Origin of the sequence: Sphingopyxis sp. BSN-002 (assembly GCF_022024275.1) — a bacterium.
Lineage (GTDB): Bacteria > Pseudomonadota > Alphaproteobacteria > Sphingomonadales > Sphingomonadaceae > Sphingopyxis.
In genome coordinates this window covers 3484302-3595090 of sequence record NZ_CP091804.1, presented here as the reverse complement: position 1 = coordinate 3595090, position 110789 = coordinate 3484302, and the positions used below count along the sequence as shown (strand labels likewise).

Genomic DNA, 110789 nt, shown 5'->3' with positions numbered 1-110789 from the left:
CCGGCTTGCACCGGCGCCCTCGATTCCATCAGCGGCGAGGCCCTCAGCTCTTCGCCGTCTCGGCCCCCGCCTTGCACGGGCCGGTGTGCGTTTCGATCTTCTGCAATACCATTTCATAGTCGCCCTGCCCCGTCGGCGACTTGCCCTTGACGGTGATGTTCACCTCGGTCTTCTTGGCGCCAAGAGTGCCGTTCATCGCAAGGTCGACGGTCTGGCCATTGGCGGTGCAGGTCCCGGCGACGTCGAGCTTGCCGCCCGAGATATCCTTTTTCGACCATTTGCAATCGCCGCCCTTGCTCGCGTCCCTGGCGAGTTCGGCCGGAATATCTTCCTTGTCCACTTGTTCCTGCGTGAAGCACTGCTCCACGCCGCTGGTGCCTTCCATCATCTTCGCCATGCCGTCCTTCATCTCGGGCGGCATGCCCGGCACCTCGAACTTGACCAACTTGACGTCGGTCCGCCAGTTGCCGGCCTCGCGTTTCGCGGTGCCCCCGGCATTTTCGCTCTTGCTGCACCCAGACATTGCCAAGGCCGCGCCAAGCGCGACGCTCATCATGATCTTCTTCATACCCTGTCTCCTGTAACCTGAGCGAACATTACACCGTGCTGCGTTTACGGCCCCGGGCAAGTCGATACCATATCGGCGGCGATGGCAATCCCAATTCGGCCTCAGCCGGCGACGCCCCGTCCGGGAGCCCCGTGCCCCTTGCCATTTTCCGTCTTCGGGCCGCCAGCCGATGGTTCGACGCAGCGTTGCCTGAAGGCCCCATCGATACCATATTGCCCGCATGGCAATTCAGATTCGGACCTCGCTGGACGAGATCGACACCGGCGACGCCTATGTTCCGCACCGCCCTGCCCGCCCCGACAAGGTCGAGGGCGGCAAGCGATTCGAGCTGGTCAGCGACTATCAGCCGGCCGGAGACCAGCCGACCGCAATCCGCGAACTGGTCGATATGGCACTCGGCGGCGAGCGCGATCAGGTGCTGCTGGGCGTTACGGGTTCGGGCAAGACCTTCACCATGGCGAAGGTCATCGACGAGCTGCAGCGCCCGGCGCTGATCCTCGCCCCCAACAAGATCCTCGCGGCGCAGCTCTATGGCGAGTTCAAGAGCTTCTTCCCGAACAATGCGGTCGAATATTTCGTCAGCTATTACGATTATTACCAGCCCGAGGCCTATGTGCCGCGGTCGGACACCTACATCGAGAAGGAAAGCTCGGTGAACGAGGCGATCGACCGCATGCGCCACTCGGCGACGCGCGCGCTGCTTGAGCGCGACGACGTGATCATCGTTGCGTCGGTGTCGTGCCTCTATGGCATCGGATCGGTCGAGACCTATTCGGCGATGATCTTCGACCTCAAAAAAGGTCAGAGCGTCGACAATCGCGAGATCATCCGCAAACTGGTCGCGCTCCAGTACAAACGCAACGACCAGGCGTTCGCGCGCGGCAATTTCCGCGTGCGCGGCGACAGCCTGGAGATATTCCCGTCGCACTATGAAGATATGGCGTGGCGTGTCAGCTTCTTCGGCGACGAGATTGAGGAGATCACCGAGTTCGACCCGCTGACGGGCAAGAAGATCGCAAACCTCAATCATGTCCGCATTTACGCGAACAGCCACTATGTCACACCGGGCCCGACGCTGAAGCAGGCGAGCGAGGCGATCCGGCACGAGCTGACCGAACGGCTGAAGGAACTCGAAGCCGAGGGCCGCCTGCTCGAAGCGCAAAGGCTCGAACAGCGGACCAATTTCGATCTCGAGATGATCGCTGCCACCGGAAGCTGCGCGGGGATCGAGAATTACAGCCGCTTCCTGACCGGCCGCCTGCCCGGCGAGCCGCCGCCGACCTTGTTCGAATATCTGCCCGACAACGCCCTGCTCTTCGTCGACGAAAGCCACCAGACGATCCCGCAGATCGGCGCGATGTCGAAGGGCGATCACCGCCGCAAGATCACGCTCGCCGAATATGGTTTCCGCCTGCCCTCGTGTATCGACAACCGCCCGCTGCGTTTCGCCGAATGGGATTTGATGCGCCCGCAGACGGTGAGCGTTTCGGCGACGCCGGGAACGTGGGAGATGGACCGCACCCAAGGCGTCTTCGCCGAACAGGTGATCCGCCCCACCGGCCTCATCGATCCGCCGGTCATCATCAAGCCGGTCGAGGAACAGGTCGACGACCTGATCGCCGAAGCCAAGGCAACCGCGGCGGCGGGCTATCGCACGCTCGTTACCACGCTCACCAAGCGCATGGCCGAGGACCTCACCGAATTCCTCCACGAAGCGGGGCTCAAGGTCCGCTACATGCACAGCGATGTCGAGACGCTGGAGCGTATCGAGATCATTCGCGACTTGAGGCTCGGGGTGTTCGACGTGCTCGTCGGCATCAACCTGCTGCGCGAAGGCCTCGATATCCCCGAATGCGGGCTCGTCGCAATCCTCGACGCCGACAAGGAGGGGTTCCTGCGCAGCGAAACCTCGCTCGTCCAGACGATCGGCCGCGCCGCGCGCAACGTCGACGGCCGCGTCATCCTCTACGCCGACCGCATCACCGGCAGCATGGAACGCGCGATGCGCGAGACCGACCGCCGCCGCGAAAAGCAGGAAGCGTATAACGCCGAGCATGGCATCACCCCGACGACGATCAAGCGGAACATCGGCGACATCATCGCGCATGTCGCGTCGAAGGATCAGGTGACGATCGACATCGGCGAGGACAAGCCGGCGCACATGGTCGGTCACAACCTTCGCGCCTATATCGCCGACCTCGAAAAGAAGATGCGCGACGCCGCCGCTGATCTGGAGTTCGAGGAAGCCGGGCGTTTGCGCGACGAAATCCGCCGCCTCGAAGCCGACGAACTCGGGTTACCCGCCGACGAGCAGGTGGCGCCACGCGTCGGCCGCTCGAACGAGGGCAAGCCGGGCACGCGCAAGGGACGCTTCGGGAAGCAGAGCAAGACCAAGTGGGGGCGTTGAGCCGCGCTTCGACCAAAGCCCGTCTGTAACCGACAAGTAGCCTTGCCCCCTCCCCGCGCGCTGCATAGGGTCCGCGCGCAACTGGGGAGAATGATATGAAATCGGGTCTGTCGCTGATCGCGCTGGCGCTTGCCGTCGCAGTACCGTCGATCGCTTATGCCGAAGACGCCCCCGACAAGGCGAAGGCCGAGAAATCCGACGACATCATCCCTCAAGTCCACACGACGAAGCTGTCGGGCACCTTCGGCGGACAAAAGATCAGCTATGCCGCGACGATCGGTGAGACGATCATCAAGAACAAGGACGGCGTGCCCGAGGTGGCAGTCGTCACCACCGCCTATATCAAGGAACCCCGCGACCCGAACCGCCCGGTGACCTTCCTGTTCAACGGCGGCCCCGGGTCGGGCACCGTGTGGCTGATGATGGGCGCATTCGGGCCGAAGCGTGTCGCGATCCCCGGCACCGGGGTCGACGACGGCGCGCCGCCCTATCCGATCGTCGACAATCCCGACGCGCTGCTCGACGTGACCGACGTGGTCTTTATCGACCCGCCGGGCACCGGCTTCTCGCACCTGATCGGCAAGGCCGATCCCAAGGATTATTACGGGGTGACGCAGGACGCGAAGCTGGTCGCCGAAGTGATCCGGCTGTGGCTCAACAACAATGGCCGCTGGAACAGCCCGAAATTTCTCGGCGGCGAAAGCTATGGCACCACGCGTTCCGCGGCGGTCGCGAACCAGCTGATGAACGAGACCTACAACGACGTCGCGCTGAACGGCATCATCCTGATCTCGACCGTGCTCGATTTCGCGGCGGGCGCCGACACGCCGGGCAACGAGCTCAGCTACATCACCAACCTGCCGTCGATGGCGACGACCGCGCTCTATCACGGCAAGGCGACCGCGGCATCGCCCGAAGCCTTTGCCGAGGAAGCGCGGCAGTGGGCGATCGGTCCCTACGCCAGCGCGCTGCTCAAGGGGCAGAAGTTGCAGGGTGAGGAGCGTGCGGCGATCCGCCGCGAGCTGGCGCGCTTCACCGGGCTGTCGGAGACTTATCTGGAAAGCGCCGACCTTCGCGTGACGCCCGGCCGCTTCTACAAGGAACTGCTGCGCGATCGCGGCCTCACCATCGGACGCCTCGACAGCCGCTACACCGGCAAGGATTATGACAGCGCCGGCGAAGAGCCCGACAACGATCCGAGCTTCTATGGCATCGACGCGAGCTACACCGCCGCGATCAACAGCTGGAGCCGCGATACGCTGGGGTTCAAGACCGACCGCGAATATCAGTCGATCGGCGACGTAGGCCCCTGGGACTGGCGGATCGGCGGGCGCGACACCAACGCCTATATGAACGTCGCGCCCTATATCGGGCAGGCGCTACGCGAGAATTCGGGGCTGCGGGTGTTCGTCGGCCAGGGCTATTATGATTTCGCGACGCCGTTCTTCGCCGCCGAATATGCGCTGTCGCGCACGGGCATTCCGCAGGACCGGATCGAGTATAAATATTATGGCGCGGGGCACATGATGTACATCCGCGACGAGGATCGCCATAAATTGTCGCAGGACATCCGCGCCTTCATTCGCGGGCGGTAAGGACCGGCCGGTCTCGACCGAAGTCCGTCATCCCGGCGAAGGCCGGGATCTCTCCGGTGCTTCATGGCGATAGGGTGAGACCCCGGCCTTCGCCGGGGTGACGCTCAAATAGGGGACGGTCCCAAATCCACCCCTAACAGCCATGTTTACCGCAGCACGCCCCTCGCCTTCATCGCGCGCGCATAGAACAGCAGTGCGAGCAGGATCACCCAGATCGTGATGCTGACATAAAGCGGGACGTCACCAAGCGCCTTCTTGAACGCGTCACCATTCTGGACGAGCTGATACCAGGTCGTGCCGGCAAGCCCGGCGGCCGAGATGAGGAATGCGGTGATCGAATGGCGCGAACGGAACAGCAGCAGCAACGATCCGACGAAAGAGCCGAAGCCTCCGATCGCCCAACAGATGTTCGACCAGGCCGGCGCTCCAAGGATGAGCGCGCGCTGCGCCTCGTTATATTGCGACAGCCAACCCTCATTGTGCATGTTGGTTAGCGTAAAGTCGACGACCGGGAATGCGTTCCACAGCAGCGACAGACCACCGATCACCCACAGGTGCCACGGCGTTTTGACGGCATCGGTCATAAAACTCTCCCCCTCCAGAAAGATCAGGCGAAACTATCAGATTTCGCCCCGTTCAGCAATGACGTGATATAGTCGCGTAATACAGCAATGTTGCGATCGAAATAGCCGATGTCGCGGTAGGTGCGCGCCTGCATCACCGCGCCTTCCATCACGGTCAGCACGAACTCGCCGAGCGCCTTTCGGTCGGTTCCGTCGGAGAGCCGCTCGACGGCCGCGTCGAAACAGCCGGCGATCGCCGATGACCAGTTGCTGAAATTCGCCGCCATCAGTTCGCGGACCTGCGGATCGGGTTCGTGAATCTCGAGCGCGAGGCTGCCGATCGGGCAGCCATAGGTGCAGTCGGTAACGACCAGATGCGTGCGATAGCCCGCCAGCAGCGCAAAAATCCTGTCGATCGGATCGTCGACGCCCTGCCAGCTCGGGGCGAGCAGCATCTCGTCGATCCCGTCGCGATAGAGTTCGAGCACGCCGACGAGGACGTCCTGCTTGCCGGGAAAGAAATGATAGAGGCTGCCCGAATGGACCTGGCTGCGCGACAGGATGTCGGAGACCGAGGTCGAAAGATAGCCCTTCTCCCAGAAGAGCTCCATCGCCGTCATCAGGATCCGGTGACGCGTGTCGGCGGCATTCATTCGAGCCTCCAATCTTCTTGATTGATCGTTCAACCAAGCGAAAAAGTCAAGAGGCTTGGCAAGCGCCCGCCAAGTCCCGATATGCGCGGCATGTGCGTCGTCGCCCTTGCCCGGAATGCCCATCCCGACTGGCCGCTGATTCTGGTCGGCAACCGCGACGAGTTTCACGCGCGCCCGGCGGCAGCGCTCGCCGAATGGACCGACGGCAGCGGCATCGTGGCCGGCCGCGACCTGCAGGCGGGCGGAACGTGGCTGGGCGTCCACCGGCCAAGCGGCCGGGTCGTCGTCGTCACCAATGTACGCGGCGCGATGCCCGATCCGGCAAAGGAGTCGCGCGGCCAGCTGGTTCTGGACATGCTTCGCGGCGAAGGCCGCTTTGCGAATCCGCGCGAGACCGATCTCGATCGCTTCAACGCTTTCAACCTGTTCGCGGTCGACGGTGTCGCGCGGCTGCTGACCAACCGGCCGCAGCCGCTGATCGCGTCGCTGGGCGACGGCGTGCATGCGCTTGCCAACGAACCGGTCGATCAGCCCTGTCCGCGCGCGGAACGGCTGCGTGCGGCGCTGGCTGCTCTCGTGGAAGCGGAAGCAGACCCCGAAGGGTTGCTCGACACGCTCACCGCGGAAAGCGACCCGGCGCTGTTCCTGCTTGGCGATGTTTACGGCACGCGTGCCTCTACGCTGGTCGCGATCTCGGCGACAGGCGACGTGCATATGGTCGAACGCCGATACGAAGCGGGCGGCCGTCCCGCCGGAACGACCGCCCTGAATTTCCGTATCGGCTGACGCCCGGCGCTTATTTCGGCGCGAGCACCATCAGCATCTGGCGGCCTTCGGTACGCGGATGGGCTTCAACCTTCGCGATCTCCGCCGTCATTTCCGCAACGCGCTGAAGCACATTGAGGCCGAGCTGCGTGTGGCTCATCTCGCGGCCGCGGAAGCGCATGGTCATCTTGACCTTGTCGCCTTCGCCGAGGAAGTCGAAGACCTTCTTCATCTTCACGTCGAAATCATGATCGTCGATATTCGGACGCATCTTGATCTCTTTGATTTCCTGGGTCTTCTGGCTCTTGCGCGCCAGGTTCGCCTTTTTCTGGGCTTCGTATTTGAACTTGCCCACGTCGAGGAACTTGCACACCGGCGGATCGGCGTTCGGAGAGACCTCGACCAGGTCGAGCCCCACTTCGGCCGCCTGTTCGATCGCTTCGGCAGTCAGCATCACGCCCAGATTTTCGCCTTCCTCATCGATCACGCGGACCTTCGGGGAGGCGATGAATTCATTGTATCTAGGGCCGTTCTTGGGCGGCAGCGGCGCCATCGAGCGGCGGGTCATGGGCGGTGGTATAGCTGTATCTCCTGATCGTTCAAACAAGGCGCGCGGCATCGACGCCATAGACGCGCTTGATGCTCATATAGTGAACGCGACCGCGCCGTAAAGGCTGCGCGTGGCAGAAACATGACGCTTTTCGCCGCGCTGTGGCGGTTATGCCACTACCACTTCGTCGGCGCGGGATCGACGACGCGGAAGCCCCCTGCCCCGACCTCGCTCACCTCGAGCGCGCGCACCGCGATCCCGCGATTGTTGAAACGGAAGATGCCGTCGATGCCGCCGAAGCCGTCCTCCGCCAGCAAACGCCCGGCAGGAAAGGTCGTGCCGGGCTTCCACTCGCGCGCGATACGCACCGTCAGCAGCACCGAATCATAGCCAAGGCTGGCAAGGCGATACGGCGACTTGCCGAAGCGGGTCCGGTATTTGGCTGCAAGCTGACCATAGAGGCCGTCCGAAACGCTGGCGAACCAGGACCCGCGCATCGCCGCGTTGCCGCCGAGGGTCGCGTCGGTATTCCACAGCTCGGTGCCGAGTATCTGCCGGTTGCCGGTACCCTTGATCACCGGCACCGCGCGGACCGCATTGCCGCCCGAGTCCGCGATCAGCACCGCGTCCATCGCGCCGGCATTGGCGAGACGGCGGGCCGCTCCGGTAAGAGCGGTCGCGCTGCGATCATAGCTTTCGACCGCGACAAGCGTGCCGCCCGCAGCGGTTACCGCCGTGCGGAATGCCGCACTCGAGCGGTCGCCATAGACGGTCTTGGGAACGAGCGCGCCGAAGCGCTGATGTCCCTTGGCGCGCGCGAAGGCCACGACGCGCTCGACCGACTGGCCGGGGACGAAGCCCATGATGAAGACACCGTTGCCGGCAACGCTGCTGTCGTTCGAGAAGCTGAGGACCGGCACCTTCGCCTCGCGGGCGATCGGTGCGACCGCAGCGACATCCTCGCTGAGCAGCGGCCCGAGAATGAGCTTGTTGCCATCGGCCACCGCCTGCCGCGCCGCCGCAGCGGCCCCGAGCGCGGTGTCATAGGTCGTGATACGCACCTTTTCGGTCCGCGAATCGAGCAGCGCCATCGTCGTGGCGTTCGCGATCGCCATGCCGACGTCGGCGTTGGGGCCCGTCTGGGGCACGAGCAAGGCAACGCGGTGGCGATCGGTATCGGTCGGGAGACCAGGGCCTACATTGTCGGTCGTATCGGTCGGCGGCGGCGGCGTTGCCGGGCCGCTCGCCTTGGGCACCATCTGGCACGCGGCAAGCAGGCCCCCGAGGGCCAGCGTCGCCATCCCGCGCAGCATTCGGCGCCGCGACGACGCATTCGCTTGGCGCTCGGCAGCAGTTTCTGCCATTTTCGGCTTCATGCCGGATTCGACCATCTCAAAATCTCCCTTACCCGGTCTCTATATCGTCGCGACGCCCATCGGCAACCTCGGCGACATCAGTGCCCGGGCTGCCGCAACGCTCGCCTCCGCCGATATAATCGCGGCAGAGGACACGCGCGTGACCGCAAAGCTGCTGTCGCATCTGGGCTTGCGTGTTCCGATGACCCCCTATCACGACCATAGCGACGAACGCACCCGCGCGACTCTGGTTGCGCGAATGGCCGATGAAGTTGTCGTTTTGGTGTCGGATGCGGGCACACCGCTGATTTCCGACCCGGGATACAAGCTGGTGCGCGATGCGCGGGCCGCCGGCCGCCATGTCGCCACCCTGCCCGGCCCGTGCGCCGCGATCGCGGCAATCACGCTCTCGGGGTTGCCCAGCGACCGCTTCCTGTTCGCGGGCTTCCTGCCGAACAAGGCGAAGGCGCGTGCCGATACGATCGCCGAGTTCGCCGGATTGCGTGCGACATTGGTCTTTTATGAAAGCGGTCCCCGCCTTTCGGCTGCCCTCGGCGCGCTGGCCGACGGCCTTGGCAACCGCGAGGTTGCGGTCGCGCGCGAGATCAGCAAATTGTACGAGGAATGCGTGACCGGGACGCTGAGCGAGCTCTCGACGCGCTACGCCGATGCACCGCCCAAGGGCGAGATCGTCATCGTCGTCGCCCCTCCCGGCGAACAGCTTCCGGACGAGGCCGACGAGGCCACCGTTGATGCCGCGCTTCGCACCGCGATGGCCGACAAGCCCGTCGCGCAGGCCGCGAAGGCCGTCGCGAAGCAATATGGCCTCGACCGGCACGAGGTCTATGCCCGCGCGCTCGCGTTGAAAGCGCAGGATTGAGCCGCGCCGCCGCCGAAGCGCGCGGACGCAAGGCCGAACGGCGCGCGGCATGGTGGCTGCGCCTGCATGGCTGGCGCATCCTGGGGCAGCGGCAGCGCGTTGCGGCAGGCGAAGTCGATCTGGTTGCGCGGCGTGGCAGGACGCTCGCCTTTATCGAGGTGAAATGGCGCGACCGCCCCGAAGACCTCGACCTCGCGATCGACGCATGGCGCCTGCGCCGGGTCGCCGCTGCGGCAGAAATGCTCGCTCCGCGCTTTGCGCGGCCCACCGATGATATCCGCATCGACGTGATGCTGCTTGCGCCGGGGCGTTTGCCTCGCCATCTGGTCCACGTCTGGCAGCCATGACGGCGCCCAAGGAGAAGATCATGACCCTGCGTGCAGCCGTGCAAATGGACCCGATGGACGGGATCAATATCAATGGCGACAGCAGCTTCCACCTGATCCTGAAGGCGCTCGAACGCGGCTACGAACTCTATCACTACGACGTCCGCGGCCTGACGTGGGAGGCCGGGCGGCTGACCACCAGGGCGCACCGCATCATCGAGGCGAAACGCGAGGCGGGCGATCACTACAGGTTCGGCGACGCGGTCACGCTCGACCTCGGCCGCGACATCGACGTCGTGCTGATGCGGCAGGATCCGCCGTTCGATCTCGGCTATCTGACCGGCACCTGGCTGCTCGAGCGGCTCGCGGGCCAGACGCTCGTCGTCAACGATCCGGTATCGGTGCGCAATGCGCCCGAAAAGGTCTTCGTGCTCGACTTCCCCGAGTTCATGCCGCCGACGATGGTGACGCGCGATCTCGACGCGGTGAAGGATTTCCAGAGCCGCCACGGCGCCGTCGTGATCAAGCCGCTCCACGGCAACGGCGGCAAGGCGGTGTTCCGCATCGACGCCGACGGCAGCAACCTCGGCGCGCTGGTCGAGCTTTTCGGACAAGTGTGGCCCGAACCCTTCATGGTCCAGCAGTTCCTGCCGAGCGTCAGCAAGGGCGACAAGCGCATCGTCCTTGTCGACGGTGAGGTCGCGGGCGCGATCAACCGCAAGCCCGGCGAAGGGGAGTTCCGCTCGAACCTCGCGGTCGGCGGCTATGCAGAGGCGACCGAACTGACCCCGCGCGAGCAGGAGATTTGCGACATCCTCGGCCCCGCGCTCAAGGAACGCGGCCTGCTGTTCGTCGGCATCGATGTGATCGGGGGCGAATGGCTGACCGAGATCAACGTCACCTCACCGACCGGAATCGTCGCGATCGATCGCTTCAACAACAGCGACACCGCAGGCATGATCTGGGACGCGATCCTGCGACGCATCGGATAAGGCGCTCGCTGCGTTTCCTGTCCCATGACCGACTTCATTCTCGATCTGATCCAGGGCTGGGGCTATCTCGGCATCTTCGTGCTGATGTTCCTCGAGAATGTCTTTCCGCCGATCCCGTCCGAGGTGATCATGGGGCTCGGCGGTATCGCCGTCTCGCAGGGGCGCTTCGATTTCTGGACCCTGATCGCGGTTGCCGTTGCGGGTACGACCGCGGGTAATTGGGTCTGGTACGCGATCGGGCGCTGGATCGGCTACGAGCGGTTGAAGCCCTTTATCGATCGCCATGGCCGCTGGCTGACGCTCGACTGGGCCGAGGTCGAGCGGCTGCATGCCTTCTTCGTGAAATACGGCCCCGCGATCGTGTTCGCGGCGCGCTTCATGCCCGTGGCGCGGACGATGGTGTCGCTGCCGGCGGGCATGGTGCGGATGAATCAGGCGAAGTTCCTGCTCTGGACCGCAGCGGGTTCGACGATCTGGATCGCCGCGCTGGCCGGTGCGGGGAGCTGGTTCGGGAGCCGTTTCGCCAATCTCGACGCCTTCGTCGGACCCGTTGCACTGATCGCGATCGGGTCGCTGGTGCTGATCTATATCTGGCGCGTGTTTACGTGGAAGCCGAGCGACTAGGCGCGCGGGTGCGCGCTGCGATAGATGTCCAGAAGATGCGCAGCGTCGACCGCGGTGTAGACCTGGGTTGAGGCAAGGCTCGCGTGGCCGAGCAGTTCCTGCAGGCTGCGAAGGTCGGCGCCGCCCGCAAGCAAATGCGTCGCGAAGCTATGACGTAGCGCATGCGGCGTCGTGCGTTCGGGCAGGCCCAGCGCACGCCGCGCGGAACGGACGCTGGCGCGGACGACGCCGGGCTGGAGCAGCCCGCCTCGGGCGCCAAGGAAGAGCGGCGTTTCCTTGGCGATCGGCCACGGACACGCTTCGACATAGCGCGCCACTGCTGAAGCAACGGCAGGCAGGATCGGGACGATACGCGTCTTGTTCCGCTTGCCGGTAACGCGCAGCGTGTCGCCGAGCGGTAGCGCTGCGCCGGTGAGCCCCAGCGCCTCGCCGATGCGAAGACCGGCGCCATAGAGCAGCAGCAGCAGCGCGAAATCGCGCGCACCGACCCAGCCTTCGCGGGCATTGTCCTCGACATCCTGTGCCAGTTGGAGCGCCTCGGCGGGCGCAACGGGGCGCGGCAACCCTTTCTTGACCCGCGGCCCGCGCATCTGCGGCACGCTCGCGTTCGATCCGCCAACGAAGCGCAGGAAGGTCCGCAGCGCCGACAGTTCACGCGCCGCCGAAGCGTTGCCCAATCCTTCGGCGCGACGGTCGGCAAGATAGGAGCGCAGGTCGTTGGGGGTCAGCGATTTCAGCAACCGCGCATCGATCGCACCTCCACGATGATGCGACAGGAAGGCGCAGAAACGCTCGGCGGTCGCGATATAGGCGCGGCGCGTATGCTCCGACCGGCGCTTCTCGTGCGCCAGATGAGCATCCCAGTCGCGGATCAATCCGTCAGCCAACATCCATTCCGTACCTCTAATCCCGTTCGTGTCGAGCGAAGTCGAGACACCCCGAAAGCAGGCGCGAGTCCGAGGGGCATCTCGACTTCGCTCGATGCGAACGGGGTTGAGGAGAGTTAGTGGGTTTTGACCACCTCGGAAAGGATCGAGTCGAGCAGCAATATGCCGTCGTCGGTCACCGCGAGCCGGTTACCACTTTGCACCAGCAATCCCTGCCCCGACAGCCGTTCGACCGCGCCATCATCGACGAAAGCTTCTCGCCCCAGCCCGCTGCGCGCCTCGATACGCGCCAGATCGATGCCTTCGGTGAGCCGCAGCCCCATCAGCATCGCTTCGGTCGCGCGTTCGTGCGCAGGAAGATCGGTTTCGACCTTCAGCCCGTGCCCGTTACGCCCGACCGCAGCGATGAAATTCTCGGGCTTTTTGTGCCGCTCGGTCGCCTGCATCAGGCGGCGGCCGTGGGCGCCGGGCCCAATCCCCGCATAGTCGCCGTAGCGCCAGTAGCTCAGATTGTGCCGGCTCTCGTCGCCCGGCCGCGCATGGTTCGACACCTCGTAGCGAGGCAGCCCGGCGCTGCGCGTGATTGCCTGCGTCGCGTCGAACAGGTCCGCGGCGGTATCGCCATCGGGAATGACGAGATCGCCCTTCGCAGCAAGCGTCGCGAAACGCGTGCCGGGCTCGATGGTGAGCTGATAGAGCGAGAGGTGCCCGGTTCCGAACGCCAGCGCGTCACTCAGCTCGGTCTCCCATTGCTCAAGCGTCTGTCCCGGCCGCGCATAGATCAGATCGAAACTGACGCGCGCGAAATACTCCTGCGCCGCCGCAATCGCGCGCCGCGCCTCGTCGCCACTGTGCGCGCGGCCGAGGAAGTGCAGGATTTGAGCGTCGAAGCTCTGGACGCCGATCGACACGCGATTGACCCCGGCCGATGCAAGCGCTGCAAAGTTGGCGACTTCGACCGAATTGGGGTTCGCCTCGAGCGTGATCTCGCAATCGCTCGCGAGGCCCCACGCATCGTCCGCCGCCGCGATCACCGCCGCGACGGTCTCGGGCGGCATCAGGCTGGGCGTGCCGCCGCCGAAGAAAATCGACGACACCGGACGGTCCGCCAGCAGCGCCGCCTCATGGCGAAGATCGGCGAGCAACGCGGCACGCCACGCCGCCTGATCGACGCTCTCGCGCACATGGCTGTTGAAGTCGCAATAGGGGCATTTGCTGACGCAGAACGGCCAATGGACATAAAGGGCGAGCGGTTCGGCCATGCGCGGCGATATAGTCACTTTTCAGCGATTGTCTGCATGGCTAGGCTCGCTTCGGAGGCTCGCCATGGATATCGCCAATCAGGATTTCATCCAGCTGGTCAAACGCACGCGCGAGAAATTCGGCGTCAGCATCGACGGCGCGCATGACCTGATCTTTGCCGACGAGGAAATGCGCAGGCTCATTGCTCGCCGGATCAACCATGATCCCGAGTGCCAGAAACAGGCACTGCGCGACATGCGCGACAAAGGCGATAGTTCGCGCTTCGTCGAGATCGAAGGCAAAATCAGGTTTCGCGCCTGACGATTCGAGCGCTTAGAACGCGCCCGCCACCAGCTTGGCAAACGCATCGGCCCGGTGGCTGATCGCATGCTTCTCGGCCGGGTCGATTTCCGCGAAAGTCACTGTGTTACCGGCCGGAACAAATACCGGATCATAGCCGAAACCCATCGTCCCGCGCGGCGGCCAGGTCAGGCTGCCCTCGGCCTTGCCCTCGAACACCTCGGCATGGCCGTCGGGCCACGCCAATGCGAGGGTGCAGACGAAGCGTGCGCTGCGGTCGACAGAGGGGCCTTGCTCGGCGAGCAGTCCCTCGACCTTTCCCATCGCCATATACCAGTCGCGGCCTTCTTCGCCCTCGAACCACTGCCGCTCGGCCCAGTCGGCGGTGTAGACGCCGGGACGGCCGCCAAGCGCCGTGACTTCGAGCCCGCTGTCATCGGCGAGCGCCGGCAGGCCGGCGGCCGAAGCGCTCGCATGCGCCTTCAGCAACGCATTTTCGACGAAGGTCGTCCCCGTCTCCTCGGGCTCGGGCAGGCCAAGGTCGCCCGCCGACACGGGCTCGATCCCATAGGGTTCGAGCAGCGCGCGGATTTCGCGCACCTTGCCCGCATTATGGCTCGCGATGACGAGCTTGCCGGGGGCGAGCTTGCGCGTCACCTCAGCGGCCCACCGCCTTCGCCTGCGCCGCGAAGATGTCGGTGCAGCCGATGCGCGCGAGACGGAGCAGGCGCAGCAGTCCTTCCTCGTCATAGGTCGCACCCTCGGCGCTCGCCTGCACTTCGACGATCTGGCCCTTGCCTGTCAGCACGAAATTGCCGTCCGCCTCGGCGACCGAATCCTCGTCATAATCGAGGTCGAGCACCGGCGTGCCTTTGTAGATGCCGCACGAGATCGCGGCGACGCTGTCCTCGATCGGATCGGCCGTGAGCGCACCCGACGCGATCAGCTTGTCGACCGCGAGGCGCAGCGCGACCCACGCACCGCTGATCGACGCGGTGCGCGTGCCGCCGTCGGCCTGGATCACGTCGCAGTCGATGACGATCTGGCGCTCGCCAAGCTTCGCCATGTCGACGACGGCGCGCAAGCTGCGGCCGATAAGCCGCTGGATTTCCTGTGTGCGGCCTGACTGTTTGCCCTTCGCCGCCTCGCGGCTGCCGCGGGTGTGCGTCGCGCGGGGCAGCATGCCATATTCGGCCGTCACCCAGCCCTGACCCTTGCCGCGCAGGAAGGGCGGCACCTTTTCCTCGACGCTGGCGGTCACCAGCACCTTGGTGTTGCCGAAGCTGACGAGGACGCTGCCCTCGGCATGGATGGTGAAATTGGTTTCGATGCCGATCGACCGCATCTGGTCGGGGGCGCGGCCGGAGGGGCGCATGGTTCATTCTCCTGTGGCTGTATGCAGGCGCGCTTAGCGAGGCGACGAATGATTGGCCAGAAAAAGCTCTGGCGCGTCGATGTCGGTCTTCTAAACTCGATTCATGCGCGCCAGTTCGATCATCACGGTGGTTACCGCCCTCTTCGTCTCCATCGGAGTAACCTTGGCAAGCAGCTTGACGGCCGGCAGCGGCACAAACAACCTCAATGACTTCGATACGATCTATTATGTCCGCAACGTCGAACATGGCCAATTGTCGGTGTTCGGCGATTGCCCATTGGGCCGCGAGATCGCCATCGAGCGCACCGGCAAGGTCCGGATCAGTTGGTATGCCCAGCAACCGGAGCATCACGGATGCATGCGTGCCATCGACTTGGCCGGCAGTGACGATGATGAAAAGCAATGGGAAGAGCCGGTTATTGCACGTGCCGAGATCATGCTTGGGAAAGCTGATCTGCGCCTATTGCTGGACCGGCTGAACAGATTGCGATGGGAAACCGATTGGCAGGAGCCGAAGAACATGAGTCTTTCGTTCACGACCGACTGCGAACAGAGAACAAACTCCTTCTCCGATCGAGTTTTGGCCGTGGCAAAACCAGGGCCGGAAGTTGCCAATCTTTGGGTGTATGGCGAAGAAGTGCGCTCATTTGGCGACGCCAAGTGCACGGCGAATGAGACCGCCAATGCTGCCATACTCGATGCATCAGTCGCGCCGTTCGTCTCGCTTCTGCCGGCGCGATATCATCTGCGCCCCGCCGTGGCAGAACGGCTTTATCGCAATCCCTGAAGCTAATTATTCAAGCGCATACGGAAGAAATCGAGGATTTCGTCGCGCGCCTGCCGTGTCGGCTGGCCTTCCTCGTCGATCAGGTGGAGCGTCACCACGCTGTGCGGGTTCTTCATCGGGCTGTCGGGGTTCGCATGCTCGTCGGCGAGAACGCGGCCGATGAAGCGGTCTCCAAGGGCATTTTCATAGGCCTCGAAACGCGCCGCCTTGCAGAATTTGTCGCCCTCGAAGCGATAGGCGAGAACGGTCAGGTCTTCGGCCTCCATCCGCGCCTTCACCGCTGCCAGTTCGTCGGGCGCGATGTGCATGCCGGCCGGATCGTTGATCGGCAGCGATGGCTGCGACAGCACCGGCGCGAGCACCGCGGGTTCGAGCATCATCGACAGCGCGAAATTTCCGGTGAAGCACATGCCGATCGCGCCGACGCCCTTGCCGCCGCATTCCTGATGCGCGAGCGCCGCGAGCGCGCGGAGCCACCGGACCGCGGGTGAGCTTTCATTGGCCTGAAAGGCGCGGAACTGGCGGCTGATGCATCCGCCGATCATCGTGAACAACGCGCCGGGCATACGCGGCACCGCTCCGTCCTTGCCGAAGATATGCGGCATGTAGACGGTGAAGCCCGCGTCGCGGACCCAGCGGGCGAAGCGCGCAACATGCGGGCTGATGCCCGGCATTTCGGTCATCACGATGACGGCGGGGCCGCTGCCCGTCACATAGACGAGCCGGTCGTGGCCGAGCAGGCTGATATGGCGATGCTCGAAATCGTCGAGCGGGTCGTCGACGTTGAGTGGTCGGTCGGTCATGCTTATCTCCCCGGGGATGGAGATTAGGCAGAAGTTCGGCCAATTGGCATCCTCTTTTCGTCATCCCCGCGAGGGCGGGAATCCAGCTTCTTCACTGCACTTTCCCGAAAGCTGGATCCCCGCCTTCGCGGGGATGACGATTTAGCGAACGCTTGCCCCTTCCCCTCCCCGTCCCTAAATCCTTCGCATGACCACCCTGCCGATCACCGAACTGACGACACGCGCGCGCGATGTGTTCCGGCTGGTCGTCGACGCCTATCTGGAGACCGGGCAGCCGGTCGGGTCGCGCACGCTCTCGAAGCTGGCGACGCTGAACCTGTCGCCCGCATCGATCCGCAACGTCATGCAGGACCTCGAAGAATTCGGCCTGCTCGCCAGCCCGCACACCAGCGCGGGCCGTCTGCCGACCGAACAGGGGCTGCGCCTGTTCGTCGATGGCATGATGCAGGTTGCCGAGCCGAGTGCCGAGGATCGCGCACAGATCGAGGCGAGCCTTGTCGAAGGCGGCCCGATCGAAAGCGCGCTTGCGCAGGCGACCGCCGCGCTGTCAGGCCTGTCGGCGTGCGCGGGCCTCGTCCTCGTTCCCAAGCATGAGCGGGTCCTGAAACAGCTCGCCTTCGTGCCGTTGTCGGCGAACCAGTCGCTCGTCGTGCTCGTCGCGGGCGACGGGACGGTCGAGAACCGCGTGATCGAGATTCCGCCGGGGCTAAACCCGTCGGCGCTGGTCGAAGCGGGCAATTACATCTCCGCGACGTTGTCGGGCCTGACGCTCACCGAAGCGATGGCGCGCGTCCGCCGTGAGATCGAGGCCGAGCGGATCGCGATCGACCGCGCGGCGCAGGACCTCGTCAGCCGCGGGCTCGCAGTCTGGTCGTCCGACGGTGCCGACCGGCCGGTGCTGATCGTGCGCGGACAGGCCAATCTGCTCGACGAGAGCGCGGTCGGCGATCTCGACCGTGTGCGCCAGCTGCTCGACGAGCTCGAAACCAAGCAGGAAATCGCCGGGCTGCTCGACAGCGCGCGCGAAGGCACCGCGACCCGCATTTTCATCGGCTCGGAGAATAAATTATTCTCGCTTTCGGGCTCGTCCGTGATAGCGGCGCCCTATCGCGGATCGGACGGGCGCGTCGTCGGCGTGGTCGGGGTGATCGGCCCCACGCGCTTGAACTATGCCCGGATCGTTCCCATGGTGGATTTCACCGCACAATCGCTCTCAAGACTGATACGATAGGTTTATGACGAATATCGAAAATGACACGCCCGTCGACGACGGCGCGACCGAAGAAGCGGCCGCGGCCGTAGCCACCGAAGCGCAGGACGAGACGGCGAAGCTCGCCGAGCAGATCGCTGCGCTGCAACAGGACCTGCTCTATGCGCGCGCCGAGACGCAGAATGTCACGCGCCGCAAGGACAAGGAAATCGCCGACGCGCACGCCTATGCGTCGACCAAATTCGCACGCGATATCCTGTCGGTTGCCGACAATCTCGGCCGCGCGCTCGCCGCGCTGACCGCCGAGCAGCGCGAGGACGCGGCGATCAAGCCGCTGATCACCGGACTCGAAGCGACCGAGCGCGAACTGCTGAGCGTGTTCGAACGCAACGGCATCACCCGCATCGCCGCGATCGGCCTGCCGCTCGACCCGAACCAGCATCAGGCGATGCTCGAAATCCCGAGCGACAAGGCACCCGGCACGATCGTGCAGGAAATGCAGGCGGGTTACATGATGAAGGACCGCCTGCTGCGCCCCGCGATGGTGGGCGTGGCGAAGAAAGCGGACTGACACAGTCGTGAGCCCCGGCGAAAGCCGGGGTCCATACTCATCCGATCAAATCTGGTTTTGAGAAGCTTTGGGCCCCGGCTTTCGCCGGGGTTCACGGAGAGCGTCAGGCGGCTTTGCGCAGCTTCGCCAATTTCTTCAGCACCATCTCGCGCTTCAGCCGCGACAGATGGTCGATGAAGAGGATGCCCTCCAGATGGTCGTGCTCGTGCTGGATGCACGTCGCCATCAGGCCGGTCATGCGTTCCTTGTGGTGCTTGCCGTCCTCGTCCTGCCAGTCGACGGTGACCTCGGCGGGGCGCGTCACTTCGGCATATTGCTCGGGGACCGACAGGCAGCCCTCCTGATAGACGCTATGCTCCTCGCTCTCGTCGGAGAAGACGGGGTTGATGAAGACGCGCGGTTCGCGGATCAGCGCCTTGCCCTCTTCATCCTCGGGATCGGGTTCCTGCAGGTCGATGACGAGAATGCGCTTCGGCACCCCGACCTGGATCGCGGCAAGCCCGATGCCGGGCGCGTCGTACATCGTCTCGAACATGTCGGCGACCAGCGTCTTCAGCTCGGCGTCGAAGGTCTCGACGGGCTTCGAAATGACGCGCAGCCGGGGATCCGGGGTCTCTATGATAGGTAGGATGGCCATGGGTGCGAGGTATGATCGCCGGCGCGTCGGGTCAAGAGGTGCGTCGACGCCCCACGCTCACATGTTGGGTCCGCAATGTGCCAAATGCAGTTCCCCCGTCTCAAGACTATAGGTCCCGAACGCCAGATTATACTCCCGATCATCCGTATCAGCTGCACCCGGCGGGTAATCCGCATAACTGCCTCGCCCGCTTCCGAACTCCTCGAAATTCGCCTGTCGCAAATCAATTTCTACAATGGATCGATCATATCCGGTCGGTTTCGGCATCAATCCTTTTCTGACCGATTTTTCGCTTTTGTCGGAAGAAAATTGGAGCTGGTAGTAATAGCGGCGTTCCCAATCAGCCAATTTGCCAATGCAAGGTTTTTGACGAAGCGCGGTTTCAACCCGATCCATTTCCGCCTCGGTCGGCTTCAATTCCGGCATCGAGCAAGCAGCCAAAATCAAGGCGGCAGAAAAGGCTAGCCTGTTCAACCTACCGGCCGCCTCGCTCTAAGCGCTTGGGCCAGCGTCCCCTCATCCAGATAGTCGAGTTCGCCGCCGACCGGCAAACCATGCGCGAGTTGCGTCAGGCGTACCGGATAACCCTCCAGCCGTTCCGCCAGATAATGCGCGGTCGTCTGCCCCTCCAGCGTCGCGTTCATCGCCAGCACGACCTCGTCAATCCCGCCCGCGGCAACGCGTGCCACCAAAGCATCGACGCTGAGGTCCTGCGGGCGGACACCCTCCAGCGCCGAGAGCCGGCCACCGAGGACATGGTATTTTCCGGGAAAGAGCCGCGACTTGTCGAGCGCCCAGAGGTCCGAAACCTCCTCGACGACGCACAGGCTGCGGTCGTCGCGGCGCGGGTCTGCGCAGATCGCGCACGGATCGCTGGTATCGATATTGCCGCAGATGCCGCACGTCACCAGCCGTTCGGACACCGTCTGGAGCGCCGCAAGGAGCGGCGCGAAGCTGCTCTCGCGCTTCTTCATCAGGTGCAGCACGGCGCGCCGCGCCGAGCGTGGGCCGAGCCCCGGCAGGCGGGCGAGTTGCTGGACGAGCGCTTCAATCTCTTGCGATGCCATGACGGTGGTCTTAAGCGGCGCGCTGGAAATAACAATCACCTCCCCCACCCGTTCGGGCTGAGCTTGTCGAAGCCCCGTCCTTTCTTCGGACGACGGCAAAGGGAAGGACGGCCCTTCGACAGGCTCAGGGCGAACGGAAAAGGACAGGCACGCTCTTGCGCATCGCCTTCATGGGAACGCCGCCCTTTGCGGTACCGACGCTCGCCGCACTTCATGCGGCGGGGCACGAGATCGTGGCCGTCTATACGCAGCCGCCGCGCCCCGCGCAGCGCGGCAAGAAACTGCAGCAGAGCGCGGTGCATGTCTGGGCGGAGGAACATGGCCTGTCCGTCCGCACGCCGAAGAGCCTGCGAAACGAGGAAGCGCAGGTCGAGTTTGCCGCGCTCGACCTCGATATCGCGGTGGTCGCAGCCTATGGCCTGATCCTGCCGCAGGCGATCCTGAACGCCCCGCGCGAGGGCTGCCTCAACGTCCACGGCTCGGTTCTGCCGCGCTGGCGCGGCGCGGCGCCGGTGCAGCGCGCGATCCTGGCGGGCGATGCCGAGACGGGCGTCACGATCATGCAGATGGACGTCGGGCTCGACACCGGCGCGATGCGGTTGGTCGAAGCGACTCCGGTCGCGAGCAAGACCGCGGGAATGCTCACCGACGAACTCGCCGAGATGGGCGCGCTGATGATCGTCAAGGTGCTGAGCGACCTCCACGCGTTCCAGCCCGAAGCGCAGCCCGACGAAGGCGTCACCTATGCCGCCAAGATCGACAAGAGTGAGGCGCGGCTCGATTTCCTGACCAGTGCGGTGCAGGTCGAGCGACAGGTGCGCGCATTCAATCCGATGCCGGGGGCGTTCTTCGAACTGGATGGCGAGCGATACAAGATGTTGGCGGCCGAGGTCGTGCATCCGGCCGAGACCGTCGCGGGCGCCGCACCGGGCGTCACGCTCGACGACGCGCTGACGATCGCCTGCAACCCCGGCGCGATCCGCGCGACGCGCGTGCAGCGGGCAGGAAAACCCGCGATGGATGCTGCCGAACTGCTGCGCGGGCGCCCGATTGCCAAGGGCACGCGGCTCGCATGACGCGCTTTGCCCTCACCATCGAATATGACGGCCGCCCCTATATGGGCTGGCAGCGGCAGGCGCACGGCCCCAGCGTCCAGCAGACGATCGAGGAAGCGATCCACCGCTTCACCGCCGAGGAGGTACAGGTGTTCAGCGCGGGGCGGACCGACGCGGGAGTCCATGCGATCGCGATGCGCGCTCATGTCGACATCGAAAAGCCGCTGACCCCGTTCAAGCTGACCGAAGCGCTCAACGCCCAGCTTCGTCCTGCGCCGGTCGCGGTGGTCGGATGCGAAATCGTTCCCGACGACTGGCACGCGCGCTTCGCGTGTATCGGACGCAGCTATGAGTATCGCATCGTCAACCGCCGCGCCCCGCTGACGTGGGACAAAGGCCTGTCGTGGCAGGTTCCACAGCCGCTCGATGCCGGTGCGATGCACGCCGCCGCGCAGCAGTTGATCGGGATGCACGATTTCACGACCTTCCGCTCGGCGCATTGCCAGTCGCAAAGTCCGGTGAAGACGCTCGACAAGCTGTCGGTCAGCCGCCACGGCGACGAGCTGATCGTCGAGGCGGCAGCACGCAGCTTCCTCCACCATCAGGTGCGATCGATGGTCGGGTGTCTAGCGCTGGTGGGCTATGGCAAATGGTCCGCGCGCGATCTGAAAGCGGCGCTCGATGCGGCCGACCGGCAGGCGCTGGGTCTCAATGCGCCCCCCGACGGGCTCTATTTCGTCAGCGCGACCTACCCCTGAAACCTAAGCCTGAATCGAAAAGGGCGGCCCCGCGGGACCGCCCTTTCGTGTTTCGTCCGGAACGAAGGCTCAGACGGCCTTTTCCAGATAATATTTCGGCGCATGCTCGTTGAGGATCTGGAGGATCTTCGCCTGCGCGGTCTTTTCGTCGCTCTCTTCCATCGCGCCCAGTTCGCGCGCGAGGCGGCTCGAGGCGGCTTCGAAGATCTGGCGCTCCGAATAGCTCTGCTCGGGCTGATCGTCGGCGCGGAACAGGTCGCGGGTCACTTCGGCGATCGACACGAGGTCGCCCGAATTGATCTTGGCTTCATATTCCTGCGCGCGGCGCGACCACATGGTGCGCTTGACCTTCGGCTTGGTGGTCAGGACCTGAAGCGCTTCCTTCAGCGTCTTGTCCGACGACAGCTTGCGCATGCCGACGCCTTCGGCCTTGTTCGTGGGAACGCGAAGCGTCATCTTTTCCTTTTCGAAGCGCAGAACATAAAGTTCCAGCTGCATCCCGGCGATTTCGGACTTTTGAAGCTCGATGACGCGCCCCACGCCATGCTTCGGATAAACGACATAATCACCAACTTCGAACAAGAGCGTTGCAGACATGCAAATTCCTTTCCTGACCTTGTCAGTGAACCGGGAAGCGCAAAAAGCCGGGTGCATCCTGCCCTTGTGAAAAGGTGGATCGGCGATTTTGGGCGGCGCTAGCCAGTCAGAGTGACAAGGGATATGGCTCCATAGGAACGCCGGAGAGACCCTCTGCCCGTGGCAGGAAGAGGCAAACTGTCGGCGTGTTGATATTTATTATAACAGATTCGCAACAAAATTGCCACCCCCGCGCGGAAATGCGTGGGGTCGGCACCTTGACGGCTCATCAAGCCCGTTTCAGGTTGCAACGAAATCTCAGATAGGGAGCGGTTATGCAGGATCAAGTCTGGTGGGTTACGGGCGCTTCTTCGGGAATCGGCGCCGCGCTTGCACGGGGACTTTCGAGTCGTGGCGCCCGGCTGATCCTGTCGGGGCGTAATGTCGCGGCGCTCGAGGAGGTCGCGAAGGAATGCGGCCCGGGCACGATGATCCTGCCGTTCGAGGCGACCGACTATACTGCACTGCCGACGCTGGTCGACGAGGCCTGGGAGTGGTGCGGGCGGATCGACGGGCTGGTCAACAATGCCGGCATCTCGCAGCGCAGCCTGGCGGTCGATACCGATTTTTCGGTTTACCAGAAGATCGTCGACGTCGACCTGCTCGCCCCGATCGCCCTCACCCAGCAGTTGCTGCCGCGCATGATCGCGGCGGGCGGCGGACAGATTGTCGCGATTTCAAGCGTCGCGGGGATCGCCGGCGTGCCGCTGCGCAGCGCCTATTGCGCCGCCAAACACGGCCTGATCGGCTATCACGACAGCGTCCGCGCCGAGAATGAGCATCTGGGGCTGAAGGTCCTCGTCGTCGCGCCCGGGTCGGTGCAGACGAACGTCAGCCGCAATGCGCTCAACGCCGACGGCAGCACCCGCGGCGAGAGCGACAAGGCGATCGACAACGGTCTGTCGCCCGATTTCGCCGCGAAGCAGATCCTAGATGCGGTGGCCGCGGGAACGCGCGAGCTGGTGGTTGCCGAGGGCGTCGAGGCCGCAATCCCGGCGCTGCGCCGCGGCAATCCCGATGCGTTGTTCGACCAGATGAGCGCGATGGTGCAGGCAGGCTACGCTGCACAGATGAAAGCGCAGCGCTAAAGCACCGGCACAAAGAGAAGGCCCCGCCGGATCGCTCCGGCGGGGCCTTTCTTTTGCCCGCAGGCGGCGCGGATCAGACCGCGCCGTGCGCCAGCGCCGCGAGGAGCAGGATCGCCACGATATTGGTGATCTTGATCATCGGGTTGACCGCCGGACCCGCGGTATCCTTGTACGGATCGCCGACAGTGTCGCCGGTGACCGCGGCTTTATGGGCTTCGCTGCCCTTGCCGCCGTGGTTGCCGTCTTCGATATATTTCTTGGCATTGTCCCATGCGCCGCCGCCCGAGGTCATCGAGATGGCGACGAACAGCCCGCCGACGATCACGCCGAGCAGGAGGGCGCCGAGCGCCTCGAGCGCCGCAGCCGAACCGGCAACGCCGCGGATCACCAGGAACACCACGATCGGCGCGAGCACCGGCAGCAGCGACGGAACGATCATTTCCTTGATCGCCGCCTTGGTGACCAGGTCGACCGTGCGCGCATAGTCGGGCTTGCTCTCATAGGTCATGATGCCCGGGTTGTTCTTGAACTGCTCGCGAACATCCTTGACGACCTCGCCCGCCGCGCGGCCCACCGCGGTCATGCCGAACGCCCCGAACAGATACGGCAGCAGCGCGCCGAGCAGCAGACCGACGATGACGTACGGCGACGACAGCGAGAAGGTCAGCGGTTCGGTCAGCCCGAGCTTCGCCGAATATTCAGTGATGTCAGCCGTATAAGTGCCGAACAGCACCAGTGCCGCGAGACCCGCCGAACCGATCGCATAGCCCTTCGTGACCGCCTTCGTCGTGTTGCCCACTGCGTCGAGCAGATCGGTCTTTTCGCGAACCGAATCATCGAGACCCGCCATTTCGGCAATGCCGCCGGCGTTGTCGGTGACAGGACCATATGCGTCGAGCGCAACGACCATGCCTGCGAGCGCGAGCATTGCGGTCGCCGCAAAGGCGATGCCGACGATGCCGGCGATCTGGAACGCGGCGATAATGCCGGCACAGATCACCAACGTCGGTGCCGCGGTCGATTCAAGGCTGATGGCCAGACCCTGGATGACGTTGGTGCCGTGGCCGGTTTCCGATGCCTTGGCGATCGACCGCACCGGACGATAATTGGTGCCGGTGTAATATTCGGTGATCCAGATGATCAGCCCGGTGATGACAAGCCCGAGCAGCGAGCACAGGAACAGGTCCGTGCCGTTGAAGGTCTGCCCCGTTACATCGGCCTTCATGTCGCCGCCCAGCACATAGCTGGTCGAGAACCAGATCGCCGGGACCGACAGGACCGCGGTCATCAGGAAGCCCTTGTACATCGCGCCCATGACGTTCTTTCCGCCGCCAAGACGGACGAAATAGGTGCCGACAATCGAAGTGATGATGCAGACGCCGCCCATCAGCAGCGGCAGGCTCATCAGCGGGAGCAGCATGTCGCCCGCGCTCTTCATCAGCAGCGCGATCAGCACCATGGTGGCGCCGACGGTGACGACATAGGTTTCGAACAAGTCGGCGGCCATGCCGGCGCAGTCGCCGACGTTGTCACCGACGTTATCGGCGATCACCGCAGGGTTGCGCGGATCATCTTCGGGAATCCCGGCCTCGACCTTGCCGACCAGGTCGGCGCCGACGTCGGCGGCCTTGGTAAAGATACCGCCGCCGAGACGCGCGAAGATCGAGATGAGCGAGGCGCCGAAGGCAAGCGCGACGAGCGCGTCGACCACGGTGCGGTCATCGCCGCCAACGGTATAACCACCGGGGCCGATCAGATACCAGAAGAAGACCGAGATCGCGAGTAGCGCAAGGCCCGCCACCAGCAGGCCGGTGATCGCGCCGGCGCGGAACGCCATGGTGAGGCCTGCCTGCAGCCCGGTCTGCGCAGCGGCCGCGGTGCGGACGTTGGCTTTCACCGAGATGTTCATGCCGACGAAGCCGGCAACACCCGAAAGGACCGCGCCGATGACGAAGCCGATCGCCGAAATCTTGCCGAGGAAGACCCCGACGAGGATTGCGACAACGACGCCGACGATGGCGATGGTGCGATATTGGCGGCCCAGATAGGCCTTCGCGCCTTCCTGGATGGCGGCGGCGATTTCCTGCATTTTCTCATTACCCGCCGATGCACCGAGCACCTGCCGCGAGGTAATGAACCCATAGAGCACGGCCAGCAGGCCACACCCTATCGCGATCAAAACCGGATTCATGCGTGTCTATTCCTTCCCCATGAGAAGGGCGAACGCAGAGATAGCAGTCGAACGTCCGACTTATTGATGCCGGTTCGCTCTCTCCCCTGATGCGACCGCCCCAAATTGGACGCCGCGTTATGGGAAGAAAGAAAGCCAAGGGCAAGCCCGCACTTTCGGCAATTTTCCGGGCTTCCAAGGGTTAATGTGTGAAACCGAGACGCTCGGGCAGCGCGATGCGCTGCGCCTTGTGGACGAGCGTGATTCCCTCGCCTACTCCCGCATGACCGATCATCGTCACCGCGACGCCCGCCGTGGCGGCCGCCGCGCGAATTGCCTCGGCGGCACCGGGATCGGCAGCAAACAGCAACTGGTAATCGTCCCCGGCGGTCGCGGCCGCAAGCCGCGTATCGAGCACATCGGGACGTACCGCGAGCAGCGCCGCCGAAAGCGGCACCGTCTCCATCATCAGCGTGATATCGCAGCCGCTCGCCGATGCCATGCGTTCGGCGTCGATCAGCAGGCCATCGGAGACATCCATCATCGCATGGACATGCGGTGCGACGGCTTGCCCGAAATCGAGCTGCGGCTGCGGACGACGATAGGCGGCGAGACACGTCTCGTTCGGATCGATCTCGCCAAGCCTCATCGCGAGACCCACGCCGGCGTTGCCGATCGTGCCGGTGACCCATATCTGATCGCCCGGCCGGACACCGCTGCGCGCCGGAGCACCAGTCGCGGGAGCCTTACCGATTGCAGTGAGCCCGAACGTCCGCGGCGCGCCGACCGGTATGCCGACGGTATCGCCGCCGAGCAACGCGACCTCATAGCGACGCAGCACTTCGTCCAGGCCGTGCGCGAATGCCGCGTCCCACTCTTCGTCGCCCGTCAGGCTGTAGCCGAGCAACACGCCGGTCGGCACTGCGCCCTTGGCGGCGAGGTCGGACAGGTTCACTGCCACAAGCTTCCATGCCACATCCTGCGGCCGCTCGTCGGGCAGGAAGTGAATGCCCTCGACGATCATATCGTGCGTGAGAACGAGATCGCCGAGCACCGCTGCGTCATCGGCGAGCCCACGCGCGGCAGGGTCGGTGGCGATCTGCCGCAGCCGTTCGATGAAGGCTGCCTCGCCGCTCATCGCTTACTTCCGGACGTCCTTGCCGATCGCATCGAGCAGGCCGTTCGCAAACCCTGCCTCGCGGGCATCGAAAAAGGCCTTCGCGACGTCGACATATTCGCTGACCACTGCGCCTACTGGCACGTCGCTTCGCGCAAGCAGTTCATAGGTGCCAGCACGCAGGATCGCCTTCATCGTGCGATCGAGCCGGTCCATCGTCCAGCCGCTGGCGAGCTTCGCGGTGATCGCCGCATCGACCTCGTCTGCCCGCGCCAGCGCACCCTTCACGATGTCGTCGAAGAAGGGCGTGTCGGCGTCGGCATATTCGGCGTCCTCGATGATCGCGCCGATACGATGCTGGTGAAATTCGTGGATCAACCGGGTGACCGGCGTCCCCTCCATCTCGTGCTGATAGAGCGCCTGTACGGCGGCAAGGCGGGCGGCGGAACGGGATTGGGCGCGTTTGTTCATGGCATTTCTACTTCAGTCTGTTCTGGACGCTGAGCGCGTGCGCGGGAAGCCCCTCGGCCCCCGCAAGGGCGACGGCGGCCGGGCCGATGGCGGCAAGGCTCGCCTCGTCGAGTGCGAGGAAGCTGGTCCGCTTCATGAAATCGGCGACCGACAGCCCGCTCGAAAAGCGCGCGCGGCGTCCGGTGGGAAGGACATGGTTCGGACCCGCGACATAGTCGCCGATCGCTTCCGGGGTCTGGCGGCCGAGGAAGACCGACCCCGCATGGCGGACCTTCGCAAAGAGCGCGTCGGCTTCGGCGGGGTCGACTGCGAGTTCGAGATGTTCGGGCGCCAGCCGGTCGCAGAGCGGGATCGCGTCGGCGAGCGTCGGCACGACGATTACCGCGCCATTGTCGGCCCAGCTTTCCTGCATCGTCGACGCCGTGTTCAGTGTCGGGATCAGGTAAGCGACCGCCGCCGCGACTTCATCGGCGAAATCACCGTCATCGGTGAACAGGATCGACTGGCTCGTCGGGTCATGCTCGGCCTGGCTCAGCAGGTCGGCGGCGATGACATGCGGCTTGTTCCTGTTGTCCGCGACGACGACGATCTCGCTCGGCCCGGCGACCATATCGATGCCGACGACGCCATAGACCTGCCGCTTCGCCTCGGCGACCCACGCGTTGCCGGGTCCGGTAACAACGTCGACCGGCGCGATCCGGTCGGTGCCATAGGCGAGCGCCGCCACCGCCTGCGCGCCGCCGACGCGCCAGATTTCATCGACCCCGCCGATGTGCGCAGCAGCCATCACGACCGGATTGGTCTCGCCGTCGGGCGTCGGGGTCATCATCACGATACGCTCGACCCCCGCGACCTTTGCGGGGATGATGTTCATCAGTACCGACGAGGGATAGGCAGCGCGTCCGCCGGGCACATAGACCCCCGCCGCATCAACCGGGCGCCAACGCGCGCCGAGACGCGCACCGGCAGCGTCGCGATAATCGCGATCCTCGGGAAGCTGCGCCGCATGATAGGCGCGGATGCGCTCGGCCGCGAGGTCGAGCGCGGCGCGCAGATCGGGCGCGAGGCTGTCATAGGCGGCGGCACACTCGTCCTTCGAGATGCTCCAGCCGCTGGCGTCGAGATCGAAGCGGTCGAACTTTGCAGTATAGTCGGCGAGCGCGACGTCGCCCTCTGCCTTCACCCGCGCGATGATCGCCGCGACGTCCGCGGACACGTCGGAATCGCTCTCGCGCCGGTCGTTGACCAGCGCGTCGAACTCTGCGGCAAAGCCCGGATCGGAGGTGTCAAGCCGCCGCATCGGCTGCGGCCTCGCGAAATTTTTCGACCAGCGCCGGCACTTCGGCCGAGCGCAGCTTGAATGCTGCGCGGTTGACGATCAGCCGCGCCGAAACCTCGCTGATCACCTTCTGCTCGGCGAGCGCATTTTCGACGAGTGTCCGCCCCGTCGAGACCAGATCGACGATGTGCGACGCGAGGCCGAGCTTGGGCGCGATCTCCATCGCACCGTTCAGCTTGATGCACTCTGCCTGGATTCCCTGCCCTTCGAACCAGCGGCGCGTCGTCGCGGGATATTTGGTCGCGACGCGGATATGGCTTTCGCCGATCCCCGGCGGCTCGGTGCCTTCGGGACCCGCAAGCGACAGCCGGCAATGGCCGATGCCAAGGTCGACCGGCGCATAGAGTTCCGAATAGTCGAACTCGTCGACGACGTCCGACCCGACGATCCCGAGCTGCGCTGCCCCGTGCGCGACGAAAGTCGCGACGTCGAATGCGCGGACGCGGATCAGCGAAATATGCGGCTGGTTCGTCGCGAAGACGAGCGCACGGCTGCTCTTGTCGAAAAAGTCCGCCGCAGGTTCGATGCCGACGCGCGCGAGCAGGGGCAGCGCCTCGTCGAGGATGCGTCCTTTCGGGATGGCAAAGATGATCGGTTCGGGCATAAGCACCGCGCCCATAAGCGGCGACGGGAGAAAGGGCAATGAGCGAGCCGTATAAGCTGGTCGATATGGCCGAGACCGGTGCGGCTGCGGTCCGCACCGCCTTTGCCAACCAGGTCGCCTATTGCCGCGCCAACGACGCGCCGGTGACCGCGCGGATCGTCGCGGCGCTCGGCACGCTGCTCGACAAGCCCGCGACAGAATTTGCACGGCGCATTGCCGACTGGCAGGGACCGCCGCTCGCCGACGCCTTGCCGCTCCGTGCGGCCGGCGGACTGCATGCGCTGCACCTGTCGGGGAAATCGCCCGCACTCGCCCCGATCTATGCCGACGCCGACGATATCAACGACGCCACGATCGTTGCCGGCGTCGTCGCAGGCCACGAAGCCGCGCTGCTTCCGTGGCTCGACGGGCCGCCACAGACCAACGAAGCGGGCCGTTCGTCGAACTTCATCGCCGCAATGCTATGGCTGACCGAACAAGGCCTGCCACCGCATTTCGACTGTCTCGAGATCGGATCGAGCGCCGGGATCAACCTGATGATCGACCGCTATCATTACGATCTCGGCGGGGTCCAGGTGGGGCCCGAACCCGGCGTGATGGCCTTTACCCCCGAATGGCGCGGCAACCATCCGCCGCAGCACAGGATCGACTTCACCGGCCTCAAGGGCTGCGACGTCGGGCCGGTCGACCTGACCGATCCGGCGCAGGCGCTGCGGCTCAAGGCCTATATCTGGCCCGAACACACCGTCCGCTTCGAACGGATGGAGGCCGCGATCGCAGCCGCGACGGTGAAGAAGCCGGACATCGTTCGCGCCAATGCCGCCGATTTCGTCGAGGCCGCGCTGAAGAAGCCGCAGGCGAAAGGCACCACGCGCGTGCTGATGCACTCGATCGTCTGGCAATATGTACCCGAGGACCAGCAGATACGGGTGACGACCGCGATGGAAGAGGCCGGCGCCGAAGCCACGCCCGACCGGCCCCTCGCGTGGATCGCGCTGGAGGCCAACCGGACGGTGCATCAGCACGAACTGGTTGTCCGCTACTGGCCCGGCGGCGAAGCGTCGCGAATGCTCGGCCGCGCGCACGCGCATGGCGCATGGGTCGAGTGGATGGGAAGCTAGAGGCTGGCTTCCAGCCGCGCGAGCAGCGCCTGCACGGGCGTTGCGGCGCGCGGCGCTTCCCAACCGGCTTCCAGCGTCGCGATACGTTCGAAAAGCCGCTCGCTCGCGGCGACGATCCGGCGCAGCGGCGCCTCGAAGCGCGCACAGATGTCCCAGTCGACCGCTACCGGTTCGCCGATACGCGCTGCGCTGTCGTCCGGGCCGGCAAAGGGATCGCCGGCGATCATCGCCCTGCGATGGAGCAGCCACGCGATGATGTGCATCAGCCGCGTCGTCGTCTTCAGCGATTCGCAGGCGAGACTCACCTGCAGCAGCGCATCGCTGCGTACGCTGCCGAGGTCGCGCTGCGCCGCAAAGGCGGCATGCGCCTCGTCGGCGAGCAGCATTGCCTCGACATACAGATTTTCGACCTGGGCGCGCTGCACCGGAAGGCTCATCGCATCACTGGCTGTTCGACCCGTCACCATGATCAGCGGGATGCCATGGCTCGAACCCCGGCCGCAATGACGGTAACCATGAAATAAGGAGCGCGCGGCGTCCCGTTTTGAATCAGGCCGTTTTGAATCAGGCGATAATGTCCGGAACGATCTGGTCCTCGCACCAGGCGATCTCGTCGCGAAGGCGGAGCTTGCGCTTCTTCATGCGGGCAAGCTGCAACTGGTCGGGAATCCCGGCCTCGCCGAGCGCGATGATCGCCGCGTCGAGATCGCGATGCTCGAGGCGAAGCAGTTCCAGTCGTTGGGAGATTTCTTCGGGGCTCACCCCCGTCTCCTGCCACGATCGGATGCGGTCTGCAACGGGCTGTCCGGAGCCGCGACCGGCTGGCCGAATCGTCACGACATCGCGCCCGATTCGTGTTTTACTCCCTCTCCCCAAGACGAGTCGAAAAGGAGAATGGCCAATGACCACGTCGCACCTTTCCGCCCTGAAGTCCCGTCACGCGGACCTCGACGAGAAAATTGCGAATGAAGAGCGCCGCCCCTGCCCCGATACCGGGTTGGTGGCGCAGATGAAGAAGCAGAAACTGCGTATCAAGGAAGAAATGGCCGCGACCGCCTGACCGTCGCCTGACCGCTACCGCCCCGCTGACCCGCTTGCAAAAAGCGCCTCAGCGCCGGCGGTAGAGAGGTCCATTCAGCGCCGAGATATGCGGCGGCACTTCCATCTTCCGGACGACCTGACGGCGAACCGCCTGCGGATCGACCGAGTGGTCGAACGCGATCCCGAATTTCCCCTCGCCGACCCAGACGACACGCCCCGGCACGAAGCCCACGTTCCGCAGTTCGACCTCCAAGGTTACGCCCTGCGCCAGCCCGCGCACCGCGGCTTCCGCAAGCATGCCGCCGGGCGACAGGTTGCGCACGCGCACGGTCACGGGACCCTGCTGTCCCGGGATCAGCACATTGGCTTGCATGAACAGGCTGTCGCGGTCGGCGCTGCGCGACAGCGACGCCACTTCTTCATCCACCGATGTCGGTACGCGCGATTCCATTGCGACCTGTTCCCCGCGTTGAGTGTCGGGCCGCGAATCTAGATTGCAGCCCTTGCGGAAACGTAAATGGAAGCGCGCCTATGTCCCGGCGCGGGGCAATTCAGTCTTCGCGGGAAATCCGCTCGTTGCGCTCGTGACGCTCCTGCGCCTCCAGCGTCATCGTCGCGATCGGGCGGGCCTGGAGCCGCGCGAGCGAGATCGGCTCGCCGGTCACCGCGCAATAGCCATATTCACCTTCGTCGATGCGGCGGATCGCCGAATCGATCTTCGCGATCAGCTTGCGCTGGCGGTCGCGGGTCCGAAGTTCGATTGCCCAGTCCGTTTCGCTCGACGCGCGATCGGCAAGATCGGGTTCGCGAAGCGGCCCGTCCTGAAGATGGGCGAGCGTCGATTCGGATTCGGAAAGGATCGACTTCTTCCATGCGAGCAGCAGGCCGCGGAAATAATCCTGCTGCCGCTCGTTCATAAACTCTTCGTCGTCGCTGGGGACATAGTCCGAATCGAGGTTCGATTTGGCTTCAAGGAGCGCGTCGGCGCCAACATCGGCAATCTGGGTTGGCATAAAAGACTTCTTGCGTCCTTTCCTGTCACCTCGCCGCCCGGAACGAACGGACCAGGGGAATGCGCCGGGCCTATAGCCAGCCGCAATGACCGATACAAGCGCCGAAGGCTGCAGCTAGTCGCAGCGGCGTGAAGCAAAGCTGAACCGGGCGGCCGCCGGGGCGATTCTCGCCTATCGAAATGGCGGGACGGACCGCTCCGGCAATGCGCCGGATTAACCAATGGGGCCGAATTGAACGCATTTTCGTACTGATTTGGGACAGTTACGCCGATTTTTGTTGATTCTGGCCACCTTTTCCCGATCACGGACAGGCAAACGCAGTTAACGCAATGGACGCGTTCACAAAGCTTTGGCCATTTGGCTCTAGCGGAGGTGCAACAGGAAGTCCCTGCCGCATCTGCAACGGGAAAAGAGAGAGAAAACATATGTCTGTCAGGATGGCCCTCGCCAAGCTTTGTGCCTGCACCTGCGGCGGCGCGCTGATCGGTAGCGGCGCGATGCAGATCGCCGACGTGCCGAAGGCGCGGGCGTCGACGGTGCAGTCCTGCAAGCCCTGCGGCACCAAGAAGGTCGTACGCAAGCGCCACGCGGCAAAGAAGCCGGTGAAGCGCATCCGCCGCGTCGTCACGACGAAGCGCGTGATCCGTACCGCGACCCCGCAAACCCAGGTCGTTACGCAAACGATCCCCCTGCCCCCGATTCCCTACGCGCCCTTCCCGCAGCGCGGCTGGGAAGGTGGCGGCGGTGGCGGCAGCGGCGTGACCGTGATCGGCGGCGGCTTTGGCGGCGGCTTCGGCGGCGGCTTTTTCGGCGGCTTCTTTGGCGGCAGCTCGGGCGGCAGCAGCGGCAGCGTCGTCGTGACCTCGACCACCACGGGCGGCGTTTCGACCTCGACCAGCTCGACTTCGGGCGGCGTCTCGACCTCGACCGGCGGGGTTTCGACCTCCACGGGCGGTGTCAGCACCTCGACGGGCGGCGTTTCGACGTCGACCGGCGGCGTCAGCACCTCTTCGGGCAACGTCTCGACCTCGTCGGGTAACGTCAGCACCTCGTCGGGCAATGTTTCGACCTCGACCGGCGGGGTCAGCACCTCGTCGTCGAGCAGCAGCTCGTCTTCGAGCTCGTCATCGTCTTCATCCTCCTCCTCGTCGAGTTCGTCCTCGTCGGGCGGCGGCAGCTCGTCGAAGGGTGGCAGCTCGCACGGCCATGGCAGCTCGGGCTGGGGCAGTTCCTCGAAGGGTTCGTCGGGCTGGGGCAGTTCGTCGAAGGGCGGCAGCTCGAGCAGCAGCTCGTCCTCCTCGTCGAGCAGCTCGTCTTCTTCGTCGTCGAGCACCTCGTCGGGCGCGACCAGCACGAGCAGCAGCTTCGGCGCTTCGTCGAGCAGCTCGTCCTCTTCGTCGTCGAGCAGCAGCTCGTCGTCCTCGTCCTCGTCGTCGAGCTCGAACGGCAGCAGCAGCCACGGCGGCTCGTCGGGCGATCCGACCCCCGTGCCGGCGCCGCCGATGATGATCCTCTTCGGCGCAGCGGCCGCCGCGCTCGTCGCGCGCCGCCGCGCAGCGAACCGCAACGACGACAACGCCAACGCGGCGTAAACCGGATCCACTGGCGGTTGGGGGGGCTAACCCGACCACCTTACTGAGGGCCGCTCTTCGGGGCGGCCCTCTTTTCATGTGCGCGATCATTTAGTTTGCCAACCGGTAAACTATTTACTATAGTTCTCCACATGGTGAACCAACACAGCCTCGACACGGTCTTTCACGCGCTCGCCGATCCGACACGGCGCGCGGTGATCAGCCGCCTCCTCAAAAGCCCCGCCCCGGTGACGCGGCTCGCCGAGCCCTTCGAAATGGGCCTCCCCGCCTTTCTGAAACATCTGACGGTGCTCGAAGGTTCGGGGCTGATCCGGTCCGAAAAACAGGGCCGCGTGCGAACTTGCCATATCAACGAAGAACGGCTCGCCGCCGCCGAGGGATGGCTTGCAGAGCAACGCGCGGTCTGGGCCGGCCGGACCGACCGGCTCGCCGCCTTCGTCGAATCGCAAAACCCTCAGGAGAAAAAGCCGTGAGCAACGAAACCGAACTCAATATCTCCCGCCTGATCAAGGCATCGCCCGCGGTGGTATGGGATGCCTGGAGCGATCCAGTGAAACTGGCACAGTGGTGGATTCCCGCGCCGATCGAATGCCGCGTCGACACGCTCGACCTGCGCCCCGGCGGCGGCTTCGTCACGCGGATGCGCGAGGAAGGCGCGGCCGACTTTCAGCCACATGTCGACGGCTGTTTCCTCGAAGCGATCCCCGAGCGGAAACTGGTTTTCACGACGGTGATGACCGAAGGCTGGCAGCCCGTCGAACCCTGGCTCGCGCTGACCGCGATCCTGACCTTCGAACCACAGGAGGGCGGCACGCTCTATGCAGCGCGGGTGCTGCACAAGAGCCCCGAGGACAGCGCCAAGCATGACGAGATGGGCTTTTACGAGGGCTGGGGTACCGCGATCGGCCAGCTCGCCAGGCTCGTCGAACGCTAAACCGGGCTTGCGCCGCGCGGGCGGCCCCGCCATAGCGCGGCGCATGCACGATATCCGCCTGATCCGGGATAATCCCGAAGCATTCGACGCTGGCCTCGCGCGCCGTGGCCTCGCCCCCCTGTCCGCACAAATTGTGGCGGCAGACGCATCGCTTCGCGCCCTGCAGACCGAGATTCAGGGCTCGCTCGCGCGCCGGAACGAAGCCTCGAAACTGATCGGCCGGGCGATGGCGCAGGGCGACAAGGACAAGGCCGAAGCGCTGAAGGCCGAGGTCGCCGGGCTCAAGGCCAGCCTTCCCGCAAAGGAAGAGGCCGAACGCGAACAACTCGCCGCGTTGCAGGACATCCTTGCCGCGCTCCCGAACATTCCGGCCGCCGACGTTCCCGATGGCGAGGATGAGGAAGGCAATGTCGAGATTTCGCGCTGGGGAACCCCGCGGACGTTCGACTTCACTCCGCAGGAGCATGCCGATTTCGCTCCGGCGCTCGGTCTCGACTTCGAGACCGCAGCAAAAATGTCGGGCGCACGCTTCGCCTTCCTGAAAGGCCAGATGGCGCGGCTCGAACGCGCGATCGGCCAGTTCATGCTCGACATGCAGACCGGCGAGCCCGGCTATGTCGAATGCGCGACGCCGTTGATGGTCCGCGATGAAGCCGCGTTCGGCACAACCCAGCTGCCGAAATTCCGCGAGGACCTGTTTCAGACCACCGACGGGCGCTGGCTCATCTCGACCTCCGAGATGAGCCTGACCAATGCGGTGCGCGAGGAAATCCTGCCCGAGGGCGAGCTGCCGATCCGGATGACCGCGCTCACCCCCTGCTTCCGTTCCGAAGCCGGCTCGGCTGGTCGCGACACGCGCGGTTATATACGCCAGCACCAGTTCTGGAAGGTCGAGCTCGTTTCGATCGTCCGTCCCGAGGACAGCGATGCCGAACTCGAACGCAAGACAAGAGCCGCCGAGAAGATACTGGAAGCCCTCGAACTTCCCTATCGCAAGATGTTGCTGTGCAGCGGCGACATGGGCTTTGCCGCACGCAAGACCTACGACCTCGAAGTCTGGCTGCCGGGACAGGACAGCTACCGGGAGATTTCGAGCTGCTCGAACTGCGGCGACTTCCAAGCGCGCCGCATGAACACGCGTTTCCGCCGCGAAGAGGCAAAGGGCAACGAGTTCGTCCACACGCTGAACGGATCGGGTTTGGCAGTGGGTCGAACGCTGGTCGCGATCCTCGAGAATTATCAGCAGGCCGACGGCAGCGTCACGATCCCGGCCGCCTTGCTGCCCTATATGGGCGGCATCACGAAACTGGAACCCGCGGCCTGATGCGCATCCTGCTTACCAACGACGACGGCTATCACGCCCCCGGCATGGCCGTGCTCGAAGCGATCGCGCGCGAGCTTTCGGACGATATCTGGGTCTGCGCACCCGCCGAGGAACAGTCGGGCGCCGGCCACTCGCTCACCCTCTCGCGCCCGGTGCGCATCCGTCAGCATGGCGAGCGGCGCTGGTCGTGCAGCGGCACGCCGACCGATTCGGTGATGATGGCGATCGGCAAGCTGATGCCCGAAAAGCCCGACCTGATCCTGTCGGGCGTCAATCGCGGTGCGAATCTCGGCGACGACATCACCTATTCGGGCACCGTATCGGCGGCGATCGAGGGCGCGCTTGCCGGCATCCGCTCGATCGCGCTCAGCCAGGTTTATGCAAAGGAAGGCATGGGCGACAGCGTCCCCTTCGAGGCTGCCGAAGTCTGGGGCGCGAAGGTGCTACGCCCGCTGCTCGACATGGCGATGCCGCCGCGCACACTGATCAACGTCAACTTTCCCGCGATTCCCGCCGCCGAGGTGCAGGGCATCCGCGTCACGCGGCAGGGATTCCACGACTATGGCCGAGGCTCGATCGTCGAGGGCACCGATCCGCGCGGCTATCGCTATTACTGGTTCGGGCTCCACGGCATCGAGCACAGCCTCGGCCACGACAGCGACCTCGAGGCGATCGACGACAACCATATCTCGGTCACTCCGCTCCAGCTCGACCTGACACACGATGCCTCGCTCGCATCGCTGCGCGGCGCCTATGCGGAGGAAAAGGCCGGCTAGCTTTCATCCCTTTGCTTTGGCAAAGGAATGCCATGGGGCCGTCACGATATTTTCTACTGCTTGCGTCCAGCGCTACGCTGGCGGGCTGCATTCCCGCTTCGACCGCGCCGGCGCCCCGCCCCGCCGCGCCGCAATCAGCGAACCAACCGGTCGCATCCGACTATGAGCGCCAGTCGGTCGGGGTCGTCGGCGGAGATGCACAGCCGACCTGGACGCTGAAACCCGTCGCGACCAACGCAAGGCAAGTGACCGCGACCAGCTACACCGTGCGCCCCGGCGACACGCTCCGCTCGATCGGCGAGATGAGCGGCGCCGGTTCCGAAGCGATCGCGATGGAGAACGACCTCGCGGCGCCGTACACGCTCCGCGCCGGACAGCAGCTCCGCATTCCCGCCGGGCTCTATCACCGCGTTGCGGCAGGCGAGACCGGGATCGGCATCGCGCGCGCCTATGGCGTCGACTGGGGCGAGGTGATTACGGTCAACGCGCTCAGCGAGCCCTATATCCTGCGCGTCGGCCAGCGACTGCGCCTGCCGGGCCATGCGGTGCCGCAGCCTCCCGCAACCGTCGACCTCGCCTCGCGCGCCAAAGCCTTCCGGCTCGACATCGACGATATCGCGACCGGCAGCCAGCCGGCGCTCGGGCCGAAGGGCGCCGCCGCGGTCGCCAGCGCCGCGCCCCGAAAGCCGGTGACGACGGCCATCGCCACGCCTGCGGCCTTTACCGGCCGCTTCGTCTGGCCGCTCACGGGCAAGATCATCGGCAAGTTCGGCCCGCTCGCGCCGGGGAAGGTCAACGACGGAATCAACATCGCCGCGCCGAAGGGTACGCCGATCCATGCCACCGCGAACGGCGTCGTCGCCTATGCCGGCGACCAGATCGCCGTCTATGGCGGGCTGATCCTGATCGACCATGGCAGCGGCTGGGTCAGCGCCTATGGCCACGCCGGGCAGATCGACGTCCGGCGCGGACAGGCGGTGAAGGCGGGCGACGTGATCGGCCTGTCGGGCGCGAGCGGTCAGGTGCAGACCCCGCAGCTCCATTTCCAGCTCCGCAAGAACCGCACCCCGGTCGACCCGCTGAAACAGTTGCCTGCGCGATGAGCAAGAAACGCAACCCCAAGCTCTCGCTCCAGAGCGGCTTTCACACCCTCCGTCGCGCCGCGAAATGGCCGATCTGGGCCGACCTCACCGCGCGGCTTGGCCTCGCCTTCTTCCTGATCGCGATCGTCGTACTCGTCCACTGGATCGACCGCGCGGGCCTCAAGGACAGTCACGACGGCCAGATAAGCTTTCTCGATGTCGTCTATTTCACGATGATTTCGGTCACCACGACGGGCTTCGGCGACATCGCGCCAGTGTCCGACCGCTCGCGACTGATCGAGGCGGTGATCGTCACCCCGATCCGCATTGCGGTGCTCTTCATCTTCGTCGGCACCGCCTATCAATTCGCAATCAAGCGCACATGGGATAAATGGCGTATGGCCCGCATTCAGGCAAAGCTCACCGACCATTATGTCGTCCTCGGCTATGGGACCAGCGGCGCGGAAGCCGTCCGCGAACTGATCGCGCGCGGCACCGATCCGTCGTGCATCGTCGTCATCGATCAGGCGCGAAACCGCATCAACGCGGCGGAAGCCGCAGGCTGCAACGTGCTGGAGGGCGATGCGTCGAACGACGACACGCTCGTCGACGTGCGGATCGCCGAGGCGCATTCTGTGCTCGTCTCGGCGGGGCGCGACGACACCTCGATCCTGATCGTGCTCACCGTCCGCCACCTCGCGCCGCATGTACCGATCAGCGTCGTCATCCGCGCGCAGGACAATGAATTGCTCGCGCGGCAAGCGGGTGCGAACAATGTCATCAACCCGGTCAGCTTCACCGGCCTGCTTCTCGCCGGATCGGCGCAGGGCGCGCATGTCGCCGACTATATGGCAGACCTCGCGGCGGTCGGCGGCAAGGTGCAGCTGCGCGAACGCAAGGTCAGTGCCGAGGAGATCGGCCGCAGCCTCGACCAGCTAGCGAGCGGCGGGCGTGGTCTCCGCATCTACCGTGCCGGCAAACCCTATGGCTTCTGGGAACCCGAAGTGCAGAAGCTCGAACCCGGCGACATGATCGTCGAGGTCATCAACTGCGAAACGTGCGAAGCCGATTAGGCGCGCCAGTAAAGCCAGGCAGCCCAGAGCCAGCCCACGATCAGCAAGGTGCCGCCGATCGGCGTGATCGCGCCGAACCATTTCGGCGCGCCCAGCGCCATCGCATAGAGCGTGATCGAGAAGATCGCACCGCCGATCAGCAAGGTGATCGCCGGGCCGCGTGCGAAGCCCATGATCGCGAGCGCTGCGACCGCGTGAACGAGCTGGTACATCCCGCCAGTGCGCAGCCATTCGGCCTCCTGCGGCCCCGCGGCGCCATGCGCGCCGAACGCGCCCGCCGCCACCGCCATCGCCGCCGAAACTGCCGCCAATACGCCGATCACCCGCGTCCCCTTCCCTAAATGTCTGCAATCGGCCAAGCTATAGGGCGGCAAGAGGGAGAAGGCGATGCCCCGCGACGTTCCGCTTCCTGAAGGGCTGAAACCGCCGAGCAAGCTCGCGACGCTCGGCGAGTTCGCGCTGCCGTTCGACATGATCCGCTTCGGCCTTGGCGGCTATCATCTGATCGGCGCGCCGGGCGGCGACGGGCGCCCGATTGCCCTCCTCCCCGGCTATGGCGCGAGCGAGCTGTCGATGCGGCCGCTGGAGGCGTATCTGCGTCATCTCGGCTATCACGTCCGCGACTGGGGCATGGGCCGCAACAACGGCCGCGTCGCCGCCGATGTCGAACGCTTCGCGGCGCAAGCCATCGAATGGGTAAAGACCGGCGGCGCGCCGCTGACGCTGATCGGCTGGAGCCTCGGCGGGGTGATCGCACGCGAAACCGCTCGCGCCTATCCGCATCTCGTCCGCGAGATCATCACGATGGGCACGCCCATAATAGGCGGCCCCAAATATACCGCGCTCGCGCAGCGCTTCGCGGGGCGCGATTTCGACGCCATCGAGCGCGAGATCCATGCGCGCAACCTCAAGGGTCTGACCCAGCCTCTCACGGTTATCTATTCCGACCGCGACGGCATCGTCGGCCCCGATATCGCGGTCGACATCTACAACCCGCAGGCCCGCAACATAAAGGTCGACGTCACCCACCTCGGCCTCGGCATCGCCCCGCGGGTGTGGCGGATCATCGCGGACACATTGGCAGGCGTGACAAAGCCCGAAAAATAGACTAGGGGCGCCGCCAATCATGACAGTCAAAACCCTCCCCACCCAGCCGAAGGTCGGCATGGTTTCGCTCGGCTGCCCGAAGGCGCTCGTCGACAGCGAACGGATTCTCACCAAGCTGCGCGCCGACGGCTATGGCCTCTCGCCCGACTATGCGGGCGCCGACGTCGTGCTCGTCAACACCTGCGGCTTCCTCGATTCCGCCAAGGAAGAAAGCCTCGAAGCGATCGGCGAAGCGATGGCCGAGAACGGCCGCGTCATCGTCACCGGCTGCATGGGCAACGAGGCCGAGGTCATCCGCGCGCGTTTCCCGAACGTCCTCGCGGTCACCGGCGCGCATCAGTATGAGCAGGTCGTCGACGCCGTCCATGATGCCGCGCCGCCGACGCAAGGCCCCTTCATCGACCTCGTCCCCGAGGGCGGGCTGAAGCTGACCCCGCGCCATTACAGCTATCTGAAGATCAGCGAAGGCTGCAACCACAGCTGCTCCTTCTGCATCATCCCCGACCTGCGCGGCAAACTCGTCAGCCGCCGCATCGACGCGGTACTGCGCGAGGCCGAAAAGCTCGTCGCTGCGGGCACGAAGGAACTGCTGGTGATCAGCCAGGACACCTCGGCCTATGGTGTCGATATCAAGCACGACCCGCGCCAGTGGCACGGCCGCGAGGTGCGCGCGCATATGACCGACCTCGCCCGCGAACTCGGCCAACTCCGTACCAGCGAAGGCCGCGCGCCGTGGACGCGCCTTCACTATGTCTATCCGTACCCGCACGTTGACGCTGTCATCCCGCTGATGGCCGAAGGGCTGCTGACGCCCTACCTCGACATCCCCTTCCAGCACGCAAGCCCGAGCGTCCTCAAGCGCATGAAGCGCCCCGCGAACGAGGCGAAGGTGCTCGAACGGCTGAAGGCGTGGCGCGCGATCGCCCCCGACATCTCTATACGCTCGAGCTTCGTTGTCGGCTTCCCCGGCGAGACCGAAGCGGATTTCCAGTATCTCCTCGACTGGCTCGACGAAGCGCAGCTCGACCGCGTCGGCGCCTTCCGCTTCGAACCCGTCGCGGGCGCGCAGGCCAATGCGCTCGACAATCCGGTGCCCGAAGAGGTCAAGGAAGAGCGCTACCAGCGCATCATGGCCAAAACCGCCGCGATCAGCGCGGCGAAGCTTGAGGCCAAGATCGGCCGCACGCTCCCCGTGATCATCGACGAAGTTGGCGAAGCCGACGACGACGGCAGCATCGGCGCCACCGGCCGCAGCCAGGCCGACGCGCCGGAGATCGACGGCCATGTCTATCTGCGTGACGTCGCGGCGACGCTGAAAGCGGGCGATATCGTCGACGTCGAGATCGAGGATGCCGACGAGCACGACCTGTTCGGGGTCGTGACCGCCTGACCGGGTTTACGGGGTCGCCGCGCGGTGCTCGGCCCGGCGAAGGCTGAAAAGCGGGACGAAGTCGCGCGGAATGTCACGCGCAACTTTCAGGAACTGCGACGCGACATCGGGCCGCCGGCGCAGCCTTGTCTCCGCGTTGGGCAAAACGGACTCGTTCGAATAGAGCGAGAAATCAGCCGGCTGCATATCCTCGATCATCTCGCCAGCCTGTACCGGGTCGGCGAGCATTGCATTTGCAGCCTTCGCGGCCTCGTCATTTGCGCCGACGCAGAGCATCGCCTGAACGGCAGATGACGGCGAATCATCGCTATGCGCGACTGCCTCGGCAAGCAGCGCCTTTGCTTCGTCGTTGCGCCCCAGTCCGGCGAGCGCACAGATGCGGGTCCTGCGCACCAGAGCCCGGGCATAGTCGTTGCCATGATTCTCGGCGATTTTGCCCGCCGTATCGGTCGCAATCAGGCCGCGCTCGTTTTCGCCGATCCCGACCAGCCGGATAGCGCGATTGATAACGAAATTGACGATCCACCCCTTACCGTCACCCGGATCGACCGACGCCATGCGTTCGTAGATGGCGTCGGCATCGGCGCGCCGGCCGGTGGCGTCGAGCGCCCGTATTTTGGCGCTCAGCGCCCAAGCCATGTCCTCGGTCAGCGCCCCATAGGCGTCCGCGGCGGGTTCGCGTGATGAAACGAGCGCGACCGCATCGTCGAAGCGCCCCGCATAAACATAGGCCTCGGCCAATTCCTTGAGCGCCTCGTCATTCTCGCGATCGGCATCGAACCAGTTCTTCCGCCGATCGACCAGCGCGTTGATGACAGTCGCCATATTTTTTCCGGCGCGCGCTTCGATATCGGGCCACAGCGCCGCAAAACGGCGATCACCGAGTGTCGAAAGAACGGTAATCGGTGAAGTCAGTTCGGGCAAAAGCACTCGCGCGGCGTCGACATTCCCCGCCTCCACCTCCCATTTGAAGAGCTCGGACGCCATCCCTTCGACCGTCAGCATATCGAATTTCTCGCGCCGTTCAGGCTTCAGCAGTTCCCGGAAGAATGCAAGGCGCCGTTCGGGCTGCTTCGCCTTGGCGTAGCCGCGAGCGAAATCCCATACGAACAGGCTTTGCTCCCGCGTCACGCCCTTCGCGGCGGCGGCATCGACGAAGGCGAGAAACCTGTCCTTGGCGACCTCGTCGCGGCCGGCCCTTTGGAGGATAAGGATCGACATCGGAAAATCCAGCGGACGCCCCATGCGGCGCTCGACGACGCCCATCAACTGATAGGCATCGGCCCACCTTTCCTCTTCATAGGCGCAAACCATATCCGAATAGACCGCGAGTACGCCTACCCGCCGGTCGAACGTGCCACGCGTTTCCATTTGCCGGGTCAGCGGTTCCAACACCCCGCACCAATCGGGAGACTCCGACTTGAGCGCGGTTTCCAGTTCGACCGCCAGCTGCTCGTCACTGTACGTCGTATAATTGATCTTCGGCGCCGGCTCGGCCCGCGCCTGAAACACGGAAAGCGCAGCCGCTGCCGCGCAAAACGCGGCGCGCCGAAAGACATCGTTCCTGCGACCCAAAACACGCCCCCTTCTACCCCTGACCAAGCCAATGTGCCGGACCTCCGCCACGCTGCCAAGCGCCATTGTCGGGGGCACCGGCATTCATCCTCCGAAACGGAGCCGCACTTCTGCCTTGGCCGACTGACCCGCGAATGTCCGCAGCCCGACCACGGGGCGCCATGCGATTTCGGTCATCGGCAGGAACGACTTGCGCGCCATTGCTGTTATAATGTTCAGTGGACCGCGGCAGGGGCATTGCATGCGTATCATCCCGTTGCTGACAGCAGGACTGCTTTTCGCAATCACCCTTGCCGCCTGCGACCCGGCAAAAGGGGGAGCCGAGGCCCCTCCCCGCGCCGACGACGTCGCACCGATGCCCAGCCAGCGCTCGCTTATCGCGGTGCCCATAAATGCCGACATCGCGCCGCTGAAGCAGCAACTCGAACGGGCGATACCCCGCACACTGTGGGCAATAAACCAGCGCGAGAAAGCATGCGTCGCGCCGCAGCGGGTCAAGGTCTTCGGCAAGCGCGTGAAGGTCACACCCGCCATTCCCTGCACGATCGTCGGCCAGGTTACCCGCGGCGCCCTGCGCTTTCGGGGCGAAGGCAACGAGATCGTCATCGACATGCCGATCCACGCAACGGTCGCTGCGCGCGATGTCGGCGGGGTTTTCAAGGGCGAGACCGCAACCGGATCGGCCCTCGTCCACGCACGCATCCGTATCGACCTGACATCCGACTGGCGGATGCAGGGCAAGGCACGGATCGGCTATGGCTGGACGAAGGCCCCGGGGATCGATTTCCTGGGCAAACGAATAACTTTCACCGACCAGGCCGACGGAAAGCTGGCGCCGGTGATCCGCGACGTCGAACGCGAGGTGAACCGCGAGATCGGCAGGATCAATATCCGGGGTCAGGCTACCGACATCTGGCGGCAGGCCTTTACCGTGCTCGAACTCAATCGCGAAAAGCCGCCCGTATGGATGCGCGTGACGCCGCAGCGCATTCTTTATGGCGGGTATCGCCTCGACGGAACGCGGATCAATCTGAATCTCGGCATCGAGGGGGTGACCGAGACCTTCGTGTCTGACCGCCCCCACGACCCGAAGCCGACGCCATTACCGAAGCTGGTGCGCGATACGCCGCGCCCGCACCTCGACATCCGCGTGCCCGTGATCGCCGACTATGCGCAGCTCCAGCCGGTGATCGACCGCGCGCTGGCAAAGCGCGCGATGCGGCCGTTCGTGCTGCCGAAGCTGGGACCGATGATGGTCAAATTCGGGCCGTCGACGGTCTATGGCGCGCCGGGCGGGCGGATCGCGGTCGGCGCCGACGTCGAGGCCAAGCTCGAGGCGCGAAGCGGGGCACCCACCCGCGGGCGCATCTGGATGACCGCAGTGCCGGTCAACGAAGCCGGATCGGCGACCGTCCGCTTTACGCAAATCGTGGTCAACGGCGACACCGACGGGGTCGGCGGCGACCTGCTGATCCTGCTGGGCCGCAGCGAAGGCTTCGCACCACTGATCGCGGACGCCCTTACGCAGAATTTCACCCGCGACCTCACCGAACTGGAAGGCAAGATCCGGCGGGCGGTCGATCAGCGGCGCGAGGGTGCTTTTGTCATCCGCACGCATATCGACGGCTTCGAGACCGGCGAGATCAGGGCCTATGGCAACGGACTCTATCTGCCGGTACGACTGACCGGCGGCGCGAGCGTGGACTATCGTCCGCGCCGATAGACGAAACCGGAAGGAATGGACATTTGAACAGGCTGAGCGGGGTAACCGCCATAGTCGCATCGCTGGCCTTGCCGACGACGGCCAGCGCGACCACGCCCGCTCCGGCCGGGATCGCCAGTGCGTTCGCCGACGCCCAAAGCGCGGTCGAGGATGCCGGTGCCTGTATTGCCCGAGCGAGGGCCGGGCAGATCGAGGTCCTTGACCAGCGCCTCATCGAACTGCGGCGAAAGGTCGGCGGCCTCTGGGGTCGGCAGGCGGTGGCCGAACGCGAATATGGACCGCGTCCTCGCTGCCGCCGTTCCGCGATCATGCTGGAAACGGCAAGGCAGCGTCTCGACACACTCGATCGCGCCTTCGCCGCCCATTCGGCGCCGTACAACAGCGGTGCCTGGGTCGGGACGATGCCGCTATGCGGCGCTGGGCCGGTCGAAACGCGCAAGGCGGTCGAAGAATATAACGGCGAAGAGGTGCTGCAGATCACGCTCGGCAAGGCCGCCGCGGCCGACCTCGCGGCGCTGACGGCCGCCAACGTAGGGCATCAACTTGCCGTCCGCGTCGATGGCGAGATCATCATGGAACCCAATATCAACGAACCGATCACGGGCGGATCGATACAGGTGATGGGCTCTACTCCTGCGGATATCGACCGGCTTGCCGGGCTGCTGGCGCGCTGCACCGGCTGATCCGGATCAGAACAGCCGCGTCAGAGCGTAAAAGGCGGCGGCAACGACGGCGCTCGCCGGGATCGTGATGAACCACGCCGCGACGACGTTGCTCGCGACGCCCCAGCGCACCGCGCTCGCACGGCGGGCGACGCCGGCGCCGATGATGCTGCCGGTGATCGTATGTGTCGTCGAGACGGGGATACCGAGCAGGCTTGCAGTGAACACGACGATCGAGCCGCCGGTCGACGCGGCGAAGCCCTGATGGTGCGACAATTTGGTGATGCGGCCGCCCATCGTCTCGATGATCTTCCAGCCGCCCGACAGCGTGCCGAGACCGATCGCGATATAGCAGCTGATCGCCACCCAGTGCGGAACGTGAAACTCGCCGGTCAGATAGCCCGTCGAATAGAGGAGGACCGTGATGATCCCCATCGTCTTCTGCGCATCGTTGAGCCCGTGGCTCAGCGAATAGGCTGCCGACGAGAAGAGGTGCAGCGTCCGGAACGTGCTTTCGGCGAATTTCGCGCTGGCCCGGCGCAATGCCCAGCTGCTGATCAGCATCACCAGCATCGCGAGCAGCATGCCGAGCATCGGCGACAGGAAGATGGCGAGCACGGTCTTGTTGAGTCCTGTCCACTCGATCCCCTCGAACCCCGCATGCGCGACGCCCGCGCCGACGATCCCGCCGACGAGCGCGTGGCTCGACGACGAAGGGATGCCCTTCAGCCACGTCACGACATTCCAGAACATCGCGCCGACGAGCGCGCCGAACACGACCGCGGGCGTCACCAGATCCTTGTCGATGATCCCCTTCCCGATCGTCTCGGCGACCTTGTGCAGCTCGGGAAAGGCGAGCGACAGGAAGTAGGCGGCGAAGTTGAAGAAGGCAGCGAAGATCACCGCCTGCACCGGGCGCAGCAGCCGCGTCGCGACGACGGTCGCGATGCTGTTCGCGGCGTCGTGCAGGCCGTTCAGGAAATCGAACGCCAGTGCGAGGATGATCAGGCCGACGAGGAGCGGGAAAGCGAGTTCGTGCATCGGGAAGGCCCCCGCTTACGCGTGGTCGATGACCAGGCCGTCGATTTCGTTCGCGACATCCTCGAAGCTGTCGGTGACGCGTTCGAGGTGACGGAACAGTTCGCGCGCAATCAGGAAGCGCGTCGGGTTGGCCTCGCCATGCTCCTTGAACAGGCGCTTGAGCCCCGCGGCGTGAATGTCGTCGGCATGGCCTTCCATCCGGACGAGCCGCTCGGTCAGCTCGTGGAGGCGTGCTCCGTTCGCCGAAATATTGCGCAGCAGCGGCAGAGCCTCGGCCGTGAGGCGCGCGGCATCGACGATGATCCCGGCGATATCGCGCATTTCGGGCTCGAATTCGGTGACGTCGTAAAGGTCGACCGCGCCCGCCGTCTTCTGCATCTCGTCGATCGCATCGTCCATCGAGGCGATCAGGTCGGTAATCGCGCTGCGGTCGAACGGGGTAAGGAAGGTACGACGGACGGTCTGCAGCACCTCGCGCGTGATCGCATCGGCGTCATGCTCGCGCTCGATGATCTCCTGCACATGGTCGGCCATGCCCTCGCCGCCCTGAAGCATCCGCGCCAACGCTTCGGCTCCCGCCGTAAGCGTCGCCGCATGCGCTTCGAACAGCTCGAAGAAATTGCCCTGCTTGGGAAGCAGGCGCTGGAACCAGGCAAACATGCGATTGACCCCTGTCTTTTCCGCAACATTGAAAACGACGCCCGACCGCCGCGCCGCGGCGCGAAAGCCGCGGTCGCCGAACGACCGGATCATCATCTGAAGATCGGGCTCGTCGACCGACGATGCGGCCTGATCGAGCGGGAACCAGCGCCTCTCGCGCTCGTCCATTTCCTTCCATTCGCCGAGTTCGCGCGTTACCGCGAGCGGGAACACCTCGACATTGTACATGATCGCGGCACCATTGGCGCGCCGCTTGCGATACTGATAGCTGCCGATCGAGGTCGGGCATACGGCGCCGAGCACCCCGGCCTCCTCCTCCGCCTCGATCGCCGCCGACGCATGGCTGTCGAGGCCGGTGAGCGGATTGCCCTTCGGAATCACCCAGCGGCCGGTGCCGCGCGAGGTGACGAGCAGGATTTCGGTCGGACCATCCTTGTCCGCACCGCCGAATCGATAGGGAAGAACCGCGATCTGCCGCATGATTTCCGTTCAATTACCCCCTGCCGCGCCCCCCGCGACAGATGATTGCAAAGTCCCGATGCCCCTATGACAATATTGTGACAGCGGCAATGGCGCTCTGCCGCTGCGGCGCTTTCCGTAAACGTCAATTCGATTGCAAAATGCAACGTGGTGCGTAAGCTGCACCCTAAAGATAGATGGGAGACGAAATCATGGCAGGCACGGCGAGCCCGGTGGACCAGGACGTCCTGATCGTGGGCGCAGGCATTTCGGGCATCGGCATGGCGGTGCATTTGCAGATGTATTCGCCGGGCCGCAGTTTCGGCCTCGCCGAGCGCCGCTCCGACCTCGGCGGCACGTGGGACCTGTTCCGCTATCCCGGCATCCGTTCCGACAGCGACATGCACACGCTCGGTTTCGTGTTCGAGCCCTGGAAGCATGAAAAGTCGATCGCCGACGGCCCGGCCATCCTCGAATATCTGAACCGCATCGTCGACGAACGCGGGATTCGCGAAAAAATCCGTTTCAACAGCAAGGTGGTCGGGGCTGACTGGGACAGCACTTCGGCGCGCTGGACCGTGACGATGGAAGACGACAACGGCACAAGGTCGACGACGACCGCGCGCTGGCTCTACCTCGGCTCTGGCTATTACGACTATGACGAGCCCTTCGACGCGCAGTTCACCGGTCGCGAGGACTTCCAGGGCCAGATCATCCATCCGCAATTCTGGCCCAAAGATCTCGACTATGCTGGCAAGAAGGTCGTCGTGATCGGATCGGGCGCTACCGCCGTGACGATCGTCCCGTCGATGACGGAAAAGGGCGACGGCAAGGGCGCCGCCCATGTCACGATGCTCCAGCGCACTCCGACATGGTATGCGATCCGCCCCGCGAAGGATGCCTTCGCGAACTTCCTGCGCAAGATCCTGCCGAGCGAACTCGCTTACAAGATCACGCGATTCAAGAATGTGAAGATGCAGGACATCGTCTTCCAGAAGGCACGCGACAAGCCCGAGAAGGTCCGCGATTTCCTGACCAAACAGCTGAAGAAGAACCTTGGCGATCGATACGACGCCGAGTCCTTCACCCCGCCCTATAATCCGTGGGAACAGCGGCTGTGCCTTGTACCGGACGCCGATTTCTTCGAAGCGATGAAGGCCGACAAGGCGTCCGTCGTTACCGACCATATCGAGCGTTTCGACGCAACCGGCATCCAGCTCAAGTCGGGCAAGCACCTTGACGCCGACATCATCGTTACCGCCACCGGCCTTAAACTCGCCGTCGCCGGCAAGATTCCGGTGCGCGTCGATGGCGAAACCGTCGATTGGAGCCAGCACTTCTATTACAAGGCGTGCATGTTCTCGAACGTGCCGAATTTTTCGGCAGTTTTCGGATATCTCAACGCCAGCTGGACGCTGCGCGCGGACATCGTCGCGGAATATGTGTGCCGTGTGCTCAATCATATGCAGCAGACCGGCACCACCATCGCGACGCCGGCGCTCGCCGACCCGGCGAGCCTGACCGAAGAGAATATCTTCGATTTCTCGTCAGGCTATATCCAGCGGTCGCTGCACATCATGCCGAAGAATGCCGACCAGCTGCCATGGCGGCTCAATCAGAACTATCTGAAGGACCGCGTCGACATGAAGACCGGCGCGATCGCCGATGGCGTGCTGACCTTCACCAACGCGGGTACCGCGGCGAAGGCGGCACCTGTTGCAGAGCTCGAAGCCGCCGAATAATTGTCAGCCGACGTGGCCGGGCTTGCCCTTGATCGAGCCCTTGGCGAAGTCCTCAAGCTGTTTTTCGGTCATGCTGTCGGCCATCTGCCTCGACGCACCCTTGAGCTTTGACTTGGGGGTATCGCCGCGTCTGGCGCCAAGCGCGGCGCCGGCGGCTCTCTGCTGGGCCTTTGATGTGGCGGGCATAGCCTGTCTCCTTCAGTTGACGGGTAGAAAATCGCGCGCGAACCCGGGCTTTACGACGCGAACCAGCGCCGCGGTCACCGGCACGTTGATCTTGTAGCTGCCCTCGGCGAACGGCCCGATCTCGTAAGGACCGATCGCAATCGTCATCCGGTCGAGATAGCGGCCGTCGGACGAGCCCAGCCAGACGGTCTGCGCCGAGGCTGGTGGGCATGTGCTGAACGGGCTTCCCGGTTCGTCGGGCGTCTGAATACCTTTCGCAGCCTTCGCCTGCCTGATCCGTGCGCAGAAATCCTCCCGGATCGCCGCGTCGAACGCTTCGGGACTGGTGAACAGGTCGAGAGGTTTCAGCGTTCGCCGCTTGTTGCGATCCCACAGCAAGGTCTCGAAGCTCGTCATGCCGTGCGCGCCGCCCATATAGGTCTCGATTTCGGCCGAGAGACTCAGGAACCGGGGCGTGTTCGTGACGCGGAGCCATTTCTGCAGATGGCTGTGCGCGTGATAGGGAAAGTCTCCCTTCGCCGAGGCTGCCTTGTCGCGTTCAGCCGCCCCGACGAGTGCCGAGCGCTTGGCTTCGCGGTCCGCATCGAGAAGTTTGGAGAGTTCGGGTATCTGCGCGGCCTCACGCGGATAGGCGTATGCGAAATCGATCAGGTCGCCGGTTTCCCTGACGTTCGAGGCAGGCGCGTTCTTCGCCCGCTCGTCCGCAGCACCATCCGGCGGGGCGCCCGGGACGGCAGCAGCAGCTACTCTTTCGGCCTTGTCGGCCTCGGCAGGGGCCTTGTCGGAGCAACCCGTCATGAGGACCAGCACGGGAAAGATCACGGCGACAGTTCGATACGTCATGACCCAATAACGCGGGGAATCGACAAAATATCCCCGGAGGCCTAGCACCCCGGCATGACCGACTATTCCGACCTGATCCAGCCCGACAAGGGACAGGATGCGCGCACGATCCATCTCGTCGACAAGAAGGGCTATGACGCGTGGCTCAAAACGCGCAGCGCGCGCGAACGCGCGCACCTCGCTGCGGTCGGATTCCGGCCCGATGCGTTCGTCCATGCGATCCTGCCCGGCGACGATCCCGAGCGGTGGGCGGTCGTTACGACGGTCGCCGATATCGGCAGCCTGACGGCCTGGTGCCTCGCCAAGCTCGCGCAGATTTTGCCCGAGGGCCGTTATCGCGTCGAAGGACATCAACCGGGCAAGGCGCTGTTCGGTTGGCTGAGCGCGCAATATCGTTTCGACGCCTATAAGTCGAACCCGCCGACGAAGGGCCCGCGGGTCCTGCTTACGACCGATGTCGGCGCGATCGCGCCGGTGGTCGCCGAGATGCGCGCGACCGAATTGGTCCGCGACCTCGTCAACACGCCGGCCGCCGACATGGGGCCAGCGGCCATCGAAAAGGCGGCGGAAAAGATCGCCAAGGCGCATGGCGCCAAGGTCACCGTCACCAAGGGCGAAGCGCTCGAGCAGGGCTATCCGATGATCCATGCGGTCGGGCGCGCCGCGGCGAAGCATCATGCGCCGCGGCTGATCGAGATCGAATGGGGCAAGGACAGTCATCCGCGCGTCGCGCTTGTCGGCAAGGGGATCAGCTTCGACAGCGGCGGGCTCGACATCAAGCCGGCGTCGGGCATGCGGCTGATGAAGAAGGATATGGGCGGCGCGGCGCATGTGCTCGCGCTCGCCGAACTGGTGATGGCGAGCGGGCTGCCGGTGCGGCTGCACTGCCTCGTGGCGGCCGCGGAGAATGCAATCTCGGCGGACGCCTTCCGGCCGGGGGATGTGCTGAAAAGCCGCAAGGGGCTGACGGTCGAGATCGGCAACACCGATGCCGAAGGCCGTCTGGTGCTCGGCGATGCGCTGGCGAAAGCGAGCGAAGAGAAGCCCGAACTGATCGTCGATTTCGCCACGCTCACCGGCGCTGCGCGCGTGGCGCTCGGTCCCGACCTCCCTGCCCTCTATGCCAACGACGATGCGCTGGCCGACGATCTGCTGAAGGGTGGCACCGAACGCGACGACCCGTTGTGGCGGATGCCGCTGTGGGACGGCTATGCGGATCTGCTAGAAACCGACATCGCCGATCTCGGCAATGCCGGAAGCTCGCCCTTTGCCGGATCGATCACTGCGGCGCTGTTCCTGAAACGCTTCGTCCCGGAAGGCACGCCCTGGGCGCATTTCGACACCTTCGCATGGAGACCTTCGGCGAAGCATGGCCGACCGAAGGGCGGTGCCGCGCTCGGCCTCCGCGCCGCTTGGGCGATGCTGCAGGCGCGTTACGACCGGCGCGGGAAAAATTGAACAAAACTTGATAAAGCGGGGTCCGCTGGTCTAATGCGCCGCGATTGTCCGCCCGGCGCGGAAAACGGTTTCTTACAGGACGACAAGTGACAGCGAACAGTGGCGAGAATTCAGCGGCAAACCGCGTGCGGATGGGACGCCCCGGCGTCGCCGGGCAGGGCCGCGACCGCTTCGGGCTGAGCGGTACGTCGCAGGCGTTCGATCCGCGCATCGTTGCGATCCGTCCCGACCTGGCCGATATCGCGGTCGCCGGTACCCACTTTGCGCCGCATTATGCCGCGCCGATGATGATGAGCGGCGTTCTGCCGGCGGCCGTCATGCGCAGCGCTCCGTCGCTCGACGCCGAGCAGACGAGTGAACTACTGTTCGGCGAGGGCTTCGCGCTCCTCGACCTCACCGGCGGCTGGGCGTGGGGATATTGCCTCGCCGATCATTATGTCGGCTATCTCGCCGCCGAAGCGCTCGGCACGCCGATCGCGCCGACCCACCGCGTCGACATGATCGAGGCGATGCTGCACTCGGACCCCGACGCCGCCAGCGGCGGCCCGGCTGTCCTGCCGCGCGGCGCGCTGGTGATGGGCGAAGCCGAAGGCGAATGGCTGAAGACCGCGCACGGCTATCTGCCGCTCGCCGCGCTCGTCGAGGTCGGCGCCGAACATGATGATCCCGCCGCTGTCGCCGAGGCGATGGTCGGCACGCCCTATCTTTGGGGTGGCCGTACCGCGAAGGGCATCGACTGTTCGGGGCTCGTCCAGCTCGCCTGGGCGTCGGCGGACATCCAGCTGCCGCGCGACAGTGATCTGCAGCTTGCTTCGCTCGGCGCCGACAAGGATATCGCGCGCGCCGATCTGGCACGCGGCGATCTGGTCTTCTTCCCCGGCCATGTCGGCATCATGGCCGACAACGACAATATCATCCACGCGAGCCGCCAGTGGATGGAAGTGCGCGTCGAACCGCTCGCCGAAGTCGCGAAGCGTTCGGCCGCCAAGGGCAATGAGGTCCCGGTCAGCGGCTATAAGCGACTGCGATAAGCCAATGACACAGACGGTCTTCATCGACGGCGCGGCGGGAACGACGGGCCTGGAAATCGCCGAGCGGCTTGCCGGGCGGAGCGAATTTTCGCTGATCGCCCTGCCCGGCGCCGAGCGCAAGGACGCCGCGCGCCGCGCCGAGGCGTTGAACGGTGCCGATTTCGTCATCCTCTGCCTGCCCGACGCCGCCGCGATCGAGGCGGTCGCTATGGTGACCAACCCCGATGTGCGGATCATCGACGCTTCGACCGCGCACCGCGTCGCGCCCGACTGGGCATACGGCTTTCCCGAGTTGAGCGCGGTGCAGCGTGATGAGATTGCAACTTCGAAGCGCGTCAGCAACCCCGGTTGCTATCCGACCGGCTTCCTCGCGCTCGTCGCGCCGCTGGTCGCCGCCGGCATCGTCGCGCGCGACGCGCGGCTCAGCATCAATGCGGTGTCGGGCTATTCGGGCGGCGGCAAGGAACTGATCGCGCGCTTCGAGGCCGACGGTGACATCGGCTTCCGCAGCTACGGACTGAACCTCGCGCACAAGCATGTGCCCGAAATGACGAAGGGGGCGAGCCTGACGCACGCTCCGATCTTCGCTCCGGCAGTGGTCCCCGTCTATCGGGGCATGCTCGTCGAGGTTCCGCTGGGTTTCGATACGCCGATGGCCGACGCGGCCTTCGATGCACTCGCGGCGCATTTCGAGGGGTCGCCGCTCGTCAGCGTCCGCCGTGCCGGCGACGAGAGCGAATTGCTGCTGCGCAAGAGCGACGCTGCGACCGACCGGATGGAGCTCATGCTCTACGCCAGCCCCGACAGCACGCAATTGCGGCTCGTCGCGCGGCTCGACAATCTGGGCAAGGGCGCAAGCGGCGCGTGCGTCCAGAATCTCAACATCATGGCGGGATTGCCCGAAACCGCGGGCCTGCGGCTCTGATCGTCAGTGGACGGTGTCGAGCGCCACGTCGATCGACAGATAGGTGATCAGCCGCTCGATCTGGCGCCAGCGCGCGAAATGGATGTGATTGCCGAGCACGCGATACTGCTCTGCACGCGCGGCAGCAGCGAAGCCGGCTTCCTCGCCATGCTCGCGGATCATCGCATGCGCATCGTCGACCGCACCGCGATCGGCAAGATAAGGTGCTGGCAGTTGCATGGTGTCCCCGGCCCGTTGCATTGCAACTCTTCTAGACAGCCCCCCCTCACCGCCGCGTTCCCGAGCGTAATGAACGCGCCGGTAAGGTTAATCGACGGCGCCACCCGATTAACCATCAGGCGCCCGCAATCGCCCATTTGCAGCCGCTGCAAGCCTGTGTAAGACTGTCGCCCATGCGCAAAATCCTGAAATATGCCGGCATCGCCCTCGTCGTCCTGATCGTCGCGGGCGGCGTCACATTCTATGTCCTTTCGCGGCCCGACGTGGCGCGCTTCTCGACCGCCGAACTCAGCGGCCGCGTGCCGGTGATGGCGTCGCAGAAGTCGGAAGTGCTGCCGACTATGAACGTCCCAGAGGCGACGAGCTGGCCCGCCGGACAGGCGCCGCGCGCCGCACAGGGGTTGACCGTCGGTCGCTTCGCCGAGGGGCTTGACCATCCGCGCTCGATGCTGGTGCTGCCGAACGGCGACGTCCTCGTTGCCGAAGCCCAGAGCCCGCCGCGCGACAGCTCGGGCATCGAGGGCAAGGTCATGGGCAGCCTGATGAGCAAGGCCGGCGCCGGCGGCAAGTCGGCGAACCGCATCACCCTGCTCCGCGATGCCGACGGCGACGGCAAGGCCGAGGTCAAGGCGGCTTACATCACCGGCCTCAACTCACCCTATGGCATGGCACTGGTCGGCAAGACGCTTTACGTCGCGAACACCGATGCCATCCTGTCGTTCCCCTATGTCGAGGGGGAGACGAAGATGAGCGGCAAGGGCACGAAGATTGTCGACCTGCCTGCCAGCGGCACCAACCGCCACTGGACGAAAAGCCTCGCGGCGGCGCCGAACGGGTGGCTGTATGTCGGCGTCGGCGCCGATTCGAATATCGGCGAAAAGGGCATGGGCAACGAAACCCGCCGCGCCAGCGTGCTCGAAGTCCGGCCCGAAAACAAATATGTCCGTACCTTCGCTGCGGGCATCCGCAATCCCGTCGGCCTCAGCTTCTATCCCGGCAGCAACCAGCTGTGGACCGTCGTCAACGAGCGCGACATGCTCGGCAGCGATCTGGTCCCCGACTATCTGACCGACGTCGACGAGGGCGATTTCTATGGCTGGCCCTGGTATTATTGGGGCGGGTTCATCGACCCGCGGGTCGAACCCGAGGCCGAGGATCGCCGGCAATATGTGAAGCGCCCCGACTATGGCCTCGGCGCCCATGTCGCGCCGCTGGGCTTTACCTTCACCGACAAACTGAATCTCGGCGAGCGCTGGGCGAACGGCGCGCTGATCGCCCTGCATGGTTCGTGGAACCGCGAACCCGTCGCAGGCTATGATGTCGTGTTCGTCAAGTTCGGCGCGAACGGCAAGCCGGTCGATGCCCTGCCCGTCACCTTTCTCGACCAGTTCCTTGCCAAGGACGGCAAGACGACCCGCGGCCGCCCGGCCGACGTCAAGGTAGCGAAGGACGGCAGCGCGCTGGTCGCCGACGACACGGGCAACACGATCTGGCGGGTGGCAAAGGCCGGGTAAGCCCCGGCCCGCGCGGCCTCAGCCGCCGTTCTTGTTCGCTTCGATCGTCGCGGTGAGAGCCTTCGAAACCTGTTCGAGGCTGGTCGAGATGATTGCGGTCTCGGCATTGCACCGCGTGACCTCTGTCTTGAGATCATTCTGGACCTGGCGGACGACCGGCGGCGGGATCAGCGCCGAGATGTCGACCGCAGGCGACCGCGCGCGGATCTTGCCGACGAAATAGGTGGCAAAGCTGTCGAAGATCGCCTTGTCGGACTCGGTCAGCTTGTCGCCGACCCGGGTCTGGAACATGTTGAACGCCAGAATGCAGCGCGCATCGGCCACATCCTGCGCCGACTGGGCCATTGCCGGTGCTGCGAGGCCGAAGGCCAAGGCTGCAACGAACAGCGGACGCACGATACGCATCGTCAGACGCGCATCGGCATGAGAACGTAAAGCGCGGGGCTTTTTTCGCTCTCGCGGATCAGCGTCGGTGCGTTGGCGTCGGCAAGGTGAAGCTCGACGGTGTCGCCATCGACCTGGCCCAGAATATCGCTGAGATAGCGCGCGTTGAAACCGATCTCGATCGAATCGCTGTCATAGGCTGCCGCGACCTCTTCGGCGGCGGTGCCATTCTCGGGGCTGGTCACCGACAACGTAATGCGATCCTTGTCGATGCCGACCTTGACTGCGCGGGTCTTCTCGCTCGCGATCGTCGAAACGCGGTCGACGCCCTGGTACAGGCTCTTCGGATCGACCTTGAGCAGCTTGTCGTTCGCAGTCGGAATGACGCGACTGTAGTCGGGGAAGGTCCCGTCGATCAGTTTCGAGGTGAGCACCGCATTGCCGAGCTGGAAGCGGATTTTCGAGGCCGACAGGCTGATCTCGACATTGCCTTCGGCTTCGTCGAGTAGCTTGCGGATCTCGCCCACGCATTTGCGCGGGACGATGACGTCGGGCATCGTCGAGGCGCCGTCGGGACGCGTCACCGTGTAGCGCGCGAGACGGTGGCCGTCGGTTGCCGCAGCCTTGAGCACCGGCCCCGTCGCATCCTCGGCGACGTGGAAGAAGATGCCGTTCAGATAATAGCGCGTTTCCTCGGTCGAGATCGCGAAGCGCGTCTTGTCGATGATCTGGACGAGTTCGGCGACGGGGAGCTCGAAGCTGGTCGGCAGGTCGCCCTCGGCGATCACCGGGAAATCGTCGCGCGGCAGCGTCGGCAGATTGAAGTTCGAACGGCCGGCCTTGACCTGCATCTTGCCTTCGGCGGCCGCAAGGCTGACCTCGGACCCTTCGGGCAGCTTGCGCGCGATTTCGAACAGCGTGTGTGCCGAAACCGTGGTGGTGCCGGGCGTTTCGACCTTGGCGGCGATCGTTTCGACGACCTGCAGGTCAAGATCGGTCGCCATCAGCTTCAGCTGACCGCTGCTGTCGGCTTCGATCAGGACGTTCGACAGGATGGGAATGGTGTTGCGCCGCTCGACCACGGACTGGACGTGGCCGAGGCTCTTGAGCAGCACCGCACGTTCGATCGTCGCTTTCATATTGTCACATCATCCCTGTAGTGCGGGAAAAGTCCCTGAGAGTCCGGCGGGGCGGGCATTTCGCCCCGAATCCCGTCCCCCGAAAATGTCCACCTTCCTTAACGTGCGCCACGCGCCGTGCAAGCCATGCTTGCAAAGCATCCCCAATCGCGCAAACGGGAGGAATGCGGCGCAAGGCCTTCCTTTTCCTGATCGCAGCGGCGGTACCCGCGACGGCGCTTGCCGCGCCGCGGACCGCGCTCGGCATTTTCGATGGCTGGGGGGCGTTCCGCGAGCCCGCCACCCCGCGCTGTTATGCCATCGCCGCGCCCTCGGCGACGATCGGGACGCCGCAGGTCAAGGCCTATGCCAGCGTCGGCTATTGGCCGAAATCGCGCATCCGCGGACAATTTTACGTCCGCCTGTCAAAGACGCGCGCGCCGGGGCGCGAACTGCGCCTGACCGTCGGCAGCCGCCGCTTCATCCTGACCGGCAACGGCGTCCACGGCTGGGCGAGCGATGCCCGGATGGACGCCGCGATCATCGCCGCGATGCGATCGGCACCGAGCATGAGCGTCGAGAGCAGCAGTGATACGGGACGCGCCATCGCCGACACCTATCGCCTGCGCGGCGCGGCGACAGCGATCGATGCCGCTGCGCTGGGATGCGCAAGCATCCGCTGACGAGCTTTTCCGAAGATGCAGGACGGCAGACACTTATGAAGACAATCGGCCTGATCGGCGGTTTGAGCTGGGAAAGCTCGGCCGAATATTATCGCCTGCTCAACCGGGCCGTGCGCGATCGGCTGGGCGGACTGCACGCCGCGAATATCGTGATGCACTCGCTAGACTTCGCTCCGGTCGCGGCGCTGCAGGCGGCGGGCGACTGGCCGGCGCTCGATCGCGCGATGGTCGAGGCGGCCGGCGCGCTCGAACGCGCCGGAGCCGACATGCTGCTGATCTGTTCGAACACGATGCATCGCTGCGCCGGGGCGATCGAAGCCGCTTCCACCCTGCCCCTGATCCACATAGCGGACCCGGTGACGGCAGCGGTCAAGGGGTCGGCGCTACGGCGGGTCGGTCTGCTCGGCACGGCCTTCACGATGGAGCAGGATTTCTATCGCGGACGGATGGCCGAAGCGGGCCTCGAGGTGATCATTCCCGACGACGCCGGGCGCGCGGCGGTGCACGGGATCATTTATGACGAGCTGGTTCGGGGCATCATTCGCGAGGAGTCGCGCGCCATCTACAGACAGGTTATCGGGGCGCTTGTCGCGCGCGGCGCGGAAGCCATTGTTCTCGGCTGCACCGAGATCATGCTCCTGATCGGCGAGCAGGATAGCGCGGTGCCGCTGTTCGACACGCTGGCGCTGCATGTCGATGCGGCGGTCGAAGCCGCGTTCTAGCCGCGCCCCAGCTTCGTCAGTTCGCTCGCGAGGAAATCGAGGACCAGCCGTACGCGCGGCACATGCCGCAGCCGTTCGTGGGTCAGCAGCCACAGCCCCGTCGTATCCTCCCGCTTTGGCGGGATGCAACGGATCAGGTCCGATTCGCGGTCGGCGAGGAAAGCCGGCAGGATGGTGAGCCCCATTCCGGCGCGCACGCCGGCGAGCAGGCCCGTGCCGGTGTCATATTTCATGACCACCGACTCCTCGAGCCCATATTGCCGCAGCCACGCCTGATACGGCTCCCAGACATAGCCCCCACCGCCGATGAAGGGATGGGTCGCGAGTTCTTCGCGCGTGTGCGGAATGCCGTGGCGGTCGGCGTAATCGCGGCTGCAATAGACCGTCCAGGGATTGTCGGCGATGCGTCGCCCGACAAGACCTCCGCCGGTCGGCTGCTTGCTGCTGCGTATCGCGATATCCGCCGCGCCCGCGCCCAGGTCACGCGTTTCGTCGGACGTATCGAGATGGATATGAATCCCGGGATGCGCGGCGCGCAGGTCGCGGAGGATCGGCGGCAGGACGGTCACCGCAAAGATTTCCATCGTCGTCAGGCTGACCGTTCCGCCCGCATCGCGCGACCGCGCGCCCGCGGCTTCGCCGAAGCGCTCGGCCGCGTCACGGACCGCAACCGCGCTCGCGACCATCGCCTCGCCCACGGGGGTCAACGCGTAACCCGCCTGCCGCCGCTCGAAGAGGTTGAGGCCGGTTGCCTCCTCCAACGCCGCGATCCGCCGCGCGACGGTCGTCTGGCTGACGCGCAGCGCCTGCGCGGCGGACAAGGTGCTGCCCGTCTCCGCAACCGCCAGAAAGGCCTTGAGGTCGTTCCAATCGTACATGACGTCTTGTGCGTCATAATCGCCCGGCCCTCATTCTGCAATTTTGCAGAATACTCGCGCAACATCGTTGCTCCTTTCAGCCGCGGCGATGGATTATCTGCTTCTCCACCGGCTTCCTCCCCTCCTCAAAAGCCGGCCGATGGAGACACAAGATGAAAAAGCTTCTGATCCTCGCCGCCCTGACCGCCGCATCGTTCGGCCAGCCGGCTCTCGCCCGGTCGGCACCGGCAAATCCCAGCGCGACCGTCCAGCACAGCGACCTCGACCTGCGTACCGACGCGGGCGCCAGGGCGCTGAAGCACCGGATCTGGCGCGCCGTGGTTGCCGTGTGCGGAACGACGTCGGACTTCGACCTCGAAGGCAAGAACGACATCCAGAATTGCCGCCGCGACACGCTGGCGCTCGCCTCCGCCCAAGCCGAAGTCGTGGTCGCCAATGCCGCGACCGCACAGCCGATCCGGATCAGCTCGATCCGGAACTGATCGCATTTTCCGATTGCCTCCGGCCCCCTCCTTCGGCTTAGCTGATGGCGGGGTCCAGATGGAGGCGGGGAATGAATATCATTGGAGCTTTGAGCGCGTCGATCCTTCTTGCGGCGGCAGGCACCGCATCGGAAGGCTGGCGCTTCGTCGATACCGGATCGAGCAATGACGGAATCGTCAGCGCCTATTATGTCGATTCCTATTCGGTTGTCCGAAATGGCGACACGGTGCGCTTTCGCACGACGACGATCTTCAACAGGACGACCGCGGACCGCGACTGGGACCGGTCGATCACGACGCGCGAGGGCAGCTGCGCCGCCAAAGCATCAGCGATCCTGACGAACGACTATTATAACCACGGCAAATTGCTCGAGCATAACACCGATCCCGGCGAAGTGCGGACGCACAGCGAAGGCTCGATGATGCACGGCGCGATGAGCATGGTGTGCGGCGACGAAGCCTATGCCGGCCCCGTCGTCGCCGATCCCGTTGCGTCGGCCAATGCCGAGTTTGCCAAACTCGGCGGCTAGAATACGCCTTTCCCCGGCGCTTCCCGCCGGGACTGGCGTAAACCGGGCTTTGCCACTATATGGCCGCGCATCATGCAGATTCCCGGCCATATCGATCCCGTCACCACGGGCACCGTTCCCTTGCGCGGCGGCAACCGCATCGACCTTGTCGGGCTGACCCGCGACGCAATCCGGGCCGAGCTGGTCGAGGCGGGCCTCGACGCCAAGGGCGCGAAACTGCGCGCCAAGCAGATCTGGCACTGGATCTATCATCGCGGCGTCACCGATTTCGAGGCGATGACCGACATCGCGAAATCGATGCGCCCATGGCTGACCGACCGCTACATCATCGGCCGCCCGACCGTGCGGCAGGCGCAGGTGTCCAACGACGGCACCCGCAAATGGCTGCTCGCCGCCGCCGACGGGCAGGAATATGAGATGGTGTTCATCCCCGACGCCGACCGGGGAACGCTGTGCGTGTCGAGCCAGGTCGGCTGCACGCTCAATTGCCGTTTCTGCCACACGGGTACGATGCGCCTGGTGCGCAACCTAGCCGCCGGCGAGATCGTCGGGCAGGTTCTGCTGGCGCGCGACGCGCTCGGAGAATGGCCTAAAGGCACGATGGCCTCGACCGCCGACATCGACGACGAGGATGACGATGCCGGTCACTACACGTCCGACGGCCGCATGCTTACGAACATCGTGATGATGGGCATGGGCGAGCCGCTCTATAATTTCGACGAGGTCAAGGGCGCGCTCAAGATCGTCATGGATGGCGACGGGCTGGCGCTGTCGAAGCGCCGCATCACCCTGTCGACGAGCGGCGTGGTGCCGATGATGGCGCGCGCGGGCGACGAGATCGGCGTGAACCTTGCGGTTTCGCTGCACGCGGTGAACAAGGAAATCCGCGACGAGATCGTCCCGCTCAACCGCAAATACGGCATCGAGGAACTGCTGCAGGCGTGCGCCGACTATCCGGGCGCGAACAATGCGCGGCGCATCACCTTCGAATATGTGATGCTGAAGGACAAGAACGACAGCGACGAGGACGCGCGCGAACTCGTCCGGCTGATCAAGCAGTACAAGCTGCCCGCGAAGGTCAACCTGATCCCGTTCAATCCCTGGCCCGGCGCACCCTATGAATGTTCGACGCCCGAGCGCGTGCGCAAGTTCAGCAACCTTATTTTCGAAGCGGGCATTTCGGCGCCGATCCGTACGCCGCGCGGCCGCGACATCATGGCGGCGTGCGGACAGCTCAAGAGCGCGGCGACCAAGCCGACGCGCGCCGAACTCGACCGCATCGCCGAAGAGAAGCAGGCCGCGCTCGGCTGAGTGTCGGGGCGTCGTCACGCCCGTTGCAAATCTTCCGACCTCACGTCCCGCGGAGCCTCGTTCCGGCCGCGCCCCGCCACGCCCGATCGGGTTTCGTCCGGGTGCGGCGACGGGCGATCGCACCGTAAGATCGCGTGCGCAACCGCGCCTTGGCCAGAAGCGCAGTTAACTGGCATTTCACATCCATTGCCAAGACGCTCGCCTCGCCCGGAACTGTGTTGCATAAATAGCACAGGTAATAAAATTGTCATATTCTGAACGATGCGTTCATTGCGGCGACAGGTCGCAACCCCATTTAGGGGCCGGATCGCGACCCAAAGGGCGCGGTTCAAAAAACTGAGTAAAGGAAAAGAATATGAAGAAGTTCGCAGTTGCAGCCGCTCTCCTGACGGCCATCGTTGCAACCCCCGCCATGGCTGCCGAAGGCGGCGAAGCCCGCGTCGAAGTGCGCGGCGGCTATGTGACCGGCAGCGGCCTTGACGACGCCACCATCGGTGCGGCCGCCGGCTATGATTTCGACCTCGGCAGCAAGGCGTTCGCCGGTGCCGAAGTCGCTGGCGACAAGGTTCTGAAGGACGGCTTCGACGTTCAGTTCTCGGCTGGCGGCCGTATCGGCGCCAAGGTCGGCACCGCGGGCAAGCTCTATGCCACCGGCGGTTACACCTTCAGCGACATCGACGATCCGTACATCGGTGCCGGCTACCAGCACAAGCTGGGCCAGAACCTGTACGCCAAGGCCGAATATCGCCACCAGTTCATCGGCAACTTCAGCGACTTCGACACCTTCGCAGTAGGCCTCGGCCTCGCGTTCTGATCTGTCGGAACCCGCGAAAGCAAGAGAGGGGCGGCCTGCGGGTCGCCCCTTTTCTTTTGGGCGCGATCCGGCCACGGTGAAGCCATGACCGCTTTTGCCTATATCGCTGCCGCGCTGGCCGAGATCGCCGGATGCTTCGCCTTCTGGGCGTGGCTGCGGCTGGACAAATCCGTCTGGTGGATCGCGCCGGGGATGCTCTCGCTGGCGCTCTTTGCCTGGCTCCTGACGCTTGTCGACGCCGATCACGCCGGGCGGACCTACGCGGCCTATGGCGGCATCTATATCGTCGCGGCGCTGTTGTGGCTGTGGGCGGTCGAAGGCGCAAGACCGGACCGCTGGGACGTGATCGGGGCAATCATCTGCCTCGGAGGTGCGGCCATCATCCTGTTCGGGCCGCGGGGAGCGACGGCATGAGCTATGTGATCGACGCGGTGCTGACCGGCAAGGCGCGGGCCTTTCGCGGCGACGAGGCGAGCGCGATCGCGAAGGCGCCGGTCGCGGGCGCGCTTCACGTCGGCCTTCTCGGTATCGACGGCGACGAGCAGGCCGACCTGACGGTGCACGGCGGCGTCGACAAGGCGATCCACCATTATCCCCGCGATCATTACGACTGGTGGGCCGACGAACTTGGTAGTCACGCCCTGCTCGATGCGCCCGGCGCATTCGGCGAGAATATCTCGACCGAGGGGCTGGTCGAGAGCGAGGCGTGCGTCGGCGACCGCTATCGCCTCGGCAGCGCGCTTGTCGAGATCAGTCAGGGGCGGCAGCCGTGCTGGAAGCTGGGGCACCGCTTCGGTGTCGCAACGGTGCCGGCGACGGTCGTCACGACGCGGCGGAGCGGCTGGTATTATCGGGTGATAGAGGAAGGCGCGGTCGCCGGGGGCGATACGCTGGAACTGGTCGAACGGCCGCTGCCCGAGTGGAGCGTCGAACGGACCTTTCACCTGCTCATCGGCGGCGCCGGCAAGCGCGAGCCGGAGGCGCTGCGAGCGCTCGCTGCGATGGACGCGTTGGCTACGACGTGGCGTGCGCGGGCAGAGAAGTTGCTGGGCTGACGCTTACTTCGCGTCGGGCAGCGCATCCTCGACCAGCGGCGCAAGGCCTTCGACCACGATCTTCACACCCTTCGCATTGGGGTGGATATGGTCACCGAGCATCAGATCGGGCTTGCCGACGACATTGTCGAGAATGAACGGGTAGAGGCTTGCGTCATATTTCGCGGCAAGCTCGGGATAGATCGCGTTGAAAGCCTTTGCATAATCGGGGCCGAGATTGGGCGCCGCGACCATGCCGGTCAGCACCACGGGGATATTTCGCTTCTTCAGTTCGGCCAACATCGCGTCGAGGTTGGCGCGCGTCTGCGCAGCATCGATCCCGCGCAGCATGTCGTTGCCGCCGAGCCCCAGCACGACGAGCGCAGGCTTCGCCTTCGCATTGTCGAGCACATAGGTGAGCCGCTGGCGCCCCGCCGCGGTCGTGTCGCCCGAGACGCCGGCATTCTGGACCCGCGCGACGACGCCATCGTCCGCAAGTGCGGCCTGCAACTGCGGCGCCAGCCCTTCCTTCGGGCCGAGCTGGTAGCCGGCGTAGAGACTGTCACCGAATGCAATGACAAGCGGCGCATTCGCCGGGATCGCAGCGGCCGCCTTCGTTTCGGCCTTGCCGTTCGTCGATGCCGCCGGCGCCTCCGCCGAGCCGCACGCGGCAAGCGGTTGGCAAAGCGCGATTACGCAACCATATATCAGGGCAGAACGCCATCCGGCCGTTTTCATTCCAAAGGGTCCCTTCTTGACCGACGCGCATCGCCCCCAAGAAACAGGGGCGCCCGATCTGGCGATCGCCGCCCATAATGTGACGCTCACTTTGGGGAGCGACAAGGCCCCCGTCGAAATTTTGCGCGGAGTCGATCTGGAGGTCGATGCCGGGAGCTCGGTGGCGCTGCTCGGACCGTCGGGATCGGGCAAAAGCTCGCTGATGGCGGTGCTCGCGGGGCTTGAGCGCGCGGGCGGCGGCACGATCAAGGTCGCGGGGCTCGATTTCGGAGCGATGGACGAAGATGACCTCGCGCGGGCGCGGCGCGGGCGCATCGGCATCGTGCTGCAGGCCTTTCACCTGCTCCCTACGATGACGGCGCTCGAAAATGTTGCGGTGCCGCTCGAGCTCGCGGGGATCGACGATCCGTTCGGCAAGGCGCAAGCCGAGCTCGAAGCCGTCGGCCTTGGGCATCGGCTGACGCACTATCCCGCGCAGCTTTCGGGCGGCGAGCAGCAGCGTGTCGCGATTGCGCGCGCGATGGCGAGCAGCCCGGCGATCATCTTCGCCGACGAACCGACGGGCAATCTCGACACCGCGACGGGGCAGTCGATCATCGAGCTGATCTTCGCGCGCCGCGCGGCGCTCGGCGCCACGCTGCTGATCATCACGCACGACCCCGATCTGGCCGAACATTGCGACCGCGTCGTCGTGATGCACGACGGCCGCATCGAAGAGCGGACCGCCTGAGCGTGCTGCCATTCGCGACCCTCTGGCGGATCGCGCGTCGCGATCTCGCAACGCGAATCCGTGGGCTTCGCCTGCTCGCGGTGTGCCTGTTCCTTGGCGTCGCGACACTGGCGGCAATCGGCAGCCTGACGAGCGGGATCACCTCCGAACTCGAACGGCGCGGCCAGACGATCCTCGGCGGCGATATCGAGTTCAGTCTGCCCCAGCGGCAGGCCAGCGCCGAAGAAATGGCCGGCTTCCGCAGTATCGGCGCGCCATCATCGACGGTGCGATTGCGCGCGATGGCAAACGACCCCGACGGCGAAGCGTTGCTGTCCGAGCTGAAGGCGGTCGATGGCGCCTATCCGCTCTACGGAACGATGCGGTTGGAGACAGGCGTCCGCAAGGGTCCGCCTCCCGCAGGATCGATCTGGATCGGCAAGGATCTGGCGTCACGGCTTCAGCTCAACGTCGGCGGCACCGTCAAGTTTGGCGAAAAGATTTTCAGGATCGACGGCATCATCGCCGAAGAGCCAGACCGGCTGGGCGAAGGCTTCACGCTCGGCCCCGTCGCGATCATCGGCCTCGACGATCTTGCCGGTACGCAGCTCATCCAGCCGGGCAGCCTCTACGAAAGCAAATATCGCGTCCGCCTGCCCGCCGATGCCAACCCCGAAGCGGTCGGCAAGCAACTGACGGCCAAATTCCCCGACGCCGGCTGGGACATCACCGACAGCAGCAACGGCGCCCCTGGCACGCGGCGCTTCATCGAGCGGATGGGGCAGTTCCTGTCGCTCGTCGGTCTTGCCGCGCTGGTGATCGCGGGGATCGGCGTCGGCAATGGTGTTGCGAGCTATCTTGCAGGCAAGCGGCCGGGGCTCGCGACACTCAAGGTTCTGGGTGCCGACAGTGCGGCGGTGCTTCGCATCTATGGCCTGCAGATCCTTGCCGTCGCCGCGGCGTCGATCGGCGCCGGACTGGTCGTCGGCGCGCTGATGCCGACGATCATCGGCGCGGTCGCGGGCGATGTGCTGCCGGTACGGCCCGGCTTCGCCCTCTATCCGCTGCCGCTGATCGTCAGCGCGGCCTATGGCTTGCTGATTGCGATTGCCTTCGCCCTGCCCCCGCTCGCCGCGACGCGGCACGTTCCCGCCGCGGGCTTGTATCGCGCGACGGTCGACGGCGCGGCGAGGATCGACCGGCGAACGGTGATTTCGGTCGGCGCGGCGCTGGCGGCGATCATCGCACTGGCGGTCGGCACCGCGCGCGAGCCGCTATTCGCGCTGTCGTTCATCGGGGCCGCAATTGGCCTGCTGCTGATCCTCGTCGCCCTTGGATGGCTGGTACGGCGCACGGCAAGCCGCGTGCCGCGTCCGAAACGCCCGCTCTTGCGGCTAGCTGTCGCGAACCTGCACCGGCCGGGTGCCGCGACGGGGGCGCTCGTCGTTGCCTTGGGGCTAGGGCTAACGCTCTTCGTGACGCTCGCAGCGATCCAGACGAGCATCACCGCCGAAATCGCACGCACCGTGCCGCAGCGCGCGCCAAGCTTCTTCGTGCTCGACATTCCGCGCGGCGACGCAGCCAAATTCCGGTCGATGGTGGTGGACGCCGCGCCCGACGCACAGGTCAACATGATCCCGGCGCTGCGCGGCAGCGTGACGGAATTCAAGGGCCAGCGCGTCGATGAACTCGCCGAACTGCCGGAGGGCGCGTGGGTGCTGCGCGGCGATCGCGGTCTGACCTATAGCCCGACCCTGCCGAACGGCAGCGAGCTCGTTGGCGGAAAATGGTGGACGGCCGACTACAAGGGTCCGCCGCTGGTGAGCGTCGAGCAGGAGGTCGCCGCATCGCTCGGCCTCAAGCTTGGCGACACGCTGTCGGTCAATGTGCTGGGGGTCGAGGTGCAAGCCAAAGTGGCGTCCTTCCGCACCGTCGAGTGGGACAATTTCGGTCTCAACTATGTGCTCGTCTTCTCGCCGGGTACGTTCGATGCCGCTCCGCACAATATGGTCGCGACGGTCGCGGTGTCGCCCAAGGCCGAGGTAGAGCTCGCGCGCAGCATTCCGCGCGCCTTTCCGTCGGCCTCGCTGATCCAAGTCCGCGACGTGGTGTCGCAGGTGACGACTCTGCTCACCCAGATGAGCCAGGCGATTGCCGCCGCTGCGAGCATCGCGATCCTCGCCGGCATCGCGGTGCTGATCGGCGCGATCGCGGCGAGCCGCGAGCGGCGCGTGTACGACAGCGTGATCCTGAAGCTGCTCGGTGCGACGCGCGGCCAGATATTGGGCGCGCAGGCGATGGAATATGCGGTGCTCGCGGCGATCCTTGGCGTGCTGGCGCTCGCGCTCGGACTGGCGGGCGCTTGGTATGTCGTAACGCAGCTCTTCGACTTCCGCTTCGCGCCTGATCCCGTCGTCGTCGGGTTGACGTTGATTGGCGGTGCGGGCCTGTCGTTCCTGATCGGGATTGCAGGAAGCTGGCCCTTGCTGTCGGCCAAGCCGGCGCAGGCGCTGCGCAGCCTCTAGTTCAGCAACCGGACAAGCGCCGAGATTCCAGCCGCGCCAAGGACGACCGCAACGATCGTCCGCCACACCGGAACCGGAACACGGCCGAAAAGCCGCGTGCCCACATAATCGCCTAGAACCATCGGCACAAAGAGCGCCAGCGACAGGATGAAGAGCTTCATCGTCGCGAGGCCGAGCCACAGCGATGCGAGCGTCCCCGCGATTGCGGTCGCGAAGAAGACGAGCATCATCGACGCGCGCGCGGTCGCAGGCTCGATCCGCTGGCGAAGATAGAAGGGCACGACCGGCGGCCCCGGCATCGCGGCGAAGCCAGTCAGAATGCCCGACGCGATGCCGGTGGCGCCAATCGCGGTTCGGCTCGGTCGATGGCCGTCGGGATGCTGCGGCATCAGGATCAGCAGGAACGCACCGATCGCGATAACCGCGATCAGCAACCGGGCGACGTCGGGCGTCACGGCTTTCAACGCCATCATGCCGAGCGGCGTCGCGAGCATGGCGAGCAGCGCGATCGGCACCGCGGTGCGGCGGTCTGCGTCGTTCGCGATCCGGCGGAAACCGACCGGCCCGATCAGCAGTTGCAGGATGATCCCGAGTACCACGGCCTCGCCCGGCGGCATGAGCATACCGAGCAGAGGCACGAGAATGATTGCCATCCCGAAGCCGGTAAGCCCGCGCACAAATGCGGCACCGAAGGTCATCGCCGCGGCGGCGGCGAAGGCGAGCGGAGTCATGTCCACAAGCTGGATCAATGCCCCCATCGCTACCCCTTTTTCCTCCACTTCGGATACGGAAGGGCTGCCGATGGGCGCAAAGATCGATAACCGCAAGACTTTCCTAACCGGGCGATGCCTAGGAAATTGCAGGGCTTGATCGGGGAGCACGCATGCACTGGCGGATTTGGATCGCGGGTCTTTTGCTGACGTTCGGAGCCGCCTGTGCGGCGCGCGGCGAAGTCGAGGCCCGGACAACCGATGAACTGGCCGAACGCATAGCGATTTTCGACGAGGTCAAAACGGCTCTCGATGCCAGAGACTATAAGGGGCTGAACGCGATAGCCGAAGGGTATCGCAGCCGGCGGGCAAGAACACCCAGCGGGACGTGGAAACTATCCTATTTCTATTATGGCGTGACCGGCCATTTGTCCGTCGCGAGTCCGGGCGCAAAATGCGCGCGCACCGCCGACGGCCTGTTCGACGATTGGGTCCGGGCCGATCCGGAATCGCCAACGCCCTACATCGTCCAGGCCTGGGTCGCGACGAGCCTCGGCCGATGCTTGCGCGGCGGCGCGAGCGGCAGCGAAACGCCACCCGAATATCTGGAGGCCATGATGCGCGAAGTCGGAAAGGCGCGTGCTATCCTGGAAGATCATCGGGAGATCGCGTCGACTGACCCGCAATTCTATGCCGAGATGATGCGAATCTATCAGGTTGACGGAACGGACGAAGCCACCGTCCGCGACCTGCTGGACGAAGCCGTGTCACGCGAGCCCTATTATCACGACATCTATTTCACCGCCGCGCAATATTACCGCCCCCAATGGCATGGCGTGCCCGGCGATCTCGACCGTATCGCGCGCTTCGCCGCCGATCATGCATCGGGCGATGACGGTGCGGGCGGCTATGTCCGTGTCTTCTGGTCACTCGAGGACTGCAGATGCATGGATCTCAGCCAGGTCGACTGGCCGTATATGAAGCGGGCGATGCACGATGTCATGAAGGCCTATCCCAATGACTGGAATGCCGGAAATTTTGCCCGCTTTGCATGCAAGTTCAGCGACACGCCCGCCGCGGCCGAATTTTTCGGGATGATGAAGGGCGATGTCGGCGCCGACTGGGGGCACGAAGCGGAGTATCGACGATGCCGCGAGATGGTGGCGATCGACAGCCGCTAGGCTTTGATCAGCGGCCAGAGAGCGTTTACCGGCCGCTCTAGCACCCGCGCCGCGACGGCGTGCAGCCGCGCGGGCGCAAAGCGTCCGGTTTCGACCGACTTCGCCAGCCATGCCTCGATGGAGCCGCCGGTTTCGATCCACTTGTCGTCGCGCAGCATCCCGTAGAAGGCGCCAGCGAGAACATGAATACCGTCGTCCGACTGGCGCCAGCGGTCGGCCGGATTGCGCGCCACTCCCAGGGCTTCGGCGATCAGCTGGTCGAGCGCTTGGGTCAGGTCCTCGTTGAAGAGACCGTCGAGCGTCGTATAGCCCCATTGCGGATCATGCTCGCGCACGATGCGGGTGAAGAGTTCGTCCTTTTCAAGCACCGCCAGCGCCGCCTTCGCCGCGGCGCCGTCCATCGGCACCGGTGGGTGCAGCATCTCGTGCGCGGCGTTGCGCACCGTGATCGCGGTGTTCCAGTCGGCCGCCTGCAGGAAGGTCTGGCCCTGTACCTTGATCCCGTGCGGCTTGCAGAATTGCAGCAACACGACCTCGATCTGCGGGTCGAAGGCCCGGCCGGTCAGCTTTTCCTGCAGGCTGATCACGTCATAGACGGCAAGGTCGCGCGTCAGTTCGGCAATCCGCGCGTCGAGGCCTGCGGCGCGTTCGGCGCGGAAGGCCGCGAAGCCCGCGACCTGCATCGCCCCGAACACCGCCTTCAGCCGCGGCGCGGCCGCGAGGAACCACGCCCAGTCGCTCTCGCTCCAATAGGGACTCGCGCGATAGGCGGGCAGCAATGCGGTCCCGGGATCGGAGACCGCAGCGACAATCGCCGCGAGGCTATCGTGGTCATTTCCCGAGAAGATCACCGAGAGCGACGGTCCGAGCAGGCCGAACCCGGCCTTCTCGGCCTCTTGCCACAGCGCGGCGACATCGGCGCGGATCGCGTCGGGCAAGCGTGGCGCGAACACGTCCACATCGGCCTGATAATAGGTCAGATACAGCTCGCGCCTGGCGAGCGGACCGAGAAAGGCGAGCGCGTCGAGGCCTTCCGAGGCACGGACCGTCCACCGGGTGCGCGAGGGTTTCCGGGCCTGAGCCTTGGCAAGGACGGGAGCGGCGAGGCCGGCGAGTGCGGTAGCGAGAAAGAAGCGGCGTTCCATGCCGCCGTCTTTAGTCGTTCGGCAACGGTGCGGCTTGAACGGACTTTGCCCGGAAGCGGATTGGCGACAATCCGGTCATCGCAGCAACCGAGCGCGCCAGATGCGCCTGATCGGCGAAGCCCTGATCGGCGGCGAGACCGGCGAGATTCCCACGCCACGACGGCAACGCCGCCAAAGCGCGACGCGTCCGGACTTCCAGCCGGAAGCGCTTGGGCGAGACGCCATAGGCGCGCGCGAAACCGCGGCTGACCGAGGCAGGGTCGAGGCCCATGGTATCGGCCCAGTGGGTCAGCGCGATATCGGGATCGTTCGCGAGGGCATGGGCAAGAAGATCGGGCCAGTCGTCGCGCTGCGCATATTCGGGGCGAATATGATCCCGCACATGGATCGCCGCCGCGGCGGGATCTTGCTCCGCCAGACGCGCGGCGACATCGGGATCGTCGATCCGCCCCGCTCCCGCGGCCAGACCGGCAACGGCGGGCAGATTGATCACCCTGGCGCCCCGCACGCCGAAGCGGTCGCGATGCGCCGTCCAGTCGCCATGCACGACGACCGTTCCGGCTGACGCGACGAGGCGGCCCTGATCGCCGGCCTCCTCATAGCCGCCATCGATCACGAGCGCGATATAGCCGCGGGCATGGCGATGGCGCGGCAGGCCCTCCCCGGCGGCATGCGTGCTGATCCCGGCGCCGTGGGATTGATGGCTCACTTGCCCGGCCCCAGCGTCACCAGCCACACGTCCGGCGGCGCGCCATAGCGCAGCGGCAATATGCTGGTGCCCAGACCCGCCCCGACGAACACGCGCTGCTTGCCGTCGCGAATGTCGCCGCATGCGAAGCGGTCGTGATATCTGGATGCATAGGTCAGCGCCCCGATGAGCGGGAAGACGAGCTGGCCGCAGTGCGTGTGCCCTGTCAGGACTGCTGCGACCGGTGCCGGAAGCTTCGGGACGACATCGGGGCTGTGCGTCAACAAAACGCGCGGTCCGGCGCCGAGCGCATCCATCGCCGCATAAGTGCCGGGTATGTCATCGTGCCGCGTCACCTCGTCGGCGACGCCCCCGACGATCAGCGGCCCGCGCCGGATCGCGTTGTTCGCGAGCACAACGATCCCGCGGTTTTGCAGCGCAGCAGCCTGCGCCGGAGCATCGTGCCAGAAATCATGGTTGCCGAGTACCGCGACGGTTCCGAACCGCGCATGAAAGCCGGCCAGCGGCGCCGCGATCTCGTCCGGGGTGTGATGGCGCGTCGCGAAACGCTTGCCGCTGATCAGGTCGCCGGCGATGACCACGAGATCGGGTTTCAATTCGTTGAGCTGTCCGACCAGCCGGGTCAGCCGCGCCGGGCTCATATCCGGGGTCGAGACATGCACGTCCGAAATCAGCAGGACCTTTATCGGCGCCTGCCCCGTCGGCCAATCGGCAACCGCGACCGACGCGGTTCGCACGATCGGATCACGGGTTGCGTTCCAGAATCCCCGGCCGATAAACGCCAGGCCGAGCAGTATCAGCAGCGCTATCCAGCGCCGCCACTTTCGCCGCAGCTTGTCGCTCAATCGCGCAGATCCGGCGGGGTCGCTTCGCCCTTCAGCATCGCGATCGCTTCGGCGAGCGGCATGATACGCTGGCCGTCCTGACCGAGCGTGCGGATCGCGACGGTGCCTTCCTCGGCTTCGCGGTTACCGACCACGAGCAGATACGGAACCTTGGCGAGGCTATGTTCGCGGACCTTGTAGTTGATCTTTTCGTTGCGAACGTCGCTTTCGGCGCGGATGCCCGCGGCGACAAGCTGGGCCACCGCATCCTTCGCATAGTCGTCCGCATCGCTGACGATCGTCGCGACCACCGCCTGCACCGGCGCGAGCCAGGTCGGGAAGCGACCGGCGAAATGCTCGATCAGGATACCGATGAAGCGCTCATAGGTGCCGAGGATCGCGCGGTGGAGCATCACCGGGCGATGGCGCTCACCATCCTCGCCGATATAGCTCGCGTCGAGGCGTTCGGGCATCACGCGGTCGGACTGGATCGTCCCGCACTGCCACGTCCGCCCGATAGCGTCGGTCAGATGGAATTCGAGCTTGGGCGCATAGAAAGCCCCCTCGCCCGGCAGCTCTTCCCAGCCATAGTCGTCGTTCGCCATCCCGGCGCGTTCGACCGCTTCGCGCAGTTCGGCCTCGGCCTTGTCCCACATCTCTTCGGTGCCGAAGCGCATGTCCGGGCGCAGCGCGAGCTTGACCGCATATTTCTCGAAGCCGAGCTGTTTATACACGCGGTCGAGCAGCTCGCAGAAAGCACGCACCTCCTCGACGATCTGGTCCTCGCGGCAGAAGATATGGCCGTCGTCCTGCGTAAACTGGCGCACGCGCATGATGCCGTGCAGCGCGCCGTGCGGCTCGTTGCGGTGGCAGCAGCCCATTTCGGCCATGCGCAGCGGCAGGTCGCGATAGGACTTCATGCCCTGACGGAAGATCAGGACATGCGCGGGGCAGTTCATCGGCTTCAGCGCCATCCACTCGGCGTCGTCCGAGACCAGCGGGCCCTCGTCCTCGATGTTCGGGACCTCGTCGGGGATGACGAACATATTCTCGCGATATTTGCCCCAGTGGCCCGACTGTTCCCACTGTTTGGCGTCCATCACCTGCGGGGTCTTGACCTCCTGATAGCCGGCGCCGTCGATCGCGCGGCGCATATAGGCCTCGAGCTCGCGATAGATGCGATAGCCCTTGGGGTGCCAGAAGACGCTGCCGTGTGCCTCTTCCTGCAGGTGGAACAGGTCCATCTCCCGCCCGATCTTGCGATGATCGCGCTTAGCGGCTTCCTCCAGCCGCACCAGATGCTCGGCGAGCTGCTTCTTGTTGAGCCAGCCGGTGCCATAGATGCGCGACAGCTGTGCATTCTTCTGATCGCCGCGCCAATAGGCGCCCGAGACGCGCGTCAGCTTGAACGCGGCGGGGTCGAGCTTGCCCGTCGACGCCAAGTGCGGCCCGCGGCACATGTCCATCCAGCCGTCGCCCGAGCGGTACACCGTCAGTTCTTCGCCCTGCGGCAGTTCGTGCGCCCATTCGGCCTTGAAGGTCTCGCCCTCGGCCTGCCATTTGGCGATCAGCCTGTCGCGTTCCCAGACCTCGCGCGTGAGGGGGAGATCGGCGGCGATGATCTTGCGCATCTCCTCCTCGATCAGCGGCAGTTCCTCGTCGCGGAACGGGCCATGCTCGGCGGTGGGCGCGAAGTCGTAATAAAAGCCGTCATTCGTCGACGGGCCGAAGGTGATCTGCGTGCCCGGAAACAGGTTCTGCACCGCTTCGGCCAGCACATGCGCGAAGTCGTGGCGCACGAGTTCGAGCGCATCGGCCTCGTCACGGCTCGTCACCAGCGCAAGGTTCGTATCTTCCTCCAGCGGGCGCATGATGTCGCGCAGTTCGCCGTCGATCTTCGCGGCGAGCGCGGCCTTCGCAAGGCCCGGACCGATGTCCGCCGCAATCTGCGCCGGAGTAGTCCCGCGCGCGACTTCTCGGGCAGAGCCATCGGGAAGGGTGACGCGGATCATCTGGGACATCGAAAAATCGGCCTTTCTTGCATAAAATTGCCGCGCCCCTTTGCCAGCCATACCGCGCCGCCGCAAGGGGCGCAGGATTTGTGTCGAGGGGCGTCGCAGGGCATAGATAGGCACCCCCAGATGGAGTTGCCAGCATGACCGATCCCGCCCACCACATCGCCGCGATCCTGCCGTGCAGCGATCTCGACGCCAGTACGGCGTTCTATGCATTGCTCGGCCTCGAGGTGGTGAGCGATTACGGCAGTTACCGCCTGCTTGCGGACGGCAAGGGCTGGCAATTGCATCTTACCAATGAATCCGGGCCTACCTGGCCCGAGCGCGACCAGAATCCGTTCGGCCTCTATCTCTACACGGCGCAGGTCGACGCGGTCGCCGAACGGGTACGCGACCGGATCCTCGGCCCCGAAAAGGCGCCGACGCACAAACCATGGGGAATGTACGAGTTCGCGCTGTCCGATCCCGACGAAACCCTGGTCCGCATCGGCTGGCCGAGCGGGTCAGTTTGAGCGCGCTGCCGCCCTTGCCGGAGATAGTATCACCCGCTAGGGGAGCCGCAGCCGGAAAGGAACCGCCTCCCATGTTCAAGCGCCTGTTCGTCGATCATCCGAAGAGCGTTGACGAGAATTATCTCGAGCATTTCGGGGTCGCGTCGAAATTCGGTGTAACGATGATCTATGGCGGGCTTTGCGCGCTCGTCCATGCGGTCGTGCCCGGCTGGTGCATCACAACCGGCAGCGACACGATCCAGCGACTCAACAAGATCATGGTCGAACAGCGCCGCGCCAAGGGGCAGGCCGTGATGCAGATGAGCACCATCGACTGGGTCATCTGACCGGCGTGAGCGATTCCGCCGCTCCCGATTTCCTCGATCGTCCGGGTCGCCCGCGGCTCGCCTTTCGCCATACGCCCGGGACCGGGCCGACGATCGTCTTTCTGCCGGGCTATATGTCCGACATGGCGGGCGGCAAGGCGACCGCATTGTTCGACTGGGCCGCCGCCGAAGGGCATGCCTGCCTGCTGCTCGACTATGCGGGATGCGGACTGTCCGACGGCCTGTTCGCCGAACAGACGCTGCTCGACTGGCGCGGCGACGTGCTCGACCTGATCGACGCGAAGGCGGAAGGACCGATCCTGATCGTCGGGTCGTCGATGGGCGGCTGGCTGATGTTGCTTATGGCCCTCGCACTCACAAAGCGCGACGGCGCCGCGCGCGTTGCGGGGCTCGTCGGGATCGCGGCGGCGCCCGATTTCACCGATTGGGGCTTCAGCGACGCCGAGAAGGCGATCATCCTTGCCGAGGGCGCACTTCTCGAAGAGACGCCGTATAGCGACCAGCCCTATATGACGACGCGCGGCTTCTGGCAGTCGGGCGAGGCGAACCGGCTGCTGGACGCGGATATCCCCCTCGCCTGCCCGGTCAGGCTGCTGCACGGACAGGAAGACAGCGACGTGCCCCCCGACATCAGCCTGCGCCTGTCGGCCGCGCTCGCGAGCGATGATGTGCAGGTGACACTGGTCAAGGGCGGCGACCACCGGCTGTCGCGCGACACCGACATTGCCTTGCTGATCGACACGGTCGCACGGCTCGCAACCAACTAGAGGATCATCATGGCCCGCAGCGATTTCAAATTCAGCGTCAAAAAGCGTGTCCGCTATGCCGAAATCGACGCGCAGGCGGTCGTTTTCAACAGCCGCTATCTCGAATATTTCGACCTTGGCATCACCGAATATTGGCGGGCGGCGGGCGTGTACGAACGCTGGCCGCTGCGCGACAGCCCCGAATTCCACGTCGCGCGCGCCGAGGTCGACTATAGGGCGCCGATCCTGCTCGACGAGGAGATCGACATTTGCGTCCGCGCCTCGCGGGTCGGCAAAAGCTCGATGACGTTTCTTTTCGAAATCCACGGCGCCGACAAGGACGATCTGCGCGCGGCGGGCACGATCATCAACGTCCATGTCGAGGAAGCGCAAGGTGCGACCGCCCCCGTCCCCGATGAATTCGTATCTTTGTTCGAAGCGTTTGAAGGCCGCGCCCTTCGCGCCTAGATAGGGACCATGACAAAATATCTCCACACGATGATCCGCGTGTCGGACGCGCAAGCCACCATCGACTTCTTCAAGCTGATCGGGCTGGAGGAAGTGCGCCGCTTCGATAGCGAGCAGGGCCGCTTCACGCTGATCTTCCTCGCGCCCCCCGGACAGGCCGGGGTCGCCGAGGTCGAGCTGACCTATAATTGGCCGCCGGCCGACGGCAGCGCGCCCGAGGACTATAGCGGCGGGCGCAACTTCGGGCACCTCGCCTATCGCGTCGATGATATCTACGACACCTGCCAGCGGCTGATGGACGCGGGCGTGACGATCAACCGGCCGCCCCGCGACGGGCATATGGCGTTCGTGCGTTCGCCCGACGGGATTTCGGTCGAACTGCTGCAGGATGGGCATCTGCCGCCGCAGGAGCCTTGGGCCTCGATGCCGAACACCGGCGTCTGGTAAGACGATATGCCGGGGCTGTTGATCAATATCGACGTCCCCGACCTCGTTGCCGGCGAGCGCTTTTATACCGAAGCCCTTGGCCTGACTGTCGGGCGCCGGTTCGATGATGATATCGTCGAGCTGCTGGGCTGTGAGGCGCCCGTTTACCTCATCCGGAAACCCGAAGGATCGGCGATCGCTCCGGCCGGCGGGGACATCCGCCGCTACGCGCGGCACTGGACCCCGGTGCATCCCGATTTTACCGTCGACGATCTCGACGCGGCCGCGCTGAAAGCAATTCGCGCCGGGGCGATACAGGAGGGTGAGACATTGGACCTGCCCTATGGCAGACAGGCGATGTTCGCCGACCCGTTCGGCAACGGTTTCTGCCTGATCGCGTTCAACGCGAAAGGATATGACGCGATCGCGACCTGACAGCCCAAGGCTGGCGGTCCGCCGCTCCGTCTGGTGGGCATGAGAGGCCGGAGAGAAAGGAGATCATCGTAAGCATGCTCGACATCGTCCGTATCCCCGTCCTCAGCGACAATTATGTCTGGCTGGTCCACGATCCCGACAGCAAGGCGACGATGGTCGTCGACCCGGCGGTCGCCGAGCCGGTACTCGAAGCCGCAAGCGTGCGCGGCTGGGCGATCACCGACATCTGGAACACCCACTGGCATCCCGATCACACCGGCGGCAATGCCGCCATCCGGGAGGCGACGGGCTGCACGATCACCGGTCCCGCGGCCGAGTTCGGGCGTATTCCGACCCTCGACGTACAGGTCAGGGGCGGCGACCGGGTGAAACTCGGCGCGCATGTCGCAGAAGTGTGGGATGTCCCTGCGCACACGGCAGGCCACATCGCCTATCATTTCGCGGACGATGCGGCGATTTTCGTCGGCGACACGATGTTCGCGATGGGCTGCGGCCGCCTGTTCGAAGGCACCGCCGAACAGATGTTCGCCAACATGCAGCGCCTTGCCACGCTCGACGATGCGACCCGCGTCTATTGCGCACACGAATATACGCTGTCGAACGCGCGTTTCGCGGTGACGGTGGATCCCGACAATGCCGCGCTCGCCGAGCGGCTGGCGGCGGTCGAGTCCGCCCGCGCGGCGGGCGAAGCGACGGTACCCACGAACATCGGCGCTGAACGCGCGACCAACCCCTTCCTGCGCGCGCCGACCGCGGCCGAACTCGGGCGCATACGCGCGCTCAAGGACGCGGCGTGACGACTTCAGCGCCCGTTCATTTAGCAAATGCCAGCATCCCCGATGCTGCAAGGAGTGTGACCATGTCCAAGACGATATACGCCGCAGCACTGGCGATGCTCGCCGGCCCGCTGATCGCCAGCTGTGCGCCCTCGGGGGCAGCCGAAGCCGGCGCCGCGGCGTTGACGCCGAAGCAGATGGAACGGCTGGACAAGCAGCTTGCCGGCAAGGTTCCGGGTGAGCCGGTCCGCTGCCTGCCCAATTACCGGTCGAACGACACGATCCGTATCTCCGACGACATCCTGCTCTATCGTTCGGGCGGCAATCTCGTTTACCGCAACAATCTGAAGGGCAGCTGCCCCGGCCTCGCACGCGACAGCGACATCATGGTCATCCGGCAATTCGGTTCATCGACCTGTGAAGGCGACTTCTTCCATCTGGTCGACCGTACCAGCGGCATCCGCGGTCCGACCTGCGTCTTTGGCGAATTCGTCCCCTATCGCAAACCGGCGGGGGACGCTGGCTGAGCTACGCTCGGTCGCAGGCGGGGCCCGGTTTGCGCCGAGCTCTTCGGGTCGCATCCCCGCCTGCAATTGCCGATGGTTCCCTCTGCAACGGATGAAGCCGAGATGGCGGCTTGTAAACCGTCTTCTCGGCGGCCGTCTCGGCTTCACCCGATGCAGAAAGGTCCGCGGTTCGCCGATCAGGCCTTGTAGAGCGCGGCGATCCTGTCCTCGTAGACCTGCTTCAGGATATGGCGCCGGATCTTCATCGACGGCGTCATCTGCTCGTTTTCGATCGTGAAGGCTTCGTCGGCAAAGTCGAACTTGCGGACCTTCTCGATCACCGACAACTGCTCGTTGACGCGGTCGACGGCGGCACGGACGGCGGCGCGGAACTTTTCATGTTCACGCAGCAGTTTGAGATCCTTGGGCAGCCCTTGCGCTTCGGCCCACTCGGCGACCCATTCGGGATCGGGGACGATAATGCCGACGAGGTGCGGACGCTTGTCGCCATAGACCATCGCCTGCAGGATTTCAGGCTGGAGCGTCAGCATCCCCTCGACGCGTTGAGGCGAGACATTGTCGCCCTTGTCGTTGACGATCAGGTCCTTCTTGCGGTCGGTGATGACGATGCGGCCCTTGTCGTCGATATGGCCGATGTCGCCGGTGTGTAGCCACGGACCCTTGTCAGGTTCGGCGGGATCGACGACCAGAACACGCTCCGTCTCGGGCTTGTTGCGCCAATAGCCCTTCATGACGAGTTCGCCGCGCACAAGGATTTCGCCGTCGTCGGCGATCTTCACCTCGGTGTTCATCAGCGGCGGGCCGACGGTATCCATCTTGAGGCCCACCGAGGGGCGGTTGCAGCTGATCACCGGCCCCGCCTCGGTCTGCCCATAGCCCTGAAGCAGGGTCAGCCCGATCGAGTGGAAGAATACCCCGATCTCGGGATTGAGCGGCGCACCGCCCGATACCAGCGCCTTCATACGGCCGCCGAAACGCTGCTGGATCTTCGGACGGAACAGCTTGTTCAGAAGGACGTCGACCGGGCGGTCGAATACGCCCATCCGGCGCTCGTAATCCTTCTCGCCCACGCGCAGCGCCTGGTTCAGCATCCAGTTTGCAAGCTTGCCCTGCTTCTCGACCGACTTGATCATCCGCGCGCGGATCACCTCGAACAGGCGCGGCACGACGACCATGATCGTCGGCTTGGTCTCCTCGATGTTGGAGACGAGCTTTTCCAGCCCCTCGCTGTAATAGATTTGCGCGCCGACCATGATCGGCAGGAACTGCCCGCCCGAATGCTCATAGGCGTGGCTCAATGGCAGGAAAGAGAGGAACACCTCCTCGTCGCCGATCCCGAAATCGTTGACGAGCACTTCGGCCGCACCCGCGATATTGTGCAGGATCGCACCATGATGCTGCATCACCCCGCGCGGCGCCCCACCGGTGCCGCTGGTGTAGATCAGGCAGGCGGTGTCGTCGCGCGTCATCGCGAGACCGCGGGCCTTCGTTTCCTCCAGATGCGCCTCACCGCCGGTGACGAGCGGATCCCAGTCGACGACCTGGACATCGCCCTGCTGGCCGATGCGCATCGATTCCATGCTGATGACCAGCTTTGCGTTCGACCGCATCACTGCGGGCATGAGCACGCGCGCAAGCTTCGCGGTCGAGACGATCACCGCACTCGCGCCGCTGTTGTCGAGGATATGCTGGTGATCGCGCTCGGTGTTGGTCGTGTAGGTCGGCACGGTTATGCAGCCGGCGGCCATGATCGCGAGATCGGCGATGCAGAATTCGGGCCGGTTCTCGCTGACCAGAACGACACGGTCACCTTGCTTGAGGCCAAGCTCACGCAGGCTGTGCGCCAGCGCCGCGACCTGATTGGCGACCTGCCGCCAGCTCAGCGGCTGCCAGGCGCGGTCGGCCTTGCGCCACAGGAACGGGTCTTCGCCGCCGCGCGCCGCGCGGTCGAAGAACATCGCGACCAGACTCGGAAAATGGTCGAGATGGGGATTTTCGAGCTTCATGCCTCTCTCCAGGGAGTGTCTTGATTATCTTGTCTTTATCGTTGGATCAGTTTTGCGCCGGCGCGCCATCCACCGACGAGGTGCCGGGGCCGCGCGGATCGGCGGCGCCCTGCCAACCGTCGCCGACGCGCTGGACGGCGTTGAGCTTCGAACCGAGATCGGTCGCGGTGAAGCTGTAGCCGAAGGGTTTCATCTTCGCGGCAATCGCCTGACCCGCCGCATTATTCTCGATCAGCACGCCCTGCTGGCCGAAGAAGAGGTTGGGCAGCTCCATCGCCGATTTGGCGTCGAGATCCCAGTCGAGCACCCCGATCAGCGTCTTGGTCACATGCATGATGATGCGCTTGCCGCCCGCAGAGCCGACCGCGAGCACGACCTTGCCGTCGGGGCCATAGACGATCGTCGGCGACATCGACGACAGCGGCCGCTTGCCCGCCTGCACACGGTTCTGCGTCGGCCGCCCGTCTTTCGTCGGCGAGAGGTCGAAGTCGGTGAGTTCGTTGTTGAGGAAATAGCCGTTCGCCATCAGCTGGCTGCCGAAAATGCTCTCGACGGTCGAGGTCATCGACATGACATCACCGTCCTTGTCGACGACGACGAAGTGCGTCGTCCCCTGCTCCTTGACCGGCGGAGCCTCAGCGCGCGGCTTCGCGCCCGGGGGCGTGCCCGGCTCATAGTGGCCAGCGGCGCCGAAGGGCGAAATGAGTTCGCGGCGTTCGGCGAGATACTTCTTGTCGAGCAGCCCCTGCACCGGAACATCGACGAAATCGGCGTCGCCGAGATAGGCCGAGCGGTCGGCATAGGCGAGCTGCATCGCCTCTGCCATCAGATGCCAGCTCATGGGATTGTCCTTGCCCATCGCCTTCATGTCCCAGCCCTCGAGCATGCCGAGGATGCCGAAGACGGTGGTCGCGCCCGACGAGGGCGGACCCATGCCGCAGACCTTGTAGATGCGGTAGGTCGTGCAGACCGCGGGGCGTTCCTTCGCCTTGTAGGCGGCGAGATCCTTGAGCGTCAGCTGCGTCGCGTTGCGCGGCGCCTTTGCGACCGCGTCGCTGATCGCCTTCGCATTGGCGCCCGAATAGAAAGCCTCGGGGCCGCGTTCGGCGATCTGGCGCAGGATCGCGGCATAGGCGGGATTCTTGATCGTCGTGCCGACCGGTGCAGGCTTGCCGCCGACATAATAAATGGCGCGCGCCGCGGGAAACTCCTTCCACAGCGGTTCGAACTGGACGAGCCATGTGTTGAGCGCAGGCGTCACCTGATAGCCGTCCTCCGCAAGCTTGATCGCGGGCTGGAACAGCGCCTTCCACTCCAGCTTGCCCCATTTCTTGTGCGCCATTTCCATCAGGCGGACGTTGCCTGGAACGCCGACCGAAAGGCCGCCGGGGATGACGTCCATATAACCGCGCGGCTTGCCGTCGGCGCCGAGGAACCGTTCGGGTTTCGCCGCGGCAGGCGCGGTTTCGCGGCCGTCGATCGTCGCGATGCTGCCGTCCTTCGCGTCGTGATAGACCATGAAGCCGCCGCCGCCGATGCCGCTCGACTGCGGCTCGACGAGGGTCAGGACCGCAACCATCGCGATCGCTGCGTCAGCGGCGGTTCCGCCTTCGTGCAATATCTCCCGCCCGGCCTCGGTCGCGCGCGGATCGGCGGACGAGGTCACGCCCTGCGCCGAGGCGAGCGACGGAATGGCAAGGACGAAAAGGCTGACGGTAGCAAAGAGTCGTTTGATCATGCGCGCGACATTGGCGCGGGGCTCAATTCAGCGCAACCCCGCGCGGGTTAGTCATCCGCGCCGACCGCATCGGCAACGCGCGAGAAGCCGTCGCGCCCCGCTAGCTTTTCAAGGCCATGCGCAATGCGCGCAGCGAGGCCGGGTCCTTCATAGACCATCGCCGAATAGATCTGGACCAGGCTGGCGCCGGCGCGGATGCGTGCCCATGCCTGTTCGGGCGATGCGATGCCGCCGGCAGCAACCAGCGGCAGCTTGCCGCCGCTGGCAGCGCGGAAATCCTTGACGCGGCGGAGCGCAAGATCGGCAAGCGGCGCCCCCGAGAGCCCTCCCGCCTCTTCGGCATGACGCGACGCCAGCGCCGGACGAAGAATGGTGGTGTTCGAGACGATCACCGCCGCGAGCCCCTTGTCGAAAGCAACCGCAACGATGTCGTCGATGTCGGCCGGCTCGAGGTCGGGGGCGACCTTCAGGAATACAGGCTTGGGCGCGTCTGCGGGCTGCGCGGCGGCAACACCGTCGAGCAGCGCCTCGAGCGAAGCCCTGTCCTGCAGGGCGCGAAGACCCGGCGTGTTGGGCGAGCTGATATTCACCGTCAGATAGTCGGCGAGCGGCGCCATCGCTGCCGTGCCCTTCGCATAATCGGCGATGCGGTCGGCGCTGTCCTTGTTCGCGCCGATATTGATGCCAAGCGGCACCGGCAGTCCGTAACGACGCAGGCACGCGATGCGTTCGGCCGCCTTCGCCTGCCCGCCATTGTTGAAGCCCATGCGGTTGATCACCGCACGATCCTCGACCAGCCGGAACAGGCGCGGGCGCGGATTGCCTTCCTGCGGCAGCGGGGTGAGCGTGCCGACCTCGACGAAACCGAAGCCGAAATGCGGCATCGCATGTGCCACGCGCGCATCCTTGTCGAAACCCGGCGCGAGGCCGACGGGATTTGGGAAATGCAGCCCCGCCAGTTCGGTCGCCAGCACCGGGCTGGTCAGCGCATGACGCGCGCGCGGCAACGGCTGGAGCGCATTCAGGGTCAGATTGTGCGCTGCTTCGCCATCGGTCGCATGAACGAGCGGACGAACGAGCGCATAGGCGGCATCGGCGACGGAGGCGAAGAGCGGCATGGCCCGCCATTGCGCGCGCCGGGGCGCTATGGCAAGCCCGCCCTCATCCGAAAACAGGGAGATAAAAGTGTCGCAGCTTCGCCTTGCCGCCCGCCTGTCCACCGCGCTGCTGTTGGCTTCAACTGCCGCCTGCACCCCCGCCGTCGTCAGCGAAGCCCCCGTAACGGCATCGACCGAAGCCCCTCCCCCGGCACCTGCGGGCGCGTCGCTCGCGCAATTCTTCGACAATTACGACGCGGCGCAATTGTCGCTGAGCCCGCAGGGCAAAGCCTATCGGGGTATCCGCGACGCCGACTATGGCAAGTGGAACGACGTCAGCGACGAAGCCGAGGTCGCGAGCCACAAGCTGCAGCAGGTCAGCGCCGAGGCGATGCGCGGCAGCTTCGACCCCAAGACGCTGTCCGAAGACGAAGCGCTGTCGTTCGAGTTGTTCAACGCGCAGGCGGCGCGCGCCGACCGCCTCTTCGCCTTCCGCGATCATGAATATATCTTCGACCAGATGAATGGCGCGCAGAGCCAGCTCCCCGCCTTCCTGATCAACATCCACCGCGTTGCCAATGTCGCCGAAGCCGAAGCCTATATCGAGCGCATCCGCGGGCTCGGCTCGCTCCTCGACGCGCTGTCGGCACAATCGGCCGAGCGCGCGGCCAAGGGTTATGCACCGCCGAAATGGGTCTATGCCTATGTCATTTCGGACATCGGCAATCTGGTGATGCCCGACAATGCGGTAATCGAGGATTTCAAGGCAAAGGTGGGCAAGCTCGACATCGACGCGACCCAAAAGGCCGCATTGATCGCTTCAGCCATCGTGGAGTGGCACAATATCGCGAGCCCTGCCTATTCCCGCCTGCTCACCGAGATGAAGCGCCAGCAGGCAATCGCGCCTACACAGGACGGGGTATGGCGCATGCCCGAGGGCAAGGCCTATTATGAGGCGCTGCTCGCCAACTACACGACCACCGACATGACCGCGGCGCAGATCCACGACCTCGGCCTTGCCGAAGTCGCGCGCATCCACGGCGAGATGGAAGCGATCAAGACGAAGGTGGGCTTCAAGGGCACGCTGCCGCAATTCTTCGAGCATCTGCGGACGAGCCCGCAATATTATTATACGACCCGCGAGGAATATCTCGCCGACGTCGCGGCGAAGGTAAAGGCGATGGAGGCGCGCCTCCCCGCCTTCTTCAACACGCTGCCCAAGGCGCCGCTGCAGGTAAAGGCAGTCGAGGCCTTTCGCGAGAAATCGGCAGGCAAGGCCTTCTATCAGTCGCCCTCGCCCGACGGATCGCGGCCCGGCACCTATTATGTGAACCTCTACGACCTCAAGGATATGTCGAAGACCGAACTCGAGGCGCTCGCCTATCACGAGGGCGTTCCGGGCCACCATCTGCAGCGCGCGGTCCAGACCGAACTCACAGGGCTGCCGCCGTTCCGCCGCTTCGGCGGTTTCACCGCCTATACCGAAGGCTGGGGCCTCTATTCGGAGGAACTGGCCAAGGACATGGGCTTCTACGCCGATCCCTACAGCGATTTCGGCCGTCTCGGCATGGAGCTGTGGCGCGCGTGCCGGCTCGTCGTCGACACCGGCATCCACGACAAGCGCTGGACGCGCGAACAGGCGATCAAATATCTGAAGGACAACACCCCGAACCCGCAAGGCGACATCGAGAAGGCGATCGAGCGCTATATCGTCTATCCGGGACAGGCGACGGCGTACATGATCGGCAAGCTCAAGATCATGGAACTGCGCGAGCGCGCGCAAACGCAGCTCGGTTCGCGCTTCGACTACAAGACCTTTCATGACGTCGTGCTCGAATCAGGGCCGGTGCCGCTCGACATCCTCGAACGCCGCGTCGACGCCTGGATCGCGAAGGCCAAGCAAAGCTGACAGGGAATTGCGGGTTGACGCCCCGCGACAAATGGAAAATTATAGGAGACAGAAAAAGGCGGCAACAAAGCTGCCCGGGGTCGGTCTCGTCATGTCGGAAGTTTCCTCTTCGCCATCGGGCGTGGACGGCGATACGCCGTTCGAGCTGCAATATTTCCCGCCCGATCCCGATCTGGCGGAGATGGTCTCGAGCTTCTATTTCGTCCGGCTCGACATGCCGCTGTTCGACGAGAGCGAGCGGGCCGACCGTCCGCAGTTCCGCATCATGAGCCACGCCGAGGGCGAATATATCTTTCCCGACGGCCACCGCTTTCCGGCGAGACGCGCCACGATCATCGGCCCGACCAGCGGCAGCGTGCGCGCGACCGGTCGCGGGCCGCTGCGCATCTATGGCTTCGGGATGATGCCGGCCGGATGGGCAACGCTGATGGGCGACCATGCCGACAAGCTGACCGACCGCGCGATGGATGCCGCCGACCTGTTCGGCGACTGGATCGACGATGTGGTTGAAGCACTGATCGCCGCGGAAAATACCGAAGAGCGGCTGGTCATCGGCAATAATTTCGTCCGCGAGATCCTGAAGAAAAACGAGCCCGCGCCGATGTGGTTCACGCGGACCGTCGACCGGTGGCTGACCGAGGCGGTCAGCCCGCAGGTGCCCGATCTGGTCGAGGCGACAGGCATGTCGATCCGCTCGGTCGAGCGAATGACGAAACATTATTACGGTCTGTCGCCGCGCATGCTGGCGCGCAAATATCGTGCGGTGCGCGCGGCCTCGGCGATCGCGCGCGGCCAGACCCTCGACGATGCCGATCTCGGCGATGCCTTCTACGACCAGTCGCACCTTATCCGGGAGATCAAGCGCTTCACCGGCGCGACACCCGGACAGCTGTCGCGCCCGACGCTCTATACCGAAGCGACGACCAAGGGCCGCAAACAGCTTACGGGCAAGGTCAGCCCGCTCGTCTCCGATACCTGACGGCATCGCCCGCGGGCGACGAAGCGAAATAAAATAGCGCCGGATTACGATTTGGCGTTTCCGTACAATCGCGAATCGCCCCGCAGGCATAATCCACCCTTGCGACCCAGAAGAGCTCTTCCTCTGACGAGGACAGAGACCTTCATCTTGGCACCCGTTTGGCATCCGCCGGGCGGGTGCTTTTTTTGGGCCATGATTTTCTTGCGCGCCCGAAACCCCGCCTTGCTTGCGCACTGCGAACCCCTCGCCTATATAAGTGGAGTAATTTACTCCAGTTAAGAATCGTTCGCAATTGCGACGGAAAAGAACATGCGCCTGTCGAACCTTGCCGATTATGCCGTGGTGCTGATGAGTGCCGCCGCCCGTCAATGCGGGTCGGTGGCACTCAGCGCGGGCGTGCTTGCCGAGCAAACGGGCATTCCGGGGCCGACCGCGCAAAAGCTGGTGAGCAGCCTCGCGCGCGCAGGCCTGCTGGTTGCCTCGCGCGGCAGCGGCGGCGGCATCCGCCTCGCGCGGCCCGCGGCGGCGATCAACGTCGCCGACATCATCGAAGCGGTCGAAGGGCCGATCGCCCTCACCGCCTGCGTCGCCGAAGGGCGCCATGACTGCTCGCTCGAAGGGAGCTGCAAGGTGCAACCGCACTGGGGCGTTGTGAACGGCGCGGTGCGGGGCGCACTGGCGGACATCAGCCTCGCCAGCCTTTCGACTGCGCCGAAACCGACATTCACCCGGCCGACCCCCGCGATGGCCGGCGACGAGATCAGATTATGACCGACAACACCGAAACCCCCGTCAAGGATCAGGCCGCGCACGACGCCGCGGCGAAGGTCGCCGATTATGAGCATGGCTGGTCCTCGGCCATCGAGACCGACTTCGCGCCCAAGGGGCTGACCGAGGATACGGTCCGCTTCATCAGCGCGAAGAAGAACGAGCCCGAATGGATGCTCGACTGGCGGCTGAAGGCGTTCCGCCATTGGCAGACGATGGAGACGCCCGACTGGGCGAAGCTCAACGTCCCGCCGATCGACTATCAGGACGCCTATTATTACGCGGCGCCCAAGCCGAAGCCGAAGCTCTCCAGCCTCGACGAGGTCGATCCCGAGATCCTTGAGGTCTACAAGAAGCTCGGCATTCCGATCGAGGAGCAGAAGGTCCTCGCCGGCGTCGAGGGCGCGCGCAAGGTCGCGGTCGACGCTGTGTTCGACAGCGTCAGCGTCGCGACGACCTTCCGCGAGGAACTGAAGCGCGCGGGGGTGATCTTCCTGTCGATCAGCGAGGCGATCCGCGAATATCCCGAGCTGGTGAAGAAATGGCTCGGCAAGGTCGTGCCGATGCACGACAATTATTTCGCGACCTTGAACTGCGCGGTCTTCTCCGACGGCACCTTCGTTTACGTGCCCGAAGGTGTCCGCTGTCCGATGGAGCTCAGCACCTATTTCCGCATCAATGCCGAGAATACGGGACAGTTCGAGCGGACGCTGATCATCGCCGACAAGGGCGCGTACGTCAGCTATCTCGAAGGCTGCACCGCGCCGATGCGCGACGAGAACCAGCTTCACGCCGCGGTGGTCGAACTGGTCGCGCTCGACGATGCCGAGATCAAATATTCGACCGTCCAGAACTGGTACCCCGGCAATGCCGAGGGGCTTGGCGGCATCTATAATTTCGTGACCAAGCGCGCGCTGTGCCAAGGCAAGCGCAGCAAGGTGTCGTGGACGCAGGTCGAAACCGGCAGCGCGATCACGTGGAAATATCCGAGCTGCGTGCTGAACGGCGACGACAGCGTCGGCGAATTCTATTCGGTCGCGGTCACCAACAATTACCAGCAGGCCGACACCGGCACCAAGATGATCCACAATGGCAAGCGCACGCGCTCGACCATCGTTTCGAAGGGGATCAGCGCGGGCAAGTCGAACAACACCTATCGCGGCATCGTTCGCGTCGCGCCCAATGCCGAGGGCGTCCGCAACTTCACCCAGTGCGACAGCCTGCTTTTGGGCAGCACCTGCGGCGCACACACCGTGCCGTACATCGAAGTCCGCAACCCGAGCGCGACCGTCGAACATGAAGCGACGACAAGCAAGATCAGCGACGACCAGCTCTTCTACGCGATGCAGCGCGGACTGGGGCAGGAAGAAGCGGTGGCATTGATCGTCAACGGCTTTGCCAAGGAAGTCCTGCAGCAACTGCCGATGGAGTTTGCGGTCGAGGCGCAGAAGTTGCTGGGGATCAGCCTTGAGGGGTCAGTTGGGTGAGCAACGATTTGCCCGAAAATCTCGGAAGCGAGTTCTGGTTTGCATTATTCATGCTCCTGCTCTGCTGCGCGGGAAGCTATCTCGGCTTCACGCGGGATAATCCGACCGCAGCCTCGGTCGGCGCATTGCTCGCCTTCTTTTATATTCACCGACTGGTGACACGCCTTCGCGACGTGCGGCTCGCACGTCACCTGAAACAAAACCCTGAATTATTGCGGATTTATAATGCTCAAAATCGATAACCTCCACGCCACCGTCGCCGACAAGCCGATCCTGAAGGGCCTGTCGCTCAGCATCAATGCGGGCGAGATCCATGCAATCATGGGTCCCAACGGCGCGGGCAAGTCGACGCTCTCCTATGTCCTCGGCGGACGCCTAGGTTATGAGGTCACCGAGGGCTCGGCGACCTTCGACGGGCAGGACCTGCTCGAAATGGACCCGCACGAACGCGCCGCCGCCGGCCTCTTCCTCGGTTTCCAGTATCCGGTCGAAATCCCCGGCGTGTCGAACGTCCAGTTCCTGCGCGAGAGCCTCAACGCCCAGCGAAAGGCGCGCGGCGAAGAGCCATTGTCTGGTGGCGACTTCCTGAAGCTCGCGCGCGAGAAGGCGGGGCTGCTCAAGCTCGACATGGACATGCTCAAGCGCCCGGTGAACGTCGGCTTTTCGGGCGGCGAGAAGAAGCGCAACGAGATGGTGCAGATGGGCATCCTCGACCCCAAGCTCGCGATCCTCGACGAGACGGACTCAGGCCTCGACATCGACGCGCTGCGCGTCGTCGGCGACGGGATCAACGCGATCATGCGTCGCCCCGACAAGGCGGTGCTGCTGATCACCCATTATCAGCGCCTGCTCGACTATGTGCAGCCCGATTTCGTCCACGTCCTCGCCGCCGGCCGCATCGTCAAGTCGGGCGGCCCCGAACTCGCGCTTGAGCTTGAACGCGAAGGCTATGCGGAGATCGCGGCGTGATCCTCGCCTTCGCCCTTCTGACAATTGCGCAGGCGCCCGAGCCGGTACCGACCGACGAGGAAATCGTCGTGATCGCACAGAAGCTGGGCAGCCTTGCTGTGATGGTCGGCCGCGACGCCAAGGGTCGCTATCATTGCGACCTCAGCGAAAGCAGCGGCAACGCGCGTCTCGATGCGCAGCTTTGCAAGACGAGTGCGACCTGCGTCAAGAAGGGCGCATCGAACCAGACCGAAGTGAAGGCCTGCATCGACAAGCGCAAATCGACTTTGCTCGCGGACTTCCGCCGCGAATGGGCGGAGCGCCGGCCATGACCGCCCTCCCCAACCGGCGCGACGAAGCGTGGCGCTATAGCGATTTGGGCGCGGTGGCCGCGGCGTGGCCGCTGCCCGCGCCCGAGAGCATCGTCGTGCCCGCAGGCGGCGACTTCCGCCGCGCGATCGTGCAGGACGCAGGCGATATCCGCCAGATCGAACTCGTGCTCGGCAAGGGCGCAACCGCATCGCTGCACGTGCTCAACATCGGCGGTGCCTATGGCCGCATCGAGCTCGCCGTGACGCTCCACGAAGGTGCCGACTTCCATCTCGGCGCGGCGCAGATCGGCGGCGGCGAACAAAATCTCGAGATCGTCACCACCGTCACCCACGCCGAACCCGGCGCGACGTCGCGGCAGATGGTTCGCTCGGTCCTCGGCGGCACCGCGACCGGCACCTATCTCGGCAAGGTCGCCGTCGCGCGCGATGCGCAGCAGACCGACAGCGAGCAGGATGTGAAGGCGATGCTGCTCGACCGCAGCGCGACCGCCAACGCCAAGCCCGAGCTCGAAATCTTCGCCGACGACGTCAAATGCGCGCACGGCTGCGCGATCGGCGAACTCGACGCGATGAGCCTCTATTATCTCCAGTCGCGCGGGCTGCCGCCCGCCGAGGCGAAGAAGCTGCTGCTGCAGGCCTTCGTCGCGGGCGCCTTCGACGGCGCCGAGGATGAGGAAAGGCTGCAGGCGCTCGCGCTCGCGAAATTGGGGGAATTGGTGTGACCAACCTCCCTTCCCCGTTCGCATCGAGCGAAGTCGAGATGCCCATCGGTAACGCACGCCTTCGGGGTGTCTCGACTTCGCTCGACACGAACGGGATTAGAGACCAGTTCCCCGGCCTCAACCCCGGCTGGCACTATCTCGACACCGCCGCGACCGCGCAAAAGCCGCAGGCGGTGATCGACGCGACGGTGAACGCGATGGGCCGAGACTATGCGACCGTGCACCGCGGCGTCTATGCGCGTTCGGCCGACATGACGCTGGCCTATGAGGCGGCACGGCGGCGGATCGCGGCGTTTATCGGCGCGCGCGAGAATGACGTAGCTTTCGTGCGCGGCGCGACCGAGGCGATCAACCTCGTCGCCTATTCGCACCCGCGCAAGGGCCGCGTGCTGCTGTCGGTGCTCGAGCATCACAGCAATATCGTGCCCTGGCAGCTCGCGGGCTGGCAGGTCGATGTGTGCCCGCTGACCGCCGACGGCCGCATCGACCTCGACGCCGCCGAAAAGCTGCTGACCCCCGAGCACACGATGGTCGCCTTCGCGCATGTCTCGAACGTGCTCGGCAGCCCGCTCGACGTCGCGCGCGCCGCCGAACTCGCACACCGCGTCGGCGCCGAACTGCTGATCGACGGCTGTCAGGCGGTCCCGCGCCTGCCCGTCGACGTCGCGGCATTGGGCTGCGACTATTACGCCTTCTCGGGCCACAAGCTCTACGGCCCCACCGGCATCGGTGTGTTGTGGAGCGACAAGCTCGACACCTTGCCGCCGTGGCAGGGGGGTGGATCGATGATCGACCGCGTAACTTTCGCGAAAACCACCTACGCCCCCGCCCCCACCCGCTTCGAGGCGGGCACGCCGGCGATTATCGAGGCGATCGGGCTCGCAGCGGCGGTCGATTATGTCGAGGCGATCGGGATCGACGCGATCCACGCGCACGAGATCGCGCTCGTCGGCAAGCTACGCGAGGCGCTGGCGCGCAAGAACAGCATCACGCTCTATGGCCCTGAAAACAGCGCCGGAATCGTGAGCTTTTCGATGGCGGGGGTTCATCCGCACGACATCGGCACTATCTTGGACGAAAGCGGGGTCGCGATCCGCGCCGGGCACCATTGCGCACAGCCGCTGATGGAGCATCTGGGTGTCCCCGCGACCGCGCGCGCGAGCTTTGGCGTATACAGCAATCAGGACGATGTGACGGCGCTGATCGAGGGCCTGTCACGCGTCGAGAGGATTTTCGGATGAGCGAGGATCGCATGATCAAGGTGGAAGAAGTGACGAGCGTCGAGGCGCCGCCCAAGGCGCGCGTCGAGGATGTCGAGACCGCGCCCGAAAAGCTGGAGCGCAAGCGCGACTATCTGGAGGGCTTCCTCGCGGCCAAACCCGTGGCGGTCGAACCCGGCGCGGTCGGCGGCGACCTCTATGAGGCCGTGATCAATGCGCTCAAGGACATCTATGACCCCGAAATCCCGGTGAACATCTACGACCTCGGGCTCATCTACAATGTCGAGATCGACGAGGGTCATGTGATGGTCACGATGACGCTGACCACGCCGCATTGCCCGGTCGCCGAATCGATGCCCGCAGAGGTCGAGTTGCGCGTCGGCGCGGTTCCCGGGGTCGGCGATGCCGAGGTCAATCTCGTCTGGGATCCGCCGTGGTCGCCGCAGAATATGAGCGACGAAGCGCGCCTCGAACTGGGAATGCTGTGATGACCGAGACAAAGACCCGCGCCCGTCCCGCCGCCGTCGCGCTGACCGGGAACGCCGAGGAACGCATCGCCAAGTTGATGGCGGCCGCCCCCGAGGGCGCGATCGGCGTCCGCCTGTCGACCCCGCGCCGCGGCTGCTCGGGCCTCGCCTATTCGGTCGACTATGTCACCGAAGAGCAGAAGTTCGACGAGAAGATCGAGACCCCCGGCGGCACCTTCTACATCGACGGCGCGTCGGTGCTTTACCTGATCGGCAGCACGATGGACTGGGTCGAGGATGATTTCGCCGCGGGCTTCGTCTTCGAGAACCCGAACGCCAAGGGCGCGTGCGGCTGCGGCGAGAGCTTCACCGTCTGAATCCGGCCTAGCGGCAGACTGACCAGCCACCCATCCGCACCGCCATGTCGAGGTGGAAATGATTGGCGTGCGCGGCGTTATGATCGGGTGACAGGACCGTCGAGAACAGGTCGCATGACCCGTCGCGCACCGCGTGCAGAAACTCGCTACGCCTGTCGCCCGGCTTCCAGTCGTTGATCAGCGTGATGCGTGTCCCGTCGGCCAGAACGAAAGCCGAAATATCGATCGCATTGGCGGTCGAATGCTCGCTCTGTGCATCGCGGCCGGCGATCTTGCGGCAATTATAGCTGCCCATATTTTCCAGCTCGACGACATTCTGTCCGAAATATTTCCGCGCCGCCGGCTGCACGACATCGCGGGCCCAGAGCGCCATCGCCGCGGTCACGGCGCAGCCCGGCGCGGCGTTGGCCGGACGCATGGTGGGCACGAAGCCGTTGCCGGTCAGCACCATCCGCTGGCTTGCGCGGCACAGGCCCGTCCCCACGACCGGCCGCCGCTCATAGCCCGCCTTCGCCCGGTCGAAGGCGGCGAAACAGGCGGCGTCATCATCCGTGAAATTCATCAACTTGCGGTGCGTCGCCCAGCCCTGCGGATGCCCGAGTTCGAAGCGTGCCCCCGGGAAATGCTCGGGATGCTGGCGCACCCATTGCATGAAGCGGATCGCCCCGAGCGCCAGCACGACGGCGATGGCAAACCAGATCAGATAGGGGCGCAGGCTTTTCATTCGCCCCAGATGGCGCGCGAGGCGCCAGCGGGCAAGCTTCAGAGCGGTTCGAATCTCACCGACAGCCCGTCCTTCGGCCGCGGGATCGGCAGCATCTGCCATTCGGGCGCATAGCTTTCGGCGACGACGATCCGGTGCGTGGTGACGACATGGTGGAAGAAGATCTTCGCCTGCATGTAGGCGAAGTGCAGTCCCAGGCACATATGCGCGCCGCCGCCGAAGGGCACCCACGCATATTTGTGCCGGTCGCGGGTCGGTTCGGGCGCGAAGCGCATCGGGTCGAACCTCTCGGGTTCGGGCCAATGCTCCTCCATCATGTGCGTGAAGGCGGGGCTGACGCCGACCGAGGTCCCCGCCGGAATGCGATAGCCGCCGAATTCGAAATCCCTGAGCGCACGGCGCGGGAAGCTCGGCACCGGAGGCACGAGACGGAGCGATTCCTTGAACGCCCATTCGGTCATCTCGAGTTCGCCGAGCCCGTTGTGCCCGACCCCCTCGCCAGCCGGCGCGACGCTCAGCATCTCCTCGCGCAGCCGGTCCTGCCACTCGGGATGTTTCGCGAGCTGGTACACCATGGTGGTGATCGAACTCGTGATCGTGTCGTGCGCCGCCATCATCAGGAAGTTCATATGGTCGACGATCGCGCCGATGCTGAGATATTCGCCGTCGTCGTCCTTTGCGCGGCAGATCTGGCTGAAGATATCCTCACCCGCGCCGTCGCGGCGCTCGGGGACCATCTTGCCGAAATAGTCGACGAGGTACGCGCGCCCCTTCGCGCCGCGGCCCATCGCGGTGAAGGGCAGCGGACGGCGCACGACGCCGATCGAGGCCTGTACCATGTCGACGAAGGCCTTGTTGACCTTGTCGGCCTCGGGTCCCCACGGAATGCCGAGGAAGCTGGTCGCGGCAAGGTCGAGCGTCAATTCCTTGATCGCCGGATAGAATTTGAAGGTCTTGCCACTCCACGCGCCAATCCGGTCGCGGATGCCCTCGTTCAGCGAGTCGGCATAATGGCGCATCGGTTCGGGCTTGAACGCGACCGACAGAACCTTGCGGTCGGCGCGATGCTTTTCGAAGTCCATCAGCATCAGCCCGCGCGGGAAAAGCAGGTTGAGCACCGGACCCCAGCCCTGTTCGGACGAGAATATCTTCTCGCGGTCGAACATTACGAGTTCGTTCGCCTCGGGCCCGTGCAGCGCGACGCTGCGTCCGCCAAAGCTGTTGTTGCGATAGACACGGCCGTATTTGCCCACCATCCGCTGCGTGAACGAAGGATAGTCGCGCAGCTGTTCGAGCGTGTTTCCGATGATCGGCATGCCGTCCTCACCGGGAATATGGTCGAGCGCTGCATCGGGATTGCGCGGCAGCCAGTGCGCGGTGTCGGGGCCGAAACGGCCTTCCGACCATTCGAGTTTCGCAGGCGCGTTCATCGGGGAGGCCTCATCTTCGTTGCGATAATGCCATGGCTATCGAACTACTGACATCAATGCAAGTAACGCCTGTCCCGGCATCGGACTCCATTCACCGCAAATTCAACTCGACTCATGCATTCTCATGGCAAGATAACGGGTCGCATCCGTTTGGACCCTAAAGGACAATGCCATGGCCAAGAGTTTTCGGCGCCCCCTCTCCATCGCGCTCGCGGCGCTCGCGACGACGACGCTTGGCGGCTGCTATTACGGCGACGTTTACGGCTCCAGCTATGCCGGCGGCGACTGTGCGACACGCTATGGCGCGGATTATTATGATTATGACGGCTACGCCTATGACGACGGCTATGGTTACGACTGCTACGACGGGTCGGACTACGGCGGCGGCTTCGCGCAGATCGGTTTCGGTGGCGGCTGGTACGACAACTATTATTACCCCGGCTACGGCCTGTGGCTCTTCGACAGCTATAACAACCGCTACCCGCTGCGCGGCCAGTATCTGAACTATTGGGGCGGGCGCCGCGCGTGGTGGAAGCATCATGGCGGCGACGGAAAATGGAATCATCCGGGCCGCGGTGACGGCCATGGCGACGGCCGACCCGGACGGCCCGGCGGGTGGAACGGACACCCCGGCCGCGGCGACGGTCAAGGAAACGGACAGCCTGGTCCTGGCGCCGGCAACGGCAACAACGGCACCCCGCCGACGACGACCAACCCGGGACGGCCCGATCGCCCGTGGGTCGGGCGCCCGCCGCGGGGCGATGGCAACTCGGTTCGCCCGCGCCCGCCGCGTGCCGACGCCCCTGTCGGTTCGCCCGATGGCAGCGCGGCAACGCCGCCGCGGAACTGGACGCCGCGCAACCCCGGCGCGGCCGGACGTCCGCCGCGGCAGGCCCCGATGGGACAGCCGGGCGGCTATCGCCCTGCCCCGACACCGCAGGCGACCGCGCCCGCGCCGGTGCGCAGCGCGCCGCCTGCCGTCCGCAACGAGACGCGACCGGCCCCGCAGGGCCGCGCCCCGCGCGTCGATCGGCCGAACCACACCCGCGAGGACTGACCGGCGCGATCAGCTCTCGGCGGGCGGTGTCCGCTTATCGCTGACCATATCTTCCTGAAGGTCGAGCCCGCGCGCGCCGTGATGCGACGTGTGCGCGGGCGCGTGCGGTCGATCGGCGAAGGCCGCGTCGGGTTCTTCGAGCATGCCTTCCCATTTGGTGATGACCGATGTCGCGACGGCATTGCCGACGACATTGGTTGCAGTGCGGCCCATGTCGAGGAACTGGTCGATCGCGAAGATCAGCGCCACGCCCTCGACGGGCAGGTCGAACATCGCCAGCGTCGCGGTGATGACGACCAGGCTGGCGCGCGGCACCGCGGCGATCCCCTTTGACGACACCATCAGCGTCAGCAGGATCAGAATCTGCTGCGTCATCGACAGCTCGATATTATAGGCCTGCGCGATGAAGATCGTCGCGAAGCTGGCGTACATCATCGATCCGTCGAGGTTGAAGCTATAGCCCAGCGGCAGCACGAAGCCCGAGATGCGGCGCGGCACGCCAAAACGGTCGAGCTGCTCGAACAGTTTCGGCATCGCCGCTTCCGATGACGCGGTCGAGAAGGCGATCAGCAACGGTTCGCGGACATAGCGGATCAGCTGGACGATGCGTTTGCCGAGGAAGATCGCACCGATGCCGAGCAGCAGCACCCACAGCAGGACGAGCGACATATAGAATTCGGTGACCAGCTCGGCGTAGGTACCGAGGATGCCGAGGCCATATTTGGCAACGACGCCGGCGAGCGCGCCGAACACCGCGATTGGCGCCAAACGCATCACATAGCCAGTGATCTGGAGCATCAGCTCGGCGAGCGCCTCGGCCCCGCGTACCAGCGGCTTGCCCTTTTCGCCGATCGCGGTGAGGCCGACCCCGGCGAAGAGCGCGAAGACGAGGATCTGGAGGACGTTGTTCTCCGCCATCGCCTGGAAGATGTTCTTCGGGAACACATGTTCGATGAATTCGAACAGGTCGAGCTTCTTGACCTCGCCGACCTCGGCCAGCGAATGCGCGCCGACGGTCAGGTTGAGGCCGGCCCCCGGCTCGAAGAAATTGACCATGATCAGGCCGAGGCTGATCGAGATGAGGCTGGCGAGAATGAACCACGCAATCGCGCGGCTGCCGATACGCCCGAGCGCCGAGCTGTCGCCCATATGCGCGATTCCCGCGACCAGTGTGCCCAGAATCAGCGGCGCGACGATCAGCTTGATCAGGTTGAGAAAAATGGTCGAGAGCAGCGTGAAGCTGCGAAGCCAGTAGGTGAATGCCTCGCTGTCGGCGGGCACGGTGACCCGGACGGCATAACCAACGATGACCCCTAGGATCATGCCGATCAGAATATAGAGTGTGAGGCGACGGCCCATCTTCATGCTCCCCTGTCCCGCAGCGGCGGGTCCTTATGAAGCGGGGGTAACAGGGTGGCGCGCCGCTCGCAATCGGCTCGCACGATTATTGCGTGGGCATCCCCTTCCGGCCGGGACGCGCCGCGACCTGGATCAGCCGTTTTGCGCCCGGTGCAACAGCTTGTGATCGGCCAGAACCAGCGCCATCATCGCCTCGACCACCGGGGCGCCGCGGATGCCGACGCACGGATCGTGGCGACCCTTGGTGACGATATCGGTCGCCTCGCCCGCCTTGTTGATCGTCGGGACAGGCGTCAGGATCGAACTGGTCGGCTTGAATGCGACGCGGACGACCACCGGCTGGCCGGTCGAGATGCCGCCCGCGATACCGCCGGCGTTGTTCGACAGGAAATCGGGCCGGTTGCTACCGTCGGTCGCAGGGCGCATCGGGTCGGCATTTTCCTCGCCGCGCAGCCGCGCCGCCTGAAAGCCCGCGCCGATCTCGACGCCCTTCACCGCATTGATCCCCATCATCGCCGCGGCGAGGTCGCTGTCGAGCTTGGCATAGATGGGCGCGCCCCAGCCGGCAGGAACGCCGCTCGCGGCGCATTCGATCACCGCGCCGAGCGAGGAGCCCGATTTGCGTGCCGCGTCCATCAGCCCTTCCCAGCGCTGCGCGGCGGCCGGATCCGGGCAGAAAAAGGGATTGCGATCAATTTCTTCGAGGTCGAAGTTCGCGGGATCGATCGCGTCGCCGCCAATCTCGGCGACCCACGCGTGGATCTGGACCTCGGGAATGATCAGCCGCGCGACCCCGCCCGCGGCGACGCGCGCCGCGGTCTCGCGCGCGCTCGACCGGCCGCCGCCGCGATAGTCGCGGATGCCATATTTGGCGTCATAGGCATAATCGGCGTGGCCGGGGCGATAGGCCTGCGCGATCTCGCCATAATCCTTCGAGCGCTGGTCGACATTCTCGATCATCAGGCTGATCGGCGTGCCCGTCGTCTTGCCCTCGAAAATGCCGGACAGGATGCGCACCTGATCGGGCTCCTGCCGCTGCGTCGTGTGGCGCGACTGGCCGGGGCGGCGCTTGTCGAGGAAAGGCTGGATGTCACCCTCGGACAGCGACAGCCGCGGCGGGCAGCCGTCGACCACCGCACCAAGTGCGGGCCCGTGGCTCTCCCCCCAGGTGGTGAAGCGAAGAACACGTCCGAAGCTGTTGAAACTCATGTGCCTACCCCAAGCGGCCGAAGGCGGGTGCATAGTCCGCGCGGCCGCCTTGCGGCCATTCAGCGCCGCTGTCCAGCATCATCGCCATGAAATGCGGCCCGGCAAAGGGTGAGGCGAAGCGGGCCGCGAGCTCGGGCGAATAGCCGAATCGCGGGTAATAGGCTTCGTGACCGAGGACGAAGCTCATCCGGACGCCTTGCCCGCGCAGCCCGTCAAGGCCGGCCCGTATCAGCGCTGCACCGATCCCCTGCCCCTGCAAGGCCGGGGACACCGATACAGGCGCAAGACCCGCAGCCCGCAGCGGCGCGCCCTCCGCCTCTACGTCCATCCGGCTGAAGAGGACATGTCCGACAATTTCGCCCTCGCGATCAGCGACGAGAGAAGTCATGACATCTCCGTCGTCCCCGATCATGCGAACGAGTTCGGCCTCGCCCTGATGACCGAATTCGGTCGCGCAGAAGGCGGACCGGATCAGGCTGTCGATCGCATCGCCATCCGCCGCCGTCGCGGCGCGGATGACGATTTCGTCAGGCAAGCGCGATGTCCGGCGCGTCTTCCTGCTTCATGCCGATCGTGTGGTATCCTGCATCGACATGGTGCGTTTCGCCGGTAACACCCGATGCGAGATCGCTCAGCAGATAGAGCGCCGAGCCGCCGACGTCGTCGATCGTGACGTTGCGGCGCAGCGGTGCGTTATATTCGTTCCACTTCAGGATCAGACGGAAGTCGCCGATGCCGCTCGCCGCCAGCGTCTTGATCGGGCCGGCCGAGATCGCGTTCACCCGCACACCCTGCGGACCGTAGTCGTTCGCAAGATATTTGACGCTCGTCTCGAGCGCCGATTTGGCGACGCCCATGACGTTATAATGCGGGATCACCTTCTCGGCGCCATAATAGCTGAGGGTCAGCAGCGAACCGCCGCCGGTGCCCGTCTCGGGATCGAAGGGCGTCATCATCGCCGCGGCGCGCTTCGCGACCGCGGTGAAGCTGTAGACGCTGATGTTCATCGTCATCAGGAAATCTTCGAGTCCCACGTCGGCATAATGGCCGCGCAGCGCTTCCTTGTTGGTGTACCCGATCGCGTGAACCACGAAGTCGATCGTCGGCCAGCGCGCGGACAGCGTGGCAAAGGCGGCGTCCAGATTATCCATGTCGGCGACGTCGCAGTCGATCAGGAAGTCGCAGCCCAGTTCATCGGCAAGCGGCTTTACCCGCTTCAGCATTACGTCGCCCTGATACGAGATCGCCAGCTCGGCGCCGTGCGCATTCAGCGCCTTTGCGATACCCCAGGCGAGCGACTTGTCGTTCGCGAGGCCCATGATCAGCCCGCGCTTGCCCTTCATCAGACCCGTCATTGTTTTTCTCCGGCCTTTTTGTCTTCGATAATTACGTCGTCGATGCGCCCAATAGCGTCATGGCCCAAATCCTCAACCTCCACCAAGGCTGCATTGAGTTCGGCGCCGACCACCATACCCAATCCGACGAGGTAGAAAAAGAAGAGCGCGACCATCACGCCCGCAAGGCTGCCATAGGTCACGTCATAGCTGAACAGGCTGGCGAGGAGCGGCGGCAGCGCCAGCGTGACGCCGATCCACCAGAGCGTCGTGAACAATGCGCCGGGCCATTTCGGGCAATTTTTGAGGCGCCGGTATTTCGAAGGGGTCAGCGAATAGAAGAGCAGATAGATCGCAAGGAACAGCCCCAGACCCGACACGCCGCGCGAAATCGCCACCGTGCCCGCCGATTGATAGGCCGCGGGAAGCACGCGGGTGATGAACTGCTCGATCCCGACGATCAGCACCTGCATGCTGAACGACAGGATCATCAGCACGACCGCCCCGGTGATGATCCCGATCGACAGCAGGCGGTAATGGAAAAACCCGCGGCTGAAATGCGTGCCATAGGCACGGCGCAGGATGTCGCGCATCGTCTCGATGAAGCTGCCGACGGTCCACAGCGCAACGAGCGCGCCGATCCACAGGAAGATACCGGTGCGCGCGCCCATCACTTCGCGGATCGGCCCCGCCAGCGCCTTGGCGACGGTCGGCGGCATCAGCGAGAAAACGGCTTCGATCGCCGTTTCCCCGCCCTGGCTGCCGCCAAGCAGGCTGAGCGCCGCGGCGACGAGGATGAAGAAGGGGAAAAGCGCGATCAGCGCCAGATAGGCCAGGTTGCCGGCGTGGATGAAGCCGTCGGTATAGGTACCGACCACGACGCGGCGCAGGATCCTGAACGCACGCGTGCCGGGGCCCAGTGTCTCGCGCCCGCGGTCGATGACACCCTGTGCTCGCGCGCGCAGCTTGACGCGCTTGGCGCGCTCGGCGCGTGCCTCGGGCGAATGCGGCGAATGACCTTCGGCAAGAAACTCCTGACCGACTTCCGCGGCCACTTCGCGTTCAAGCGCGGCAACGATCTTTTCCTGTTTGCCCTCAGCCACGCATCACACGCCGAGATCCGCCCGCACCGCGCGGGGATCGCTCCAGGCCTCGACCAGTTTCGCAAGCTCGGCATCTTCGGCAGGCAGGTCGATCATCAGCCGGACGAGCTGGTCGCCGCGCCCGCCGCTCTTCTGGCTGAAACCCTTGCCCTTCAGACGCATGACCTTGCCCGACGTCGAGCCGGCGGGAATCGACAGCATGACCGGGCCGTCGACCGTCGGCACCTTGACCTTCGCGCCCTTGACCGCCTCGTTCAGCGTGATCGGCAGGTCGAGGCGGATATTGTCGCCCTCGCGCTCGTAAAAGGGATGATCCTTGACGGTGATCGTGACGATGCCGTCGCCATTGCCGCCCGGGCCGGCCTGCCCCTTGCCCGCGAGGCGCATCTGCGTCCCCGTTTCGACGCCGGCGGGCAGCTTGAGGTCGATCGTCTTGCCATCGGCGAGCGTGATGCGCTGCATCGCCTGCGTCGCCGCATCGACGAAAGATACCGACAGGCGATACGCGACATTCGCACCCTTGGCCGGCGGCGCGCTGCGGCCGCCGAAGCCGCCGAACGGCCCGCCGCCACCGCCGCCGCGTCCGCCGAACAGCCCTTCGAAAATATCGCCGAAGTCGGCGCCGTCGGTGCCGAAGCCACCGAAACCGCCCTGCTGGCCGCCGCGCGGGTCACCGCGGAAACCGCCGCCGCCATAACCGAAAGGCATCGCCGGATTGCCCTCGCCGTCGATCTCGCCGCGGTCGAATTGCCCGCGCTTCGTCTTGTCGGACAGCAGGTCATACGCCTTGGTCACGTCGGAGAATTTCTCCGACGCTTTCGGGTTGTCCTTGTTCTTGTCGGGATGCAACTCCTTGGCGAGCTTGCGGTACGCGGACTTGATTTCCGCCTCGGTCGCGCTCTTCGATACGCCAAGGGTGGTATAGGGATCGGCCATTCTGCTCCTGTAGCCCGATAAGTGACTGCCCGTGAAGGCCTGATTGGCTGGCGATGTGGGAACATCCGCCATCGGGGTCAAGTTCCCCGCTCGACCAGCAACGCCTGCCGGACTATGACGCAACGATGAGCGACGCCCCCTTTGCCCTGTTCGATAGCTGGTTTGCCGAAGCCCGGACAAGCGAACCCAATGACGCCAATGCGATGGCGCTTGCGACCAGCACGCCGGACGGCCGCCCGTCGTTGCGGATGGTGCTGCTGAAGGGGCATGGGCCCGACGGCTTCGTCTTCTATACCAATCTCGACAGCCGCAAGGGAGGCGAGCTGGCCGGGAACGCGCACGTCGCGCTGCTCTTCCACTGGAAATCGCTGCGCCGCCAGATTCGCATCGAAGGTGCGGTGACGCCGGTCGACGACGCCACCGCCGACGCCTATTTCGCGACCCGCAGCCGCGACAGCCAGCTCGGTGCCTGGGCAAGCGACCAGTCACGCCCGCTGGGTAGCCGCGAAACCTTCGAGGCGCGCTTTGCCGAAATGCAGGCGCGTTTCGACGGGCAGGACGTCCCGCGTCCGCCGCGCTGGTCGGGCTGGCGGGTCACGCCCGAGCGCATCGAGTTCTGGCAGGATCGCGAACATCGCCTGCATGAGCGTAACCTCTATGTGCGCGACGGCGAAAACTGGACGAAAGGACTTCTCTATCCATGAGTGCGCTCCGCTCGCTTCCGATCACGCGCGTCGATGCCTTCGCCGACCGCCCCTTCGCCGGCAATCCCGCCGCGGTCATGCCGCTCGAGGAATGGATGAGCGACGCGATGCTGCAGGCGATCGCGGCGGAGAATAATCTCTCCGAAACCGCCTTCCTCGTCGCCGACGAGAGCGGCGAGGCCGATTATGAGCTGCGCTGGTTCACGCCCACGGTCGAAGTCGCGCTGTGCGGCCACGCCACGCTGGCGAGCGGGCATGTTCTGCTCTCTGCGGCCCAATGGCGAAACGAGATGCGGTTCAGGACGCGCAGGGCAGGCATACTGCAGGTGACGCGGGGCGACGAGGATAATGAATATCACGTCCAGCTCCCCGCCTACCGCGCCGAAGCGAAACCGATGCCGGAGGCCGTGAAGGCCGTCGGCGGCGAGGTCGTCGAGACGCTGTGGCATGACGGCGGCTATGCGATCCTCGCCTATCATGGCGCCGAAGAGGTGCGCGCACTGACGCCCGATTTCGCCGCCCTCAAAAAGGGCGGAGACCGGATGTTCATCGCGACTGCGCCGGGCGCCGGCGATCCGTCGGGCGCCGATGTCGTAAGCCGCGTTTTCGTGCCGGGAGGCGGGATCGACGAGGACCCGGTGACCGGGTCGGCGCACGCCGTCCTGGCACCCTATTGGACCACGCGCCTGGGCCGCGATCATTTCGCCGCCTATCAGGCGAGCGCGCGGGGGGGCTATGTCGGCTGCCGGCTGACCGGCGAGCACGTCGAACTGACCGGCCGCTGCGTCACGACGCTGGCCGGCGAATTCCTCCTCTAGGGGCGTCGGCATGGGCATCCCGGGCCCCGCGTCGCACGCTCCTCGCCACAGCTTGGTGCGAAAGGAAAACCGGCACCCCGGGCAGTGGCGGGCAAGGATCATGTAACCGGTTGCATTGATCCGGGCGCCGCACTAGACCCTCCCCATAACGACAATCTTCCGGAAGAGGAAAATTCAGGATGGACGCACCCAGCCAGACGCCGGGCGCCGGCACGAAGTCGACCGCAATGGCGGCTTTTGCCGCGGTTACGGTGCTCTTTTTCGCCTGGGGCTTCATCACCTCGCTGATCGACCCGCTCGTTGCCGCCGTGAAGGGCATCTTCACGCTGAGCGATGCCGAGGCGCAATTGTCGGCGTCGGCCTTCTTCATCGCCTATGGCCTGATGTCCTTCCCCGCCGCAGCGCTGATCGCGCGTTTCCATTCGGTGCCGTCGATCCTGACCGCGCTGTCGACGATGGTCGCAGGCTGCCTCGTCATGCTCGCCGCGGCGAACCTCGCGGTCTATCCGCTGGTGCTCGCCGGGCTGTTCGTCCTCGCGAGCGGGATCACGATCCTGCAGGTCGCGGCGAACCCGCTCGCCGCCGCACTCGGCGACCCGAAACGCAGCCATTTCCGCCTGACCTTCAGCCAGACCTTCAACAGCTTCGGCACCTTCCTCGGCCCGCTGATCGGCGCGCACCTGTTCCTGCAGGGCGTCGAGGTGAAGGAAGGTACGGTCGTCACCGACGCGGTGCGCGCGCAGGCCCTCGCCGGGATCGACGCCGCCTATTTCTGGATTTGCGGCCTGATCGCCGCGCTGGTCATCTTTTTCTGGGTCAGCCGCCGGATCGTCAATGAAGCCGTCCCGCCCGCTCCCCTCGGCACGCGCGCCGGCATGGGCGAGCTGATCCGCGAAGCCTTCGCCTCGCGCTGGGCCATGCTGGGCGGCCTTGCGATCTTTCTTTACGTCGGGGCCGAGGTCGCAATCGGCACCCATATGGCATTCCTCCTGAACGGCGACAGCGTCTGGGGGCAGTCCGACGCGGCGTTCGGCGTCCCCCTGCTCGGCTGGTTCATGGGCAGCGACGGTGTTTCCGGCGTCTCGTTGCAGGAAGCGACCAAGGCCGTGGCCTTCTATTGGGGCGGCGCGATGGTCGGACGGGCGATCGGTTCGGTATTGCTCGCCCGCATGCCCGCGGCGAAGCTGCTCACCGCTTTCACCGCTGCGGCTGCATTGCTCTGTCTTTATGTCGTCTTCGTCGGCGGGGTAAGCGGCGGCTTCGTCGCGCTGTCGATAGGCCTTTTCAACTCCATCATGTTCCCGGTCATCTTCTCGCTCACCCTCGAACGCTCCACCGCCCGCGCGGAAGCTGTATCGGGACTGCTTTGCACCGCAATCGTGGGTGGGGCGGCGATCCCTTATCTTACCGGCCAGCTGTCGGATGCCGTTGGCTATGGCGCGGCGCTGATCCTGCCTGCCGCCTGCTATGTCGCGCTCTGCATCTTCGCTGTCGCCGCCGGACGTGCACCGGTACGTCAGGCGAGCGCTGCCGCGACCGTGCACTGATGCCGCGGCTGCGCGACATCGCCCGCGCCGGCGGCCTGCCCTTCGCTGCGCTCGCGACCGCAGCGGCCAATCCCGTCGCCGCGCGCGATGACGTGACGCACAAGGTCTGCTCACCGAACGAACGCATCTGCTTCGCGCTGACGACCGAGAACGAGATTCCGACCTATAGCGTGACGCGCGACGGCAAGCCGGTGATCGCGCCCTCGCGCCTCGGCTTCATGCTCCGCGGCGACGGCAAGTTCGAGCATAGCACCGCGCTGGGCGATGCGACCTATGCCGAAGCCGATCGCACATGGGAGCAGCCGTGGGGCGAAAATCGCGTCACGCGCGAGAATTACCGCGAGATGCGCGTCCCGATCGTCGAGCTGATCGGCGGCAAGCGGCGGATCGACCTGATCGCGCGCGTCTTCGACAGCGGCGTCGGCTTCCGCTTCGCCTTCCCCGATCAGGAGCGGCTGAAGGACGTCCGGATCGACGAAGAGCTGACCGAGTTCAACATCGCGGGCGAGGCCGAGGCTTGGTGGATCACGGCGGGCGAGTGGAACCGCTACGAATATCTGTACAATCACACCCCCGCGAACCAGGTCGGCACCGCGCACACACCGATCACCTTCCGCCGCAAGGACGACGGGCTGCATATCGCGATCCACGAGGCGGCGCTGGTCGACTATGCCGCCTTCTGGCTGCAGCGGATCGACGGACAGCGCTTCCGCACTCGCCTTTCGAACTCGTCCGAACCGTCGAAGGTGCAGCGTACCGCACCTTTCGAAACGCCTTGGCGGACGATCATCATCGGCGACGACGCCCCCGGCCTCTATGCCTCGGCCGACATCATCCTGAACCTTAACGAGCCGAACAAGCTGGGCGATGTGAGCTGGGTCAAGCCGCTCAAATATGTCGGCATCTGGTGGGCGATGCACCTCGACCAGTGGAGCTGGAACAGCGGGCCGAAGCACGGCGCGACCACCGAACATGCAAAGCAGTACATCGATTTCGCCGCGAAGCACGGTTTCGACGCGGTGCTGATCGAGGGGTGGAACACGGGCTGGGACGGCAACTGGATCGGCGACCATGGCCGCAATTTCAACTTCGCCGAGGCCTATCCCGATTTCGACATGGACAAGGTCGCAGCCTATGCGAAGTCGAAGGGCGTCGCGATCATGGGGCACCATGAAACCGCGGGCAATTCGGGGCTCTATGCCGAGCAGCTCGACGCGACGATGGACTATTATGCGAAGCATGGCGTGCCGTCGGTCAAGACCGGCTATGTCGCCGATGCGGGCGGCGTGCTGCACAAGGATGCGAGCGGCAACGAAATCTGGGACTGGCACGACGGCCAGTGGCAGTCGCGGCACCATCTGGAGGTCGTGCTCGCGGCCGCCAAGCGCCATATCTCGATCAACGCGCACGAGCCGATCAAGGACACCGGGCTGCGCCGCACCTACCCCAACTGGGTCAGTCGCGAAGGCGCGCGCGGCATGGAATATCAGGCGTGGGGCGACCCGCCAAACCCGCCCGAGCATGAAACCAACCTCGCCTTCACGCGGATGCTGTCGGGGCCGATGGACTTCACCCCCGGCATCGTCAGCCTGACCGGCAAGGGCGGGCGTGAAATCCCGTCGACGCTCGCGCGGCAGCTCGCCAATTTCGTGGTGATCTACAGCCCGGTGCAGATGGCGGCCGATCTGCCCGAGAATTACGAAAAGCACCCCGACGCGTTCGAGTTCATCAAGCGCGTCCCCGCCGACTGGGAGCAGACGCGCGTGCTCGCGGGCGCAGTCGGCGACTATGCCGTGTTCGCGCGGCAGCGGCGCGGCGGACAGGACTGGTATGTCGGCGGCGTCACCGACGAGCAGGCGCGCGAGCTGACGATCGACTTCGCCTTCCTGCCGAAGGGCAAGAGCTATCGCGCGAAAATCTGGCGCGACGGCCCCGGCGGCGGCGTGGGCGGCGACCGCTTTGCGATGACTGTCGAGGAAAAGACCGTCACTGCGGCGACGAAACTCCCCGTCCGTATGGAAGCCGGCGGCGGCTTCGCCATCGCGCTGACCCCGGCGCGCTGACCGATGGCGGCGCTTACGATCCGCGATGCACGGAAGAATTTCGGCGATACCGAAGTGCTGAAGGGCGTGTCGATCGACGTCGCCGACGGCGAATTCGCTGTGATCGTCGGCCCCTCGGGCTGCGGCAAATCGACCCTGCTGCGTTCGGTCGCGGGGCTTGAGGAACTGACCGCGGGCTCGATCATGATCGGCGAGCGCGACGTGACCGCCCTGCCCCCGTCGGATCGCGGCATTGCGATGGTGTTCCAGAGCTACGCGCTCTATCCGCACCTGACGGTGTACGAGAATATGGCCTTCGGGCTGAAGATCGCGAAGGCCGACAAGGCCACGATCGACGAAGCGGTGCGCCGCGCCGCCGCGATCCTGAACATCGAAGCCTTGCTCGACCGCAAGCCCGCCGCGCTCTCGGGCGGGCAGCGGCAGCGCGTCGCGATCGGCCGCGCGATCGTGCGCCAGCCGCAGATCTTCCTGTTCGACGAGCCGCTGTCGAACCTCGACGCCGACCTTCGCGTGCGCATGCGCTACGAATTCGCCAGCCTGCACCGCCAGCTCGGCACGACGACGCTCTATGTTACGCACGATCAGGTCGAGGCGATGACGCTCGCCGACCGCATCATCGTGCTCCGCGAAGGACGGATCGAACAGGTCGGCACCCCGCGCGATCTGTACGAGCGTCCGGCGAACATCTTCGTCGCGCAGTTCCTCGGAACGCCGCGCATGAACATCATGCCTGCCGTGGTGACAGGCGGAAGGCGGGCAACGCTCGCGGACGGGCGCAGCATCGCCCTGCCCTCCATAATCCCGCCGCTTGCCGAGGATGCGCCGGTCTCGATCGGCATCCGGCCCGAGGATATCGCGATCGGCGACGCGCCCGGCGCACTGCCCTTCACGATCCGCTTCATCGAACGGCTTGGCGGCCTCGCAACCGTGCATCTCGGCGGGCGCGAGGGCGACGAACCGGTCGCGTGCCAGCTCCGCGACGACGGCAGACTCGCCGAGGGCGATCAGGTCGCCGCGCTGTTTCCGCCTGATCGCCTGCACCTCTTCGACGGCGACGGCCTCGCGCTTCGCACGGGCGGCGCCGAATGATCTTGCATCGCGATCTTGTAACCGGTTACCGTATCGCGCCGCGGCGACGGCACGCTTTCAGGCGGTAGGGGCGACGGATATGGCGACGTTGAGGGATGTGGCGCGCGAGGCAGGCGTATCGGTCGCAACAGCGTCGCGCGCGATCAACGGGCTCGGCAACGTCACCGGCCCAACACGCGATGCGGTGCTGGCGGCGGTCAAAAAGCTCAATTTTGTTCCCCACAGCGGTGCGCGCAGCCTGACGCGCAAGAAGACCGACACCGTCGGCGTGATCCTGCCCGACCTGTTCGGCGAGTTCTTCTCCGAGATCATTCGCGGCATCGACCTGGTCGCGCATGAATCGGGGATGCACCTGCTGCTCGGCAACATGCACGGCAGCGCGCACGAAACCGCCGCCGCAGTCGCCTCGATGCGCGGGCGCGTCGACGGGCTGCTGATCATGCCGCCCGACATGAAGCCCGAGCTGCTCGCAGGCCACCTCGACCCCGCACTGCCGACGGTCCTGCTCAACTATGACGCCGGTCCACTCGACGTCCCGTTCGTTGCCGTCGACAATTATCATGGCGCCTATGCGATGACCGAGGCGCTGCTCGACCGCGGCGCGCGGCAGGTCGTCCATATCGCGGGACCGAAGCACAACCGCGACGCGCGCGACCGCCAGCGCGGCTTCGTCGACGCGATGGCGAAGATCGCCAAGGAACGCAGCCCGGTGATCCTGCCCGGCGACTTTTCCGAAGAAGCGGGCGCCGAGGCGGCGCGCCTGCTGATCCAGGGCCAGCTTCCCGCCGACGCAGTGTTCGCGTCGAACGACCTGATGGCGGTCGGCTGCATCCACCAGCTTGGCGAAGCGGGGCTTTCGGTGCCGCGCGACATCATGGTCGCGGGTTTCGACGACATCCCGCTCGCGCGCCACGTCTCCCCGGCGCTGTCGACGATGCAGGTCAAGATCGACCGGCTCGGCTCGACCGCGATGATGTTGCTGCTTCGCCTGCTGCGCGGCGAGACGCTTGGCGCGGCAAGCGCGAACATCCTGACCCCGACGCTGATCGCGCGCGGCACGACCGCGGGCCCGGTGGGGCTGGCTGCGGTTGCGAAGGCGGTTGCGGCGGAGCGCGAGGCCGAGTGATGCCAAAGGTGCGCCGCCTGTGGAGCTGACGCGGCGCCAGATGACAGGCGCGCTCGCTGCGCTGCCCCTGCTCCCCATGCTGGGTGGATGCGGTGCACGCGGCGGCGACGGGCTGACCGTGTGGGCGATGGGGAATGAGGCGGCGCATCTGCCCGCGCTGCTCGATACACTGAAGCTGCCTGCGTCGATGCCCAAGATCAGCGTCCAGCCGCTCCCCTGGACCGCGGCACACGAGAAATTGCTCACCGGCTTCGCGGGCGGCTCGCTCCCGGCGATCGGACAGGTCGGTAACAGCTGGATCGCCGAGATGGCGGCGATCGGCGCGATCGCGCCGGTGCCTGCATCGGCCGAGCATCTGCTGACTGACCAGTTCCCCGCCGTCGTCGATACCAACCGCATCGCGGGCAAGACCTGGGCCGTGCCCTGGTATGTCGACACGCGGCTGCAATTCTACCGCAAGGACCTGTTCGCGCGCGCGGGCTATGCCGCGCCGCCGCTCATCTGGAGCGAATGGAAGGCGGCGCTGCACAAGGTGAAGGCGCTCGCCGGACCGGGCAATTATGCCGTGCTGCTACCGGTCAACGAGTTCGAGCAATTGCTGACCATCGCGCTGTCGGCCGGCGCGCGATTGCTGCGCGACAACGGATCGCGCGGCGCCTTCGCCGATCCCGAGTTCAAGGCGGCGCTCGCCTTCTACAAATCACTGTTCGACGAGAAGCTCGCACCGGTTGCATCGGCGACGCAGATCTCGAATATCTGGGACGAGTTCGCGAAGGGCTTCTTCAGCATCTTCACCTCGGGCCCGTGGACGATTGGCGACATGAAAAGCCGCCTCACGCCCGCGATGCAGGACAAATGGGGCACCGCGCCCAATCCCGGGCCGCAGGGCATCGGATCGGCCGCGCCGGGCGGATCGAGCCTCGTCGTCTTTGCCGGGACCGCAAGGCCCGACGCGGCTTGGGACATCGTGTCGCGGCTGCTCGCGCCGTCGGCACAGCTCAGCTTCCAGAAACTCACTGGCGACCTTCCCGCGCGCCGTTCGGTATGGGCCGACGCGGGCCTTGCAAGCGACCCGATCGTCGCGCCCTTTGCGACGCAGCTCGACCGCGCGACCGCGCTGCCCAAGGTTCCCGAATGGGAGCGCATCGTCACCGAGATGCAGATCGTCGCCGAGCGCATGGTGCGCGGCGAATTCGCCGTCGATGCCGCGGCGAAAGAGATCGACCGCCGCGCCGACCGCCTGCTCGAAAAGCGGCGCTGGATGCTTGAAAAAGGACAGGCACTTTGAGCACGATCGGGCGCCAGAGCGAAGCTCGCGCCGGCTGGGGCATGAGCGCGCCCGCGCTGACCGCGATCGTCATTTTCTTCGTGGTCCCCGCGCTGGCGTCGCTGGTACTGAGCTTCACCGATTTCGACATCTACGCCCTCGCCGACCTTAGCAACCTCCGCTTCGTGGGTTTCCAGAATTACGAACGGCTTATTGAAAATCCGCTGTTCTGGAAGGCGATGGGCAACACGCTCTGGTTCGTCGTCCTCGGCGTGCCCTTCGTTGTCGGCCTGTCGCTGTTCGCCGCGATGCTCGTCAATTCGCGCTGGCTCAAATGGCGTCCGGTGTGGCGTGTCGCG

General features: G+C 65.1%; 122 protein-coding genes (1 of these 122 only partly in view). 70 read left to right on the top strand and 52 right to left on the bottom strand.

From position 1 onward, the window contains the following. Positions 1–43: 43 nt before the first annotated feature. Positions 44–568 carry a DUF3617 domain-containing protein gene (locus tag L7H23_RS17835; protein ID WP_237837208.1) on the bottom strand — a complete coding sequence of 175 codons (525 nt, stop codon included), beginning with the start codon at positions 566–568 and terminating at the stop codon, positions 44–46. Positions 569–788: 220 nt separating this feature from the next. Between L7H23_RS17835 and uvrB the strand changes: the two genes are divergently transcribed. Next, positions 789–2975 carry an excinuclease ABC subunit UvrB gene (gene uvrB, locus L7H23_RS17830; RefSeq protein ID WP_237837207.1) on the top strand — a complete coding sequence of 729 codons (2187 nt, stop codon included), beginning with the start codon at positions 789–791 and terminating at the stop codon, positions 2973–2975. A 95-nt stretch (positions 2976–3070) separates the two neighbouring features. Next, positions 3071–4570: a peptidase S10 gene (locus L7H23_RS17825; protein WP_237837206.1), complete on the top strand. Its 1500-nt coding sequence runs from the start codon at positions 3071–3073 to the stop codon at positions 4568–4570. A gap of 146 nt (positions 4571–4716) precedes the next feature. Here L7H23_RS17825 and L7H23_RS17820 read toward each other — a convergent pair whose 3' ends face one another. Next, positions 4717–5154: a hypothetical protein gene (locus L7H23_RS17820; protein WP_237837205.1), complete on the bottom strand. Its 438-nt coding sequence runs from the start codon at positions 5152–5154 to the stop codon at positions 4717–4719. Positions 5155–5177: 23 nt separating this feature from the next. Further along, positions 5178–5786 (bottom strand): TetR/AcrR family transcriptional regulator, encoded by a 609-nt coding sequence (locus tag L7H23_RS17815; RefSeq protein WP_237837204.1) that lies wholly within the window; start codon positions 5784–5786, stop codon positions 5178–5180. Between the two features lie 90 nt (positions 5787–5876). Between L7H23_RS17815 and L7H23_RS17810 the strand changes: the two genes are divergently transcribed. After that, positions 5877–6572 (top strand): NRDE family protein, encoded by a 696-nt coding sequence (locus tag L7H23_RS17810; protein ID WP_237837203.1) that lies wholly within the window; start codon positions 5877–5879, stop codon positions 6570–6572. A 10-nt stretch (positions 6573–6582) separates the two neighbouring features. Here the strand turns inward: L7H23_RS17810 and infC are convergent, their stop codons facing one another. Beyond that, on the bottom strand, positions 6583–7119 hold the full coding sequence (gene infC / locus L7H23_RS17805; protein ID WP_237837202.1) for a translation initiation factor IF-3: 537 nt from the start codon (positions 7117–7119) through the stop codon (positions 6583–6585). Positions 7120–7277: 158 nt separating this feature from the next. After that, entirely contained in the window at positions 7278–8402 is a 1125-nt protein-coding gene (locus L7H23_RS17800) for a penicillin-binding protein activator (protein ID WP_237837201.1), read from the bottom strand. Positions 8403–8475: 73 nt separating this feature from the next. On the opposite strand from L7H23_RS17800, the gene rsmI reads away from it, so the two are divergent. The 4 genes from rsmI to L7H23_RS17780 are packed head-to-tail and all read left to right on the top strand — an operon-like array spanning position 8476 to position 11278. Continuing rightward, positions 8476–9336 (top strand): 16S rRNA (cytidine(1402)-2'-O)-methyltransferase, encoded by an 861-nt coding sequence (gene rsmI / locus L7H23_RS17795; RefSeq protein WP_237837200.1) that lies wholly within the window; start codon positions 8476–8478, stop codon positions 9334–9336. Then, positions 9333–9683, top strand: a complete 351-nt coding sequence (locus tag L7H23_RS17790; RefSeq protein ID WP_237837199.1) for a YraN family protein — start codon at positions 9333–9335, stop codon at positions 9681–9683. The genes rsmI and L7H23_RS17790 overlap by 4 nt, the downstream gene beginning before the upstream one ends. Before the next feature lie 20 nt (positions 9684–9703). After that, on the top strand, positions 9704–10654 hold the full coding sequence (gene gshB, locus L7H23_RS17785; RefSeq protein ID WP_237837198.1) for a glutathione synthase: 951 nt from the start codon (positions 9704–9706) through the stop codon (positions 10652–10654). A 24-nt stretch (positions 10655–10678) separates the two neighbouring features. Next, the gene (locus tag L7H23_RS17780; RefSeq protein ID WP_237837197.1) at positions 10679–11278 is read left to right on the top strand and encodes a DedA family protein; all 600 of its coding nucleotides are present in this window, start codon (positions 10679–10681) and stop codon (positions 11276–11278) included. Here the strand turns inward: L7H23_RS17780 and L7H23_RS17775 are convergent. Both L7H23_RS17775 and hemW read right to left on the bottom strand, forming a co-directional pair. Then, a complete protein-coding gene (locus L7H23_RS17775; RefSeq protein ID WP_237837196.1) occupies positions 11275–12168 on the bottom strand; it encodes a tyrosine recombinase XerC in 894 nt (297 codons plus the stop codon). The genes L7H23_RS17780 and L7H23_RS17775 overlap by 4 nt on opposite strands. Positions 12169–12281: 113 nt before the next feature. Next, on the bottom strand, positions 12282–13427 hold the full coding sequence (gene hemW, locus L7H23_RS17770; protein ID WP_237837195.1) for a radical SAM family heme chaperone HemW: 1146 nt from the start codon (positions 13425–13427) through the stop codon (positions 12282–12284). Here hemW and L7H23_RS17765 point away from each other — a divergent pair. Next, complete coding sequence (locus L7H23_RS17765; RefSeq protein WP_237837194.1) at positions 13426–13728, top strand: hypothetical protein; 303 nt, start codon at positions 13426–13428, stop codon at positions 13726–13728. The two genes, hemW and L7H23_RS17765, sit on opposite strands and share 2 nt — an antisense overlap. 12 nt (positions 13729–13740) lie before the next feature. Here L7H23_RS17765 and rdgB read toward each other — a convergent pair whose 3' ends face one another. Beyond that, the gene (rdgB, locus tag L7H23_RS17760; protein WP_237837193.1) at positions 13741–14364 is read right to left on the bottom strand and encodes an RdgB/HAM1 family non-canonical purine NTP pyrophosphatase; all 624 of its coding nucleotides are present in this window, start codon (positions 14362–14364) and stop codon (positions 13741–13743) included. Position 14365: 1 nt separating this feature from the next. Beyond that, positions 14366–15082 carry a ribonuclease PH gene (gene rph, locus L7H23_RS17755; RefSeq protein ID WP_237837192.1) on the bottom strand — a complete coding sequence of 239 codons (717 nt, stop codon included), beginning with the start codon at positions 15080–15082 and terminating at the stop codon, positions 14366–14368. A gap of 103 nt (positions 15083–15185) precedes the next feature. On the opposite strand from rph, the gene L7H23_RS17750 reads away from it, so the two are divergent. Further along, positions 15186–15869, top strand: coding sequence for a hypothetical protein (locus tag L7H23_RS17750; protein ID WP_237837191.1), 684 nt, complete (start codon positions 15186–15188; stop codon positions 15867–15869). A gap of 2 nt (positions 15870–15871) precedes the next feature. Here the strand turns inward: L7H23_RS17750 and L7H23_RS17745 are convergent, their stop codons facing one another. Continuing rightward, positions 15872–16672, bottom strand: coding sequence for a dienelactone hydrolase family protein (locus L7H23_RS17745; RefSeq protein ID WP_237837190.1), 801 nt, complete (start codon positions 16670–16672; stop codon positions 15872–15874). Between the two features lie 187 nt (positions 16673–16859). Between L7H23_RS17745 and hrcA the strand changes: the two genes are divergently transcribed. Together hrcA and grpE are read left to right on the top strand one after the other, a co-directional pair. Beyond that, positions 16860–17903 (top strand): heat-inducible transcriptional repressor HrcA, encoded by a 1044-nt coding sequence (hrcA, locus tag L7H23_RS17740; protein WP_237837189.1) that lies wholly within the window; start codon positions 16860–16862, stop codon positions 17901–17903. Between the two features lie 4 nt (positions 17904–17907). Then, positions 17908–18453 carry a nucleotide exchange factor GrpE gene (gene grpE, locus L7H23_RS17735; RefSeq protein WP_237837188.1) on the top strand — a complete coding sequence of 182 codons (546 nt, stop codon included), beginning with the start codon at positions 17908–17910 and terminating at the stop codon, positions 18451–18453. A gap of 103 nt (positions 18454–18556) precedes the next feature. Here the strand turns inward: grpE and def are convergent, their stop codons facing one another. Genes def through recR form a run of 3 tightly spaced genes read right to left on the bottom strand, consistent with a single transcriptional unit; the run spans position 18557 to position 20157 of the window. Then, entirely contained in the window at positions 18557–19090 is a 534-nt protein-coding gene (gene def / locus L7H23_RS17730; RefSeq protein ID WP_237837187.1) for a peptide deformylase, read from the bottom strand. 57 nt (positions 19091–19147) lie between these two features. Beyond that, on the bottom strand, positions 19148–19564 hold the full coding sequence (locus L7H23_RS17725) for a hypothetical protein (protein ID WP_237837186.1): 417 nt from the start codon (positions 19562–19564) through the stop codon (positions 19148–19150). Continuing rightward, entirely contained in the window at positions 19561–20157 is a 597-nt protein-coding gene (gene recR, locus L7H23_RS17720) for a recombination mediator RecR (RefSeq protein WP_237837185.1), read from the bottom strand. Before recR ends, L7H23_RS17725 begins: the two co-directional genes overlap by 4 nt. 155 nt (positions 20158–20312) lie before the next feature. Between recR and fmt the strand changes: the two genes are divergently transcribed. Further along, a complete protein-coding gene (fmt, locus tag L7H23_RS17715) occupies positions 20313–21233 on the top strand; it encodes a methionyl-tRNA formyltransferase (protein ID WP_237837184.1) in 921 nt (306 codons plus the stop codon). Further along, entirely contained in the window at positions 21230–21970 is a 741-nt protein-coding gene (truA, locus tag L7H23_RS17710) for a tRNA pseudouridine(38-40) synthase TruA (RefSeq protein ID WP_237837183.1), read from the top strand. Before fmt ends, truA begins: the two co-directional genes overlap by 4 nt. Positions 21971–22039: 69 nt before the next feature. On the opposite strand, the gene L7H23_RS17705 is transcribed toward truA, so the two are convergent. Then, on the bottom strand, positions 22040–22567 hold the full coding sequence (locus L7H23_RS17705; protein ID WP_058816713.1) for a CarD family transcriptional regulator: 528 nt from the start codon (positions 22565–22567) through the stop codon (positions 22040–22042). Between the two features lie 314 nt (positions 22568–22881). Between L7H23_RS17705 and L7H23_RS17700 the strand changes: the two genes are divergently transcribed. Continuing rightward, on the top strand, positions 22882–23694 hold the full coding sequence (locus L7H23_RS17700; RefSeq protein ID WP_237837182.1) for an SDR family NAD(P)-dependent oxidoreductase: 813 nt from the start codon (positions 22882–22884) through the stop codon (positions 23692–23694). Positions 23695–23767: 73 nt separating this feature from the next. Here L7H23_RS17700 and L7H23_RS17695 read toward each other — a convergent pair whose 3' ends face one another. From L7H23_RS17695 to hisG, 5 genes are all read right to left on the bottom strand, one after another. After that, positions 23768–25885 carry a sodium-translocating pyrophosphatase gene (locus L7H23_RS17695; protein ID WP_237837181.1) on the bottom strand — a complete coding sequence of 706 codons (2118 nt, stop codon included), beginning with the start codon at positions 25883–25885 and terminating at the stop codon, positions 23768–23770. Positions 25886–26066: 181 nt separating this feature from the next. Further along, entirely contained in the window at positions 26067–27002 is a 936-nt protein-coding gene (thiL, locus tag L7H23_RS17690) for a thiamine-phosphate kinase (protein WP_237837180.1), read from the bottom strand. 3 nt (positions 27003–27005) lie between these two features. Further along, positions 27006–27452 carry a transcription antitermination factor NusB gene (gene nusB, locus L7H23_RS17685; RefSeq protein ID WP_237837179.1) on the bottom strand — a complete coding sequence of 149 codons (447 nt, stop codon included), beginning with the start codon at positions 27450–27452 and terminating at the stop codon, positions 27006–27008. A gap of 7 nt (positions 27453–27459) precedes the next feature. Next, the gene (gene hisD, locus L7H23_RS17680) at positions 27460–28752 is read right to left on the bottom strand and encodes a histidinol dehydrogenase (RefSeq protein ID WP_237837178.1); all 1293 of its coding nucleotides are present in this window, start codon (positions 28750–28752) and stop codon (positions 27460–27462) included. Beyond that, positions 28739–29395, bottom strand: coding sequence for an ATP phosphoribosyltransferase (gene hisG, locus L7H23_RS17675; RefSeq protein ID WP_237837177.1), 657 nt, complete (start codon positions 29393–29395; stop codon positions 28739–28741). Before hisG ends, hisD begins: the two co-directional genes overlap by 14 nt. Positions 29396–29433: 38 nt before the next feature. On the opposite strand from hisG, the gene L7H23_RS17670 reads away from it, so the two are divergent. Continuing rightward, on the top strand, positions 29434–30516 hold the full coding sequence (locus L7H23_RS17670) for a DUF2332 domain-containing protein (RefSeq protein ID WP_237837176.1): 1083 nt from the start codon (positions 29434–29436) through the stop codon (positions 30514–30516). On the opposite strand, the gene L7H23_RS17665 is transcribed toward L7H23_RS17670, so the two are convergent. Together L7H23_RS17665 and L7H23_RS17660 are read right to left on the bottom strand one after the other, a co-directional pair. Next, the gene (locus L7H23_RS17665; RefSeq protein ID WP_237837175.1) at positions 30513–30953 is read right to left on the bottom strand and encodes a DUF1465 family protein; all 441 of its coding nucleotides are present in this window, start codon (positions 30951–30953) and stop codon (positions 30513–30515) included. The two genes, L7H23_RS17670 and L7H23_RS17665, sit on opposite strands and share 4 nt — an antisense overlap. Before the next feature lie 127 nt (positions 30954–31080). Further along, positions 31081–31278 (bottom strand): DUF465 domain-containing protein, encoded by a 198-nt coding sequence (locus L7H23_RS17660; protein ID WP_237837174.1) that lies wholly within the window; start codon positions 31276–31278, stop codon positions 31081–31083. A gap of 139 nt (positions 31279–31417) precedes the next feature. Here L7H23_RS17660 and L7H23_RS17655 point away from each other — a divergent pair, with 139 nt between their 5' ends. After that, complete coding sequence (locus L7H23_RS17655) at positions 31418–31576, top strand: YdcH family protein (RefSeq protein WP_082660315.1); 159 nt, start codon at positions 31418–31420, stop codon at positions 31574–31576. A gap of 48 nt (positions 31577–31624) precedes the next feature. On the opposite strand, the gene L7H23_RS17650 is transcribed toward L7H23_RS17655, so the two are convergent. The 4 genes from L7H23_RS17650 to L7H23_RS17635 form a co-directional block, all read right to left on the bottom strand. Continuing rightward, positions 31625–32008: a PilZ domain-containing protein gene (locus tag L7H23_RS17650; RefSeq protein WP_237837173.1), complete on the bottom strand. Its 384-nt coding sequence runs from the start codon at positions 32006–32008 to the stop codon at positions 31625–31627. A gap of 100 nt (positions 32009–32108) precedes the next feature. Further along, positions 32109–32570, bottom strand: coding sequence for an RNA polymerase-binding protein DksA (dksA, locus tag L7H23_RS17645; RefSeq protein WP_237837172.1), 462 nt, complete (start codon positions 32568–32570; stop codon positions 32109–32111). Positions 32571–32871: 301 nt separating this feature from the next. Further along, a complete protein-coding gene (locus L7H23_RS17640) occupies positions 32872–33183 on the bottom strand; it encodes a hypothetical protein (protein ID WP_237837171.1) in 312 nt (103 codons plus the stop codon). A gap of 90 nt (positions 33184–33273) precedes the next feature. Next, positions 33274–34173 carry a hypothetical protein gene (locus tag L7H23_RS17635; RefSeq protein WP_237837170.1) on the bottom strand — a complete coding sequence of 300 codons (900 nt, stop codon included), beginning with the start codon at positions 34171–34173 and terminating at the stop codon, positions 33274–33276. Positions 34174–34293: 120 nt separating this feature from the next. Between L7H23_RS17635 and L7H23_RS17630 the strand changes: the two genes are divergently transcribed. Genes L7H23_RS17630 through L7H23_RS17605 form a run of 6 tightly spaced genes read left to right on the top strand, consistent with a single transcriptional unit; the run spans position 34294 to position 39351 of the window. Beyond that, positions 34294–34635, top strand: coding sequence for a metalloregulator ArsR/SmtB family transcription factor (locus tag L7H23_RS17630; protein ID WP_237837169.1), 342 nt, complete (start codon positions 34294–34296; stop codon positions 34633–34635). Further along, a complete protein-coding gene (locus L7H23_RS17625; protein WP_237837168.1) occupies positions 34632–35096 on the top strand; it encodes an SRPBCC domain-containing protein in 465 nt (154 codons plus the stop codon). Before L7H23_RS17630 ends, L7H23_RS17625 begins: the two co-directional genes overlap by 4 nt. 43 nt (positions 35097–35139) lie before the next feature. Further along, positions 35140–36420, top strand: a complete 1281-nt coding sequence (gene serS / locus L7H23_RS17620) for a serine--tRNA ligase (protein ID WP_237837167.1) — start codon at positions 35140–35142, stop codon at positions 36418–36420. Next, on the top strand, positions 36420–37196 hold the full coding sequence (gene surE, locus L7H23_RS17615) for a 5'/3'-nucleotidase SurE (protein ID WP_237837166.1): 777 nt from the start codon (positions 36420–36422) through the stop codon (positions 37194–37196). Before serS ends, surE begins: the two co-directional genes overlap by 1 nt. 32 nt (positions 37197–37228) lie before the next feature. Beyond that, positions 37229–38299 (top strand): M23 family metallopeptidase, encoded by a 1071-nt coding sequence (locus L7H23_RS17610; protein WP_237837165.1) that lies wholly within the window; start codon positions 37229–37231, stop codon positions 38297–38299. Next, positions 38296–39351 carry a potassium channel family protein gene (locus L7H23_RS17605; RefSeq protein WP_237837164.1) on the top strand — a complete coding sequence of 352 codons (1056 nt, stop codon included), beginning with the start codon at positions 38296–38298 and terminating at the stop codon, positions 39349–39351. The genes L7H23_RS17610 and L7H23_RS17605 overlap by 4 nt, the downstream gene beginning before the upstream one ends. Here the strand turns inward: L7H23_RS17605 and L7H23_RS17600 are convergent. Continuing rightward, entirely contained in the window at positions 39348–39674 is a 327-nt protein-coding gene (locus L7H23_RS17600; RefSeq protein ID WP_237837163.1) for a DUF423 domain-containing protein, read from the bottom strand. The two genes, L7H23_RS17605 and L7H23_RS17600, sit on opposite strands and share 4 nt — an antisense overlap. Before the next feature lie 64 nt (positions 39675–39738). Here L7H23_RS17600 and L7H23_RS17595 point away from each other — a divergent pair, with 64 nt between their 5' ends. Continuing rightward, a complete protein-coding gene (locus L7H23_RS17595) occupies positions 39739–40458 on the top strand; it encodes an alpha/beta hydrolase (protein ID WP_237837162.1) in 720 nt (239 codons plus the stop codon). 19 nt (positions 40459–40477) lie between these two features. Next, positions 40478–41848 carry a 30S ribosomal protein S12 methylthiotransferase RimO gene (rimO, locus tag L7H23_RS17590; protein WP_237837161.1) on the top strand — a complete coding sequence of 457 codons (1371 nt, stop codon included), beginning with the start codon at positions 40478–40480 and terminating at the stop codon, positions 41846–41848. Positions 41849–41854: 6 nt separating this feature from the next. Here rimO and L7H23_RS17585 read toward each other — a convergent pair whose 3' ends face one another. Next, positions 41855–43423: a hypothetical protein gene (locus L7H23_RS17585; RefSeq protein WP_237837160.1), complete on the bottom strand. Its 1569-nt coding sequence runs from the start codon at positions 43421–43423 to the stop codon at positions 41855–41857. Positions 43424–43664: 241 nt separating this feature from the next. On the opposite strand from L7H23_RS17585, the gene L7H23_RS17580 reads away from it, so the two are divergent. Together L7H23_RS17580 and L7H23_RS17575 are read left to right on the top strand one after the other, a co-directional pair. Further along, entirely contained in the window at positions 43665–45146 is a 1482-nt protein-coding gene (locus tag L7H23_RS17580; RefSeq protein WP_237837159.1) for a DUF4403 family protein, read from the top strand. Positions 45147–45169: 23 nt separating this feature from the next. Further along, the gene (locus tag L7H23_RS17575) at positions 45170–45829 is read left to right on the top strand and encodes a hypothetical protein (protein WP_237837158.1); all 660 of its coding nucleotides are present in this window, start codon (positions 45170–45172) and stop codon (positions 45827–45829) included. Between the two features lie 6 nt (positions 45830–45835). Here L7H23_RS17575 and L7H23_RS17570 read toward each other — a convergent pair whose 3' ends face one another. Together L7H23_RS17570 and L7H23_RS17565 are read right to left on the bottom strand one after the other, a co-directional pair. Next, entirely contained in the window at positions 45836–46849 is a 1014-nt protein-coding gene (locus tag L7H23_RS17570; protein ID WP_237837157.1) for an inorganic phosphate transporter, read from the bottom strand. Positions 46850–46864: 15 nt separating this feature from the next. Beyond that, a complete protein-coding gene (locus tag L7H23_RS17565) occupies positions 46865–47989 on the bottom strand; it encodes a DUF47 family protein (protein WP_237837156.1) in 1125 nt (374 codons plus the stop codon). A gap of 191 nt (positions 47990–48180) precedes the next feature. Here L7H23_RS17565 and L7H23_RS17560 point away from each other — a divergent pair, with 191 nt between their 5' ends. Then, positions 48181–49710 (top strand): NAD(P)/FAD-dependent oxidoreductase, encoded by a 1530-nt coding sequence (locus L7H23_RS17560; RefSeq protein ID WP_237837155.1) that lies wholly within the window; start codon positions 48181–48183, stop codon positions 49708–49710. A gap of 3 nt (positions 49711–49713) precedes the next feature. Here the strand turns inward: L7H23_RS17560 and L7H23_RS17555 are convergent, their stop codons facing one another. Next, positions 49714–49896, bottom strand: a complete 183-nt coding sequence (locus L7H23_RS17555) for a DUF3008 family protein (RefSeq protein WP_237837154.1) — start codon at positions 49894–49896, stop codon at positions 49714–49716. A 12-nt stretch (positions 49897–49908) separates the two neighbouring features. Beyond that, the gene (locus L7H23_RS17550; protein ID WP_237837153.1) at positions 49909–50739 is read right to left on the bottom strand and encodes a DUF4163 domain-containing protein; all 831 of its coding nucleotides are present in this window, start codon (positions 50737–50739) and stop codon (positions 49909–49911) included. Positions 50740–50793: 54 nt separating this feature from the next. Between L7H23_RS17550 and L7H23_RS17545 the strand changes: the two genes are divergently transcribed. The 3 genes from L7H23_RS17545 (at position 50794) to argC (ending at position 54153) form a co-directional block, all read left to right on the top strand. Further along, entirely contained in the window at positions 50794–52197 is a 1404-nt protein-coding gene (locus tag L7H23_RS17545; RefSeq protein ID WP_237837152.1) for a leucyl aminopeptidase family protein, read from the top strand. An 86-nt stretch (positions 52198–52283) separates the two neighbouring features. Continuing rightward, entirely contained in the window at positions 52284–53228 is a 945-nt protein-coding gene (locus L7H23_RS17540; protein ID WP_237837151.1) for a C40 family peptidase, read from the top strand. Between the two features lie 4 nt (positions 53229–53232). Beyond that, positions 53233–54153 (top strand): N-acetyl-gamma-glutamyl-phosphate reductase, encoded by a 921-nt coding sequence (gene argC / locus L7H23_RS17535; RefSeq protein ID WP_237837150.1) that lies wholly within the window; start codon positions 53233–53235, stop codon positions 54151–54153. A 3-nt stretch (positions 54154–54156) separates the two neighbouring features. On the opposite strand, the gene L7H23_RS17530 is transcribed toward argC, so the two are convergent. Further along, a complete protein-coding gene (locus tag L7H23_RS17530; RefSeq protein WP_237837149.1) occupies positions 54157–54372 on the bottom strand; it encodes a hypothetical protein in 216 nt (71 codons plus the stop codon). A gap of 173 nt (positions 54373–54545) precedes the next feature. On the opposite strand from L7H23_RS17530, the gene L7H23_RS17525 reads away from it, so the two are divergent. Then, the gene (locus L7H23_RS17525; protein ID WP_237837148.1) at positions 54546–55886 is read left to right on the top strand and encodes a sorbosone dehydrogenase family protein; all 1341 of its coding nucleotides are present in this window, start codon (positions 54546–54548) and stop codon (positions 55884–55886) included. Between the two features lie 18 nt (positions 55887–55904). Here the strand turns inward: L7H23_RS17525 and L7H23_RS17520 are convergent, their stop codons facing one another. Further along, complete coding sequence (locus L7H23_RS17520) at positions 55905–56291, bottom strand: hypothetical protein (RefSeq protein ID WP_237837147.1); 387 nt, start codon at positions 56289–56291, stop codon at positions 55905–55907. Positions 56292–56293: 2 nt separating this feature from the next. Further along, positions 56294–57409, bottom strand: coding sequence for a DNA polymerase III subunit beta (gene dnaN, locus L7H23_RS17515; protein ID WP_237837146.1), 1116 nt, complete (start codon positions 57407–57409; stop codon positions 56294–56296). Positions 57410–57573: 164 nt separating this feature from the next. On the opposite strand from dnaN, the gene L7H23_RS17510 reads away from it, so the two are divergent. Together L7H23_RS17510 and L7H23_RS17505 are read left to right on the top strand one after the other, a co-directional pair. Continuing rightward, a complete protein-coding gene (locus tag L7H23_RS17510; RefSeq protein WP_237837145.1) occupies positions 57574–58071 on the top strand; it encodes a hypothetical protein in 498 nt (165 codons plus the stop codon). A gap of 35 nt (positions 58072–58106) precedes the next feature. After that, the gene (locus L7H23_RS17505; RefSeq protein ID WP_237837144.1) at positions 58107–58793 is read left to right on the top strand and encodes an aspartate/glutamate racemase family protein; all 687 of its coding nucleotides are present in this window, start codon (positions 58107–58109) and stop codon (positions 58791–58793) included. On the opposite strand, the gene L7H23_RS17500 is transcribed toward L7H23_RS17505, so the two are convergent. Then, complete coding sequence (locus L7H23_RS17500) at positions 58790–59671, bottom strand: LysR family transcriptional regulator (RefSeq protein WP_237837143.1); 882 nt, start codon at positions 59669–59671, stop codon at positions 58790–58792. The two genes, L7H23_RS17505 and L7H23_RS17500, sit on opposite strands and share 4 nt — an antisense overlap. A gap of 152 nt (positions 59672–59823) precedes the next feature. Between L7H23_RS17500 and L7H23_RS17495 the strand changes: the two genes are divergently transcribed. The 6 genes from L7H23_RS17495 (at position 59824) to L7H23_RS17470 (ending at position 63863) form a co-directional block, all read left to right on the top strand. Continuing rightward, positions 59824–60153 carry a UrcA family protein gene (locus L7H23_RS17495; protein WP_237837142.1) on the top strand — a complete coding sequence of 110 codons (330 nt, stop codon included), beginning with the start codon at positions 59824–59826 and terminating at the stop codon, positions 60151–60153. 71 nt (positions 60154–60224) lie between these two features. Then, positions 60225–60683: a surface-adhesin E family protein gene (locus L7H23_RS17490; RefSeq protein ID WP_237837141.1), complete on the top strand. Its 459-nt coding sequence runs from the start codon at positions 60225–60227 to the stop codon at positions 60681–60683. Between the two features lie 72 nt (positions 60684–60755). Next, positions 60756–61994 carry a 23S rRNA (adenine(2503)-C(2))-methyltransferase RlmN gene (rlmN, locus tag L7H23_RS17485; protein ID WP_237837140.1) on the top strand — a complete coding sequence of 413 codons (1239 nt, stop codon included), beginning with the start codon at positions 60756–60758 and terminating at the stop codon, positions 61992–61994. A 355-nt stretch (positions 61995–62349) separates the two neighbouring features. Continuing rightward, on the top strand, positions 62350–62808 hold the full coding sequence (locus L7H23_RS17480; protein WP_237837139.1) for an opacity family porin: 459 nt from the start codon (positions 62350–62352) through the stop codon (positions 62806–62808). An 84-nt stretch (positions 62809–62892) separates the two neighbouring features. After that, the gene (locus L7H23_RS17475; RefSeq protein ID WP_237837138.1) at positions 62893–63222 is read left to right on the top strand and encodes a YnfA family protein; all 330 of its coding nucleotides are present in this window, start codon (positions 62893–62895) and stop codon (positions 63220–63222) included. After that, positions 63219–63863 carry an MOSC domain-containing protein gene (locus L7H23_RS17470; protein ID WP_237837137.1) on the top strand — a complete coding sequence of 215 codons (645 nt, stop codon included), beginning with the start codon at positions 63219–63221 and terminating at the stop codon, positions 63861–63863. The genes L7H23_RS17475 and L7H23_RS17470 overlap by 4 nt, the downstream gene beginning before the upstream one ends. 3 nt (positions 63864–63866) lie before the next feature. On the opposite strand, the gene L7H23_RS17465 is transcribed toward L7H23_RS17470, so the two are convergent. Continuing rightward, a complete protein-coding gene (locus L7H23_RS17465; protein WP_237837136.1) occupies positions 63867–64580 on the bottom strand; it encodes an arylesterase in 714 nt (237 codons plus the stop codon). 16 nt (positions 64581–64596) lie between these two features. Between L7H23_RS17465 and L7H23_RS17460 the strand changes: the two genes are divergently transcribed. Together L7H23_RS17460 and L7H23_RS17455 are read left to right on the top strand one after the other, a co-directional pair. Then, the gene (locus tag L7H23_RS17460) at positions 64597–65310 is read left to right on the top strand and encodes an ATP-binding cassette domain-containing protein (RefSeq protein WP_237837135.1); all 714 of its coding nucleotides are present in this window, start codon (positions 64597–64599) and stop codon (positions 65308–65310) included. A 2-nt stretch (positions 65311–65312) separates the two neighbouring features. Further along, entirely contained in the window at positions 65313–67814 is a 2502-nt protein-coding gene (locus L7H23_RS17455; protein WP_237837134.1) for an FtsX-like permease family protein, read from the top strand. Here the strand turns inward: L7H23_RS17455 and L7H23_RS17450 are convergent. Next, complete coding sequence (locus tag L7H23_RS17450) at positions 67811–68572, bottom strand: sulfite exporter TauE/SafE family protein (RefSeq protein ID WP_237837133.1); 762 nt, start codon at positions 68570–68572, stop codon at positions 67811–67813. The two genes, L7H23_RS17455 and L7H23_RS17450, sit on opposite strands and share 4 nt — an antisense overlap. Before the next feature lie 125 nt (positions 68573–68697). Between L7H23_RS17450 and L7H23_RS17445 the strand changes: the two genes are divergently transcribed. Further along, positions 68698–69705, top strand: a complete 1008-nt coding sequence (locus tag L7H23_RS17445; protein ID WP_237837132.1) for a hypothetical protein — start codon at positions 68698–68700, stop codon at positions 69703–69705. Here L7H23_RS17445 and L7H23_RS17440 read toward each other — a convergent pair. Genes L7H23_RS17440 through thrS form a run of 4 tightly spaced genes read right to left on the bottom strand, consistent with a single transcriptional unit; the run spans position 69702 to position 74404 of the window. After that, positions 69702–70850: a hypothetical protein gene (locus L7H23_RS17440; protein WP_237837131.1), complete on the bottom strand. Its 1149-nt coding sequence runs from the start codon at positions 70848–70850 to the stop codon at positions 69702–69704. The two genes, L7H23_RS17445 and L7H23_RS17440, sit on opposite strands and share 4 nt — an antisense overlap. Before the next feature lie 10 nt (positions 70851–70860). Continuing rightward, entirely contained in the window at positions 70861–71559 is a 699-nt protein-coding gene (locus L7H23_RS17435) for a helix-turn-helix domain-containing protein (RefSeq protein WP_237837130.1), read from the bottom strand. Next, a complete protein-coding gene (locus L7H23_RS17430; protein WP_237837129.1) occupies positions 71556–72404 on the bottom strand; it encodes a metallophosphoesterase in 849 nt (282 codons plus the stop codon). The genes L7H23_RS17435 and L7H23_RS17430 overlap by 4 nt, the downstream gene beginning before the upstream one ends. Continuing rightward, complete coding sequence (thrS, locus tag L7H23_RS17425; protein ID WP_237837128.1) at positions 72401–74404, bottom strand: threonine--tRNA ligase; 2004 nt, start codon at positions 74402–74404, stop codon at positions 72401–72403. Before thrS ends, L7H23_RS17430 begins: the two co-directional genes overlap by 4 nt. A gap of 134 nt (positions 74405–74538) precedes the next feature. On the opposite strand from thrS, the gene L7H23_RS17420 reads away from it, so the two are divergent. The 8 genes from L7H23_RS17420 to L7H23_RS17385 all read left to right on the top strand — a co-directional run bounded on the left by L7H23_RS17420 (position 74539) and on the right by L7H23_RS17385 (position 78614). After that, positions 74539–74910 carry a VOC family protein gene (locus L7H23_RS17420; RefSeq protein WP_237837127.1) on the top strand — a complete coding sequence of 124 codons (372 nt, stop codon included), beginning with the start codon at positions 74539–74541 and terminating at the stop codon, positions 74908–74910. 71 nt (positions 74911–74981) lie between these two features. Then, positions 74982–75236 (top strand): DUF6356 family protein, encoded by a 255-nt coding sequence (locus tag L7H23_RS17415; RefSeq protein WP_058455364.1) that lies wholly within the window; start codon positions 74982–74984, stop codon positions 75234–75236. Between the two features lie 5 nt (positions 75237–75241). After that, positions 75242–76003: an alpha/beta hydrolase gene (locus L7H23_RS17410; RefSeq protein WP_237837126.1), complete on the top strand. Its 762-nt coding sequence runs from the start codon at positions 75242–75244 to the stop codon at positions 76001–76003. A gap of 9 nt (positions 76004–76012) precedes the next feature. After that, positions 76013–76450, top strand: coding sequence for a thioesterase family protein (locus tag L7H23_RS17405; RefSeq protein ID WP_237837125.1), 438 nt, complete (start codon positions 76013–76015; stop codon positions 76448–76450). A gap of 9 nt (positions 76451–76459) precedes the next feature. Then, positions 76460–76897 (top strand): VOC family protein, encoded by a 438-nt coding sequence (locus tag L7H23_RS17400; RefSeq protein WP_237837124.1) that lies wholly within the window; start codon positions 76460–76462, stop codon positions 76895–76897. Between the two features lie 18 nt (positions 76898–76915). Beyond that, positions 76916–77311, top strand: a complete 396-nt coding sequence (locus L7H23_RS17395; protein ID WP_237837123.1) for a VOC family protein — start codon at positions 76916–76918, stop codon at positions 77309–77311. Between the two features lie 74 nt (positions 77312–77385). Further along, entirely contained in the window at positions 77386–78108 is a 723-nt protein-coding gene (gene gloB, locus L7H23_RS17390) for a hydroxyacylglutathione hydrolase (protein WP_237837122.1), read from the top strand. A 62-nt stretch (positions 78109–78170) separates the two neighbouring features. Beyond that, the gene (locus L7H23_RS17385) at positions 78171–78614 is read left to right on the top strand and encodes a hypothetical protein (RefSeq protein WP_237837121.1); all 444 of its coding nucleotides are present in this window, start codon (positions 78171–78173) and stop codon (positions 78612–78614) included. Positions 78615–78790: 176 nt separating this feature from the next. Here the strand turns inward: L7H23_RS17385 and L7H23_RS17380 are convergent, their stop codons facing one another. From L7H23_RS17380 to L7H23_RS17370, 3 genes are read right to left on the bottom strand one after another with little or no spacing between them, the layout of a single operon-like run. Next, positions 78791–80620 carry an AMP-dependent synthetase/ligase gene (locus tag L7H23_RS17380; protein ID WP_237837120.1) on the bottom strand — a complete coding sequence of 610 codons (1830 nt, stop codon included), beginning with the start codon at positions 80618–80620 and terminating at the stop codon, positions 78791–78793. Between the two features lie 46 nt (positions 80621–80666). Continuing rightward, positions 80667–82358 carry a gamma-glutamyltransferase gene (gene ggt, locus L7H23_RS17375; RefSeq protein ID WP_237837119.1) on the bottom strand — a complete coding sequence of 564 codons (1692 nt, stop codon included), beginning with the start codon at positions 82356–82358 and terminating at the stop codon, positions 80667–80669. 47 nt (positions 82359–82405) lie between these two features. After that, positions 82406–83476: a quinone-dependent dihydroorotate dehydrogenase gene (locus tag L7H23_RS17370; protein WP_237837118.1), complete on the bottom strand. Its 1071-nt coding sequence runs from the start codon at positions 83474–83476 to the stop codon at positions 82406–82408. Between the two features lie 67 nt (positions 83477–83543). On the opposite strand from L7H23_RS17370, the gene L7H23_RS17365 reads away from it, so the two are divergent. The 11 genes from L7H23_RS17365 to L7H23_RS17315 all read left to right on the top strand — a co-directional run bounded on the left by L7H23_RS17365 (position 83544) and on the right by L7H23_RS17315 (position 92664). Next, positions 83544–85364 carry a DUF885 domain-containing protein gene (locus tag L7H23_RS17365; protein WP_237837117.1) on the top strand — a complete coding sequence of 607 codons (1821 nt, stop codon included), beginning with the start codon at positions 83544–83546 and terminating at the stop codon, positions 85362–85364. A 121-nt stretch (positions 85365–85485) separates the two neighbouring features. Further along, positions 85486–86343, top strand: coding sequence for a helix-turn-helix domain-containing protein (locus L7H23_RS17360; protein ID WP_237837116.1), 858 nt, complete (start codon positions 85486–85488; stop codon positions 86341–86343). A 309-nt stretch (positions 86344–86652) separates the two neighbouring features. Continuing rightward, a complete protein-coding gene (locus L7H23_RS17355; protein WP_237837115.1) occupies positions 86653–87114 on the top strand; it encodes an SUF system Fe-S cluster assembly regulator in 462 nt (153 codons plus the stop codon). Next, positions 87111–88598 (top strand): Fe-S cluster assembly protein SufB, encoded by a 1488-nt coding sequence (gene sufB, locus L7H23_RS17350; protein ID WP_237837114.1) that lies wholly within the window; start codon positions 87111–87113, stop codon positions 88596–88598. Before L7H23_RS17355 ends, sufB begins: the two co-directional genes overlap by 4 nt. Then, on the top strand, positions 88595–88840 hold the full coding sequence (locus tag L7H23_RS17345) for a hypothetical protein (RefSeq protein WP_237837113.1): 246 nt from the start codon (positions 88595–88597) through the stop codon (positions 88838–88840). Before sufB ends, L7H23_RS17345 begins: the two co-directional genes overlap by 4 nt. Continuing rightward, positions 88824–89567, top strand: a complete 744-nt coding sequence (sufC, locus tag L7H23_RS17340; RefSeq protein WP_237837112.1) for a Fe-S cluster assembly ATPase SufC — start codon at positions 88824–88826, stop codon at positions 89565–89567. The genes L7H23_RS17345 and sufC overlap by 17 nt, the downstream gene beginning before the upstream one ends. Next, a complete protein-coding gene (locus L7H23_RS17335; RefSeq protein WP_237837111.1) occupies positions 89564–89878 on the top strand; it encodes a hypothetical protein in 315 nt (104 codons plus the stop codon). The genes sufC and L7H23_RS17335 overlap by 4 nt, the downstream gene beginning before the upstream one ends. Continuing rightward, positions 89875–90600: a SufD family Fe-S cluster assembly protein gene (locus L7H23_RS17330; protein ID WP_237837110.1), complete on the top strand. Its 726-nt coding sequence runs from the start codon at positions 89875–89877 to the stop codon at positions 90598–90600. The genes L7H23_RS17335 and L7H23_RS17330 overlap by 4 nt, the downstream gene beginning before the upstream one ends. 38 nt (positions 90601–90638) lie before the next feature. Next, positions 90639–91841, top strand: coding sequence for a cysteine desulfurase (locus L7H23_RS17325; protein ID WP_237839289.1), 1203 nt, complete (start codon positions 90639–90641; stop codon positions 91839–91841). Beyond that, positions 91838–92308, top strand: coding sequence for an SUF system Fe-S cluster assembly protein (locus L7H23_RS17320; RefSeq protein ID WP_237837109.1), 471 nt, complete (start codon positions 91838–91840; stop codon positions 92306–92308). The genes L7H23_RS17325 and L7H23_RS17320 overlap by 4 nt, the downstream gene beginning before the upstream one ends. Beyond that, entirely contained in the window at positions 92308–92664 is a 357-nt protein-coding gene (locus L7H23_RS17315; RefSeq protein WP_237837108.1) for an iron-sulfur cluster assembly accessory protein, read from the top strand. The genes L7H23_RS17320 and L7H23_RS17315 overlap by 1 nt, the downstream gene beginning before the upstream one ends. Positions 92665–92671: 7 nt before the next feature. Here the strand turns inward: L7H23_RS17315 and L7H23_RS17310 are convergent, their stop codons facing one another. After that, complete coding sequence (locus L7H23_RS17310; protein WP_237837107.1) at positions 92672–93388, bottom strand: extensin family protein; 717 nt, start codon at positions 93386–93388, stop codon at positions 92672–92674. A gap of 38 nt (positions 93389–93426) precedes the next feature. Beyond that, the gene (locus L7H23_RS17305) at positions 93427–94818 is read right to left on the bottom strand and encodes a cytochrome P450 (protein ID WP_237837106.1); all 1392 of its coding nucleotides are present in this window, start codon (positions 94816–94818) and stop codon (positions 93427–93429) included. 172 nt (positions 94819–94990) lie between these two features. On the opposite strand from L7H23_RS17305, the gene L7H23_RS17300 reads away from it, so the two are divergent. After that, positions 94991–95875, top strand: a complete 885-nt coding sequence (locus L7H23_RS17300; protein ID WP_237837105.1) for a hypothetical protein — start codon at positions 94991–94993, stop codon at positions 95873–95875. A 9-nt stretch (positions 95876–95884) separates the two neighbouring features. Here L7H23_RS17300 and L7H23_RS17295 read toward each other — a convergent pair whose 3' ends face one another. From L7H23_RS17295 to L7H23_RS17270, 6 genes are all read right to left on the bottom strand, one after another. Further along, positions 95885–97234 carry a dicarboxylate/amino acid:cation symporter gene (locus tag L7H23_RS17295; protein WP_237837104.1) on the bottom strand — a complete coding sequence of 450 codons (1350 nt, stop codon included), beginning with the start codon at positions 97232–97234 and terminating at the stop codon, positions 95885–95887. Positions 97235–97366: 132 nt separating this feature from the next. Further along, complete coding sequence (aroC, locus tag L7H23_RS17290; protein WP_237837103.1) at positions 97367–98443, bottom strand: chorismate synthase; 1077 nt, start codon at positions 98441–98443, stop codon at positions 97367–97369. Positions 98444–98447: 4 nt separating this feature from the next. Continuing rightward, positions 98448–98978 (bottom strand): N-acetyltransferase, encoded by a 531-nt coding sequence (locus tag L7H23_RS17285; RefSeq protein ID WP_237837102.1) that lies wholly within the window; start codon positions 98976–98978, stop codon positions 98448–98450. Further along, positions 98971–99798 (bottom strand): enoyl-ACP reductase FabI, encoded by an 828-nt coding sequence (fabI, locus tag L7H23_RS17280; RefSeq protein ID WP_237837101.1) that lies wholly within the window; start codon positions 99796–99798, stop codon positions 98971–98973. The genes L7H23_RS17285 and fabI overlap by 8 nt, the downstream gene beginning before the upstream one ends. Beyond that, on the bottom strand, positions 99795–100880 hold the full coding sequence (locus L7H23_RS17275) for a YihY/virulence factor BrkB family protein (protein WP_237837100.1): 1086 nt from the start codon (positions 100878–100880) through the stop codon (positions 99795–99797). The genes fabI and L7H23_RS17275 overlap by 4 nt, the downstream gene beginning before the upstream one ends. A gap of 3 nt (positions 100881–100883) precedes the next feature. Then, positions 100884–101816: a J domain-containing protein gene (locus L7H23_RS17270; RefSeq protein ID WP_237837099.1), complete on the bottom strand. Its 933-nt coding sequence runs from the start codon at positions 101814–101816 to the stop codon at positions 100884–100886. A gap of 125 nt (positions 101817–101941) precedes the next feature. Between L7H23_RS17270 and pdxH the strand changes: the two genes are divergently transcribed. From pdxH to L7H23_RS17230, 8 genes are all read left to right on the top strand, one after another. Beyond that, positions 101942–102520: a pyridoxamine 5'-phosphate oxidase gene (gene pdxH, locus L7H23_RS17265; protein ID WP_237837098.1), complete on the top strand. Its 579-nt coding sequence runs from the start codon at positions 101942–101944 to the stop codon at positions 102518–102520. Continuing rightward, complete coding sequence (locus L7H23_RS17260) at positions 102517–103338, top strand: PhzF family phenazine biosynthesis protein (RefSeq protein ID WP_237837097.1); 822 nt, start codon at positions 102517–102519, stop codon at positions 103336–103338. Before pdxH ends, L7H23_RS17260 begins: the two co-directional genes overlap by 4 nt. 179 nt (positions 103339–103517) lie before the next feature. After that, positions 103518–104885: an MFS transporter gene (locus tag L7H23_RS17255; RefSeq protein ID WP_237837096.1), complete on the top strand. Its 1368-nt coding sequence runs from the start codon at positions 103518–103520 to the stop codon at positions 104883–104885. Continuing rightward, positions 104885–106948, top strand: a complete 2064-nt coding sequence (locus L7H23_RS17250; RefSeq protein WP_237837095.1) for a glycoside hydrolase family 97 protein — start codon at positions 104885–104887, stop codon at positions 106946–106948. The genes L7H23_RS17255 and L7H23_RS17250 overlap by 1 nt, the downstream gene beginning before the upstream one ends. Positions 106949–106951: 3 nt before the next feature. Beyond that, positions 106952–108037 carry a sn-glycerol-3-phosphate ABC transporter ATP-binding protein UgpC gene (gene ugpC / locus L7H23_RS17245; protein WP_237837094.1) on the top strand — a complete coding sequence of 362 codons (1086 nt, stop codon included), beginning with the start codon at positions 106952–106954 and terminating at the stop codon, positions 108035–108037. Between the two features lie 79 nt (positions 108038–108116). Beyond that, a complete protein-coding gene (locus L7H23_RS17240) occupies positions 108117–109163 on the top strand; it encodes a LacI family DNA-binding transcriptional regulator (protein ID WP_237837093.1) in 1047 nt (348 codons plus the stop codon). Between the two features lie 19 nt (positions 109164–109182). Then, positions 109183–110451: an extracellular solute-binding protein gene (locus tag L7H23_RS17235; protein WP_237837092.1), complete on the top strand. Its 1269-nt coding sequence runs from the start codon at positions 109183–109185 to the stop codon at positions 110449–110451. Beyond that, positions 110448–110789: the start of a sugar ABC transporter permease gene (locus L7H23_RS17230; RefSeq protein WP_237837091.1), read on the top strand. Its footprint extends 555 nt past the window's final position; only the first 342 of its 897 coding nucleotides appear in the window; the start codon lies at positions 110448–110450; its stop codon lies beyond the right edge, outside the window. The genes L7H23_RS17235 and L7H23_RS17230 overlap by 4 nt, the downstream gene beginning before the upstream one ends.

Bases quoted from the DNA above. Each gene is read 5' to 3' on its own strand.
- L7H23_RS17825 (WP_237837206.1), top strand. From the start codon at position 3,071: ATGAAATCGGGTCTGTCGCTGATCGCGCTGGCGCTTGCCGTCGCAGTA.
- thiL (WP_237837180.1), bottom strand. From the start codon at position 27,002: ATGAGCGGCGAGGCAGCCTTCATCGAACGGCTGCGGCAGATCGCCACC.
- ggt (WP_237837119.1), bottom strand. From the start codon at position 82,358: ATGATCAAACGACTCTTTGCTACCGTCAGCCTTTTCGTCCTTGCCATT.
- L7H23_RS17385 (WP_237837121.1), top strand. From the start codon at position 78,171: ATGTCCAAGACGATATACGCCGCAGCACTGGCGATGCTCGCCGGCCCG.
- L7H23_RS17705 (WP_058816713.1), bottom strand. From the start codon at position 22,567: ATGTCTGCAACGCTCTTGTTCGAAGTTGGTGATTATGTCGTTTATCCG.
- L7H23_RS17780 (WP_237837197.1), top strand. From the start codon at position 10,679: ATGACCGACTTCATTCTCGATCTGATCCAGGGCTGGGGCTATCTCGGC.
- gshB (WP_237837198.1), top strand. From the start codon at position 9,704: ATGACCCTGCGTGCAGCCGTGCAAATGGACCCGATGGACGGGATCAAT.
- L7H23_RS17810 (WP_237837203.1), top strand. From the start codon at position 5,877: ATGTGCGTCGTCGCCCTTGCCCGGAATGCCCATCCCGACTGGCCGCTG.
- L7H23_RS17655 (WP_082660315.1), top strand. From the start codon at position 31,418: ATGACCACGTCGCACCTTTCCGCCCTGAAGTCCCGTCACGCGGACCTC.
- L7H23_RS17695 (WP_237837181.1), bottom strand. From the start codon at position 25,885: ATGAATCCGGTTTTGATCGCGATAGGGTGTGGCCTGCTGGCCGTGCTC.
- L7H23_RS17480 (WP_237837139.1), top strand. From the start codon at position 62,350: ATGAAGAAGTTCGCAGTTGCAGCCGCTCTCCTGACGGCCATCGTTGCA.
- L7H23_RS17370 (WP_237837118.1), bottom strand. From the start codon at position 83,476: ATGCCGCTCTTCGCCTCCGTCGCCGATGCCGCCTATGCGCTCGTTCGT.
- L7H23_RS17595 (WP_237837162.1), top strand. From the start codon at position 39,739: ATGCCCCGCGACGTTCCGCTTCCTGAAGGGCTGAAACCGCCGAGCAAG.
- L7H23_RS17530 (WP_237837149.1), bottom strand. From the start codon at position 54,372: ATGCAACTGCCAGCACCTTATCTTGCCGATCGCGGTGCGGTCGACGAT.
- L7H23_RS17520 (WP_237837147.1), bottom strand. From the start codon at position 56,291: ATGCGTATCGTGCGTCCGCTGTTCGTTGCAGCCTTGGCCTTCGGCCTC.
- L7H23_RS17300 (WP_237837105.1), top strand. From the start codon at position 94,991: ATGGCCAAGAGTTTTCGGCGCCCCCTCTCCATCGCGCTCGCGGCGCTC.
- hemW (WP_237837195.1), bottom strand. From the start codon at position 13,427: ATGGCCGAACCGCTCGCCCTTTATGTCCATTGGCCGTTCTGCGTCAGC.
- argC (WP_237837150.1), top strand. From the start codon at position 53,233: ATGACACAGACGGTCTTCATCGACGGCGCGGCGGGAACGACGGGCCTG.
- truA (WP_237837183.1), top strand. From the start codon at position 21,230: ATGACGCGCTTTGCCCTCACCATCGAATATGACGGCCGCCCCTATATG.
- L7H23_RS17765 (WP_237837194.1), top strand. From the start codon at position 13,426: ATGCGCGGCGATATAGTCACTTTTCAGCGATTGTCTGCATGGCTAGGC.
- gloB (WP_237837122.1), top strand. From the start codon at position 77,386: ATGCTCGACATCGTCCGTATCCCCGTCCTCAGCGACAATTATGTCTGG.
- L7H23_RS17500 (WP_237837143.1), bottom strand. From the start codon at position 59,671: ATGTACGATTGGAACGACCTCAAGGCCTTTCTGGCGGTTGCGGAGACG.
- sufC (WP_237837112.1), top strand. From the start codon at position 88,824: ATGCTCAAAATCGATAACCTCCACGCCACCGTCGCCGACAAGCCGATC.
- L7H23_RS17315 (WP_237837108.1), top strand. From the start codon at position 92,308: ATGACCGAGACAAAGACCCGCGCCCGTCCCGCCGCCGTCGCGCTGACC.
- L7H23_RS17800 (WP_237837201.1), bottom strand. From the start codon at position 8,402: ATGGCGACGCTGGCCCTCGGGGGCCTGCTTGCCGCGTGCCAGATGGTG.
- L7H23_RS17415 (WP_058455364.1), top strand. From the start codon at position 74,982: ATGTTCAAGCGCCTGTTCGTCGATCATCCGAAGAGCGTTGACGAGAAT.
- L7H23_RS17565 (WP_237837156.1), bottom strand. From the start codon at position 47,989: ATGCGGCAGATCGCGGTTCTTCCCTATCGATTCGGCGGTGCGGACAAG.
- L7H23_RS17815 (WP_237837204.1), bottom strand. From the start codon at position 5,786: ATGAATGCCGCCGACACGCGTCACCGGATCCTGATGACGGCGATGGAG.
- pdxH (WP_237837098.1), top strand. From the start codon at position 101,942: ATGAGCGACGCCCCCTTTGCCCTGTTCGATAGCTGGTTTGCCGAAGCC.
- L7H23_RS17650 (WP_237837173.1), bottom strand. From the start codon at position 32,008: ATGGAATCGCGCGTACCGACATCGGTGGATGAAGAAGTGGCGTCGCTG.
- L7H23_RS17630 (WP_237837169.1), top strand. From the start codon at position 34,294: ATGGTGAACCAACACAGCCTCGACACGGTCTTTCACGCGCTCGCCGAT.
- L7H23_RS17255 (WP_237837096.1), top strand. From the start codon at position 103,518: ATGGACGCACCCAGCCAGACGCCGGGCGCCGGCACGAAGTCGACCGCA.
- fabI (WP_237837101.1), bottom strand. From the start codon at position 99,798: ATGACGGGTCTGATGAAGGGCAAGCGCGGGCTGATCATGGGCCTCGCG.
- L7H23_RS17490 (WP_237837141.1), top strand. From the start codon at position 60,225: ATGAATATCATTGGAGCTTTGAGCGCGTCGATCCTTCTTGCGGCGGCA.
- sufB (WP_237837114.1), top strand. From the start codon at position 87,111: ATGACCGACAACACCGAAACCCCCGTCAAGGATCAGGCCGCGCACGAC.
- rph (WP_237837192.1), bottom strand. From the start codon at position 15,082: ATGCGCCCCTCCGGCCGCGCCCCCGACCAGATGCGGTCGATCGGCATC.
- dksA (WP_237837172.1), bottom strand. From the start codon at position 32,570: ATGCCAACCCAGATTGCCGATGTTGGCGCCGACGCGCTCCTTGAAGCC.
- L7H23_RS17310 (WP_237837107.1), bottom strand. From the start codon at position 93,388: ATGAAAAGCCTGCGCCCCTATCTGATCTGGTTTGCCATCGCCGTCGTG.
- infC (WP_237837202.1), bottom strand. From the start codon at position 7,119: ATGACCCGCCGCTCGATGGCGCCGCTGCCGCCCAAGAACGGCCCTAGA.
- L7H23_RS17495 (WP_237837142.1), top strand. From the start codon at position 59,824: ATGAAAAAGCTTCTGATCCTCGCCGCCCTGACCGCCGCATCGTTCGGC.
- L7H23_RS17835 (WP_237837208.1), bottom strand. From the start codon at position 568: ATGAAGAAGATCATGATGAGCGTCGCGCTTGGCGCGGCCTTGGCAATG.
- L7H23_RS17505 (WP_237837144.1), top strand. From the start codon at position 58,107: ATGAAGACAATCGGCCTGATCGGCGGTTTGAGCTGGGAAAGCTCGGCC.
- hisG (WP_237837177.1), bottom strand. From the start codon at position 29,395: ATGCCCGAACCGATCATCTTTGCCATCCCGAAAGGACGCATCCTCGAC.
- L7H23_RS17330 (WP_237837110.1), top strand. From the start codon at position 89,875: ATGACCGCCCTCCCCAACCGGCGCGACGAAGCGTGGCGCTATAGCGAT.
- L7H23_RS17305 (WP_237837106.1), bottom strand. From the start codon at position 94,818: ATGAACGCGCCTGCGAAACTCGAATGGTCGGAAGGCCGTTTCGGCCCC.
- L7H23_RS17510 (WP_237837145.1), top strand. From the start codon at position 57,574: ATGCGGCGCAAGGCCTTCCTTTTCCTGATCGCAGCGGCGGTACCCGCG.
- L7H23_RS17450 (WP_237837133.1), bottom strand. From the start codon at position 68,572: ATGGGGGCATTGATCCAGCTTGTGGACATGACTCCGCTCGCCTTCGCC.
- L7H23_RS17355 (WP_237837115.1), top strand. From the start codon at position 86,653: ATGCGCCTGTCGAACCTTGCCGATTATGCCGTGGTGCTGATGAGTGCC.
- L7H23_RS17775 (WP_237837196.1), bottom strand. From the start codon at position 12,168: ATGTTGGCTGACGGATTGATCCGCGACTGGGATGCTCATCTGGCGCAC.
- L7H23_RS17640 (WP_237837171.1), bottom strand. From the start codon at position 33,183: ATGCGCTTCACCGGCTTCTTTGCCGCGTGGCGCTTGCGTACGACCTTC.
- L7H23_RS17320 (WP_237837109.1), top strand. From the start codon at position 91,838: ATGAGCGAGGATCGCATGATCAAGGTGGAAGAAGTGACGAGCGTCGAG.
- rsmI (WP_237837200.1), top strand. From the start codon at position 8,476: ATGCCGGATTCGACCATCTCAAAATCTCCCTTACCCGGTCTCTATATC.
- L7H23_RS17525 (WP_237837148.1), top strand. From the start codon at position 54,546: ATGCGCAAAATCCTGAAATATGCCGGCATCGCCCTCGTCGTCCTGATC.
- L7H23_RS17270 (WP_237837099.1), bottom strand. From the start codon at position 101,816: ATGGCCGATCCCTATACCACCCTTGGCGTATCGAAGAGCGCGACCGAG.
- L7H23_RS17420 (WP_237837127.1), top strand. From the start codon at position 74,539: ATGACCGATCCCGCCCACCACATCGCCGCGATCCTGCCGTGCAGCGAT.
- serS (WP_237837167.1), top strand. From the start codon at position 35,140: ATGCACGATATCCGCCTGATCCGGGATAATCCCGAAGCATTCGACGCT.
- L7H23_RS17700 (WP_237837182.1), top strand. From the start codon at position 22,882: ATGCAGGATCAAGTCTGGTGGGTTACGGGCGCTTCTTCGGGAATCGGC.
- L7H23_RS17250 (WP_237837095.1), top strand. From the start codon at position 104,885: ATGCCGCGGCTGCGCGACATCGCCCGCGCCGGCGGCCTGCCCTTCGCT.
- surE (WP_237837166.1), top strand. From the start codon at position 36,420: ATGCGCATCCTGCTTACCAACGACGACGGCTATCACGCCCCCGGCATG.
- L7H23_RS17820 (WP_237837205.1), bottom strand. From the start codon at position 5,154: ATGACCGATGCCGTCAAAACGCCGTGGCACCTGTGGGTGATCGGTGGT.
- def (WP_237837187.1), bottom strand. From the start codon at position 19,090: ATGGCCATCCTACCTATCATAGAGACCCCGGATCCCCGGCTGCGCGTC.
- ugpC (WP_237837094.1), top strand. From the start codon at position 106,952: ATGGCGGCGCTTACGATCCGCGATGCACGGAAGAATTTCGGCGATACC.
- dnaN (WP_237837146.1), bottom strand. From the start codon at position 57,409: ATGAAAGCGACGATCGAACGTGCGGTGCTGCTCAAGAGCCTCGGCCAC.
- L7H23_RS17380 (WP_237837120.1), bottom strand. From the start codon at position 80,620: ATGAAGCTCGAAAATCCCCATCTCGACCATTTTCCGAGTCTGGTCGCG.
- L7H23_RS17555 (WP_237837154.1), bottom strand. From the start codon at position 49,896: ATGCCCGCCACATCAAAGGCCCAGCAGAGAGCCGCCGGCGCCGCGCTT.
- thrS (WP_237837128.1), bottom strand. From the start codon at position 74,404: ATGTCCCAGATGATCCGCGTCACCCTTCCCGATGGCTCTGCCCGAGAA.
- L7H23_RS17465 (WP_237837136.1), bottom strand. From the start codon at position 64,580: ATGAAAACGGCCGGATGGCGTTCTGCCCTGATATATGGTTGCGTAATC.
- L7H23_RS17560 (WP_237837155.1), top strand. From the start codon at position 48,181: ATGGCAGGCACGGCGAGCCCGGTGGACCAGGACGTCCTGATCGTGGGC.
- L7H23_RS17610 (WP_237837165.1), top strand. From the start codon at position 37,229: ATGGGGCCGTCACGATATTTTCTACTGCTTGCGTCCAGCGCTACGCTG.
- L7H23_RS17405 (WP_237837125.1), top strand. From the start codon at position 76,013: ATGGCCCGCAGCGATTTCAAATTCAGCGTCAAAAAGCGTGTCCGCTAT.
- L7H23_RS17295 (WP_237837104.1), bottom strand. From the start codon at position 97,234: ATGGGCCGTCGCCTCACACTCTATATTCTGATCGGCATGATCCTAGGG.
- recR (WP_237837185.1), bottom strand. From the start codon at position 20,157: ATGGCATCGCAAGAGATTGAAGCGCTCGTCCAGCAACTCGCCCGCCTG.
- L7H23_RS17580 (WP_237837159.1), top strand. From the start codon at position 43,665: ATGCGTATCATCCCGTTGCTGACAGCAGGACTGCTTTTCGCAATCACC.
- L7H23_RS17550 (WP_237837153.1), bottom strand. From the start codon at position 50,739: ATGACGTATCGAACTGTCGCCGTGATCTTTCCCGTGCTGGTCCTCATG.
- L7H23_RS17750 (WP_237837191.1), top strand. From the start codon at position 15,186: ATGCGCGCCAGTTCGATCATCACGGTGGTTACCGCCCTCTTCGTCTCC.
- nusB (WP_237837179.1), bottom strand. From the start codon at position 27,452: ATGAACAAACGCGCCCAATCCCGTTCCGCCGCCCGCCTTGCCGCCGTA.
- L7H23_RS17570 (WP_237837157.1), bottom strand. From the start codon at position 46,849: ATGCACGAACTCGCTTTCCCGCTCCTCGTCGGCCTGATCATCCTCGCA.
- L7H23_RS17745 (WP_237837190.1), bottom strand. From the start codon at position 16,672: ATGACCGACCGACCACTCAACGTCGACGACCCGCTCGACGATTTCGAG.
- rimO (WP_237837161.1), top strand. From the start codon at position 40,478: ATGACAGTCAAAACCCTCCCCACCCAGCCGAAGGTCGGCATGGTTTCG.
- L7H23_RS17260 (WP_237837097.1), top strand. From the start codon at position 102,517: ATGAGTGCGCTCCGCTCGCTTCCGATCACGCGCGTCGATGCCTTCGCC.
- L7H23_RS17470 (WP_237837137.1), top strand. From the start codon at position 63,219: ATGAGCTATGTGATCGACGCGGTGCTGACCGGCAAGGCGCGGGCCTTT.
- L7H23_RS17400 (WP_237837124.1), top strand. From the start codon at position 76,460: ATGACAAAATATCTCCACACGATGATCCGCGTGTCGGACGCGCAAGCC.
- aroC (WP_237837103.1), bottom strand. From the start codon at position 98,443: ATGAGTTTCAACAGCTTCGGACGTGTTCTTCGCTTCACCACCTGGGGG.
- L7H23_RS17670 (WP_237837176.1), top strand. From the start codon at position 29,434: ATGAGCGAGCCGTATAAGCTGGTCGATATGGCCGAGACCGGTGCGGCT.
- hrcA (WP_237837189.1), top strand. From the start codon at position 16,860: ATGACCACCCTGCCGATCACCGAACTGACGACACGCGCGCGCGATGTG.
- hisD (WP_237837178.1), bottom strand. From the start codon at position 28,752: ATGCGGCGGCTTGACACCTCCGATCCGGGCTTTGCCGCAGAGTTCGAC.
- L7H23_RS17605 (WP_237837164.1), top strand. From the start codon at position 38,296: ATGAGCAAGAAACGCAACCCCAAGCTCTCGCTCCAGAGCGGCTTTCAC.
- uvrB (WP_237837207.1), top strand. From the start codon at position 789: ATGGCAATTCAGATTCGGACCTCGCTGGACGAGATCGACACCGGCGAC.
- L7H23_RS17445 (WP_237837132.1), top strand. From the start codon at position 68,698: ATGCACTGGCGGATTTGGATCGCGGGTCTTTTGCTGACGTTCGGAGCC.
- rlmN (WP_237837140.1), top strand. From the start codon at position 60,756: ATGCAGATTCCCGGCCATATCGATCCCGTCACCACGGGCACCGTTCCC.
- L7H23_RS17545 (WP_237837152.1), top strand. From the start codon at position 50,794: ATGACCGACTATTCCGACCTGATCCAGCCCGACAAGGGACAGGATGCG.
- grpE (WP_237837188.1), top strand. From the start codon at position 17,908: ATGACGAATATCGAAAATGACACGCCCGTCGACGACGGCGCGACCGAA.
- L7H23_RS17475 (WP_237837138.1), top strand. From the start codon at position 62,893: ATGACCGCTTTTGCCTATATCGCTGCCGCGCTGGCCGAGATCGCCGGA.
- L7H23_RS17325 (WP_237839289.1), top strand. From the start codon at position 90,639: ATGCCCATCGGTAACGCACGCCTTCGGGGTGTCTCGACTTCGCTCGAC.
- L7H23_RS17665 (WP_237837175.1), bottom strand. From the start codon at position 30,953: ATGAGCCTTCCGGTGCAGCGCGCCCAGGTCGAAAATCTGTATGTCGAG.
- L7H23_RS17240 (WP_237837093.1), top strand. From the start codon at position 108,117: ATGGCGACGTTGAGGGATGTGGCGCGCGAGGCAGGCGTATCGGTCGCA.
- L7H23_RS17440 (WP_237837131.1), bottom strand. From the start codon at position 70,850: ATGGAACGCCGCTTCTTTCTCGCTACCGCACTCGCCGGCCTCGCCGCT.